Origin of the sequence: Bacteroides bouchesdurhonensis, from assembly GCF_900155865.1 — a bacterium.
Lineage (GTDB): Bacteria > Bacteroidota > Bacteroidia > Bacteroidales > Bacteroidaceae > Bacteroides > Bacteroides bouchesdurhonensis.
On record NZ_LT707006.1, the window covers coordinates 2,088,728 to 2,204,070 of the forward strand.

At 39.0% G+C, this 115,343-nt stretch carries 97 protein-coding genes, 2 tRNA genes, 1 other RNA gene and 1 pseudogene (2 of these 101 running past the window's edge); 68 read left to right on the top strand and 33 right to left on the bottom strand.

Going from position 1 to position 115,343, the window contains the following annotated elements; all coding sequences use genetic code 11:
- The 6 genes from CZ225_RS08410 to CZ225_RS08435 form a co-directional block, all read left to right on the top strand.
- Window position 1: a 1-nt sliver of a HipA N-terminal domain-containing protein gene (locus CZ225_RS08410; protein ID WP_077153758.1), read on the top strand. 320 nt of this gene lie to the left of the window's left edge; only 1 of the gene's 321 nt is visible here; its start codon lies off the left edge, out of view; only part of the stop codon is in view: it crosses the left edge, with 1 base visible at window position 1.
- 5 nt (window positions 2-6) lie between these two features.
- Entirely contained in the window at window positions 7-942 is a 936-nt protein-coding gene (locus CZ225_RS08415; RefSeq protein ID WP_077155752.1) for a HipA domain-containing protein, read from the top strand.
- A gap of 167 nt (window positions 943-1,109) precedes the next feature.
- Window positions 1,110-1,316: a hypothetical protein gene (locus tag CZ225_RS08420; protein ID WP_077153759.1), complete on the top strand. Its 207-nt coding sequence runs from the start codon at window positions 1,110-1,112 to the stop codon at window positions 1,314-1,316.
- 385 nt (window positions 1,317-1,701) lie between these two features.
- Window positions 1,702-2,730, top strand: coding sequence for a toll/interleukin-1 receptor domain-containing protein (locus CZ225_RS08425; RefSeq protein ID WP_077153760.1), 1,029 nt, complete (start codon window positions 1,702-1,704; stop codon window positions 2,728-2,730).
- Complete coding sequence (locus CZ225_RS08430; protein WP_077153761.1) at window positions 2,723-3,466, top strand: class I SAM-dependent methyltransferase; 744 nt, start codon at window positions 2,723-2,725, stop codon at window positions 3,464-3,466. Before CZ225_RS08425 ends, CZ225_RS08430 begins: the two co-directional genes overlap by 8 nt.
- 20 nt (window positions 3,467-3,486) lie before the next feature.
- Window positions 3,487-6,204, top strand: coding sequence for an SUMF1/EgtB/PvdO family nonheme iron enzyme (locus CZ225_RS08435; protein ID WP_159441764.1), 2,718 nt, complete (start codon window positions 3,487-3,489; stop codon window positions 6,202-6,204).
- Window positions 6,205-6,340: 136 nt separating this feature from the next.
- Here the strand turns inward: CZ225_RS08435 and bioD are convergent, their stop codons facing one another.
- The 6 genes from bioD to CZ225_RS08465 form a co-directional block, all read right to left on the bottom strand.
- Window positions 6,341-6,991, bottom strand: coding sequence for a dethiobiotin synthase (gene bioD, locus CZ225_RS08440; RefSeq protein ID WP_077153763.1), 651 nt, complete (start codon window positions 6,989-6,991; stop codon window positions 6,341-6,343).
- Window positions 6,988-7,785 carry a malonyl-ACP O-methyltransferase BioC gene (gene bioC, locus CZ225_RS08445; RefSeq protein WP_077153764.1) on the bottom strand — a complete coding sequence of 266 codons (798 nt, stop codon included), beginning with the start codon at window positions 7,783-7,785 and terminating at the stop codon, window positions 6,988-6,990. The genes bioD and bioC overlap by 4 nt, the downstream gene beginning before the upstream one ends.
- A complete protein-coding gene (locus CZ225_RS08450; RefSeq protein ID WP_077153765.1) occupies window positions 7,782-8,468 on the bottom strand; it encodes a DUF452 family protein in 687 nt (228 codons plus the stop codon). Before CZ225_RS08450 ends, bioC begins: the two co-directional genes overlap by 4 nt.
- Window positions 8,465-9,658 (bottom strand): 8-amino-7-oxononanoate synthase, encoded by a 1,194-nt coding sequence (locus CZ225_RS08455; protein WP_234983024.1) that lies wholly within the window; start codon window positions 9,656-9,658, stop codon window positions 8,465-8,467. The genes CZ225_RS08450 and CZ225_RS08455 overlap by 4 nt, the downstream gene beginning before the upstream one ends.
- 38 nt (window positions 9,659-9,696) lie before the next feature.
- Window positions 9,697-12,108 (bottom strand): adenosylmethionine--8-amino-7-oxononanoate transaminase, encoded by a 2,412-nt coding sequence (gene bioA, locus CZ225_RS08460; RefSeq protein WP_077153766.1) that lies wholly within the window; start codon window positions 12,106-12,108, stop codon window positions 9,697-9,699.
- Between the two features lie 66 nt (window positions 12,109-12,174).
- On the bottom strand, window positions 12,175-13,281 hold the full coding sequence (locus tag CZ225_RS08465; RefSeq protein WP_077153767.1) for a DUF4421 domain-containing protein: 1,107 nt from the start codon (window positions 13,279-13,281) through the stop codon (window positions 12,175-12,177).
- Window positions 13,282-13,439: 158 nt separating this feature from the next.
- Here CZ225_RS08465 and CZ225_RS08470 point away from each other — a divergent pair, with 158 nt between their 5' ends.
- Together CZ225_RS08470 and CZ225_RS08475 are read left to right on the top strand one after the other, a co-directional pair.
- Window positions 13,440-16,565, top strand: a complete 3,126-nt coding sequence (locus CZ225_RS08470; protein WP_077153768.1) for a SusC/RagA family TonB-linked outer membrane protein — start codon at window positions 13,440-13,442, stop codon at window positions 16,563-16,565.
- A gap of 14 nt (window positions 16,566-16,579) precedes the next feature.
- Window positions 16,580-18,061 carry a RagB/SusD family nutrient uptake outer membrane protein gene (locus tag CZ225_RS08475; protein WP_077155754.1) on the top strand — a complete coding sequence of 494 codons (1,482 nt, stop codon included), beginning with the start codon at window positions 16,580-16,582 and terminating at the stop codon, window positions 18,059-18,061.
- A gap of 29 nt (window positions 18,062-18,090) precedes the next feature.
- On the opposite strand, the gene CZ225_RS08480 is transcribed toward CZ225_RS08475, so the two are convergent.
- Window positions 18,091-19,329, bottom strand: coding sequence for an MFS transporter (locus CZ225_RS08480; protein WP_077155755.1), 1,239 nt, complete (start codon window positions 19,327-19,329; stop codon window positions 18,091-18,093).
- 99 nt (window positions 19,330-19,428) lie between these two features.
- Here CZ225_RS08480 and CZ225_RS08485 point away from each other — a divergent pair, with 99 nt between their 5' ends.
- The 3 genes from CZ225_RS08485 to CZ225_RS08495 all read left to right on the top strand — a co-directional run bounded on the left by CZ225_RS08485 (window position 19,429) and on the right by CZ225_RS08495 (window position 21,259).
- Complete coding sequence (locus CZ225_RS08485) at window positions 19,429-20,589, top strand: glycerate kinase family protein (RefSeq protein ID WP_077153769.1); 1,161 nt, start codon at window positions 19,429-19,431, stop codon at window positions 20,587-20,589.
- Between the two features lie 98 nt (window positions 20,590-20,687).
- A complete protein-coding gene (locus CZ225_RS08490; protein ID WP_077155756.1) occupies window positions 20,688-20,924 on the top strand; it encodes a GlsB/YeaQ/YmgE family stress response membrane protein in 237 nt (78 codons plus the stop codon).
- Window positions 20,925-20,971: 47 nt separating this feature from the next.
- Entirely contained in the window at window positions 20,972-21,259 is a 288-nt protein-coding gene (locus tag CZ225_RS08495; protein ID WP_077153770.1) for a YtxH domain-containing protein, read from the top strand.
- Window positions 21,260-21,383: 124 nt separating this feature from the next.
- Here CZ225_RS08495 and CZ225_RS08500 read toward each other — a convergent pair whose 3' ends face one another.
- Window positions 21,384-22,235, bottom strand: a complete 852-nt coding sequence (locus CZ225_RS08500) for a sugar phosphate isomerase/epimerase family protein (RefSeq protein ID WP_077153771.1) — start codon at window positions 22,233-22,235, stop codon at window positions 21,384-21,386.
- Between the two features lie 528 nt (window positions 22,236-22,763).
- On the opposite strand from CZ225_RS08500, the gene CZ225_RS08505 reads away from it, so the two are divergent.
- The 4 genes from CZ225_RS08505 (at window position 22,764) to CZ225_RS08520 (ending at window position 26,243) form a co-directional block, all read left to right on the top strand.
- Window positions 22,764-23,576, top strand: coding sequence for an SDR family oxidoreductase (locus CZ225_RS08505; protein ID WP_025074444.1), 813 nt, complete (start codon window positions 22,764-22,766; stop codon window positions 23,574-23,576).
- 33 nt (window positions 23,577-23,609) lie between these two features.
- Window positions 23,610-24,779, top strand: a complete 1,170-nt coding sequence (gene uxuA / locus CZ225_RS08510) for a mannonate dehydratase (RefSeq protein WP_077153772.1) — start codon at window positions 23,610-23,612, stop codon at window positions 24,777-24,779.
- Between the two features lie 157 nt (window positions 24,780-24,936).
- Complete coding sequence (locus CZ225_RS08515; RefSeq protein ID WP_077153773.1) at window positions 24,937-25,755, top strand: AraC family transcriptional regulator; 819 nt, start codon at window positions 24,937-24,939, stop codon at window positions 25,753-25,755.
- 74 nt (window positions 25,756-25,829) lie between these two features.
- Window positions 25,830-26,243: a pyridoxamine 5'-phosphate oxidase family protein gene (locus CZ225_RS08520; RefSeq protein ID WP_077153774.1), complete on the top strand. Its 414-nt coding sequence runs from the start codon at window positions 25,830-25,832 to the stop codon at window positions 26,241-26,243.
- 48 nt (window positions 26,244-26,291) lie between these two features.
- Here CZ225_RS08520 and CZ225_RS08525 read toward each other — a convergent pair whose 3' ends face one another.
- Window positions 26,292-26,819 (bottom strand): 3'-5' exonuclease, encoded by a 528-nt coding sequence (locus tag CZ225_RS08525; RefSeq protein ID WP_077153775.1) that lies wholly within the window; start codon window positions 26,817-26,819, stop codon window positions 26,292-26,294.
- Window positions 26,820-27,063: 244 nt separating this feature from the next.
- Here CZ225_RS08525 and nrfH point away from each other — a divergent pair, with 244 nt between their 5' ends.
- The 5 genes from nrfH to CZ225_RS08550 are packed head-to-tail and all read left to right on the top strand — an operon-like array spanning window position 27,064 to window position 32,496.
- A complete protein-coding gene (nrfH, locus tag CZ225_RS08530; RefSeq protein ID WP_077153776.1) occupies window positions 27,064-27,654 on the top strand; it encodes a cytochrome c nitrite reductase small subunit in 591 nt (196 codons plus the stop codon).
- 40 nt (window positions 27,655-27,694) lie between these two features.
- Window positions 27,695-29,176, top strand: coding sequence for an ammonia-forming cytochrome c nitrite reductase (nrfA, locus tag CZ225_RS08535; protein ID WP_077155757.1), 1,482 nt, complete (start codon window positions 27,695-27,697; stop codon window positions 29,174-29,176).
- 10 nt (window positions 29,177-29,186) lie between these two features.
- Window positions 29,187-30,422, top strand: a complete 1,236-nt coding sequence (locus CZ225_RS08540; protein ID WP_077153777.1) for a cytochrome c biogenesis ResB family protein — start codon at window positions 29,187-29,189, stop codon at window positions 30,420-30,422.
- Window positions 30,419-31,210: a cytochrome c biogenesis protein gene (locus CZ225_RS08545; RefSeq protein WP_077153778.1), complete on the top strand. Its 792-nt coding sequence runs from the start codon at window positions 30,419-30,421 to the stop codon at window positions 31,208-31,210. Before CZ225_RS08540 ends, CZ225_RS08545 begins: the two co-directional genes overlap by 4 nt.
- A gap of 8 nt (window positions 31,211-31,218) precedes the next feature.
- A complete protein-coding gene (locus tag CZ225_RS08550; protein ID WP_077153779.1) occupies window positions 31,219-32,496 on the top strand; it encodes an alginate export family protein in 1,278 nt (425 codons plus the stop codon).
- A gap of 228 nt (window positions 32,497-32,724) precedes the next feature.
- Here the strand turns inward: CZ225_RS08550 and CZ225_RS08555 are convergent, their stop codons facing one another.
- Entirely contained in the window at window positions 32,725-33,414 is a 690-nt protein-coding gene (locus tag CZ225_RS08555; RefSeq protein WP_025074451.1) for a Crp/Fnr family transcriptional regulator, read from the bottom strand.
- 222 nt (window positions 33,415-33,636) lie between these two features.
- Between CZ225_RS08555 and CZ225_RS08560 the strand changes: the two genes are divergently transcribed.
- Both CZ225_RS08560 and CZ225_RS08565 read left to right on the top strand, forming a co-directional pair.
- A complete protein-coding gene (locus CZ225_RS08560; RefSeq protein ID WP_025074452.1) occupies window positions 33,637-34,464 on the top strand; it encodes an MBL fold metallo-hydrolase in 828 nt (275 codons plus the stop codon).
- Between the two features lie 9 nt (window positions 34,465-34,473).
- Entirely contained in the window at window positions 34,474-37,761 is a 3,288-nt protein-coding gene (locus CZ225_RS08565; protein ID WP_077155758.1) for a S41 family peptidase, read from the top strand.
- 189 nt (window positions 37,762-37,950) lie between these two features.
- Here the strand turns inward: CZ225_RS08565 and CZ225_RS08570 are convergent, their stop codons facing one another.
- Entirely contained in the window at window positions 37,951-40,314 is a 2,364-nt protein-coding gene (locus CZ225_RS08570; RefSeq protein WP_077153780.1) for a sensor histidine kinase, read from the bottom strand.
- 201 nt (window positions 40,315-40,515) lie between these two features.
- Window positions 40,516-41,142, bottom strand: a complete 627-nt coding sequence (locus CZ225_RS08575; RefSeq protein WP_077153781.1) for an HAD family hydrolase — start codon at window positions 41,140-41,142, stop codon at window positions 40,516-40,518.
- Between the two features lie 353 nt (window positions 41,143-41,495).
- Between CZ225_RS08575 and CZ225_RS08580 the strand changes: the two genes are divergently transcribed.
- Window positions 41,496-43,133, top strand: a complete 1,638-nt coding sequence (locus CZ225_RS08580; protein WP_077153782.1) for a glycoside hydrolase — start codon at window positions 41,496-41,498, stop codon at window positions 43,131-43,133.
- Window positions 43,134-43,296: 163 nt separating this feature from the next.
- Window positions 43,297-43,929 (top strand): hypothetical protein, encoded by a 633-nt coding sequence (locus CZ225_RS08585; RefSeq protein WP_077153783.1) that lies wholly within the window; start codon window positions 43,297-43,299, stop codon window positions 43,927-43,929.
- A gap of 142 nt (window positions 43,930-44,071) precedes the next feature.
- Here the strand turns inward: CZ225_RS08585 and CZ225_RS08590 are convergent, their stop codons facing one another.
- Window positions 44,072-45,832 carry a 1-deoxy-D-xylulose-5-phosphate synthase gene (locus CZ225_RS08590; RefSeq protein WP_077153784.1) on the bottom strand — a complete coding sequence of 587 codons (1,761 nt, stop codon included), beginning with the start codon at window positions 45,830-45,832 and terminating at the stop codon, window positions 44,072-44,074.
- A 359-nt stretch (window positions 45,833-46,191) separates the two neighbouring features.
- Here CZ225_RS08590 and CZ225_RS08595 point away from each other — a divergent pair, with 359 nt between their 5' ends.
- The 7 genes from CZ225_RS08595 (at window position 46,192) to CZ225_RS08625 (ending at window position 54,443) form a co-directional block, all read left to right on the top strand.
- Entirely contained in the window at window positions 46,192-47,580 is a 1,389-nt protein-coding gene (locus CZ225_RS08595; protein WP_077153785.1) for a hypothetical protein, read from the top strand.
- 53 nt (window positions 47,581-47,633) lie between these two features.
- Window positions 47,634-49,241, top strand: coding sequence for a hypothetical protein (locus tag CZ225_RS08600; RefSeq protein WP_077153786.1), 1,608 nt, complete (start codon window positions 47,634-47,636; stop codon window positions 49,239-49,241).
- Window positions 49,242-49,656: 415 nt separating this feature from the next.
- Window positions 49,657-50,688: an alpha/beta hydrolase gene (locus CZ225_RS08605; RefSeq protein ID WP_077153787.1), complete on the top strand. Its 1,032-nt coding sequence runs from the start codon at window positions 49,657-49,659 to the stop codon at window positions 50,686-50,688.
- Window positions 50,689-50,808: 120 nt separating this feature from the next.
- Window positions 50,809-51,675 (top strand): DUF3737 family protein, encoded by an 867-nt coding sequence (locus CZ225_RS08610; RefSeq protein WP_077153788.1) that lies wholly within the window; start codon window positions 50,809-50,811, stop codon window positions 51,673-51,675.
- Window positions 51,672-52,841 carry a MalY/PatB family protein gene (locus CZ225_RS08615; RefSeq protein ID WP_077153789.1) on the top strand — a complete coding sequence of 390 codons (1,170 nt, stop codon included), beginning with the start codon at window positions 51,672-51,674 and terminating at the stop codon, window positions 52,839-52,841. Before CZ225_RS08610 ends, CZ225_RS08615 begins: the two co-directional genes overlap by 4 nt.
- A 215-nt stretch (window positions 52,842-53,056) precedes the next feature.
- Window positions 53,057-53,932 carry a helix-turn-helix domain-containing protein gene (locus CZ225_RS08620; protein WP_077153790.1) on the top strand — a complete coding sequence of 292 codons (876 nt, stop codon included), beginning with the start codon at window positions 53,057-53,059 and terminating at the stop codon, window positions 53,930-53,932.
- Between the two features lie 88 nt (window positions 53,933-54,020).
- Window positions 54,021-54,443 (top strand): pyridoxamine 5'-phosphate oxidase family protein, encoded by a 423-nt coding sequence (locus CZ225_RS08625; RefSeq protein ID WP_187367628.1) that lies wholly within the window; start codon window positions 54,021-54,023, stop codon window positions 54,441-54,443.
- A gap of 103 nt (window positions 54,444-54,546) precedes the next feature.
- Here the strand turns inward: CZ225_RS08625 and CZ225_RS08630 are convergent, their stop codons facing one another.
- Window positions 54,547-55,707 carry a purple acid phosphatase family protein gene (locus CZ225_RS08630; protein WP_077153791.1) on the bottom strand — a complete coding sequence of 387 codons (1,161 nt, stop codon included), beginning with the start codon at window positions 55,705-55,707 and terminating at the stop codon, window positions 54,547-54,549.
- 440 nt (window positions 55,708-56,147) lie between these two features.
- Between CZ225_RS08630 and CZ225_RS08635 the strand changes: the two are divergent.
- Both CZ225_RS08635 and CZ225_RS08640 read left to right on the top strand, forming a co-directional pair.
- Window positions 56,148-56,363: pseudogene (locus CZ225_RS08635) on the top strand (MarC family protein); the annotation flags it as partial.
- Window positions 56,364-56,417: 54 nt separating this feature from the next.
- Entirely contained in the window at window positions 56,418-57,962 is a 1,545-nt protein-coding gene (locus tag CZ225_RS08640) for a M20/M25/M40 family metallo-hydrolase (protein ID WP_077153792.1), read from the top strand.
- Window positions 57,963-58,111: 149 nt separating this feature from the next.
- Here CZ225_RS08640 and CZ225_RS08645 read toward each other — a convergent pair.
- Window positions 58,112-58,185: transfer RNA gene (locus CZ225_RS08645), tRNA-Asp, on the bottom strand.
- A 51-nt stretch (window positions 58,186-58,236) separates the two neighbouring features.
- Window positions 58,237-58,310: transfer RNA gene (locus tag CZ225_RS08650), tRNA-Asp, on the bottom strand.
- Between the two features lie 466 nt (window positions 58,311-58,776).
- Here CZ225_RS08650 and purU point away from each other — a divergent pair.
- The 9 genes from purU (at window position 58,777) to CZ225_RS08700 (ending at window position 66,446) form a co-directional block, all read left to right on the top strand.
- A complete protein-coding gene (gene purU / locus CZ225_RS08660) occupies window positions 58,777-59,634 on the top strand; it encodes a formyltetrahydrofolate deformylase (RefSeq protein ID WP_077153793.1) in 858 nt (285 codons plus the stop codon).
- Window positions 59,634-60,224 (top strand): imidazole glycerol phosphate synthase subunit HisH, encoded by a 591-nt coding sequence (gene hisH / locus CZ225_RS08665; protein ID WP_077153794.1) that lies wholly within the window; start codon window positions 59,634-59,636, stop codon window positions 60,222-60,224. The genes purU and hisH overlap by 1 nt, the downstream gene beginning before the upstream one ends.
- Before the next feature lie 141 nt (window positions 60,225-60,365).
- A complete protein-coding gene (gene hisA / locus CZ225_RS08670) occupies window positions 60,366-61,088 on the top strand; it encodes a 1-(5-phosphoribosyl)-5-[(5-phosphoribosylamino)methylideneamino]imidazole-4-carboxamide isomerase (RefSeq protein ID WP_077153795.1) in 723 nt (240 codons plus the stop codon).
- A gap of 61 nt (window positions 61,089-61,149) precedes the next feature.
- Window positions 61,150-61,908: an imidazole glycerol phosphate synthase subunit HisF gene (hisF, locus tag CZ225_RS08675; RefSeq protein ID WP_077153796.1), complete on the top strand. Its 759-nt coding sequence runs from the start codon at window positions 61,150-61,152 to the stop codon at window positions 61,906-61,908.
- 37 nt (window positions 61,909-61,945) lie between these two features.
- A complete protein-coding gene (gene hisIE / locus CZ225_RS08680) occupies window positions 61,946-62,557 on the top strand; it encodes a bifunctional phosphoribosyl-AMP cyclohydrolase/phosphoribosyl-ATP diphosphatase HisIE (protein WP_077153797.1) in 612 nt (203 codons plus the stop codon).
- A complete protein-coding gene (locus CZ225_RS08685; RefSeq protein ID WP_077153798.1) occupies window positions 62,542-63,267 on the top strand; it encodes a cell division ATP-binding protein FtsE in 726 nt (241 codons plus the stop codon). The genes hisIE and CZ225_RS08685 overlap by 16 nt, the downstream gene beginning before the upstream one ends.
- 13 nt (window positions 63,268-63,280) lie before the next feature.
- Window positions 63,281-64,600, top strand: coding sequence for an aspartate kinase (locus tag CZ225_RS08690; protein ID WP_077153799.1), 1,320 nt, complete (start codon window positions 63,281-63,283; stop codon window positions 64,598-64,600).
- An 80-nt stretch (window positions 64,601-64,680) separates the two neighbouring features.
- Window positions 64,681-65,841 carry a diaminopimelate decarboxylase gene (lysA, locus tag CZ225_RS08695; protein ID WP_077153800.1) on the top strand — a complete coding sequence of 387 codons (1,161 nt, stop codon included), beginning with the start codon at window positions 64,681-64,683 and terminating at the stop codon, window positions 65,839-65,841.
- Window positions 65,842-65,963: 122 nt separating this feature from the next.
- Window positions 65,964-66,446, top strand: a complete 483-nt coding sequence (locus CZ225_RS08700) for a ferritin (protein ID WP_077153801.1) — start codon at window positions 65,964-65,966, stop codon at window positions 66,444-66,446.
- A 109-nt stretch (window positions 66,447-66,555) separates the two neighbouring features.
- Here CZ225_RS08700 and CZ225_RS08705 read toward each other — a convergent pair whose 3' ends face one another.
- Together CZ225_RS08705 and kbl are read right to left on the bottom strand one after the other, a co-directional pair.
- On the bottom strand, window positions 66,556-66,978 hold the full coding sequence (locus CZ225_RS08705) for a DUF2721 domain-containing protein (RefSeq protein ID WP_077153802.1): 423 nt from the start codon (window positions 66,976-66,978) through the stop codon (window positions 66,556-66,558).
- Between the two features lie 83 nt (window positions 66,979-67,061).
- The gene (kbl, locus tag CZ225_RS08710) at window positions 67,062-68,249 is read right to left on the bottom strand and encodes a glycine C-acetyltransferase (RefSeq protein ID WP_077153803.1); all 1,188 of its coding nucleotides are present in this window, start codon (window positions 68,247-68,249) and stop codon (window positions 67,062-67,064) included.
- A gap of 135 nt (window positions 68,250-68,384) precedes the next feature.
- Here kbl and CZ225_RS08715 point away from each other — a divergent pair, with 135 nt between their 5' ends.
- The 5 genes from CZ225_RS08715 (at window position 68,385) to CZ225_RS08735 (ending at window position 73,762) form a co-directional block, all read left to right on the top strand.
- On the top strand, window positions 68,385-69,338 hold the full coding sequence (locus CZ225_RS08715) for an NAD-dependent epimerase/dehydratase family protein (RefSeq protein ID WP_077153804.1): 954 nt from the start codon (window positions 68,385-68,387) through the stop codon (window positions 69,336-69,338).
- A complete protein-coding gene (locus CZ225_RS08720; protein WP_077153805.1) occupies window positions 69,338-70,186 on the top strand; it encodes a DUF4348 domain-containing protein in 849 nt (282 codons plus the stop codon). The genes CZ225_RS08715 and CZ225_RS08720 overlap by 1 nt, the downstream gene beginning before the upstream one ends.
- Window positions 70,187-70,281: 95 nt before the next feature.
- A complete protein-coding gene (murB, locus tag CZ225_RS08725) occupies window positions 70,282-71,277 on the top strand; it encodes a UDP-N-acetylmuramate dehydrogenase (RefSeq protein WP_077153806.1) in 996 nt (331 codons plus the stop codon).
- Window positions 71,278-71,342: 65 nt separating this feature from the next.
- Window positions 71,343-72,101, top strand: coding sequence for an MBL fold metallo-hydrolase (locus CZ225_RS08730; RefSeq protein ID WP_077153807.1), 759 nt, complete (start codon window positions 71,343-71,345; stop codon window positions 72,099-72,101).
- Between the two features lie 83 nt (window positions 72,102-72,184).
- A complete protein-coding gene (locus tag CZ225_RS08735; protein WP_077153808.1) occupies window positions 72,185-73,762 on the top strand; it encodes a DUF3352 domain-containing protein in 1,578 nt (525 codons plus the stop codon).
- Between the two features lie 123 nt (window positions 73,763-73,885).
- On the opposite strand, the gene CZ225_RS08740 is transcribed toward CZ225_RS08735, so the two are convergent.
- A complete protein-coding gene (locus tag CZ225_RS08740) occupies window positions 73,886-74,260 on the bottom strand; it encodes a DUF3127 domain-containing protein (protein WP_077155760.1) in 375 nt (124 codons plus the stop codon).
- 152 nt (window positions 74,261-74,412) lie between these two features.
- Here CZ225_RS08740 and dnaN point away from each other — a divergent pair, with 152 nt between their 5' ends.
- The 7 genes from dnaN (at window position 74,413) to CZ225_RS08780 (ending at window position 83,484) form a co-directional block, all read left to right on the top strand.
- The gene (dnaN, locus tag CZ225_RS08745; protein ID WP_077153809.1) at window positions 74,413-75,537 is read left to right on the top strand and encodes a DNA polymerase III subunit beta; all 1,125 of its coding nucleotides are present in this window, start codon (window positions 74,413-74,415) and stop codon (window positions 75,535-75,537) included.
- 5 nt (window positions 75,538-75,542) lie between these two features.
- Window positions 75,543-76,322, top strand: coding sequence for a 3'-5' exonuclease (locus tag CZ225_RS08750; RefSeq protein ID WP_077153810.1), 780 nt, complete (start codon window positions 75,543-75,545; stop codon window positions 76,320-76,322).
- A complete protein-coding gene (gene coaBC / locus CZ225_RS08755; protein WP_077153811.1) occupies window positions 76,322-77,530 on the top strand; it encodes a bifunctional phosphopantothenoylcysteine decarboxylase/phosphopantothenate--cysteine ligase CoaBC in 1,209 nt (402 codons plus the stop codon). Before CZ225_RS08750 ends, coaBC begins: the two co-directional genes overlap by 1 nt.
- A 24-nt stretch (window positions 77,531-77,554) precedes the next feature.
- The gene (gene recN, locus CZ225_RS08760) at window positions 77,555-79,216 is read left to right on the top strand and encodes a DNA repair protein RecN (RefSeq protein ID WP_077153812.1); all 1,662 of its coding nucleotides are present in this window, start codon (window positions 77,555-77,557) and stop codon (window positions 79,214-79,216) included.
- Between the two features lie 41 nt (window positions 79,217-79,257).
- Window positions 79,258-80,001, top strand: a complete 744-nt coding sequence (rlmB, locus tag CZ225_RS08765; RefSeq protein ID WP_077153813.1) for a 23S rRNA (guanosine(2251)-2'-O)-methyltransferase RlmB — start codon at window positions 79,258-79,260, stop codon at window positions 79,999-80,001.
- A 1-nt stretch (window position 80,002) separates the two neighbouring features.
- Window positions 80,003-81,712 (top strand): serine protease, encoded by a 1,710-nt coding sequence (locus CZ225_RS08770; RefSeq protein ID WP_077153814.1) that lies wholly within the window; start codon window positions 80,003-80,005, stop codon window positions 81,710-81,712.
- A gap of 1,397 nt (window positions 81,713-83,109) precedes the next feature.
- Complete coding sequence (locus CZ225_RS08780; protein ID WP_077153815.1) at window positions 83,110-83,484, top strand: RidA family protein; 375 nt, start codon at window positions 83,110-83,112, stop codon at window positions 83,482-83,484.
- On the opposite strand, the gene CZ225_RS08785 is transcribed toward CZ225_RS08780, so the two are convergent.
- Window positions 83,452-84,903: a bifunctional folylpolyglutamate synthase/dihydrofolate synthase gene (locus tag CZ225_RS08785; protein ID WP_077153816.1), complete on the bottom strand. Its 1,452-nt coding sequence runs from the start codon at window positions 84,901-84,903 to the stop codon at window positions 83,452-83,454. The genes CZ225_RS08780 and CZ225_RS08785 overlap by 33 nt on opposite strands.
- Window positions 84,904-85,034: 131 nt before the next feature.
- On the opposite strand from CZ225_RS08785, the gene CZ225_RS08790 reads away from it, so the two are divergent.
- Window positions 85,035-86,360, top strand: coding sequence for a PhoH family protein (locus CZ225_RS08790; RefSeq protein WP_077153817.1), 1,326 nt, complete (start codon window positions 85,035-85,037; stop codon window positions 86,358-86,360).
- Between the two features lie 101 nt (window positions 86,361-86,461).
- Here CZ225_RS08790 and CZ225_RS08795 read toward each other — a convergent pair whose 3' ends face one another.
- From CZ225_RS08795 to CZ225_RS08805, 3 genes are read right to left on the bottom strand one after another with little or no spacing between them, the layout of a single operon-like run.
- Entirely contained in the window at window positions 86,462-87,439 is a 978-nt protein-coding gene (locus CZ225_RS08795; protein ID WP_077153818.1) for a dihydroorotate dehydrogenase-like protein, read from the bottom strand.
- Window positions 87,440-87,454: 15 nt separating this feature from the next.
- On the bottom strand, window positions 87,455-88,129 hold the full coding sequence (locus tag CZ225_RS08800) for a YggS family pyridoxal phosphate-dependent enzyme (protein WP_077153819.1): 675 nt from the start codon (window positions 88,127-88,129) through the stop codon (window positions 87,455-87,457).
- 6 nt (window positions 88,130-88,135) lie between these two features.
- The gene (locus CZ225_RS08805; protein WP_025075786.1) at window positions 88,136-88,615 is read right to left on the bottom strand and encodes a DUF4494 domain-containing protein; all 480 of its coding nucleotides are present in this window, start codon (window positions 88,613-88,615) and stop codon (window positions 88,136-88,138) included.
- A gap of 330 nt (window positions 88,616-88,945) precedes the next feature.
- On the opposite strand from CZ225_RS08805, the gene CZ225_RS08810 reads away from it, so the two are divergent.
- Window positions 88,946-91,267: an MFS transporter gene (locus tag CZ225_RS08810; protein ID WP_077153820.1), complete on the top strand. Its 2,322-nt coding sequence runs from the start codon at window positions 88,946-88,948 to the stop codon at window positions 91,265-91,267.
- A 125-nt stretch (window positions 91,268-91,392) separates the two neighbouring features.
- Here the strand turns inward: CZ225_RS08810 and CZ225_RS08815 are convergent, their stop codons facing one another.
- Window positions 91,393-91,962: an HdeD family acid-resistance protein gene (locus CZ225_RS08815; RefSeq protein ID WP_077153821.1), complete on the bottom strand. Its 570-nt coding sequence runs from the start codon at window positions 91,960-91,962 to the stop codon at window positions 91,393-91,395.
- Between the two features lie 135 nt (window positions 91,963-92,097).
- Here CZ225_RS08815 and tpx point away from each other — a divergent pair, with 135 nt between their 5' ends.
- Window positions 92,098-92,598 carry a thiol peroxidase gene (tpx, locus tag CZ225_RS08820; RefSeq protein WP_077153822.1) on the top strand — a complete coding sequence of 167 codons (501 nt, stop codon included), beginning with the start codon at window positions 92,098-92,100 and terminating at the stop codon, window positions 92,596-92,598.
- Between the two features lie 155 nt (window positions 92,599-92,753).
- Window positions 92,754-93,638 carry a DUF3078 domain-containing protein gene (locus CZ225_RS08825; RefSeq protein ID WP_077153823.1) on the top strand — a complete coding sequence of 295 codons (885 nt, stop codon included), beginning with the start codon at window positions 92,754-92,756 and terminating at the stop codon, window positions 93,636-93,638.
- Window positions 93,639-93,708: 70 nt separating this feature from the next.
- Here CZ225_RS08825 and CZ225_RS08830 read toward each other — a convergent pair whose 3' ends face one another.
- The 4 genes from CZ225_RS08830 to CZ225_RS08845 all read right to left on the bottom strand — a co-directional run bounded on the left by CZ225_RS08830 (window position 93,709) and on the right by CZ225_RS08845 (window position 98,578).
- Window positions 93,709-94,347, bottom strand: a complete 639-nt coding sequence (locus tag CZ225_RS08830) for a DedA family protein (RefSeq protein WP_077153824.1) — start codon at window positions 94,345-94,347, stop codon at window positions 93,709-93,711.
- 31 nt (window positions 94,348-94,378) lie between these two features.
- A complete protein-coding gene (locus CZ225_RS08835) occupies window positions 94,379-95,818 on the bottom strand; it encodes a tetratricopeptide repeat protein (protein WP_077153825.1) in 1,440 nt (479 codons plus the stop codon).
- A gap of 158 nt (window positions 95,819-95,976) precedes the next feature.
- A complete protein-coding gene (locus tag CZ225_RS08840; protein ID WP_077153826.1) occupies window positions 95,977-97,716 on the bottom strand; it encodes a glutamine--tRNA ligase/YqeY domain fusion protein in 1,740 nt (579 codons plus the stop codon).
- A 49-nt stretch (window positions 97,717-97,765) separates the two neighbouring features.
- Window positions 97,766-98,578: a PstS family phosphate ABC transporter substrate-binding protein gene (locus tag CZ225_RS08845; protein ID WP_077153827.1), complete on the bottom strand. Its 813-nt coding sequence runs from the start codon at window positions 98,576-98,578 to the stop codon at window positions 97,766-97,768.
- Between the two features lie 175 nt (window positions 98,579-98,753).
- Between CZ225_RS08845 and pstC the strand changes: the two genes are divergently transcribed.
- The 6 genes from pstC (at window position 98,754) to CZ225_RS08875 (ending at window position 104,290) form a co-directional block, all read left to right on the top strand.
- Window positions 98,754-99,950 (top strand): phosphate ABC transporter permease subunit PstC, encoded by a 1,197-nt coding sequence (pstC, locus tag CZ225_RS08850; RefSeq protein WP_077153828.1) that lies wholly within the window; start codon window positions 98,754-98,756, stop codon window positions 99,948-99,950.
- 1 nt (window position 99,951) lies between these two features.
- The gene (gene pstA / locus CZ225_RS08855) at window positions 99,952-100,827 is read left to right on the top strand and encodes a phosphate ABC transporter permease PstA (protein WP_077153829.1); all 876 of its coding nucleotides are present in this window, start codon (window positions 99,952-99,954) and stop codon (window positions 100,825-100,827) included.
- Window positions 100,828-100,836: 9 nt separating this feature from the next.
- Entirely contained in the window at window positions 100,837-101,595 is a 759-nt protein-coding gene (pstB, locus tag CZ225_RS08860; protein ID WP_077153830.1) for a phosphate ABC transporter ATP-binding protein PstB, read from the top strand.
- Between the two features lie 48 nt (window positions 101,596-101,643).
- Window positions 101,644-102,333 carry a phosphate signaling complex protein PhoU gene (gene phoU, locus CZ225_RS08865; protein WP_077153831.1) on the top strand — a complete coding sequence of 230 codons (690 nt, stop codon included), beginning with the start codon at window positions 101,644-101,646 and terminating at the stop codon, window positions 102,331-102,333.
- A gap of 773 nt (window positions 102,334-103,106) precedes the next feature.
- The gene (locus tag CZ225_RS08870) at window positions 103,107-103,709 is read left to right on the top strand and encodes a riboflavin synthase (RefSeq protein WP_077153832.1); all 603 of its coding nucleotides are present in this window, start codon (window positions 103,107-103,109) and stop codon (window positions 103,707-103,709) included.
- Between the two features lie 35 nt (window positions 103,710-103,744).
- Complete coding sequence (locus CZ225_RS08875) at window positions 103,745-104,290, top strand: nitroreductase family protein (protein ID WP_077155761.1); 546 nt, start codon at window positions 103,745-103,747, stop codon at window positions 104,288-104,290.
- A 562-nt stretch (window positions 104,291-104,852) separates the two neighbouring features.
- On the opposite strand, the gene CZ225_RS24865 is transcribed toward CZ225_RS08875, so the two are convergent.
- Complete coding sequence (locus CZ225_RS24865; protein WP_394334026.1) at window positions 104,853-104,957, bottom strand: hypothetical protein; 105 nt, start codon at window positions 104,955-104,957, stop codon at window positions 104,853-104,855.
- Between the two features lie 31 nt (window positions 104,958-104,988).
- Between CZ225_RS24865 and CZ225_RS24870 the strand changes: the two genes are divergently transcribed.
- Window positions 104,989-105,249, top strand: coding sequence for a Fic family protein (locus CZ225_RS24870; protein ID WP_077153833.1), 261 nt, complete (start codon window positions 104,989-104,991; stop codon window positions 105,247-105,249).
- Window positions 105,250-105,384: 135 nt separating this feature from the next.
- Here the strand turns inward: CZ225_RS24870 and CZ225_RS08890 are convergent, their stop codons facing one another.
- The 3 genes from CZ225_RS08890 to CZ225_RS08900 all read right to left on the bottom strand — a co-directional run bounded on the left by CZ225_RS08890 (window position 105,385) and on the right by CZ225_RS08900 (window position 111,238).
- The gene (locus tag CZ225_RS08890; RefSeq protein ID WP_077153834.1) at window positions 105,385-106,284 is read right to left on the bottom strand and encodes a HEPN domain-containing protein; all 900 of its coding nucleotides are present in this window, start codon (window positions 106,282-106,284) and stop codon (window positions 105,385-105,387) included.
- 246 nt (window positions 106,285-106,530) lie between these two features.
- Window positions 106,531-109,860: a S41 family peptidase gene (locus CZ225_RS08895; RefSeq protein ID WP_077153835.1), complete on the bottom strand. Its 3,330-nt coding sequence runs from the start codon at window positions 109,858-109,860 to the stop codon at window positions 106,531-106,533.
- Window positions 109,861-109,918: 58 nt separating this feature from the next.
- Window positions 109,919-111,238 carry a YihY/virulence factor BrkB family protein gene (locus CZ225_RS08900; RefSeq protein ID WP_077153836.1) on the bottom strand — a complete coding sequence of 440 codons (1,320 nt, stop codon included), beginning with the start codon at window positions 111,236-111,238 and terminating at the stop codon, window positions 109,919-109,921.
- A gap of 274 nt (window positions 111,239-111,512) precedes the next feature.
- Here CZ225_RS08900 and CZ225_RS08905 point away from each other — a divergent pair, with 274 nt between their 5' ends.
- Window positions 111,513-113,456: a glycoside hydrolase family 127 protein gene (locus CZ225_RS08905; RefSeq protein WP_077155762.1), complete on the top strand. Its 1,944-nt coding sequence runs from the start codon at window positions 111,513-111,515 to the stop codon at window positions 113,454-113,456.
- A 40-nt stretch (window positions 113,457-113,496) separates the two neighbouring features.
- Here the strand turns inward: CZ225_RS08905 and rnpB are convergent.
- Window positions 113,497-113,860: RNase P RNA component class A (gene rnpB, locus CZ225_RS08910), an RNA gene on the bottom strand.
- Between the two features lie 99 nt (window positions 113,861-113,959).
- Here rnpB and CZ225_RS08915 point away from each other — a divergent pair.
- Window positions 113,960-114,940: a C40 family peptidase gene (locus tag CZ225_RS08915; RefSeq protein ID WP_077155763.1), complete on the top strand. Its 981-nt coding sequence runs from the start codon at window positions 113,960-113,962 to the stop codon at window positions 114,938-114,940.
- Between the two features lie 91 nt (window positions 114,941-115,031).
- Window positions 115,032-115,343 carry the 5' end (the start) of a dipeptide epimerase gene (locus CZ225_RS08920; protein ID WP_077153837.1) on the top strand. It continues 840 nt past the right edge of the window, so 312 of the gene's 1,152 nt are visible here — the first part of the coding sequence; the start codon lies at window positions 115,032-115,034; its stop codon lies off the right edge, out of view.

The window sequence follows — 115,343 nt, forward strand, 5'->3', positions numbered from 1 at the left end:
AGAATCATGGAAAGATGTTTATATTGCTATCAACCCTTGGAACAAGGGCAAGTTGATTTTCATCCGCAATGTTCCAAGAAGATATTTGGAGCTGCCGTCCCGCCTGTGCTTCCCTATACGAAAGCCGATATTGAATCATTGGCTTTGGAAGTAGTGCGTTCACAGGTTACGATTACAGGCGTTCAGCCGAAATTGTCTGTTGATTTAGAAAAAGATAAAGGGGGTGAAAAACGTTTCACAATAGTGGGTTTATGGGGAGGATATATCCTCAAACCACAAACAGAACAATATCCGTTGCTTCCTGAAAATGAAGACTTAACCATGCATTTGGCAGAACTCGCCCGGATAAAAACAGTTCCTCACTCCTTGATACGGTTTCAGGATGGTTCATTGGCATACATCACCAAACGAATAGACCGCGACAAGAAAGGCGGTAAAATTCCAATGGAGGATATGTGCCAACTAACTGAGAAACTGACCGAACAAAAATACAAAGGTTCTCATGAGCAAATTGCTAAAAAGATAGTGGAGTTCTCAGCTTATCCAGTGTTGGATTTAATCAACTATTTCGAAGTATTGTTATTCTGTTACCTGACTGGAAATGCAGACATGCACCTGAAGAACTTTTCTCTTTACAAAAAGGTAGGTGAATGTGTCTTGGCTCCTGCTTATGACCTCTTATCTACTAAATTGGTTATTCCACAAGACAACGAAGAACTGGCATTGACGTTGAACGGCAAAAAGCGCAAGTTGAAAAAAGCCGATTTTGACAGCCTCTTAAAAACGATGAAAGTCGATGATAAAGTAATCGAAAACGTGTATGACAAATTCTGGAAGGTACTGCCGGAATGGTTTGTATTTATAGATTCTTCGTTCCTGCCAGATGAGATGAAGGAAAAGTATAAAGCATTGATACAGGAAAGGTGGGCTATTTTGAGATAGTTGAATCTGTCTCATAATTCTACACCATGAGTATAGAAACGAGAAATAAACTTAACACTTGCACAAAAAGGAAGTATGAGGATATACCACTATACAAATTTAGAGTCATTAGCTATGATTCTTAAGAATAAGACCATCAGGTTCATCGTCTAGACAAAGTTGATGATATGGAAGAGGGAAATGCTGAATCACTCGGCGTTCGCTTTTGCAAGTATGTATTTGTGTCATGCTGGACAGAAAATCCAGAAGAAAGTATTTCACTGTGGAAAATGTATGGGGGAGATTTCGGTGGTCAAAAATCGCAAGGCTTTATAATCACAAAAATCCCAAAGAAAAACGATAGTTCTTTAGGGAAAGTAGTTCGCCTAAAGTGATTGTTGGCAATATTATCCTCACATATAAACAGTACTTTTTATGCAAAATAACTATCTTTGTCCCTACGACCATTTGTAACCTAAATGCGGTAACAGTCAAACAATCAGCCCACTAAAGTTGATTTCCGACCCTTGCAAATGGGCTGAAAAAATGCGGTACAACACGTATATCGAAAAGACTGAAAACCAACACATCGAATTTCCCGATACTTTCAATGTAATTGCAAAATAAGGTTGGTCCGTTTAAAAGAGCAAAATGCTAACGCTCAATAGTGTAAATATGCTGCATCGACAAATGTCTACTGAAAATATTTACATTGACTCTTCAAAATTAGGTTTTCTATATAAATGTGCATATATTTGTTGGCGATGTTATAATTGATATATGGAGAATGAACAGATACAATATGACTTTTTCATTAGCTATCGCAGAGAAGGTAGTGCAGATTTTGCATTATTACTGTTTAATGAGCTAAAACGACAAGTACCTCATGTTTTTTTTGATTCACTTGAATTGAAAAGAGGTAATTTTGAAACTAAAATTCTTCATGCTATAGAAAATTCAAAAGTTTTTTTGCCTATTATCTCCCTTAATTGCTTTGAACGTTGCATCGATCCCGATGATTGGTTTAGGCGTGAAATCGCTCATGCTCTAAAATGCCAATGTACCATCATCCCTATCTTAATGCCTGAAGCATTCATGCCTAAAAAACAGGATTTGCCTGAAGAGATAAGAGAGATTGTTGTCGAGAATGCTGTTTACTACCATAGAACTAGAATCAATTCACTCATTGATGATATTTTTGATTTTCTGCATAACAGTTCAAGCAATGATGAAATAAGAAATTTCTTTGTTACCCAACTAAAATATGGTAAAATGACAGGAAATCAATACGATGAAGCTTTGAAGATTTTGGGGAAAAATTATATTGAACTGTCTAATAGAGAAAAAGATACTTATATTTACTATTCTGATTGGTTTAAGGTTGGGATTGAACCAAATATTAAAAGTCAAAAACTCACAGATGTACCAATGACTGGAAAAAATAATACTAAATACGGTTTTGATGGGATTATTGAGATGCCTGTGGATACTGTATGTAGAATTATATTTCCAAAATCGGATACTCTCCAGGATGATAAAGTTCAAAATACGAAAAACACAAATAACCCTTACATTTATGGTGAAGTTACTGGTAAACAAAATAATAATAATAAAGGTAGTTTCTATACTATTACAACAGAAAATAAGGAGCAGTTTTTATGTACTTATGCAGACCTTCTTACTGAAGGATTTAGAACATTGCGTATTAGTGATAGAGTACGGTTTATACCTGTTTACAATAAAACAGGTAACAAAGCCATTTATATTATCAAGTTGGAAAACGATTTAAAATATATCGATCATGAATAACGAGTTTAAAGAACATTACGATAATCTTTCATTTTTGTATGATTCATTGTGGACTTACTCTGAAGAATTTATTTCTTATATATCAGAACAAATAATCTCAATTTTGGAATTAAAAGAGAATGACGTATTAGTAGATTGCGGATGTGGTACAGGCATATATACTAAAGCTATTTTGGAAAAAATGAATCTAAAACATAAAGTTATCTGTACCGATTTGTCAGAGGGCATGTTATCTGGTTTGATGAAGGAACAGCGAGTTGTTACGATTCCCGCCGATGCAATAGCATTTTCGGCAATGGACATGACTTACGACAAAGTTTTCATTAAGGAAATGATTCATCACATTGAGATAGGAAAAGAAATTTTGTATAAAAACATATACAATCATTTAACTGATAACGGAATTTTTACAATTCTTTTACTTCCTCCTACTATCGAATATCCTCTTTTTCAAAAAGCTATTCAATATTATGAAGAGCATCAACCTCATTATAGTGAAATAGCAGTAGGTATGGAAAAATGTGGTTTTAAAACAAATATTTCGCAAATACATTATCCGTTAAACATCAAAAAAGAGAAATACTTTAATATGGTAAGGCAGCGTTATATGTCACTTTTATCAGTTTTCAGTGATGAGGAAATAGAATCTGGGATTTCTGAATTGGAAGAAAAATATAAAAATATAGAAAGCCTTAAATTCAATGATAATTTTATAGTTGTTACCGGCAGGAAATAAAAATGGATACAAAGCCTATTTTGAATGAAATTAGATCTAAGCTTGAGAAAAGCAGATCCATTAAGATTCTGTTAGGGAATAGTTACGAACGTCCCCTAAAGAGCATTGATGATGGTTACCCAGAAATAGCCATCTCATGGATATATGATGCTTTGTTGAAGATCTTTTCCGATTGGGCTACTAATCATCATATTAATAAAGACTCTCTGGCAAGTTATAAAGATGGTTTTTCGACATTAGGAGACATTCCTGAAGATTCCAAAGCAGTGTATAAATTGATACAGCATCTATTTGTCAGAATAGACAATCAGAAAGAAGACATATATAATGTTAATATAAAATCGACTTTAGAGATTTTCCGTGATTTTGTAGAAATTCTTAATATACTTGAAAAAGAGGATACTGAAAAAGATACCACATTTAGCATTAAACCCGAAATTAAAAGTAAGTTGAAATTCTTAATAGAGCTTTTAGGCATCTTGAAGTTTAAGCTGTTCAAATATTATCAATTAAAAGATGAGTCTGTTTATTTGCTCTTTCAAAGAAAGAAAGGGATCAAATATGAATATAGTGAAATCTTTGTTTCGGACAATATACAGCTTCTTGATGAGTTAAGTAAAGAAATGCAAAGCATTCTGACTACATCTTATCCTTTAACTACAAGTTTGGTGATTACGGACAACTATTCTATTATAAAAAGTAAAAGCAGAAATGTTTATACTTTGGATACATTGATAGGTAAGTATTTAAATTTTAAGAATTACATTGAGCATATCTATCAGAGTAATTTTTTCAAAATAAGCCAATCAATTATTCCTCTAAAAGGAGAACTTCTGTCTTATAGTGGTGACAAGCAAGATTATATTATTGATGAGGTTGGAGATGTTGATGAGATTATTGATGAGTTTATCAACTCTCCGCAGGGAAATTTATTTGCTGTATCTAAGGCAGGGGGAGGAAAGACTGCTTTGTGCAAAAGAATTTTTGACAGGATAAATACGAAGGAAATAAGAAAACAATATGCCTTGTATTATGATCTTTCAAAAATGGAGAAAAATGATACAATAGAAAATTTCATAACAGCCTATACAACAAATTATTTCAATATCAATTCTGATGATATTTTTGATTTTATTTATTTTCTGAGTTGTAACGGGAAGCTTATTCTTATTTTGGACGGCTTGGATGAGATATTTGACAAAATAAACATGAATGATATTCTTTATGTGTTCAGTGAAATATCAAAACTATTCACGGAGAACTCGAAAATCATTATAACATCCAGGCAGTCATTTTTAATGTCATCTAAACAGATAGGCGAGTTACTTGACCGTAATGCTGTGGTTACCGAAAAAATCAATTATGGCTTGAATAATGTAGGAGTGGACCCATTACAACTTCCCAATTTCAAAATATTAAAGTTGCAAGACATTAATTTGAGTAGTGAAGAGTGCTCATTAAAGCACAACAGGATATACAATAGCTTGAAATGTAATTCGGATATTTATATATCACCTATTCAATATCAACTAATAAACAATATATCCGTTGATAAATCTATTCAGGCATTTAATCCGGAAGAATGTAGTTTTATACAGGCTAAGCTGATTTATTCATATATTACCAGCCTTTCCAAGTCTATAGAAAAAACGACTTTCAGTAAATTCATACGCTATTTTTATAGAGCTTATCAAATGAAAGTATTTAATTTCAGTCTAATAGATATTTTCTCAACATTTGGAAATGATTTGTTTGAAGATGGAATACTTGCACTTGACTATATGAAATTGCAAGCTTTATTTATAGAAACAGACAACCAAAAAATTAGGTTCAGACATAAAAATTACTATGAGTTTCTCTTCGCATTGGGATATATGATGAATACCTCTATTGAGTTTTCAAACAAAGAGCTATTTATAACCGATGAAATCAGAGCTTTTATTTATGAAATCAGTTCCGATCCATCATATTTTGACCTTTTTATTGAACCTAACCGGAATGACAGAATATTGCGTAAAGGTTTATATATAATTGGAGATTATGATAAGGCACAAATCATTGAATTGAATAAGGTAGTAATATTTGATGAATTTCCTGTAACTGTAAAAGAATATAATGACTTTTTAGACTATGCTAACAAGAATGACGTTTCTTGTTTTCAACATCCACAACAGCCAGCAGATATTTCTCACTTGCCTAAATATAATAAATTGAAAATAGCTGACTACTATAGTAATCCAGAATATGAAAGTTTTCCAGCAGTCTGTATTTCATGGTGGAGTGCTTATGCTTTTGCTAAGTATGCCGGAAAGAGACTTCCGACTGCAGTGGAATGGGAATGTGCGGGAAGGGGAAAATATGGGAATTTATTTCCTTGGGGGAATAAAATAGATATTAAATATGCTAATAGTGCGGATTATTGGGCTAATAAATTGTTAATTTCCTATGATAACTGGAAGAACCATTATGACCATGATAAAATGTTGAGAGGAGGTAGTATTTTGGGGGTAGACTTATTCCCAAAGAATATATCTCCAATTGGAATAAGAAATATGGCAGGAAATGTTTGGGAATTTACAGCTACAACGAATGAAACGATGGATAAGGCTGTAATTTGCGGAGGGTCGTATGACAATCCGTTCAGAGCTATGAAATGTGCTACAAGAGGATTGGCTGATATCATAGTAACCAGTAATGTGGTAGGTTTTCGATGTTGTAAAACATTGGATATTAGCTAAAAAATACACTGAGTTTATCAGTGTATTTTTTTGTGTCATTTATAATTGTCAGATAGTATCATGAGCCGAAAAAGTATATTTTTGATTCATTATATAGAAGCTTATGGATGACTATTTTTGATGTACTATTTACTACTTAGATAGTAGCGATTTCAGGTATTAAAAGAAATTTTGTACTTGGAAAGTTCTTCTCCAAATACGTACGGATGAATTCCATCGTATCATTCTGAATCGTTTTGTCTTCTACAGTCGGGTATAAATTATAGAGCATCGTATCTAGTGTGATGCCACGTCTTTGTATAGCTTCCAAACTTAGAAGCGTATGATTAATACTACCCAATTTACCGGAAGTGACAAAGATCAGTGGATACTGCTCTTGAGCGATGTAGTCGATAGTCAGGAGTTCTGTGGTAAGAGGTACCATAAGACCACCCGCTCCTTCGAGTAGTACATAATCATATCGTTCACTCAACTCTTGTGTGGAACGTTTAATTTTGTCGAAGTCGATGGGACGGTTGTCCAGACGGGCGGCGAGATGGGGAGAGGCCGGGTAAGAAAAGATTTCCGGCATGGTTAGTCCTTCCTTGTCTTCTTGTGTAAAAGGGATTCCCATAATGCGTCGATGTAGGTCGATGTCTTCGGAATGCCCTACATTACCGGTTTGAATGAACTTTTGTGTGATGGTTCTTTTTCCGTTATTATTCCATTCACGTGCCAGAAAACCAGTGGCAAAACTTTTACCGGCATCGGTATCGATACCACTTACGAAATATACATTCTGTTTCATACTCTTTTTTTCTTTGCTATAATATAAATTGGATGATATGTTAGAGATACTGTACTACCTTGACTGAACGCTTGGGTGTAGCGTTCACAAAAGCGATATAGATCACGACGGGTCCAAGGATGTACTTTTGCTTTATGATCATGTTCTGTAGGTAAAGGTGCAGGTGTTGATAGTCCGGTTACACCGGTTTGTTTCAGATGATAGAGCACTTTCATCGGATTCTCGAAGCGGAGAGGGATAATTTCTTCTTCCGAATGCAAGATATCAAAGTGAGGAGATAAGGCTGCTTCTAACTCTTTTCGTGAACGATAAGGGAGGCCGTTTCCAGTGAGTTCCCTAACTTCTTTCATATTGTCTTTTCCAAATGTGCTGAAAGCAAAATAGCCGTGTTCGTTGAGCAGGCCGTTGCATCTCAGGAAGAACTTTTCGGGAGATTCGAACCATTGTAAGGCAGAGCAGGAAGTGATTAATGAACTACTATTAGGGAAAAAGATGTTTTCTGCATCTCCCGGAAGAAAGAAAACCTGCTGTTCCTTTAATAAATCTTCGCAGCAATATTTCATCTCTTCGCAAAGGTCATTCAACAACAGAGATTTTGGGCGAAGACTTTGGAGCAACATACGGGAATAAATTCCTGTTCCACAGCCGAATTCGATGACATTTGGGCATGGAGCGGATAGATGTTCTTGAAGAAGGCGAATCATCTTGTCGGCAATTTGCCTTTGTACATTTGCTTCCTCGGAATAGGTGGTGATGGCTTTAGAGAAGCGTTCAGCAATCAATGATTTATTCATGAGCAATAATTAAAGTTTTCTGTTGAAAATAAATGTTTTAATGGTAAGCAGAAAAGCTCTTTCTGATAGTGTGCCCCATCTGTTTCTTCTATCATGTCTACTTTGTCTTTCCAGGCTTGCCATTGATTTTCCGGAAGGAAAATACGATCATTCTTCCCAATAATGACTTTCTGCCAAATGAATGAAGAAGGAGGTAAAGCCAGATACGAACTTTGAATAGCAGTTAGTTCATTTTTTAATTCTTCAACAGGGCGTTGGGGGGCTACTGACAGAAACTCTTTGTATTCAACCGCTGAACTGCACATTCTCCTTTGGAATTTAAGTAGTGTCTGTTCATTTAAGCCTTGAAGTGTTCCGTCAAAAATTGAGTGTGCAATGCCTCGTGTGTCGTCTATCGGATAAAGTGTGCCGTTGAGAGCAATACTATGGACAATCGGTAAATAGGAAAATTGTTGCATGATCTGCGAGGCTACCCATACTCCCATTGACCAGGCAATCAGTGTGATATGGGAGTATTTCTGAATAAGTGTATCGTCAAAATCCAATGAACGGTAGTCATAACAAATCATCCAGTCACAATCACTGGAATGAATTTGTTGAAATGGCGTTTCGTCCATTCCCCAACCTGCAAAGAAGAGTATCAGGTGTGGATGATTATTCTTGATTAAAAATTTCTGTATCATTTGTACCGAATAGAATTTATTAATTCATCAATTTCTTGCTTGGTGATATCTGCTGTTAATGAGAAACGGATACGGGAAGTTCCTTCGGGAACTGTTGGCGGACGAACAGGCAAAGCATAAAATCCTTTTCGTTGAAGTTCTTCTGCTTTGAGTATAGTGTCTTTGCTGTCGCCTACCACCATAGGAACAATGTGGCTGACAGAAGGGCAAACATATCCTTTGCAAGTGAGAGCTTCTTTAAGTTTTCGGCTAATTTGCAGTAAATGTTGCCTCTTTTCCTGAAAACTTGATAAGCGTTTTAAAATAAAAGAAGTCCATTGCACATTGACAGGTGGAAGAGCTGTCGTAAATATAAATGTCCTCATCTTATTGATGAGATAATCACGTATCACATTACGACAAACGACATAGGCACCTGCAGAAGCGATTGCTTTCCCGAAAGTTCCCACCAGAAAATCGATATCGTTTATACAGTTTTGTTCTTCGGCACAACCTAATCCTTTTTCTCCGCGTACACCAAAAGCGTGAGCTTCATCCACATATAATAGGACATTCGAATAGTGCTGTTTGAACTTGACAATAGTTGAAAGATCAGCTTCGTCACCGTCCATACTAAAGATGCTTTCGGTAACGATGATGATTTTATTAAAATGATTGTAATTTTCTTCTATTAATCTTTGCAATTGTGATAAGTCGTTGTGCCGATACCGGATACACTTTGCGGCTGATAGACGGATACCATCTATCAGGCTGGCGTGAACCAACTTGTCTGCCAAAATCAGTGTATGGATATCACTGACAGCCGGAAGAATTCCGGTATTTGCATGATAACCGCTATTGAATACTAATGCACTTTCCGTACCGAACATGTAGGCTAATTGTTGTTCCAATTCTTGATAGGCTGTGAAATTGCCTGTCAATAGACGTGAAGAAGAGGAAGTTGGCAGAAAGGTTTGAGGAGTCAAAGTTTCTAAAAAGTCATTTCTTAGAGACAAGTCGTTCGACAGACCCAAATAGTCATTGGAAGAGAGGTTCAGCATTCGCTGTCCGTTCACTACTACTTCACCCTTGTCATGAATAAGTTGAGGAAGGGAACGGAAATTCCTTTTTTCTTTTAAAGTTTGTAATTCTTCTTGTATTGAATTGATAAAATCATTCATATGGTAGTTGCTTGCATAATTATTAAACATTCATTAGTCTGATTTATTCTTTTCTGTACGGTTGCCTTCTACATCTCTTTTACTATCTTGAGCAATCCGGAAGTCAGTTTACTTAATTGAGAGTCAGTGATAATAAATGGAGGCATCAGATAAACGAGCTTTCCAAATGGCCGTACCCAGATTCCTTCTTCTACAAATCTACGTTGCATATACGCCATATTTACAGGTTGTTTGGTTTCGATGACTCCGATAGCTCCCAATACCCGTACATCAGCTACTTGCGGAAGTTTACGAGCGGGTGCCAGTTCTTCATTCAATTGTGTTTCGATTCGCTTTACATTCTCCTGCCATCCCGAATCTAACAATAATCGTATGGAAGCACAAGCCACAGCACAAGCAAGCGGATTGCCCATAAAAGTAGGTCCATGCATAAAGGCTCCCGGTGCATGATTGGAAATTGTATCAGCGATCCGGTTACTAGCCAATACGGCAGATAGGGTCATATAACCTCCAGTCAGTGCCTTACCGATACACATAATATCCGGTTCTACCTGGGCATGTTCCCAGGCAAAGAGTTTTCCGGTACGTCCGAATCCAGTAGCGATCTCATCGAAAATAAGCAAGATATTATGTTTGTGACAAAGCCGAGAGGCCTCTTTTAGATATTGCGGATGATAGAACCGCATACCACCGGCACCCTGAACAATCGGTTCCAGAATCAGTGCTGCCAAATCATTGGAATGCTCTTCAATCACTTTTTGTAGCGGTCCAATATCTGCCGGTTGCCATGCTTCCCCAAATTTAGAAACAGGGGAAGGAACAAAATAACGAACCGGAAGAGAAGTCCCGAACAGATTGTGCATTCCTGTGACCGGATCGCAAACGGACATGGCATTCCATGTGTCTCCATGATAGCCGGACCGAATCGTTACGAAATTGTTTTTGCTGGATTTTCCCATGGCATACCAATACTGAACAGCCATTTTCATAGCGACTTCAACCGCTACTGATCCTGAATCTGCATAGAAAATCTTCTGCATAGAAGGGGGAACTAAAGGAAGGATTAACTTGCCTAATTCTATTGCAGGATCGTGTGTCAATCCTCCAAACATGACATGAGACATTTTCTCTAACTGTTCTTTCGCCGCCTGATTGAGTACCGGATGATTATATCCATGTACCGCACACCACCAAGAAGACATTCCTTCAATCAATTCCTGTCCGCTTTCTAATGTGATGGTTACACCTTCCGCTTTTTTCACCTTATATACCGGAAGCGGGTCTGTCGTGGAAGTATAAGGATGCCACAAATGCTCCCGGTCGAATGGTGAATCAGCAAAATGATATCCTTCTTTCAGAATCATCTGTTTATCATCGGATACCTTAGAGCCTAGAGTGGTAAGAAGATCACCAACTATTGCCGAATTGATTCCGATATACAATGCCTTTTGTATCGCTTCCGTACTGAGCTGCGAACGTCCTCCGGCAAAACGTAGAAATGCTGTGGGATTAATAAATCGGAATAATGCAATGGTCCTCAGTATCTCTTCTACACTTAACGGTTCTTCCTTTTCGAGAGGAGTACCTGGTATGGGACTTAACAGATTGATAGGAATAGACTGGACATTCAGTTTTGCAAGGGTAAATGCAAATTCAATGCGTTGTTCCATAGTTTCTCCCATACCAATAATTCCTCCACAACAAATATCCATACCTACTCGGCGTGCTGCATCAAGCGTAGCCAATTTTTGCTCTTGCGTATGAGTGGAACAAAGTTGTGGAAAGTAGGAGGGAGCCGTTTCCAGATTACAGTGATAACGGGTAATTCCTGCATCATGAAGTGCTTTTAATTCTCCTTCATTGAGTAATCCCAATGAAGCACAAAGTTGAATCGATGAATGTTTTCGAATGTGACTTACCGTATCACAAAGTTGGGTAATCTGTTTGGGAGAAGGTTTTCGTCCGCTGGTGACGAGGGAGAAACGATTGACGTCTTGATTTTCGTTGTATTTTGCCTGCCGGAGGCATTCTTCTGCGGGGAGGAGGTCGTAAATATCCGCTTTGGTCTGATAGTGGGAAGATTGTGCACACCATTTGCAGTTCTCCGGACACCTGCCGGACTTGGCATTAATGATGGAACACATGTCGAATTCGTGTGAGGCACGTGCGACAGTAATTTCGTGTGCGGCAGCGTAGAGCGCATCACTGTCTGCCATGTTGGCTAGCCAGGCTGCTTGTTCGGGCGATAGTTCGACCCCTGCCAGCACCTGGTCTTTGATTTCTTTAAGTGTCATAAATGTTTGGGATGAGATAGTTATTTTGACATCCTGCTTCTGAAGCGCAATATCTATCACATTGGTATGTAGATGACCAATCTGAAATTCACGTCCCAAACTAGCAAAAGCGGCATAGTTTTTTCTGCCCCAATATTGGAAACGGGGAAGGGTGCGTGTAGTCTGTATGTGATATTGTTTCTTCATCAGGTTTGTGTCCTTATTTGAATAGAACGGGACAAATGTACGAAGAATCTATGGATAAGCAAATCTTTATTTATTTTTCCGATACTGCTTACGTACATTGAAATTGAAGCCGGCATATATCTGAAGTGTACCGAAACCATTGTCGAGAGAGAAATTGCCTCGATGATAATTATAGTTCTTTCCGACAAATGAAGTACCCACGAAGTATTTTCCATTGTTGTAGACAATCCCTGCACGAATAAGGAAATCCAGATTGAACTTGCCGTACCATTTTCTTCCTTCGCGGACTTCTGCATCTACGTCGGATGCTTTATAAGCAATGGCGGGAGTAAGAGAAAGGCAGGCTAGGCAGTTGCGTGCAAAGACCCAGTTGTAGGCATAGCCGAAGCTGATATTAGCATTCGTATATTTTATATTTTGTACTTTCATTCCGGAATTCATGTGTTCTTGGATTATCTCCGGAAGTTGTGTGTATTCAAAATCCAGATTATGTTTGGAGATTGAAAAACCGGCAATGAATGAGCCTGCATTCAGACGTTGATTGGTCGATTGGCTAAAAGCTGCCGGATAGGAGAATCTACGGTTATTAAATATGTAGTATAGATTCAATCCTTTTATATCCACTTTCATTCCATTGAAATTGGCGGTGTAATCCGATGGTATTTCTTCCGGGAATCCTTTTATTTTATGAATCTTATAATTATTTCCCGTACGGCGATAGAAGATATCCACACCCAATTTGGAACTATAAAGGCTTAAGTCGAATTCGGTCCCTTTGTTTTTCCGGTTTGTTTTCCGGTAGATATCATCCACATCGAAAGACCATCCTAGAAAAATCCATTGCCAACCGAAATAAAGACCAATTTTATTATGAGGATTGGGTGAAAAACTCAACTTCTGCGGATGAGGTTGCGCGCTGGTGACGGAATAATATTCGAAATTACTGAAATGAGTGATCATGAGTGCATAATTGTAACGGTTAGGACTAATATAGGTTGTATCGAAATCACTGAAATTCAGGAACTTCTTGATTGCTTTTTTTAATGTACCGGATTTGGAGGGGATGGTGTCTGTTTGTCCACCGTTGCAGACAAGTGTATCCTTCCTCTCAGTCTGAGCCTGTAGGGAGAACGACATAAATAGAAAAAGATAAAGAACATATCGTTTTATCATGTGATTCCTTTTGCCAGTTGGGTCTAATTCGTTTTACGAAAGTACGACCTTTCTTGGATTTATACTAATAATCGTCTAAAAAATGTTTTGTTTCCTAAACAATAAACTTCACTGTACTGTTAGTTACAGCAAGCAAATAAATCCTAAACCACAAAATTATGAGAATCTATTTACGTCTGATCATGGCGTTTCTTTTGCTCTCGGAGGGAAATATAGTATATGCGGGAGTACGGCAAGATAAGCTCGTAACGGGTACAGTGAGTTCTGAAGGCGAACCTTTACCCGGCGTTTCTGTGCAAGTAAAAGGTGCTTCTACCGGTACAATCACTAATATAGATGGAAATTATTCCATTGAAGTTCCGGTGAATGGAACATTAATATTTCGTTTTGTCGGCTTGAAAACCGTTGAACAAGCAGTGGATGGCCGGAACACGATTAATGTTATTATGGAAACGGAAAGCAAAGAATTGGAGGAAGTAATGGTAGTAGCTTATACTACGGCCAAAAAGTATAGTTTTACCGGAGCGGCCTCGACGATGAAAGCCGGGGAAATTGAAAAGCTGCAAACTTCCAGTATCTCACGTGTACTGGAGGGAACAGTGTCGGGTGTACAGGCTAGTGCAGCCAGCGGACAGCCCGGTACAGATGCAGAGATTCGTATTCGTGGCATCGGTTCTATCAATGCTTCCAGTGCTCCGTTGTATGTGGTGGATGGGGTTCCGTTTGATGGTAGTGTCAATTCTATTAATCCCGATGATATAGCCTCTATGACAGTATTGAAGGATGCCGCCTCTGCTGCTTTGTACGGTTCGCGTGGTGCTAACGGTGTAATTATTATCACAACAAAACAAGGTCAGCAGGAGTCTAAACCGACAGTGAAGATAAAAGCTACTTTGGGAGGTTCTAATCGAGCTGTTCGTGATTACGATCGTGTCAGTACAGATCAATATTTTGAGTTATATTGGGAGGCACTTAGAAATCAATATGCCCGTAGTTCTGATTATACTCCTGCTACTGCGGCTATGCAGGCTTCCAAAGAGTTGGTTACCAAGTTGATGGGAGACGGCCCGAATCCTTATGGTCTGCAATATTCTCAGCCTGTTGGTACTGATGGTAAACTGGTGAATGGTGCACGTCCGTTGTGGAATTCCAATTGGAGTGATGCTATGGAACAGCAGGCACTTCGGACGGAGTTGAATCTGAGTGTTTCCGGTGGCGGTAAATCCAATCAGTACTTTTTCTCGGCAGGATATCTGAATGATAAAGGTATTGCGCTTGAATCCGGTTATAAACGTTTTAATCTGCGTTCAAATGTGACAAGTGAAATGACTTCCTGGCTGAAAGGAAGCATAAACCTGAGTTTTGCTCATTCAATGCAGAACTATCCGGTATCTTCGGATTCAAAGACTAGTAATGTGATTACTGCCGGACGTACCATGCCCGGTTTCTATCCTATTTATGAAAGGAATGCGGATGGAAGTTTTCGGTTGGACGAAAATGGAAAACGTATTTATGATTTCGGTTCGTACCGTCCTTCAGGATCAATGGCAAACTGGAACTTACCGGCTACATTACCGACGGATAAGTCCGAAAGGATGAAAGATGAATTCTCCGGACGTACGTTTCTGGAAGCGACTATTATCGAAGGACTGAAGTTCAAGACGAGTTTCAACTTCGATTTGGTCAACTATAATACATTAGATTATACGAATATAAAATTGGGTCCCGCAACAGTAAACGGTGGTGGGGCAAGTCGTCTCAATTCCCGGACTTTCTCTTGGACTTGGAATAATATCGCTACTTACGATAAAACGTTTGGTGATCATCATTTCAATATTTTGGCAGGAATGGAAGCTTATTCTTATCGTTACGATGAACTGACAGCTTCCCGTTCGAAAATGTCACAACCTGATATGCCGGAATTGGTAGTCGGTTCACAACTGACAGGGGGGTCGGGGTATCGTATAGATTACGCATTGGTGGGTTATCTGTCACAGTTACTATATGATTATCAGAATAAATATTTCTTTTCGGCTTCTTACCGCCGCGACGGTTCTTCCCGGTTTGCACCCGGTACACGCTGGGGAAACTTTTGGTCATTGGGTGCATCCTGGCGTATAGATCGTGAGAATTTTATGGCTGCTACTACTGACTGGTTATCTGCATTAACCTTAAAAATGAGTTATGGCGCGCAGGGAAATGATAATCTGGGCACGTATTATGCAAGTAAAGGGCTTTATACAATTGTTTCGAATCTGGGTGAGAATGCGCTGGTATCCAGCCGTATGGCAACTCCCAATTTGAAATGGGAGACTAACCTGAATTTTAATTTAGGTCTTGACTTTTCACTATTAAACAACCGTTTCTCCGGTTCGTTCGACTTTTTCCAACGACGCTCGAAAGATTTGTTATATGCACGCCCGATAGCACCTTCTTTGGGATATAATACGATTGATGAGAATGTGGGAGCATTGAAGAATACCGGTATTGAGTTGGTACTGAACGGAACGATTATCAATCAGAACGGTTGGGTTTGGAAACTTGGTATAAACCTGACTCATTATAAAAATAAGGTAACTGAGCTTCCATTGAAGGATATGCCACAAAGCGGAGTGAATAAATTGCAGGTAGGCCGTTCGGTTTATGACTTTTATATGAAAGAGTGGGCGGGAGTGAATCCTGAAAACGGAGACCCGTTGTGGTATAAAGATCTGAAAGATGACAATGAAAATGTGATTGGACGTACGACTACCAACGATTATTCTTTGGCTAGTAATTATTATATTAATAAATCTTCACTACCCAAAGTGTATGGTGGGTTCAATACTTCGCTTTCTTGGAAAGGCATTGACCTTTCGGCTGTATTTGCATATAGCATTGGTGGATATATTTACAACCGTGACATCACAATGATTCTGCATAATGGTAGTTTGGAAGGGCGTGATTGGTCTACGGAGATTTTAAAAAGATGGACCCCTGAAAACCGATATACGGATGTACCGGCTTTGAGTACTACTTCCAATAATTGGAATTCGACTTCTACTCGTTTCTTGCAGAATAACTCCTATATGCGTCTGAAGAACCTGACACTTTCTTATACATTGCCCAAACAATGGATTAACAGAATTGCTTTAGGAGAAGTACAGGTATATGTGCAGGGAGACAATCTATTTACGATCCATCGGAATCAGGGATTAGACCCGGAACAGGGGATTACAGGTATCACTTATTACCGTTATCCGGCTATGAGAACGATTTCCGGTGGCATTAATATTTCTTTTTAAATGCAGTATAAATGATGAAGAAGATAAAAATAAAATCCATTCTAACAGTAGTTGCCGGATTCTTCCTGGTGACAAGCTGTAGCAGTAGTTTCTTAAATACGGATCCTACGGACGCGGTAGATTCTGATAAAGTTCCTGTCCCGGAAAATGCGGAAGCACTCTTTAATGGTGCATGGTATAATCTGTTTGAATATACCAGTACGTATGCCAATGTCGGTTATCGTGCACTTCAATGTCAAGACGATATGATGGCGAGCGATGTTGTTTCCCGTCCGAAGTATGGTTTCAATTCTTCATATCAGTTTGGTGATGTGGCCATTCCTTCCAATAACAGAACTGCATTTGCATGGTATCTGATGTATAAGACGATTGATAACTGTAATACAGCTATTTCTATAAAAGGCGACTCGGAAAAGCTTCGGCAGTCACAAGGACAAGCATTAGTCTTACGGGCTTTTTGTTATTTGCATTTGGTACAACACTATCAGTTCACTTATCTGAAGGATAAAGATGCTCCTTGCGTGCCAATTTATACAGAGCCCAATACATATACCTCAGTGCCAAAAGGAAAGTCGTCTGTGGCACAAGTGTATCAGCGTATCTTTGATGATTTGAATCTGGCACAAGATTATCTCAAGAATTATACTCGTGGTGGCGATAATCAGAAGTTTAAACCCAATACGGCAGTCGTCAATGGGCTTTTAGCTCGTGCTTATTTATTGACCGGGCAATGGGGAGAAGCTGCAAAAGCGGCAGAAGCTGCCCGCGAAGGATATTCGTTAATGACAACTACAGCTGAATACGGAGGTTTTAATAACGTATCCAATAAGGAATGGATATGGGGTTTCCCGCAGATTCCTTCTCAATCGGATGCGAGTTATAACTTTTTGTATTTAGATCCGATGTATGTTGGCGGTTATAGCAGTTTTATGGCAGATCCTCATCTGAAAGATACCTTTACGGAGGGAGATATTCGTCTACCTCTGTTTCAATGGATGCGTGAAGGTTACTTGGGATATAAAAAATTTCAAATGCGCGCGGATGATACTGCTGATATCGTACTGATGCGTGCTGCAGAAATGTATTTGATAGAAGCGGAAGCAAAAGTCCGTGACGGAGTAGCATTGCAGCAGGCTGTCATACCGTTGAATACATTGCGCCGAGCGCGTGGAGTAGGTGAGTATGACCTGACCGGTAAATCCGAAGACGATGTGATCAAAGAAATTTTGATGGAACGTCGACGTGAACTTTGGGGAGAAGGATTTGGCATTACTGATGTACTTCGTACACAGCAAGCAGTAGAACGTACTGCCCTATCGGAAGAAGTACAAAAGACCCAAGTTGATTGTTTACAGGAAGACGGTACTTTTGCCAAACGTAATCCGTTGGGACATTGGTTCCTTAAATTCCCTAATGACAAACCGTTTACTCCCCATAGTACTTACTATTTATATGCTATTCCGGAAAAAGAGATAAATGCTAACCCGAATCTTTAAATAGCTCTCTTGATTTTTTGACTTTGACCTTAACATGTGGGCCGGTGTACGTCGGGATGACGCATACCGGCTGTTTTTTTCTTCAGATTAGGTAGGAACCACGTGACTAATCCTAATAATGGCATATAAGCTACTACATTATAAACAGCTTCTATTCCATAATGATCCGCCATGTTTCCCAATACGGCTGATGCAACTCCGGCTACTCCGAAAGCAAACCCAAAGAAGAGCCCTGAAATCAGTCCGAGTTTGGTGGGAAGTAACTCTTGTGCATATAACAGAATGGCAGGAAAAGCAGAAGAAAGGGTTAATCCCACACAGAAACTGAGAATAATGGTCCATTCCAGACTAGCATGGGGCATTAATAAGCTGAAGGGGGCTGCTCCTAAAATAGAAGCCCAAATCACATATTTCCGACCGATACGGTCACCTAATGGACCTCCTATTAATGTTCCGATAGCTGTGGCGACTAAAAATATAAATAAATATAGCTGTGATTCTTGTACGGTTACATTAAACTTGTGAATGAGGTAGAAAGTATAAAAACTCGTCAAGCTTGCCATATAAATATACTTCGAAAAGATCAGTATCAGCAATATTCCAATGGAAATAGCTGTCTTGTCCATCGGCAAGGGGAGCTTCATCTTATTTCTGACGCTGATAGTTTGTGATTTCATGCGGGTCAGGTAAGATTTGTACCATTTGCAAATGGGATACATCACTCCGATAGCTGCCAATGCAACAAAGGCAAAGACTACAATATGTTGTCTTCCGTAAGGTGCTACCCATAAGGCTACTAATAAAGGACCTAACGAACCGCCGAAATTACCGCCAACCTGAAACAAAGATTGTGCAAGTCCACGTTTTCCACCTGAAGCCAAAAAGGTAATACGGGATGCTTCAGGATGTAGAACTGAAGAGCCAATTCCAATTAAGAACACCGAAAATAGTATCCAATGAAGATTAGTTGTAAAAGCCAGGCTGACTAATCCAACCATAGTGAAACTCATTCCGATGGGCAATGACCAAGCTATGGGATGTTTATCGAAAATGATTCCGGTGATTGGCTGGAATACGGATGCAGATAACTGATAAACCAATGTAATCAGACCGATCTGGGCAAAACTAAGCGACAAATCATCTTTGAATAATGGATACGACGCTGAGAGGACGGATTGCAACAAGTCATTGAGACAATGTGAAAGACTCAACGCTATTAATATGGAAAATGTAATTTTTCCGACAGGTTGTTCTTGATTTCGTACCATAATACCTATTTCTTTTTGAGATGTTCCTGAAAAATTGGCTGCAAAGGTAGGCAAACTTCCTGTTTCTCGATATATTTGTCACAGTTAATTTGAAAAGATATGAAGAAAGTAGTAGTTGCAATGGATTCTTTTAAGGGTTGTCTGTCATCTGCCGAAGTAGAGCAGGCTGCTGAAGAAGGAATTAAGGAAGTTTGTCCGGATTGTGAGGTGATCCGTTTTCCGATAGCTGATGGAGGTGAAGGTATCTTGGAAATCTTAGTTGAAGCTACTCATGGCACTTATCACGAGGTTTTAGCAAATGATCCTCTGATGCGTCAGATGAAAACTTGTTATGGAATTTCGGGAGATGGAGAAACAGCTTTGATTGAAATGGCTGCTGTAAACGGACTGCCTTTATTAACGGAATCGGAAAGGAATCCTATGTTGACCACTACTTTCGGAACAGGAGAATTGATTTTAGATGCTTTGGATCAGGGATGTAGGAAATTTATCATAGGTATTGGTGGAAGTGCTACTAACGATGCCGGGCTTGGCATGTTGCAAGCTTTGGGAGTTCGTTTGGTGGATGATGATGGAAAAGTTTTAGGAACCGGTGGAAAGATCATGAACCAAGTAGCTTCTATCGATTGTTCTTCTTTTCACCCGGCTTTAAGAAATGCACATTTTACTATAGCCTGTGATGTTCGCAATCCTTTTTATGGTCCACAAGGAGCTGCACATATCTTTGCCCGTCAGAAGGGGGCGGATAATGCAATGATTGAAGAGTTAGATAAGGGGATGTGCTCTTTGTCAGAAGTCATTGAATCGGTAACCGGAAGAGAAATAGGTCATGTGCCGGGTGCAGGAGCTGCCGGAGGTTTGGGAGGAGCTTTTCTTGCATTTATGAATGCTGAATTGAAACCCGGAATTGAATTATTACTTCAGACATTAAATTTCGGTGAAAGAATTAAAGGAGCCGATTTAATTATCACCGGAGAGGGAAGGGTAGATCAACAATCTTTGATGGGAAAAGTACTCTCGGGTGTTCTCGAAGAAGCGCGGAAACAATCAATTCCTGTAATTGTAGTGGCAGGCAGTGTAGTAGATATCGAAATATTGAATCAAGGAGGTTTCCAAGGGATTTATTCCATTGTTCCTACTCCTATGTCTTTGGAAGAGGCTATTAAACCGGAAACGGCAAAAGCAAATATTAGTAGAACCGTTGCTCAACTTATCTCTCTGGCAGATTATTTTCAAAACCGGAAGAATGGATCATTGTAAACTTTAAAACTAAGTATTCTAAATTGTCGTTAATTCATTTTTGAATGATTGAACTTTCCTTTGCACCTACTGTTATAAAAATAAAAAAGGAGGATAGTATGAGCTTTATTTGGTTTATTATTATAGGTATTGTAGCCGGATTTCTGGCGGGCAAAATCATGCGTGGAGGAGGCTTCGGTCTTGTTATAAACTTGTTGCTTGGTATTCTCGGAGGAATATTAGGCGGTTGGGTATTCGGTCTTTTCGGTCTTGCTGCCTCCGGATTGATCGGTAGTTTGATAACTGCCACTGTGGGAGCTATCCTTGTGTTATGGATTGCTTCTTTATTTAGGTAATATTTGAATCATTATATTTTTAATCAATTAAAACTTGAAACTTAATTATGGGATGTAAACATGGAAATTTCTGGATTGGACTTGGAATTGGGTCTCTCCTTGGTGCTATAGCTTATCGTTTGTCACGTACTGCCAAAGCGAAGAAACTTGAAAGTGATATTTATGATGCTATCCATCGTATCGGGCAGGATGCGGAATCGGCTGCTGATGAAGCGGAAAAAAAAGCCAGACATTTAGGTGTAAGAGCAGTGGAAACGGGAGCAAAAGCTGCTGATAAGGTGGCTGAAGAAGCTGATAAGGTGGCTGGTAAAGTAAAGGAGAAGCTAGAGAAATAAAGAATATGGTTAGGGGTATTTAGGTACTGTAGCTATATAAAAACGCAGATTGATAAGATAACATTCAGTTTTTTATAAACTAGGTGTGATCTCTTCAATCTGTGTTTTCAATGAACAACTCATTCTATTTAAGTTGCTGGATTGCTTTATTAAAATAGTTGATACATTCCTTGATATCCGGCACCGAATTGCTCCAGTTATATTCATATTCGATAGAGAATAAACCTTTGAAATTCTGCCGTTTCAATTCTTTCAACATACTTTTCACATCCAGAATGCCTGTTCCCCAGATAACATCGTGTTGCTCTTTTTCGCCTTCAATTTTAGGTGCTATATCCTTGAAATGCAAAGAAACAATACGGCCTTTTAGTTTTATTAAGCAGTCGATCTGATCCAAACCTTCCCTACGCCAATGACCGACATCCGCACAAGAACCTAATAGCTTACTGCGGTGGGAAATTGCATTGAGCAAATTATCGGGATTCCAATAATCTGACGGTTTCGGATGATTATGGACAGAAACTTTAATTTTATATTGTTTGGCAAGTTTCTCCACCAAATCCCAGTCTTTCAAAGCAGGTTCACAAGTGATGAATTCCAACTTCATGTTGTGTGCGAACTTGAACATCTTTTCCCAATCAGCAGAGTTGTCAGTTACGAAAACCCCGGTACCGACGATCTTTATTCCTTTAGAAGCAGCAAATTCACGCAACTCTTTTTGAGTCTGGAGGTCCAGGTTGAAGTCGAAAACTTTGTCTCCCCATTTACCACCTAATTTATGACCGGGATAAACCTCAATATATTTCACCCCTAACTCTTCTGTTTTATCAAGTGCTTCCGTCAAAGAAAAAAGATGGAAAGTATAAGATTGGATTCCTAAACGCCAGCCATTTTTCTCAGACTTAGTTTGAGCCTGTACTGGAAACGCCAGCAGGCAGCAAACCATAATAATGATTATTTCTTTTATGTTTTTCATATTGGCAAAGATATAGATTTCTTTTTAGATTTTCATCGTTTTGACTTTACCGATTGATGAATTATTTATCTGTTTTTAGATATTTACTTAATGAAGAGATGCGTTTTAGGGCATGTCTAACAGAAAGAACCGGTTCGTGCAAAAAGTGAGGTAATTCTTATTTTTATTATGTTTAACAGCATGTATATCTATCTGTTTATTTTATAATATTTTGATTTATAGTAATTTAAGCTATTTGAGGCGATGTATGTGTGCGTACACACTATTGCTGATTTCAATAATTCATTTTAAATTTGCAGCGGAAAATAATCAATTTATTTGGTAATGGATAAAGAATTCTCAAATATTCATATTGTAGATATCGCTAAAATGGCGGGAGTTTCGTTATCTTTAATTCAACTTGTTATATTGGGGGAAATTACTTAAAGGCGAGAGAAATGAAGTCTGTAAAACAGGTTGGTTAGGATCTTATCAAATCGTTATGTAATCATTATAATATGTTATAAACAATATAAAAATCAAGAAGTTATGAATGAATTATTTAATGTAAAAGACAAAGTTGTTGTTATCACCGGTGGAGCTGGAATCTTGGGTAAAGGAATTGCTGCTTATCTTGCAAAAGAAGGTGCAAAAGTCGTGATTCTCGACAGAAGTGAAGAGGCTGGAAAAGCGTTGGTTGAAAGCATAAAGGCTGAAGGTAATGAAGCTATGTTCCTATATACAGATGTAATGGACAAAGAAATCTTGCAAGGGAATAAAGCAGAGATCATGAAGGTTTACGGACGTATTGATGTATTGCTCAATGCTGCCGGTGGAAACATGGCGGGAGCTACTATCGCGCCTGATAAAACTTTCTTTGACCTGCAAATAGACGCTTTCAAGAAAGTTGTAGATTTGAATCTGTTTGGTACAGTATTGCCTACGATGGTATTTGCTGAGGTGATGGTTGAACAAAAGAAAGGTTCTATTGTAAACTTCTGTTCTGAATCAGCTCTTCGTCCATTGACACGTGTTGTCGGTTATGGTGCAGCTAAAGCGGCTATTGCGAATTTTACTAAATACATGGCTGGTGAGTTAGCTTTGAAATTCGGTAATGGTCTACGTGTAAATGCGATTGCTCCGGGCTTCTTCCTGACCGATCAGAATCGTACTTTGTTGACTAATCCTGATGGTTCGTTGACCGATCGTTCGAAAACTATTTTAGCTCATACTCCTTTCAACCGTTTTGGTGAACCGGAAGACCTTTACGGAACAATTCATTACTTGATTAGTGATGCTTCTAACTTCGTAACAGGTACAGTAGCAGTTATTGACGGTGGTTTTGACGCATTCTCTATCTAAAAAATAATTCTATATACTTAATAACTGAACAATATGTTTTTATGTGAACAAACTTGGCGTTGGTATGGTCCGAATGACCCTGTGAGCTTGTGGGATATCAAACAAGCCGGCGCTACCGGTATAGTAAATGCTCTTCACCATATTCCGAATGGTGAAGTGTGGACAGTAGAAGAAATCATGAAGCGTAAGCAAATGATTGAAGAAGTGGGTTTGACGTGGTCGGTTGTTGAAAGTGTACCTGTACACGAACATATCAAGACACAAACCGGAGAATTCATGAAATATATCGAAAACTATAAAGAAAGTATCCGTAATCTGGCTAAGTGTGGTGTAATGGTAGTTACTTACAACTTTATGCCTGTATTGGACTGGACCCGTACAGACTTGGCTTACACCATGCCTGATGGTTCCAAAGCATTACGCTTTGAAAAAGCAGCTTTTGTAGCTTTTGATCTTTTCATTCTAAAACGTCCGGGAGCAGAAAAAGACTATACTTCGGAAGAAATAGCTAAAGCAAAAGCACGTTTCGAACAAATGAGTGAAGATGACAAGAAATTGTTGGTTCGGAACATGATTGCCGGTTTGCCGGGTTCGGAGGAAAGCTTTACTGTAGAGCAATTCCAGGAAGCTCTGGACAGATATAACGATATAGATGCTGATAAACTTCGTGCTAATTTGATATTCTTCCTGAAAGAGATTGCACCGGTTGCCGACGAGGTAGGGGTGAAGCTGGTGATCCATCCGGACGATCCCCCTTATACCATTTTAGGTTTGCCGCGTATTATGAGTACAGAAGAAGACTTTAAGAAATTGGTCGAGGCTGTACCTAACGAATCGAATGGTCTTTGTTTGTGTACAGGTTCTCTTGGAGTACGTGCCGATAATGATTTGGCTGGTATGATGGAACGTTGGGGGGATCGGGTAAACTTTGTTCACTTACGTAGTACGCAACGTGATGCTGAAGGCAATTTCCATGAAGCAAACCACCTGGAAGGTGATGTAGATATGTACAATGTTATGAAAAATTTGATTCTGTTGCAACAACGTCGCGGATGTTCTATCGCTATGCGTCCCGACCATGGTCATCAGATGATTGACGATTTGAAGAAAAAAACAAATCCGGGCTACTCTTGCTTAGGCCGTCTTCGCGGATTGGCAGAACTTCGCGGATTGGAAATGGGGATCGCTAAGTCCATTCTCTAAACGATTTTCATAGTTAGTTGTTTTGTTAGGGCACTGCTAATTATTGTTACTGTTAGCAATAATGGGTGGTGCCCTACTTAATTATTATATCTGTTTTTCTGCGTGTAAATTCTCAATTAGAATTTATTCTCTCTATATTTGTGCACAAAAATGGCGAATGTACACTGAATATCAACCTTCTCCTATATTGGCTCCATACATTGATAATTATTGGGAGTTTAAAGGAAATCCAGAATATGGGATGCGTATCCATATATTGCCGGATGGGTGTGCTGACTTTATATTTACGCTTGGAGAGATTGCCAACGCTGTTGAGAAAGAGGTACAAGTTATGCAACCCTATCGTTCTTTCTTTGTGGGACCGATGACCAGATATTCGGAGTTGGTAATATATACCGAATCAGTACATATGTTCGGAGTTCGTTTTCTACCTTGCGGATTATCTTGTTTTACTAAGCTTCCTTTGAATGAATTTGCCAATCAGAGAATCAGTACAAGTGATATGTCGTCTGTTTTTGAGGAGACTTTTGTAGAAAGACTTAGTGAACAGAAAAATATTGATGGGCGCATCCGGTTGGTAGAAGAATATCTTTTATTATATCTCCAACATTATTATCAATCCGCAGATGTCCGTATTGCTTTCGCAGTGAATACCATCAACCAATTCAAAGGAAAGTTATCCATGATTAATTTGATGGATGAAGTCTGTATGTGCCAACGGCATTTTGAACGAAAATTCAAACATTGTACCGGATTCACTCCTAAAGAATATAGCCGGATTGTCAAGTTCAAAAATGCGATAGATTTACTTCGAAACAGTACCACAGCTAATTTATTATCTACCGCTATCGATGCCGGATATTATGATCTGCCACATTTCTCTAAAGAGATCAAAGCCTTATCTGGTAATACACCCGGTTCGTTTCTTTCGCTTACAGTCCCGGATGATATCACATTGACTTATGTAGAATCATAAAAGTCGATTTTTTACAATAAAGCGGTTTTCCTATTCCTTATCTTTGTGTCATCAAATTTAAAAACAATTGATTTATGACAAGGAAAACGTTACAAGAACAGGCAGCAGAGTTGTTGCAGCAATGTGAGGTCGTCGTATTGACTTCGATTAATAAAGAAGGGTATCCACGTCCCGTTCCAATTAGTAAAATAGCAACTGAAGGTATTTCTGTTATATGGATGGCTACCGGAGCTGAGTCATTGAAGACTAAGGATTTTCTTTCTAATCCGAAAGCGGGGTTATGCTTTTATGAAAAAGGTGATAGTGTAGCTTTAACGGGAGAAGTAGAAGTCGTGACAGATGAGAAACAGAAAGCAGCACTTTGGCAAGACTGGTTTATTGCTCATTTTCCCGGTGGTCCTACCGATCCAAATTATGTGTTGCTGAAATTCAAGTCTAATCATGCAACTTACTGGATTGATGGAACATTTATTCACCGACAACTTTAATTTATCAATCTATGAGGGTGTCGGACACCCTCTTAACACTGATCTTTTCTACCATTGTAGTGTCAGATTATCATCTGGTTCAGGAATAATCAGCATGGCAATTTGGGCACAGGCTTCTGCATCTGCCAGTGCATGGTGATGATTGGTTAAGTCATATCCACATTTTGCTGCAACTGTATGTAATTGGTGATTGGGGAGTTCGTTTTTGAATATTTTCCGGGAAGCCCGGCAAGTACAATAAAACTTATAATCCGGATAAGTCATCTTATAGATTTCATAAACAGCTTTTAAACATCCTTCATCAAAAGGGCTATTATGTGCCACGAGTGGCAGACCTTGGATACGTGGTGCTATTTCCAACCAGACGGTAGGAAAGTCATTGGCTTCTGCCGTATCAATGGCTGTCAAACCGTGAACAGCAGTAGTCCATTGTGTATAATAGTTGGGAAAGGGACGAATGAGACTGTATATTCTGTCTACAATCTTTCCGTTCCGTACAATAACTATTCCGACACTACATACGCTGGTACGTTGTCCATTTGCGGTTTCAAAATCAATGGCTGCAAAGTTTCTCATTAATCTCCTGCTGCATTTAAAAAACTAAATCACAAAGATATTCTTTTTCTTTCCAATAACTTACCTTTGCAATACAATAATTAATTTATATCTTTATTGCCTAATGATTATTCATGGGGCTATATGGTGTAGAATCGCAGGCTGTTTTCTCAATTTAGAACCAAATCTTTTCTTTAAAAAGTGTAATAGATATTACGTTTCTTTTATTTCTAATCCTTTATCTTTGTGAAAAATTATTTTTTATATGATGAAGTTTCCAATTCTAAATCGAATATTCCCTTCGTACAGGTGGAAAGTGACGGCAGTCATTATTACCGGTATTATTGTAGGTGGAGGGGGCTTATTCATGTATCAGCTTCGGGCTCATACTTATCTGGGTGATGATCCGGCAGCTTGTGTGAACTGTCACATCATGGCACCTTATTACGCAACCTGGTTTCATAGTTCCCATGCCCGGAATGCGACTTGCAATGATTGTCACGTTCCTCATGAAAATACAGTGAAGAAATGGGTATTCAAAGGAATGGATGGAATGAAACATGTAGCTGCATTCCTTACGAAAAGCGAACCGCAGGTAATTCAAGCTCATGAAGCCAGTTCTCAAGTAATTATGAATAACTGTATCCGTTGCCATACACAATTGAATATGGAAATTGTGAAGACGGGAAAGATAGACTATATGATGTCACAAGTTGGAGAAGGAAAAGCCTGTTGGGATTGCCATCGTGATGTGCCTCATGGTGGAAAGAACTCACTTTCCGGTACTCCGGCGGCTATCGTACCTTATCCGAAATCTCCTGTACCGGAGTGGCTTCGGAAAATGATGAATGATTAATAATGCAACATAAATAAAATAATAAAACCAATATATAATGATGGAAAAGAAATTAAAATCATGGCAAGGATGGCTATTGTTCGGAGGTTCAATGGTTATTGTTTTTGTTTTGGGATTGTGTGTTTCTGCACTGATGGAACGGAGAGCGGAAGTAGCAAGTATATTCAATAATCGTAAAAACGTTATCAAAGGAGTTGAGGCTCGTAACGAACGCTATAATGATGATTTTCCTCGTGAATATCAGACGTGGATGGAAACAGCTAAGACAGATTTTGAAAGTGAGTTTAATGGGAATGTAGCAGTTGATGTATTGGAGAAACGTCCTGAGATGGTTGTTCTCTGGGCCGGATATGCATTCTCTAAAGATTATTCTACTCCACGCGGACACATGCATGCTATTGAAGATATAACTGCATCCCTGCGTACCGGAGCACCTATGAATCCGACTGAAGGTCCTCAACCTTCTACTTGTTGGACATGTAAAAGCCCGGATGTTCCTCGTATGATGGAAGCGCTTGGCGTAGATTCATTTTATCATAATAAATGGGCTGCATTTGGTGATGAAATCGTAAATCCGATCGGGTGTTCCGATTGTCACGATTCGGAAACGATGAATCTTCATATCAGTCGTCCGGCTTTGATTGAGGCTTTCCAACGTCAAGGTAAGGATATCACGAAAGCTACTCCGCAAGAGATGCGTTCGCTGGTATGTGCACAGTGTCACGTAGAATATTATTTCAAAGGTGATGGCAAATATCTGACATTCCCTTGGGATAAAGGTTTCACAGTAGAAGATATGGAAGCATATTATGATGAGGCAGGTTTTTATGATTATATTCACAAGTTGAGCCGTACTCCGATTTTGAAAGCTCAACATCCTGATTATGAAATCGCACAGATGGGGATTCATGGACAGAGAGGTGTTTCTTGTGCCGATTGTCACATGCCGTATAAGAGTGAAGGTGGTGTGAAATTCAGTGATCACCATATACAAAGTCCGTTGGCAATGATAGACCGTACTTGTCAAGCCTGTCATCGCGAGAGTGAAGAAACATTGCGAAACAATGTTTACGAACGCCAACGTAAAGCGAATGAAATCCGTAACCGTTTGGAACAGGAACTTGCAAAAGCACATATCGAAGCAAAATATGCTTGGGATGCCGGAGCTACAGAAGACCAGATGAAAGACGTACTTGCTTTGATTCGTCAGGCACAATGGCGTTGGGATTTTGGAGTTGCTTCACATGGTGGTTCGTTCCATGCTCCTCAGGAAATTCAAAGAATACTTTCTCATGGACTCGATCGTGCTATGCAAGCTCGTTTGGCAGTATCCAAAGTATTAGTGAAGAACGGTTTTACAGGAGAAGTTCCAATGCCTGATATTTCTACTAAGGCTAAAGCACAGCAATATATCGGTTTGGATATGGATGCAGAAAAAGCAGCTAAAGAGAAATTCCTGAATACAACAGTTCCTGCTTGGTTACAGAAAGCAAAGGCAACAGGTCGTCTGGCACAGAAATAAAAACAGATATATGTGGAGTAAACCGTGGAGTTATAAAGAAGGTCTGTTGATTGGTATGGGCTTGCTGGTGACAGGCTTTCTGTTGCAAGTAACTGTAGGAGCGATCAATTGGAACTTATTCGCCTATCCGGTTAATGTGATTGTATTAATAGTTTATATTATCGGACTGGCCTGTATGCACCTTCTTCGTAAACGAGTTTACTTGTTTGGATGGCTGAGTCATTATTCTGCGGCAGTTTCATCCTTAGCATGGGTGACGTTGCTGACGGTAGTGATGGGACTTATCCGACAAGTTTCTTCCAGTAATTCTCCTGGCGATATTTTGGGCTTTTCCCGAATGATTTCGTCCTGGCCTTTTGTGCTACTCTATTTCTGGATGGTTACGGTTTTAGGATTAACCATCCTTCGTGCCGGCTTTCCTTTGAAAGTAAGTAAATTATCTTTCTTGCTAAATCATATAGGATTATTCATAGCTTTGATCACTGCTACTTTGGGAAATGCCGATCTGCAACGACTAAAGATGACGACACAGATGGGAAATACAGAATGGCGTGCTTCTGACGAACAGGGACAATTGGTTGAACTGCCGTTGGCTATCGAATTGAAGGATTTTACGATTGATGAGTATCCTCCCAAACTGATGCTGATTGACAATGAAACGGGAAGTGCGCTTCCCGAAAAATCCCCTGTTCATCTCTTGCTTGAAGAAAACGTGACTGATGGAGCATTGCAAGATTGGCAACTAACTATCTTACAATCTATTCCGATGGCTGCCTCTGTAACTACTGAAGATACATTGAAATTTACGGATTTTCACTCTATGGGAGCAACGTATGCTGTTTATTTGAAAGCTGTGAATCAGAAGACACAGCTAACTAGAGAAGGCTGGGTTAGTTGTGGCAGCTTCCTTTTTCCATATAAAGCATTACGTCTTGATTCATTGACCAGTCTTGTAATGCCGGAACGTGAACCTCAGCGTTTTGCGTCGGATGTAAAAGTCTATACGCAGGCAGGAACGATTACGGAAGCGACCATAGAAGTAAACCGTCCGTTAGAGTTGGAAGGATGGAAGATTTATCAATTAAGTTATGATGAATCGAAAGGGCGGTGGAGTGATATCAGTGTCTTTGAGTTAGTCCGAGATCCTTGGCTACCTGCAGTTTATACAGGAATTGTAATGATGATGGTTGGAGCTATTTGTTTGTTTGTGAATGCTCAGAAGAAGAAAGAGGAGGAAACAGTATGAGTTGGGAACATTTCATCTTATTTGCAATAGCAGCACTTATCTGCTGGGGACTAGGAGCATTTATTGCCTGGCGTGGAAAGAAAACGGGATGGGCGTATGGATTTACTATACTTGGATTGGCTATTTTCTTTAGTTTTATCGTTGGTTTTTGGTTGTCTCTGGAACGTCCACCAATGCGTACAATGGGAGAGACTCGACTGTGGTACTCTTTTTTCCTGCCACTAGCCGGATTGATAACCTATAGCCGTTGGAAGTATAAATGGATTCTCAGTTTCAGTTTTATCCTTTCATTGGTATTTATCTGTATTAATATCTTCAAACCGGAGATTCATAATAAGACCTTGATGCCAGCTCTTCAAAGTCCATGGTTTCCTCCTCATGTGATTGTGTATATGTTTGCTTATGCCATGTTAGGGGCAGCAACGGTGATGGCAGTCTATTTACTTTGGTTCAAAAAGAAAACTATCGAACGGAAAGAAATGGATTTGTGTGATAACCTCACTTATGTCGGTCTGGCCTTTATGACATTGGGTATGCTTACAGGAGCAGTCTGGGCAAAAGAAGCCTGGGGACATTACTGGGCATGGGACCCGAAGGAGACATGGGCGGCAGCTACTTGGTTTGCTTATCTGATATATATTCATTTCCGATTGGGGAAACCGTTGCAGGTTCGCCCGGCATTAATTATTCTTTTAGTCTCATTCGTATTGTTGCAAATGTGCTGGTATGGCATTAATTATCTACCATCTGCACAGGGAGTCAGTGTACATACTTATAACTTAAATTGAAATAATAGATGAAAGCACTTTATTGGTCATTTATTCTTATGCTATTGCCAAGCATGGCATATACACAAAACACCGAGAAAGAGAATGAATTTACGATGTCTATGCAAATCAGACCTCGTGCCGAGTATAGGAATGGAGCTTTGTTTCCTCGAAATGAAGGACAAGAGGCTGCATCCTTTATCAATAATCGTGCTCGCTTGTCTATGGATTACAAGCGTTCAGATCTGGAAATCAAAATGTCTGCTCAGCATGTCGGTGTTTGGGGACAAGATCCGCAGATTGACAAGAACGGACGTTTTATCTTGAATGAGGCTTGGGCGAAACTGAATTTCGGACAGGGATTTTTTGCACAACTAGGTCGTCAATCATTGGTTTATGATGACGAGCGTATCTTAGGTGGGTTGGATTGGAATGTGGCCGGTCGATATCATGATGCGTTGAAGTTAGGGTATACCAATAAAAATAATGAACTTCACCTTATCCTCGCTTTCAATCAGAATGATGAAAAAAAGATAGGTGGTACTTATTATAATGATGCTACCGGACAACCTTACAAGAATATGCAAACGGTTTGGTATCACTATAAAGCAAATAAAGTTCCGTTTGGTGCTTCTCTGCTATTTATGAATCTGGGATTAGAAACGGGAGATGCAGCTACACAGGACTCTCATACCCGTTACTTGCAAACAATGGGAACTTATCTCACGTATAAGAATAATAGTTGGAACTTAGATGGTGCTTTCTACTATCAGATGGGTAAGAATAAGAATACGGAGAAAGTTTCTGCTTTGATGGGAAGTGTACAGGCTTCTTATACTTTTAATCAGACATGGGGAGCGGTAGTCAGCCTTGATTATTTAAGTGGTGATAAAGGTAATGGAGATAAATATAAAGCCTTTGATCCTCTTTACGGGACGCATCATAAGTTTTACGGAGGAATGGATTACTTCTATGCTTCTTTGTTTAAAGACGGGTTTGCGCCGGGGCTAATGGATAGTCGTGTTGGAGTCCGTTTCCGTGCATCTGCCAAAGTAGATATGGAACTGAATTATCACTATTTTACCACTGCGGTTAAACTAGCGGATTTGAGCAAATCATTAGGTTCAGAGGTTGATTATCAGATTAACTGGACTGTTATGAAAGATGTGAAACTGTCTGCTGGATATTCTTTCATGCGTGGTACAAAAACAATGGATGTAGTGAAAGGAGGAGATCATAAAAGTTGGCAGGACTGGGGATGGGTCTCGCTGAATATAAATCCGAAAGTTTTATTCGTAAAATGGTAACAAGCATATCTTATATAAATTCAAACTGTGCCACTTCGGTGGCACAGTTGTGCCAATAAGGTGGCACGACTGTGTCACTAGGGTGGCATAAGTGTGCCAGTAAGGTGGCACAACATTGTTTATTAAATAGGAAATAAGGTTGTAATACTACTCTATAGAATAGGGCACTTATTGAACTAAAATAAAATGAATAGAGAATGAGTGAGTGCCCCGTAAACAGGGGATAATTTAGATGTATTTTTCTAATGCCGTTTGGTTCAAAATCTCTATTCGTTTTCCTTCCATTGTGATTAGTTGTTCCTTGATCATTTTATTGATTTCTTTGGATAAAGCAGGACGTGTTACGTTTAGATATTCGGCCAATTGAGACTGAGTGTGCATAATATTCACTATCAAAGAGTCCTTCTTCTTATGCTCAAACAGGTAAACAATGAATCTTTCCCGCACAGTCTTGCGTGAAAGAGGTTTTAATCGAGATACTGTGCAAATGTTGCAATTACCAGCAATACATAGAAAATTATGCAGTACTTGAGGGTCTTGGCTGATGACCTTGAAAGTCGATTCTTTAGTAGCCATCAACACTACACTATTTTCAATAGCTGTGAAAGTGGCAGGTAGTGTATTGTTTGAGTTAAACAGATGGGGAGTGGCAAAAGTGCGTGGAGCAATGATGTATTCAATCATCACTTCATTTCCTAGTCCGTCGATAATATCAGTACGCAATTTCCCCTCTAACAATACAAAGAGCTTATTACAAGGTGTACCTTGCATAACGACAATTTCCTTTTTATCCGCTTCATAAACCACAAACTCCAACTTATCAAGCAAAGAATGCTTGATATTTAATGGTAATTCCTGAAAGAGAGGAATTTTAAATAACTTTTCTTTATGCGAATCGGATAGCGGTATCTTTCTCATTGTTTTGTGATATTGTGTACTAGGGCAAAGATATAAATTATAAATGGGTAGGAAAAATTTTTCTTCTTTTTGTTGCTTGTTTGGAGCTTGTTAGTGAGTCTGGAAGTTAAGAATTCCCTTCTTCATTTAGAACTAATTTCTGGCTAAGTATTTGATCTGCCATAGAATTATCCTAATTTTGTGGCAGAACTTTTTGTTGGATATAATTCTAAAATCAAAATCATGGGATATACAATAACCACCCTTGTAGAGAATTGTGTCTATGGACGCAAATTGCAAGCTGAACATGGGCTATCTCTTTATATTGAGGCCTCCGGTTATCGATTGCTCTTTGATACAGGTGCATCCGATCTGTTCATACGTAATGCGCGTTTGTTACATATTGATCTGCAAACAGTAGATTATTTGATTCTTTCTCATGGTCATAGTGACCATACAGGCGGGTTACGTTATTTTCTGGAATTGAATAGCCGAGCAACAGTCGTTTGTAAACGAGAAGTTTTTTCTCCGAAATTTAAGGATGATCGTGAGAATGGAATTAAACATACACAGACATTCGAAATTTCCCGCTTTCGTTTCATTGATGACCAAACAGAACTTGTTCCCGGAGTTTTTCTTTTCCCGTCTTTTGAGATTGTAGATCAAGAAGACACTCATTTTGAACGTTTTTGGGTACAGCAGGAGGAGGGCCGTAAAATACCTGATACCTTTCAGGATGAATTGGCGGTGGCTTTGGTTGATTCTAAGGGGCTGAATGTGCTAAGTGCATGTTCTCACCGCGGAATTACGAATATATTGCGGACTATACAGGAGGCATTTCCCGGACTCTCTTGTAATCTGGTATTAGGTGGCTTTCATATTCATAATGCGGAAGAGCAGAAATATCGGGTGATTGCGAGTTACTTAAGAAACTTTTTACCTCTTCAAATAGGTGTTTGCCATTGTACAGGGGTAGATAAGTATGCATTCTTTTATCGGGATTTTGGGGAGAGAATATTCTATAACTATACAGGAAGAATTATCCAAACTGATTTGAAAAATAATATATAATTGATTGATATGAAGAAATTTATTACATGTTTAACACTTGCGCTGACGGCATTATCCGGTTATGCTGTCACCCCTTTATGGATGCGTGATGCACGTATCTCACCGGATGGAACGGAAATTGTGTTTTGTTATAAAGGAGATATTTATAAAGTACCTTCCCAAGGAGGTACTGCTACTCAATTGACAACGCAAGCATCCTATGAAGCCAATCCGGTATGGTCGCCCGACGGAAAGAAAATAGCATTTGCCAGTGACCGTAACGGTAATTTTGACCTTTTTATTATGTCTGCCAATGGAGGAGTAGCTCAACGACTTACGAGTCATTCAGCTTCAGAAATACCTTCGGCTTTTACTCCTGACGGGCAGTATGTACTTTTTTCAGCTTCTATTCAAGACCCTGCAAGCAGTGCATTGTTTCCTTCCGGAGCAATGACAGAATTATATAAAGTTCCTGTAAACGGAGGGCAGACAGAACAAGTACTGGCAACACCTGCCGAACGAGTTTGTTTTGACAAAGTGGGGAAGAACTTTCTTTATCAGGATCAAAAAGGTTTTGAAAATGAATGGAGAAAACATCATACATCGTCGATTACAAGAGATCTTTGGTTATATGATATCCAGAACGGAAAGCATACGAACCTGACCAATCGGGGAGGAGAAGATAGGGACCCGGTTTTTGCGCCGGATGGAAATTCTGTTTATTTTTTGAGTGAACGTAACGGAGGATCATTTAATGTCTATTCTTTCCCATTGAATGCTCCTCAGCAGGTGAAGGCTATAACTGAGTTCCGTACTCATCCGGTACGATTCCTGTCGGTGAGTGATAAAGGTACGTTGTGTTATACTTATGACGGTGAACTTTATACACAGGAGACAAATGCTCGTCCTAAGAAAGTGAAAGTGGAATTAGTTCGTGATGATGAGCCTCAACTGACTACATTAAGATTCTCTCAAGGAGCAACTTCTGCCAGCGTATCGCCTGACGGAAAGCAAGTCGCTTTTATCGTACGTGGTGATGTTTTTGTGACTGCGACAGAATATGGAACAACAAAACAAATAACAAATACTCCGGCTGGCGAGTCTGCTGTTTCTTTTGCTCCAGACAACCGTACATTGGTTTATGCTAGTGAACGGAATGGCAATTGGCAACTTTATACCGCTAAAATAGCTCGTAAAGAAGAAGCGAATTTTCCAAATGCAACTCTTATCGATGAGGAAGTGTTGCTTCCTTCAAAAACAGTAGAACGTACTTATCCGCAATATTCTCCGGATGGCAAAGAATTGGCTTTTATTGAAGATCGTGTTCGGTTGATGGTGTATAACTTGGAGACGAAAAAGGTACGTCAGGTTACGGATGGTTCTACCTGGTTTAATACAGGAGGTGGTTTTGATTATGAATGGTCGCCCGACGGTAAATGGTTTACCCTTGAATTTATAGGAAACCGTCATGATCCTTATTCGGATATAGGTATTGTCAGTGCTGAAGGAGGAGAAATCACTAATTTGACAAATAGCGGATATATCAGTGGTTCTCCGCGTTGGGTGCTCGATGGAAATGCAATTCTTTTCCAAACAGAGCGTTATGGTATGCGTGCACACGCTTCGTGGGGATCACAACAGGACGTTATGCTAGTATTTTTGAATCAGGATGCTTATGATCGTTATCGCTTGAGTAAAGAGGATTTCGAACTGCTCAAAGACTTTGAGAAGGAACAGAAAAAGGCAAAAGAGAAAGAGAAGGAAACAGACAAGAAGAAAGACGGAGATAAGGTTAAAAAAGAGACGGAAGATAAAGACAAGAATAAAACCGAAGATAAAAAAGAGGATAAGAAAGATATTGTCGTGGAACTAAAAGGGATTGAAGACCGAATTGTACGCCTCACTCCTAATTCATCTAATTTAGGTAGTGCTATCTTGTCGAAAGATGGAGAGAATCTTTATTATTTCTCAGCTTTTGAAGGAGGATATGATCTTTGGAAAATGAATCTTCGTGAGAAGAATACGAAACGTCTGCATAAATTGAACTCGGGATGGGCATCGTTGATGCTTGATAAAGATGGGAGTATATTCTTATTGGGCAGTAAAAATATGCAAAAGATGGATGCGAAATCGGATGCCTTGAAATCCATTAATTATCTGGCTGAGATGAGGATGGACTTGGCAGCCGAACGGGAGGCTATGTTTGACCATGTATATAAGCAACAGCAAAAACGTTTTTACAATCTCAATATGCATGGAATAGATTGGGATACTATGACTGCCGCTTATCGCAAATTTCTGCCTCATATCGACAATAATTATGACTTTGCCGAATTGTTGAGCGAGTGGTTAGGTGAACTAAATGTATCACATACCGGAGGACGCTATTATCCGAGAGGTAATGGAGATGTGACTTCTAATTTAGGTTTATTGTTTGACTGGACTTATCAGGGAAAGGGTATGCAGATAGCTGAGATTGTGGAGAAAGGGCCGTTCGATCATTCTCGTACCAAGGTCAAGACGGGATGTATCATTGAAAAGATTAATGGAGAAGAGATTACTTCTGATAATAATATAACGAACTTGTTGAACAATCAAGCAAGAAAGAAAACGCTGGTTTCTATCTATGATCCACAGAGTAAAGAGCGTTGGGATGAAGTGGTGATGCCAATCACAAGCGGACAGTTGAATGGATTATTATATGATCGGTGGGTGAAACAACGTGCGGCAGATGTTGAGAAGTGGTCAAATGGACGGTTAGGATATGTTCATATTCAGTCTATGGGAGATGATAGTTTCCGTACTGTTTACTCGGATATATTGGGGAAATATAATGATTGTGAGGGGATTGTAATTGATACGCGGTTTAATGGAGGGGGGCGTTTGCACGAAGATATTGAAATCCTATTCAGTGGACAGAAATATTTCACTCAAGTGGTGCGTGGGCGTGAAGCTTGTGATATGCCCAGCCGCCGTTGGAATAAGCCTTCCATTATGTTGCAGTGCGAAGCTAACTATTCGAATGCACATGGCACTCCTTGGGTATATAGCCATCGTAACATAGGCAAACTTGTCGGAATGCCTGTGCCGGGTACGATGACTAGCGTGTCTTGGGAAACTTTACAAGATCCTTCATTAGTTTTTGGTATTCCTATTATTGGTTATCGTTTGCCTGATGGTAGTTATTTGGAAAATACTCAATTGGAACCGGACATTAAAGTAGCCAATAGTCCTGAAAAGGTGGTTAAAGGTGAAGATACACAATTGAAAGCTGCGGTTGATGAGCTTCTAAAAGAGGTGGACGGATTAAAGAAATAGAAGAATCTTATTTTAAGAATCATCCTATTTCTGATGCGTGGATTTTACTGATTCGATAAAGAGTTCGGTAAAATCCACGCTTAATTGTTTATGACGGCACTGTCCAAAATATTGTGTAAGTGGAAACTGGATTCATTTATAGGTTCTCTTTATAGGTACTATAGAATATTTTGTGTGATATACTATCCATTAATTCTCGTCATTTCCCTTGTTTGCAATAGAAAAAATCACAGCAAAACAACTACCTTTTCCTACTTCTGAATATACTTCTATGCGTCCTGATAGTTTTTCAATAATAACCTTACAAATAGGAAGTCCGAGACCGCTTCCTTGTCCAAACTCATCGCTCTTGTAAAAACGGTTAAAGATCACCATAAGTTCCTTATCATCAATTCCCTTACCGCTGTCTTTCACATATATGCAAACTTCATTGCGAGTCTGGTTGATTTTACATCCTAATGTGATATACCCACTTTGGGTAAACTTGTTGGCATTGTTCAATAAGTTAGAAATAACTTGGATGAAGCGTGAACGGTCTATATTTACAGGTAGAATCATTGTTTCATCCAATTCAAGATGAAACTGCAAGGAAGGTTGGATTAATGACTGATATTTGCAATAAATCTCTTTGATAATTTTTGTTACATCCCATACTTTTATATCAAAATCCATGTTACCGGAGTCTAAATGGGATATTTCCAGCACATCATTTATAAGCTTTAAAAGCAGTTCATTATTATGATTGATGATTTCCAGCATACTTTTCTTTTCATCTTGGTCGATTTCGTCGGCACTTTCTACCAATAAGTTAGTGAATCCTACAATGGCATTGAGTGGAGTGCGAATTTCGTGACTCATGTTATTGAGGAAGGATTGTTTCAATTCAGCCTTTTCAGCCATTTCTTTGGCTAAAATAAGTTGATGTTCGCGTTCTACGACTTCTTGGATATTCTGCATAATGCCTGCCAGCATTGTCTCACCTTGTGCATCAGTCAGGCTACGGCATCGGAGTTCGTGCCATTGAAAGTTATTCTTATCGTTGAAACAGAATCGTATACGCAATATTTGTATGCTTGAAGACTTGTATAGTGTTTCCTTATATGAATCTAATAGTTGCAGATCATCAGGATGTACATACTTTAAAAGATCAGTTTGAGTAAAACGACGTTGTTTTAGCCCTGTCAAACGAATGAAATGGTCGTCAAATTCTATTTCGCCTCTATGCATGTTCCAGAGCGAAATCTGGCCTCCATCTGTAGAAAGAGTCAAACGTTTATGGGCTTCCTGAAGAATATTCAGATTTTTATGTTCGATCAGAGAACGTCGATAAATACGTAACAGTATAATGGATATAAGGATGAATGCAAGAATGAATAATCCAATTAAAAAATAGAGTTCCTTACGGTAACGATCATGAAAAGAATAATTGATAATGCGCACGTTTGAGGATACATCCTTAATATCATAATCGCTATAAGTTGAGAAACAACTCCAATCCAACACATATTCTTTTTCCAAATCTCTTATTTTAGCCATGCCGATCTTTTCTTTATTAAATAATTGGATAGCCAGATCGACAGCAGCCCGGGCAGAAATCTCTTCGGTAGCCATATAACCTCCCACAATGTTGGTTCCTTCTCCGAATCCTCTGTGTAAACAACTGAAAGAAGGAATATTTAGAGTTTTGACTATTGGAAGTGCTGCTAGATCGAATTTATCAAGTAAAAATACTCTTTTCCCCTGATCGGATTTTGATCGATCCAATATAGAAAGTAAAGAACTGTTTTTAAGGTATTGGAAAGGATAAAGGCTAATCATCAAATCTTCCTTTTTATTGTGGACGACTGCCGGCATGAGGCTATAATATTCAACCATTTGCCTGACCTCTTCATATTCAAGTTCATTGGTAAATGCTGACTGTGGGCTTATAAAACGCACATCTTTTCTATCAACGATATGGGTTAGTAAGTCAAAAGATTGACGTCCGAGTGGAGTTAAATCAACATTATAAATAACTTCTATGCTTTTATGGGGTTGCAATGACCGGATAAATTCAATGTTACGTTTAAAGTCCGGAGTATCACGTAAAAAATATACTTTTCTGGTCTCATATTCTTTAATAAGTTTCTCGTTAGGGAAATGTACATTGCAAGCTACTACGGGAATGGAGGAAAGGAGACGGTGTTTGGTTGATAATAAAGAATTGACGGATTGATCTCCAACTGTCAGGATAAGATCTATAGGTTTATTTTTGATAGTTTCCAGATAATTACTCATATTTTCTATTCCAACTTTCTGGCAGGAATTATTGCAATCAAGATAGAACTTATTAAAAATAGGCTCTATTCCTTGGTCTCTGAACTCCTGCTTTAAAAGTTCTTCAAAATTTCCGTTGCCAATGCTGTTTTCTGAGAAAGAATAGATGAGGGAGATATATTTAGGTGTTCTATTATTTGTGATATACCACCGTTTGAAGTTATAGCCACATAAAAAGGTGGCAAACAAACAGACAACAATGAATATGTATTTATACTTGAAATTAACAAATGTCATAACTTATTTTATTCCAACAAGAATAATATCGTTTTCAAGGTGGTAAAGTTCTCGGTTAAATATATATTAGTGAGTATTTACCTTTTGAACTATTTTGCTGAATTTTATATTTTTCTAGTTGTATTTCTCATTTGATTGTTTGCTTTGTTCCCTATTATCTGGAAAATAGTATGGAACTTATTGTGAATTCACCTGTCTTTCTTATGATGGTGATTTTAATAACTGTGTTAATTCTTCTCTCCAGTCAGTACCATTTTGAGGTTGGAACGTATAGAATCCCAGTTTTTTCCCGATACCTATATTTACACTTCCGTCATCTACAAACATAGTTTCAGAAGGAATTATCTTACTATCCCTTAACATGAAATTGAAAATCTCAGGTTCCGGTTTGGTGTAACCTATCTGATAGGATAGATAAAGTTTCTCACAATAATCAGCCAAGGATTTTCCTTGTGATGAGAATTGAGGGCTACATGCCCATGACATCACATAAGGATTGGTATTGCTTAAAATGTATATACGATATGATTTTTTAAGTTCTAATATATAATCTAATTTGCGTATATCTATTCCCGTGATGAATCCCATCCATGCTTGTTGGACTTCTTCTTTAGTAAGTACTCTACTGCATAGTTTACTTAATTCTTCCCGAAATTCATCAGCACTTAATTTACCTTCTTCTAATTCCTGAAAAATGCCAGTCTGGTGATATTTATCCAAACGTATTTCCGCATCTTCTAGTCCTATTTTGAAGAATGCCTGAACTGCTTTGTCACGACTAATATCGGCAATAACGCCACCGAAATCGAATACTATATTTTTTATCATATTTTTAAAGTTCTACGTTATGAAGATAGGGCTAAAAAGTTCTTGAATGTACAATTCAGACATATATTAGTGAAATTATGATTTTTTCAAATAGGTATTATAGATGGATTTAAATGTATTCTCATTTCCATGTTTTATTTTACAATTGTTCTCTTTCATGCTTCTAATAATGTCCATAAATAAAATTTAATTGATCAAAGGTACAAATATATTCTGGGAATTCAATTTTTCTAGAGAGAAATATAGCTTTGATGTTATGAATTTGAGTATTACAAATATGATGTAAAGTTATGGTAACTTACGAAGTATTTTGTAACTTTGAACTTATTATGTGTAACCAAACTAAGTTAAATATGAGAAATACACAGTTTAGAATAGAGGTGATTTTATTAAAGTTATTTACATTTGTGCTATGTAGTGCCATGGTGCCTGCACAAATGCAGGAGAAAGATCAAATTCCGATTAAAATAACATTCGATCAGCCGGGAGCACTTTACCACATTAAAGAAAAGGGTACAGCTTTTATACAAGTCCCGGATTCTTATCAGGAAGTGATAGTAGAATTATTAGATGCAGATGGAAAAGTGTTGACCCGGAAACCGTTTTTGATAAAAAAGAATGAGCATTCTTCCATTCACTATCCACTTAAACAAAAGAATTTGGGATATTATACCCTAAAAGTGGTTGCTGTGTCCGGAATAAGAACTGACACTATCGAAGGAGGTTTTGGAGTAATACCGAATGTAACTCTTACAAAAAAAGATTGGGATTCTCCTTTTGGTATTTGCGGGCATTTTACCCGATATGATTATAAGAAATGGAAGATTGCAGCAGTGCAACAGAAGTTGGGCATAGCTTGGGTACGTGATGAAAGTAATTGGAAGAAAGTTATTGAAGAGGGATTAAAGAGCGATCCTGACTTGGATTATCTGGATAGCCATCATATCTGCTGGCTCAATTTGTTTGGATATGTAGATTCATTTAATGGCGTACAAAATAAGAAAGGCATTTGGACTTGGGATAACGATATATCTATTCTGAAAAAATATGTAGAACTGACTAAAGGACATTTCCCTATATTCGAGTCGCAGAATGAACCTAATAATTTTGGCGGATGGTCGAAACGTTGGCCGCATCCTGAAGGACAACAGTGGCGACCACAAGGCTGGGGAAAACCATTTGCGGATCTTATTAAACAGATGGGAGATTCTATTCGTGCGGTAGATCCATCCATTCAATTAATGTGGCAGGGGGAAGGGGAATGGATTGAATATTTTGTAAATGAAAGAGGAGCAGCTCCTTATATTGATGTTGTTGCAATTCATCCCTATGTGAATGATAAAATCTATCCTGAAACGGAGAAATTTGCCTCCGGTTTTTATAATGAAAATAAGAATAGGCTGAAGGAGTTGAAAGTATCAACAGAAATGTGGGTTACGGAAGTGGGGTGGACTACTTATACAAGTGATGGGAAACCTAACCATTATGTACCTGTTACGGAATATGAACAGGCTGCTTATCTGGTTAGAACTTATTTATCACATCTATATTATGGGGCTAAAAAAGTGTTCTGGTATGAGATTGCTGATGAACCGTTCGGAGCTTATAATCCCGAAGCCTTTTTCGGTATTCTCAGATTTAATGAATCCCTTAGTGTGAAACCGTCTGCCGTCGCATATTCTAATATGATACACAATTATAGATATGCAACTCCTATTGGCAAATATACAGGTTCGACGTATGGGTTTGCGTATGATAATCAAGGGAAAACACAGATGTGTTTGTGGATAGAAAAGGGGCATAGCGAAGAGACCTTGCATTTACAGCATACTAAAAAGATAATTGTCACAGATATTTTTGGAAGAATGCAACAGTTTAAAGTTGAGGACGGGAAAGTAACTATTTCTGTCGGATATTTACCGGTGACAATAACAGGTATTGATAAAAAGGATTTTAAGAAGTTGTATATTCCTCGAATGATTGCAGAATAATAATGGATCGTTATTGACTATCTGTCAAACTCTTTTTTATGTTTTTTCGTTATACTCTATGAAGTTGTATTGCATGCTCATTGGGTAGTAGTGGCGACGAAAATAATTGTTTTATTGAACCTGGTTCATATTTTAGCAAATCATTTTTTAATTTATAGTAATTATGAAATATCTAAATGTAATGGCGGGAGTGTGCTTGTTGGCAATGACAGCTTGTACCCCCCAACAAGTAAGTGTGAAGGGCGTGATCTCTGACGCTACAATGAACACCTTAACCATCGTTTCTCAATCGGGTGACACCTTAGAGTTTAGTACACTAAATGCTGAAAGAGACTCTCCCGACGGGATATTATTGGAAGACACTGCTACAGTGTATTACAATGGAAAGTATTCTGAAGGAATGTCGGCTGCTAAAATAGTAGTGACTCCTCGTGAAAAGACGCTTTTAGGTGGTGATCGTGATGACCATGGATGTATCGGTTCTGCCGGATATGTATGGTGTGAAGTTCAGCAAGATTGCATACGCCTTTTTGAGAAAGGAATACGTACGGAAGCTATAGACGGGAGTGGCACTTCTGCTTTTATCGTTTTTAGTCCGGATTCTGTGCGGGCAGAACTTTTCTTTTCTAATAATCAGCCTAATGAAATATTGGATAAACGTAGTTTGCCATCCGGTGGATCTGCCTGGAATGTAGAAGACGATGATACAATGAATGTAAGACTTATAGACGGATTGTGGACAATCAGCCAGAGAAGTAATTTGATCTTTAGTCAGAAAAAGGACGAAGGAAAATAGTTCTTATCCTTTATCTTTAAAGATGATTAAAGGAGCTGTTTCTCACTAGTGGGAAAACGGAGGCTCCATTGAAAACAGAGCGTCTATGTGATGTAAATAGGCACTCTGTTTGAGTAATCTGAGAAACAGTATGAACTATTATTTATCCGATAAGATTCATAATATCTTCCACAATCTGTTCGTCAGTCAAATGATTGGCACGAAGCAGCTCTTGCAAATCAAAACGATCTACAAACTCTTTCTTTGCTCCGAAGTTAAGAACCTTCATATCCGAAGTTCCATAGTAACGGGCGATCTTTTCACCAAATCCTCCGTCCAATACACCATCTTCTAAAGTAACCACCAGTTGATGATCAGCTTTCAGTTCATTCATGAGTTCACTATCCACTCCTGTGATATAACGCGGATTGATTAATGTAGCGTCAATGCCTGTTTGCTTTTTCAATAAAGAGATCACTGACTGTCCCAATCCAAAGAAAGAACCTAAAGCCAGGATTGCTACTTTTGAACCACGATGAGTAATTTTGTAACGGTTGAGTTCGCTATAATCAGTATCGACAGGTTCACCACAATTAATAACTTCGGTTGCCGGAACACGAATCGCTACCGGATGTTCGTTTTGACGGATACTCCATTCGAGCATAGCCAGATATTCTTCTTTGCAAGTCGGTGCCAGATAAACCATATTAGGGATATTGCTAATGAGCGGAATATCGAAGAAACAGAGATGCGTAACATCATTCATACCAGATAATGTTCCCCAGAAAACTAGCAACACTGCCGGATTATTATTGATGCAAAGATCTTGCGAAAGCTGATCATAAGAACGTTGGATAAATGTACTATATACTCCATAAACAGGTTTCCCACCATTGGCTGCGATACCCGAAGCCAATGCTACAGCGTGTTCTTCGGCAATACCGACATCCACGAATTGTTTGCCTGCTTCCTGCCGGCGATTCGGAGTAAATCCCATAACGGTAGGAGTACCCGAAGTAATTGTTACCACACGTGAATCTTCTTTCATTTTCTTTAGCAGATACTGTGCGGTTACTTCGGAATAATCTTCCGTCTGACCGTAATTCGCCTTCGCTTCTCCAGTCTCTATGTTGAATGGAGTACGCCAATGATAGATTTCTTTGTTCTGTTCTGCACGTTCATAACCTTTACCTTTCACTGTGTTAATGTGCACTACTATGGGATGTTGGATATCTTTTACCTTCGAGAAAGCCTCAATCAAAGCTTCTACATTATTGCCCTCTTTTACATACATATAATCAAGTCCCATAGCTTTGAAGTAATTACATTCACATTGGCCGTTACTGTCACGCAGAGCTTTTAGATTTTGGTATAAACCTCCATGGTTCTCGGCAATGGACATCTGATTATCATTAACGATAATAATCAGATTACTACCTAACTCCGCAGCATAATCCAAACCTTCGAAAGCTTCACCGCCACTTAACGAACCATCGCCTATCACTGCTATTATATTTTCATTTCCTCCATTCAGATCGCGCCCTTTAGCCAATCCGCTTGCTAAACTAACGGAAGTCGATGTATGGCCTATAATAAAGAAATCATGATTACTTTCTTTGGGTTCGGTGTAACCTGACACTTCATCATATTTGTCCGGATTAAGAAAGGCATCTTTACGTCCGGTCAGCATCTTGTGCACATAACTTTGGTGTGACACGTCGAATACTATTTTATCTTTTGGAGAATTGAACACATAATGCAAGGCAATAGTTGCTTCCACCATTCCGAAATTAGGTCCAAAGTGTCCTCCATGTTCACTTAACTTTTGCAACAGTGCCACACGAATTTCACCACTTAAATCATTCAGTTCTTTCACTGATAACTTCTTTACATCTTCCGGAGAATAAATATTTTCTAAGTACATACATAAATAATGTTTTAAAATTTTCCTTATAATTATCGATGCAAAGGTATAGTGGAATGGTGAACCTGATTGTATATAAATTACGGGTTATGTAACCATGATTACTGTTTCTATCAAGAACTATGCTTTTTGTGTAAGAAGAATCTCTCACTCTCAAAAAAGCTAAAAAGTGCCATATAACAACATTTAATGCTAATTTATTGTTAGTTAGTATGCTGCTAATCAGCATTTTTTTATATTTGTGATAAAATTATAGGGAAATCCCTATAATCGTTTGGGGAAAATCTCCCTTTAAAGGAGAATCTCTTCTTTATCTTTGTAATTGAAAAAGTATAAGTAATTATATAAACCGCGATGATATGAAAAAGATTGTTTATTTCCTGCTGATTGCTTTATGCCTCCCGCTAGGCCTGAGGGCACAAAGCACTGATGATGACCTTTACTTCATCCCTTCAAAAGACAAACAGGAGAAAAAAGAAACTCCGGTTAAGAAGGAAACGAAGAAACAGGTTACGACCAACATCTATACCTCTCCGGGTACTACGGTCGTTATTCAAGACCGTAAGGGAAAAACACGAGACGTGGATGAATATAATCGTCGTTACGATGCTCGCGACAACGAGTTCGAAATGGAGAATGACACTTTATATATTAAAGGTAAAAAGACTTCAGATTTAGATGGAGAATGGATAAATGGTGAGTTCAACGGAACAGATGAAGATTATGAATATGCAGAACGTATTATTCGTTTCCGTAATCCGCGTTTCGCTATCAGTGTCAATAGTCCGCTCTATTGGGATTTAGTTTACGGAGTTAATTCGTGGGACTGGAACATTTATACTGATGGATTTTATGCTTATGCATTCCCTACATTCGGTAATCCGGCTTGGTGGGATTGGCGTTACAACTCTTATGGTTGGGGCTGGAACTATGGCTGGGGATGGAATTACGGTTGGGGCTGGAATCGTCCTTACTGTGGTTGGGGATACTATCCTTATTATGGCAGTTACTGGGGTGGCTGGTATGGTGGCGTTTCATGGGGACATCATCATCATTGGGGTGGTGGTCCGAGTTGGGGAGGCGTAAGCCGACCTTATTATGGCGGACGTAGTGTATTGAATGCCAATAATCGTGCCCGTTATAGCAGTGGTTCATCATCTTACTCCAGACGGGGTGAGGGAAGCCGTTCCAACTATCAGGGAAGTTCTGTTCGTGGATCATCCAATGGAAGAGTCGTAGGTACTCGGATTCCTACCAATTCCCGTATAGAGGGAACATCCGGTACTCGAGGCGAATCCTCTCGCCGTGGTTCATCTACCTATACGCGTCCTAGTAGTACACGTGATAATACGTCAACTACTACAAGAGAACCATCCACATATCGTCGGAGTTCATCTACGGAAACTCGTAGAAGTTCTTCTTATTCCCGTGGTAATTCTTCTTCATCTTCTCGTGGAAGTTCAACCTATTCACGTGGTAGCTCGTCCTCTACTCGTAGCAGTTCGACTTATTCTCGTGGCAGTTCATCTTCTTCACGTAGCGGTTCAACGTATTCACCGGGTTCTAGTCGTAGTTCATCACCGTCTTATACTCCTTCCAGAAGCAGTAGTCCATCCTATACTCCTTCTCGCAGTAGTAGCCCATCTTATAGCCCCTCTTCTAGTGGAAGTTCTCGTAGCAGCGGTGGTTCTTCACGTAGTTCTGGTGGTGGCTCTTCACGTTCATCAGGCGGTGGTAGTAGAAGATAGTATAGAGAAGAAAATAGCAAGCAGGTAAAATGATTGACTAAAGATATAAAGTTATGAAAAATATAGGTAAAATAACCCTAATCGGTGTACTTCTCTTTTGTATGGGTAGCGTGTATGCACAGCCTACTATCTATGACGCCAATCGTTGGATGGGAAGTGACTTAAATGGAACTGCACGTTTTATTGGTATGGGTGGTGCTATGGGAGCATTAGGAGGTGATATCTCAACTATGGGAACCAACCCTGCCGGAATCGGTATATATCGTAGTAATGATGTGATGTTATCTTTTGGTTTTACCAATATAGGTTCCAAACAATCAGGAGGTGGACCGAGCGTAGATAAATTTCACGGTTCCTTTGATAATGCGGGATTTGTACTTTCAACGAAAATAGGAAATTATTCCTCTTTACGTTTTGTGAATTTCGGTTTCAATTATCACCGTACGAAATCTTTTGATAAGAATATGGTAATGAACGGAATCTTCGGAGCATCTCAAACTGAGACTATGGCAGGAATGTTGAACTATAATGATGCGGGTCAGTATGCACCATTCCCTGTTGAAACTCTGAACCGGAAAGATGCCTATACGAATCCGGATATCCCTTGGCTTGGATTATTGGGATATGACGCACATTTAGCGGTTCCTGAATATATTGAAAATACAGAAAAACCGGAGGAGGGAGAGAAATTTAATGGTTATCTTTCATATTTTAATAATGGTGATAAGGTAAGACAAGCTTATACAGCTCGTGAAAGAGGAGGTCTACATTCTTATGATTTCAATGTCTCTTTCAATTTCTATGATCGCTTTTATCTGGGTGCAACTATTGGTGCATATAGTATAGACTATAAACGTACAAGCCTTTATAAAGAGGATTTTACTGATAAGCAAGGTAATGAACATGGTGGTTATGACCTAGGTAATGACTTCTGGTCAGATGGTAGTGGAGTTGATTTAAAGTTAGGATTTATTTGGCGTCCGATTGAAAGTTCTTCTTTCCGTATCGGAGGTGCAATCCATACTCCAACTTTCTATTCCATAACTGAGCGTAGTCGTGCATTTATTGATTATGATTTGAATGTAGAAGGTGTAGCACCGGGGTTTGTCGAACCTGTTGATCGTAATAATAATCCGATGGATGGTGAATTTAAGTATCGTTTGGTAACCCCTTGGAAGTTTAATTTAAGTACAGGATATACATTTGGTTCGGTTGCTGCTGTAGGATTGGAATATGAATATATGGATTACTCATCCGCTAAAATGAAAGATCCTGATGGAGAGGAGCTACATGAAACTAATGGCATAAAAGCAATGATGGATGGAGTTCATACGCTTCGTGCAGGAGTTGAATTCAAGTTAGCTCCCGAATTTGCTTTCCGTTTAGGATATAATCATGTTACAGCTTCAATGAAATCAAGTGCTTTAAAATATTTGCCGGACAATTCAATCCGTACAGATACAGAGTATTCGAATGCCGGAGCAACTAACAATTACACTTTAGGTTGTGGTTATCGTGGAGAGATGTTCTATGTAGATATGGCTTATCAATATAGTCAATACAAAGAAGATTTCTATGCTTTCTATAATAAGTATTTGGAAGGAACGCAATTAAAGAATAACAATCATAAAGTAGTCCTCACCGTAGGTTTGCGCTTTTAACAGAACAGTTTTCAATTTTCTATAATAACTTTTGTGTGTAAGGAAAATCCCTGGAATGCCAAGTGTCTAAGGCATTGCCGGGGATTTTATGTTATTTTCCTAATAGTCATAGAATTTACGTCCATATATAATTTCGCAACTTTTGGACTGTTTCAGGAAGAACGCATAAAGCCCATAAGCCATTTGGATATAGTTGACCGTTTTTATTTTATGGGTTTGGATAAAAACGCAATTAAGGTTATACTATCCGTAATTGGGGTATAACTTTCTTACTTCCCTTCCGGGTAAAATATCAAATTCTGTAATCAAGGTAATGATACCCGTAATTTGTCTACAAAGAGTCTCTTTTTTACATCGTAATTTTGCAGTGTAGAAAGTAGATAATCAATATATTAATCATTAAAACAGGTAAGATATGAAACGAATACTATTATTGGTAGTAACATTCCTAACATCGTTAGGTATAAGTTTTTCCTTTGCACAGACGGATGCGGATAATTTTTATAAGAGTGATCTGTTGAATACAGAGAAAGTGACTTTTCCCAACCAGTACAAGATGAAAGTGATTGGAAACCTTTTCCTGCCTAAAAGTATGAAAGAAGGGGACAAATACCCTGCCATCATTGTTGGTCACCCAATGGGAGCCGTCAAAGAACAGAGTGCGAATCTTTATGCGACCAAGATGGCAGAACGTGGTTATGTCACCTTATCTATTGACCTTTCATTTTGGGGTGAGAGTGAAGGGGAACCTCGTAATGCCGTCTTACCGGAAGTTTATGCGGAAACTTTCAGTGCAGCAACGGACTTTTTAGGTACACGCCCATTTATTGACAGGAATCGTATCGGAGCAATCGGAATTTGTGGTAGTGGAAGTTTTGCTATCAGTGCCGCAAAAATTGATCCTCGACTCAAGGCTATCGCAACGGTAAGTATGTATGATATGGGGACAGCGAATCGTAATGGATTGAAACATGCACTTACTTTGGAGCAGAGAAAACAAATTCTTGTTGAGGCAGCCGATCAAAGGTATGTGGAATTTTTAGGGGGCGATACTAAATATACTGGTGGTACAGTGCATGAACTGACAGAAAAGTCTACTCCGATAGAACGTGAATTTTATGAATTCTATCGTACACAACGAGGTGAATTTACCCCTGAAGGAGCAACGCCTCTTACTACGACACATCCGACACTCGCTAGTAATGTGAAATTTATGAATTTCTATCCTTTTGTTGATATCGAAACGATTTCTCCACGTCCATTACTTTTTATAACCGGCGAAAATGCCCATTCACGTGAATTCAGTGAAGATGCTTATCGACGGGCTGCCGAACCAAAGGAGTTATATATCGTTCCCGGTGCAGGGCATGTGGATTTGTATGATCGTGTCGGTCTTATTCCGTTCGATAAACTGGAGTCTTTCTTCGATGAATCATTAAAACAATAATACTTCGCTGTTATGAGGAAATTGTATAGAAACACTTTGATTCCCGTATTTATTCATTATGATGTACTACCTAACTAAAAAAATGATAGTTGCAATCAACTAATAACAAATAATAGAACAATGGAATTTATTAAAAACAAAGAATATGAAGGCGAACGTCCTTTATTTGCAACACACGATTTACAACTTGATAATATAACCATTCATAAGGGAGAATCTGCGTTGAAAGAATGTAGTAATATCATTGCAGTGAACTGCCGTTTTGAAGGCAAATATCCGTTCTGGCATAACAATAGCTTTATCGTGAAAAACTGTCTCTTTACGGAGGGTGCGCGAGCTGCTTTATGGTATTCTCTGAATTTGCAAATGATGGATACGATAGTAGAAGCTCCAAAGATGTTTCGTGAAATGGATGGAGTAAAATTAGAGAATGTGCAGCTTCCCAATGCACAGGAAACTCTTTGGCATTGCCGTAATGTGGAATTAAGAAATGTGCAGGTTGAAAATGCTGATTATCTCTTTGCGCACGGTGAAAATATCCGCATTGAGAATTACAGTCAAAATGGTAACTATTCATTTCAGTATTGTAAGAATGTGGAGATTCGTAATGCTATTATCAACTCCAAAGATGCTTTTTGGAATACCGAGCATGTAACGGTGTATGATTCCGAATTGAATGGTGAATATTTAGGTTGGCATTCACATAACCTACGTTTGGTAAATTGTCAGATTTCCGGTACGCAACCACTCTGTTATGCTCATGATCTCGTAATGGAAAATTGTGTAATGGCTGATGATGCTGACCTCTGCTTTGAATATAGTAGTATAAATGCTACTATAAAGAGTCCTGTGCATAGTGTGAAGAATCCTCGTAGCGGAAGTATCACAGCCGAAAGTTATGGTAAAATCATCTTGGATGAAAACATCAAAGCTCCGGGAAATTGCGAATTGAGATTGTGGGATAATACAACCTGTTTCAATCAATGAAATGCAATTTTGATGAGATAGTTCCTCGTCGTGGGACCAATTCTTATAAATGGGATACGGCAAAAGAGGAGAATGTCTTACCTATGTGGGTAGCCGATATGGATTTTCGTGCGGCTCCTATTATAGTAGAAGCATTGCGCAGACGGGTGGAACATGGTATTTTCGGTTATGCTCGTGTACCTAATACGTATTATGAAGCTGTCATTAATTGGTTTGATAGACGCCACACTTGGCAAATAGAAAAAGAATGGATTATTTATACCACCGGAGTCGTACCTGCTTTGTCTGCCATAATAAAGGCTCTGACATCCCCACAGGACAAGGTCTTGGTACAGACTCCGGTATATAATTGCTTCTTTTCATCCATCCGTAACAATGGTTGTGAAGTGGTTACCAATCCATTAATTTATCGGGATGGTACTTATCAAATTGATTTTGATGATTTAGAAAAGAAAGCTGTTGATCCGAGTGTGAAACTTCTGTTGTTGTGTAATCCACACAATCCAGTCGGTAGGGTATGGACGAAACAGGAATTGAATCGTATTGGAGAGATCTGTCTCCGGAACGATGTATGGGTAATAGCGGATGAAATTCATTGTGAACTGGTCTATCCCGGATATACATATATACCTTTTGCATCCATTTCTCCGGAATTTCTGATGCGTTCTGTTACTTGTGTCTCACCAAGTAAGGCTTTTAATCTGGCTGGACTACAGATTGCAAACATCGTTTGTGCCGATGCAGATTTGCGTATAAAGATAGATAAAGCTATTAATATAAATGAAGTGTGTGACGTAAATCCATTTGGTATTGAAGCATTGATTGCTGCCTATAATGAAGGAAAAGAATGGTTGGAAGAACTGAAGCATTATCTTTGGGAAAATTATAACTATCTGAAAGCTTATTTCAGCGAGAATCTCCCGCAATTCCCTGTGACAATGCTTGAAGGTACTTATCTGGTATGGGTGGATTGTTCTGTCCTGAAACGATCTTCTATAGAGATAGTACATACTTTATTGTATAAAGAGAAGTTGCAGGTAAATAATGGGAGTCTCTATGGTAAAGATGGTGAAGGCTTTATTCGTATCAATATAGCTTGTCCCCGACAGGTGCTGATTGACGGTTTAAATCGTTTGAAACGGGTGTTGATTAGTCAGCTTGGTTAGTCAGAAAAGAATTTGATGGCTAATAGATTCCTTTCTATACAATGAGAATTGTTTTATAGAAGGAATCTATTTCTGTTTTTTATTTGACATTCTCAGTTAATATCTTTATTGGGTTGAGCTTTAATTAGAAAATTCGGTTTCTTTTTTATTGTTTAGATGTTGTAATCAAAGGAATTTATGTAGATTTGCTATGTGTTTATGCAAATACAGATAGCATGAAAAAGCCAATCCCTCAGTATACTTTCTTTAAAACCAAGTACGGTAGTGAATTACTGATTGATGTTGTAGACCTGAAATATGTGAAGCGATTCTTGAATGAAAATCCAATTCACACCCTGACTTACTATGATATTACTTTTATAACAGAAGGAGAAGGTGGCTTTTCAATAGATAATCAGAGTTATGAAGCGACTCCGGGTGATGTGTTTTTCTCCCGTCCCGGAGAAGTGCGTCATTGGGATACGACTCATATAGTCAATGGTTTTGCTCTGATTTTTGAAGATTCTTTTTTATCTTCAGTTTTCAAAGATCCTTTGTTCGTGCAACATCTTTCTTTTTTCAGTGTAAGCAAGTCATCGTCAAATTTACATTTGTCAGAAGAACTCTATGTCCATATACTTCAACTATTGAAAAATATCAAGATAGAAATAGATGCATATTTGCAAAATGATGTACATGTACTTCGGGCATTGCTTTATGAAATCCTGATGTTACTCGACCGGGCTTTTCAAAAAATGGTATCAATGGATAATATGAATAAAGGAAATGGGAATATGTATATTGCCAGATTTATGGAATTGGTCAATATACATTTGAAGGAACAGCATACTGTTAGTTTTTATGCGGATAAACTTTGTATTACTCCTAATTATCTAAATGAGATTACAAATATGGTATTGAATACCAATGCTAAACAATATATTCAGGATAAAATAATGGATGAAGCTAAAAGGTTATTATTGTACTCTAATTCTTCCATAGCAGAAATTGCATTTGAGTTAAACTTCTCTACAGTAGCTTATTTTGTTCGTCTTTTCCGAAAATGTGCAGGAAGTACACCTCTTGTTTATCGTAAAGAGCATAAACCATAAAAAGTGCTATTTCTGTCTTTATTCTTAATACATTACTATTTCCTAATACCCTTACTTTTGCATGATTCAATAACAAATAAATAATGTAATGATGAAAGATCTGGAAAAGACAGTCGGCAATATTATCGCCAAACAAAGAATTGCTTTTATGGGTTCAATTGACTCGGAAGGTTTTCCCAATATAAAAGCGATGTTACAACCTCGAAAACGGGAAGGAATTCATACTTTCTACTTTACTACAAACACTTCATCTATGCGGGTAGCACAATTTTTGAAGAACGACCATTCTTGTATTTATTTCTGCGATTCCCGTTTTTTTAGAGGAGTGATGTTGAAAGGCAACATCGCAGTATTGACTGATCAGGCTAGTAAAGAAATGATATGGGAAGAAGGAGATACTATGTATTATAAAGAGGGAGTTACGGATCCTGATTATTGTGTTCTGAAATTCATAGCAGTCTCCGGAAGATATTACAGTAATTTTAAATCAGAGACTTTTGCGATTGAATAGGTTGTCTTGACATAGTAAACCTGTAGTTTATTGACAATTAAACAATAGATCCTTTCTCCTATGGATATAGAAATCTTTATGAAAGGATCTATTGACTTTTCTTTTATTTGATGTCATAAGATAATCTCTTAACTTCCTTTCCGGCTTCATCTTTTATTACGACATTCAGTTTTTTTGCATCTGCATTAATCTGCAATACATTGGTGTTTGAGTTTATCAGGATGGGAAAATTAACTCCGTCTGTATTGGGTTGGTTATATATATGCCGATGCAAGTGCGCACACAACATTAAGTCGATACCTGCTTCATTCAAAATAGGTAAGAAAGTTTTTTTTGTATGTAACGGACCATGCCATGTGCTTCGAACGGGAGGTACGTGAATCACTACTACTTTGAACGGGGAAGATTTGAATTCTTCGCTTTGCACAACTTTACGTAACCATTCAGCTTGTTCTTCACGATAATTATCGAATGCAGCAGTTCCTAGATATTCAATGTCATTATCCGGTTTATCTTCACCTCCGTCCATGATAATAAAATATACAGGCCCTTCTTTAAAGGAATAATATGGCATGTTAGTAGGGGTAGGGAAGTACGACATATAGTGTTGGGCGAATTTACCTCTACTTTCATGATTGCCACGAACCATATAGAATGGAGTCTCGGAAGCAAATAGTTTGATGGCAGGATTGACGAAACCTTCAAACATTTGTTGCTCGTTATCCATGTGGCTGACCATATCCCCGTTAAATAAAACAAAGTCTGTTTCCCCTTTCTTGAAGTCTTTCAGCAGATTATTAAAAAGAGCATTGTCTCCATGTATGTCATTGACTACCATAAAGTTGATGTTGTCTTTATTCCCGTCTAAAGTGCGGAAAGTAAGAGGTGCTTTCGAATATACGTTGCTTGCCGTTACCGGACCGTATGTTATTTGATAATCTTGTTCATCAAGTACTTCTTGTGAGAAAATGCGATAACGATAAGTAGTCCCTTTAGTTAATTTGTTTATTCTTACTCTATGCACTGTACCGAGTACTTTACGTCCTAAATATGTCTCAAAGTATTGTGGACGTTGTTCTGCGTAGAAATTAAGTTTATCGTTAGGGGCTATTTCTACCCATGACAATGATTTATTGTCAGTTACCCATACAATTGTAGCCTCTGTTTCCGTTACCATTTGTAAATAAGGACCATAAATGATTTTTATGGCTTGGGATGATTCCATTATACTCAAAAGTATTAATAGAAATAAGAACTTTTTCATTTTGTATATGATTATAAGATTAAATGACTAATTTTCTTTCGTTTTCTTAGCAAAGATACGCAGAAATATTGAAAAATGAAAGAAAGGTAGTGATCCTTGTAGGTGATTTATCGGATTACATCTATTTTTGTTGGATAAATCTGTTTCAATTTAAAAAATATAAACTGTTATTTGCATTATTAATTCCTGTAAAATTAAATTCTTTTTAATTTAAATCTTCTTGTAAGACCTTCGTTTGAGGAAACTTTTTCCGGTTATTCTGAATTCATCAGATTCGTTGTATCCTTTATTAAAAAGCTTGTGATAGTGCTATAGGATACTTAGGCTTAGTTAAAATATCACAATATGGAAAATATTTGTTCCAATTAAAACATCAATAAGATTAAATCAGTGTTTTATGTAAAGGTTCTATTAATGAAATATTAAAAAACAACAATATGTCCTTGAGTAATCTTTTGATAATATTTTCATCAGTCATCGTGTGTATGGCTGCAATACTTTATATCTTTCTGTCGCAAGGGCAGAAGATTATTCAGAAATTAGGACCAGTTGGGAATCAAATAATTAATAAACTCGTTGCATTTTTTACGTTTTGTATTGGTATTCAGATCTCTGTGACAGGTATATCTCAAATATTTCATCTGAATATATTATAATATAGTTCTCTCATTTAATAGATTTTGAAGTATATAACTCCAAATAACGGAAATATGAAAATGAAAAAGATTTTTGCTACATTTTTAATTTTACTGTTTGTACTAGTGTTGGTTTTGGTAGTACGAACGGTTACCTACAAGTTTGGAAAGGTAGAGAAAAATGTTAGTGACAAAGAATTAGTGAATACGGCTCCTTCTGAACAGGCTATACGGCGTTTTGTGGGTGGAATACGCATTCCAACAATTAGTAATGAGTTCTATAATGAAACCAATTTCAAACCTTTCGATGAATTTATGAAATATCTTGCTGATTCATATCCGGAGGTTTATAGGGTGATGGATGTGGATACCATTAATAAATATGGACTGGTCTTCCACTGGAAAGGGAAAAACAGTAAATTAAATCCTATCTTATTTTTATCTCATTATGATGTTGTTCCTGTGGCAGGTTATGATCCATCTGCAATGACTGCTTCCGATACTATTTTTCAGTTGAACGATAAACCGTTACCATCCATTCAGACGTATGCGGAAAAATGGGATTATCCTCCATTTTCCGGAGCGGTTGCAAACGGACGAATATACGGACGTGGAACATTGGACATGAAGTGTATGCTGTTCTCGCTGATGGAAGGTGCACGTAACTTGATAAATGAAGGCTTTCAGCCGGAAAGGGATATTTGGTTTGCTTTCGGACACGACGAAGAGGTGAGCGGGCGTCAGGGAGCCCTTAAAATAGCGAATTACTTTAAAGAAAAAGGTTTGCACTTTGATGCAGTTTATGATGAAGGTGGAATTATTGCGGCTTCCGGTTCGGCTATGGAGGCAATACAAGAACCGTTGGCATTAGTTGGAGTCGGAGAAAAAGGGTTCCTTACGTTGCGTTTGGCAGTAAGAGGAATCGGAGGTCATTCTTCGATGCCTCCGGCAAAAAGCTCTTTGATATATGCTGCAGAAATAATTGAAAAATTGAATAGTAATCAGTTTCCGGCACAAATCATTTCTCCTATTACTAAGTTTTTTGATAATGTCGGAGGATATATGGGATTTTTATCGCGGATGGCGATAGCTAACCAATGGTTGCTTGAGCCATTATTGTTGAATACAATGGAGAAATCTCCTGCATCCAATGCTTTGGTCCGTACCACAACTGCTGTAACTATGGCTAAAGGAAGTGATGCTCCCAATGTTCTAGCGTCGGAAGCTGAGGTTACAGTAAACTTTCGGATCTTGCCCGGTGACTCGGTTGCCGGTGTCATGGAACATGTGCAGAAGGTATGTGAGGGGTATGATGTTTCTATAGATATAATCTCTCAACGAGAACCTTCAGGTATCTCTCCCGAAAATGTGAGAGGATTCCAGATTATAAAAGAGGAGTTAGCCGAAATATATCCCGCTGCAATAGTCACCTCCTATATAACAATAGGAGGTACGGATTCTTATAAATACCAGATTGTGAGTGATGATATTTACCGTTTCTTACCGATCTGCCTCAATCAGTATGAACAACGTACTATCCATAATGAAAATGAGTATATATCATTAGAGAATTTCGGGAAAATACAATGGTATTTTAAAGAGGTAATGCGTAACTATTAATCGCAACTTTTACTGTTCTTTTGGTATAATGTTTTCTGCTATCGTAGTGGTCAGAGGTCTCCATCTATAAAATCTACTATTACTAGAAAAGAAAAAGCTCTGAAATTCTTGAATTTCAGAGCTTTGCTTTAATTTGCTATTTGCTTTCGCGGTGCGTACGGGACTCGAACCCGTGACCCCATGCGTGACAGGCATGTATTCTAACCAACTGAACTAACGCACCAAATTTTATTTAAACTAACTTTTATTTCTTTCCGCCTCTATTGTAAAGAAGCGGTGCGTACGGGACTCGAACCCGTGACCCCATGCGTGACAGGCATGTATTCTAACCAACTGAACTAACGCACCAAAATTTCATTTTGTTAATCTGCATCTCTCTCGATTGCGGGTGCAAAGGTAGTTGTTTTTTGTAAATCTGCAAGTGTTTGAAGAAACTTTTTTTCAAGAAAAAACAGCTAAAAAGCTTAGTGTCTCATTTTGAGTACTTTCAAAATAAAAAAAATATTGTTTTTTTTCTTCGTACTAATTAGGATTACATAAGTCTGTTACTATGATTGCATTATTTTATCGATAAGATTACATTATTTTGATAGTTTCATTATATCATCAGCGTCGAACGATGTTATCTTTTTTAATATTCATCTGTCTTACATAAGAAATCGCTTCCAATATCTTTCTATCTGTAAGAAATCATCGTTTTTAAGTAAACTTTCTGCTTGAATAATTCGTAATTTTGCAGTAAATCGTTATTTTTGCACTCTAAAAATAGAGAGGTGGAAGAATTTCCCCCCGGAATCGTAAATTTGTAAAAAGAATGATGACTACAGCCAAACTGTTATTGCACTGTCCTGATAAACCGGGAATTCTAGCGGAAGTGACAGACTTTATTACGGTAAACAAAGGAAATATTATCTATCTGGACCAATACGTAGACCATGTAGAAAACATATTTTTCATGCGTATAGAATGGGAATTAAAGGACTTTCTGGTTCCGCAGGAAAAGATTGAAGATTACTTTAGAACACTTTATGCACAAAAATACGAAATGGATTTCCGTCTTTATTTCTCGGATGTGAAACCACGTATGGCTATTTTCGTTTCGAAAATGTCTCATTGTCTTTTTGATATGCTCGCTCGATATACCGCAGGAGAATGGAATGTGGAAATACCTCTTATAATAAGTAACCATCCCGACTTGCAACATGTAGCCGAACGCTTCGGTATTCCCTTCCATCTGTTCCCTATCACAAAAGAGACAAAAGAAGAACAGGAACGCAAAGAGCTCGAACTTTTGGCCAAACATAATATTACTTTCATCGTTTTGGCACGATATATGCAGGTTATCTCTGAACAGATGATTAATGCTTATCCCAATAAGATTATTAATATCCATCACTCTTTCCTTCCGGCCTTTGTTGGTGCTAAACCCTATCATGCTGCTTTTGAAAGAGGAGTGAAGATTATCGGGGCAACCAGTCATTATGTAACAACAGAATTGGATGCAGGTCCAATCATCGAACAGGATGTGGTGCGTATTACTCACAAAGATTCTGTAGAAGACTTGGTAAATAAAGGAAAAGACTTGGAAAAAATTGTTCTTTCACGTGCGGTACAAAAGCACATTGAACGAAAAGTCTTAGCTTATAAAAATAAAACAGTAATATTTAGCTAATGAAGATAGCAGTCGTAAAATACAATGCCGGAAATATTCGTTCGGTGGATTATGCATTGAAGCGTTTGGGCGTTGAGGCGGTGATTACGGCCGATAAAGAAGAACTTCAATCTGCCGATAAAGTTATTTTCCCCGGAGTAGGAGAGGCGGAGACTACAATGAACCACTTGAAGGCGACCGGATTAGATGAATTGATTCGAAATCTTCGTCAGCCGGTATTTGGCATTTGTCTGGGGATGCAGTTGATGTGCCGTTATTCTGAAGAGGGAGGAGTCGATTGTCTGAATATCTTTGATGTAGACGTGAAACGTTTTATACCGAAGAAACATGAAGATAAAGTTCCACACATGGGATGGAATACGATTGGTAAGGTAAATAGTAAACTGTTTGAAGGATTCACTGAAGAAGAGTTTGTTTATTTCGTGCATAGTTTCTATGTTCCGGTTTGTGACTTTACTGCTGCTGAAACTGATTATATTGATCCGTTTAGTGCTGCTCTGCATAAAGACAATTTTTATGCAACTCAGTTCCATCCGGAGAAAAGTGGAAAGACCGGAGAGAAGATTTTGCAGAACTTTTTGGATCTATAATAAACTATGTTACCGTTTATAATAAACTCCATCATAGTTTATAATAAACTCTCTCATCGTTTATAATAAACTTTTTAGGGATTGTAGAATGAGGAAGAGAGACTGTTTAAAGAATGAATAACTAAAAATCTAAATAGCCTGATGATAGAGATAATTCCAGCCATTGATATAATTGACGGAAAGTGTGTGCGCCTTTCCCAGGGAGACTATGACAGTAAGAAAGTCTATAATGAAAGTCCTGTGGAGGTAGCTAAAGAATTTGAAGCGAATGGAGTTCGCAGATTGCATGTAGTCGATCTGGACGGAGCTGCTTCTCATCATGTAGTCAATCATCGAGTATTGGAACAGATAGCTACACGTACTTCTTTAGTGATAGACTTTGGTGGAGGAGTAAAGAGCGACGAAGATTTGAAGATCGCATTTGAAAGCGGTGCACAAATGGTGACAGGAGGCAGCATTGCTGTGAAAGATCCTGCGCTTTTCTGTCATTGGTTAGCTATCTATGGAAGTGAGAAAATTATCTTGGGAGCGGATGTAAAAGATCATAAGATAGCCGTTAATGGCTGGAAAGACGAAAGTGCCTGCGAACTTTTCCCATTTTTGGAAGATTATATAAATAAGGGCATTCAGAAAGTGATTTGTACGGATATTAGTTGTGACGGGATGCTGAAAGGTCCTTCTATTGATCTATATAAAGAAATGTTGGAGAAATTCCCCAATCTTTATTTGATGGCAAGTGGAGGAGTAAGTAACATCGATGATATTATAGCTTTGAATGAGGCCGGAGTTCCCGGAGTGATTTTTGGTAAAGCACTTTACGAAGGACATCTGACTTTGAAAGATTTACGTTCTTTTCTGGAATAAGAAGAATAAGAGGCTCCCGAATATCGATAATAAATTGTCAAATAGTAAATAAATTAGAATTGTGTTAGCGAAAAGAATTATACCTTGCTTGGATATAAAAGACGGGCAAACCGTAAAAGGAACAAATTTTGTCAATCTGCGTCAGGCGGGTGATCCGGTGGGACTGGGACGTGCCTACAGCGAACAAGGAGCTGATGAACTTGTTTTTCTGGATATTACAGCCAGTCACGAAGGACGTAAAACTTTTGCGGAATTGGTGAAACGAATTGCAGCTAATATCAATATACCTTTTACAGTAGGTGGTGGAATCAATGAATTGAGTGATGTAGACCGTTTACTGAATGCCGGAGCGGATAAGATTTCTATTAATTCTTCCGCTATCCGTAATCCACAGTTGATTGATGAGATTGCTAAACATTTTGGTTCGCAGGTTTGTGTATTGGCAGTAGATGCCAAACAGACTGAAAATGGTTGGAAGTGTTACTTGAACGGCGGACGTATCGAGACAGATAAGGAGTTGATGACATGGACGAAAGAGGCACAGGATCGTGGTGCAGGAGAAATCCTGTTTACTAGTATGAATCATGACGGTGTGAAGACCGGTTATGCCAATGAAGCACTCGCTGCTTTGGCCGAACAACTTTCGATTCCTGTGATTGCTTCCGGTGGCGCAGGTCAAAAAGAACACTTTCGTGATGCTTTCTTACTTGGAAAAGCAGATGCGGCATTGGCTGCCAGCGTTTTTCATTTCGGAGAAATTAAAATTCCCGAATTAAAATCGTATCTTTGCGCACAGAATATACCGATGCGGACTGTTTAGTTTGTAAATTGTAAATAGTAAACTAAAAAATAGAATGATGGAATTGGATTTTGATAAAATGAACGGACTTGTTCCGGCTATCATACAAGATAATGAGACACGTAAAGTGCTGATGTTAGGCTTTATGAATAAAGAAGCGTATGATAAAACAGTAGAAACCGGAAAAGTAACTTTTTTTAGCCGCACTAAGAATCGGTTGTGGACAAAAGGAGAAGAAAGCGGTAACTTTCTGAATGTCGTTTCTATCAAAGCCGATTGTGATAACGATACATTGTTGATTCAGGTGAATCCCGTAGGACCGGTTTGCCACACTGGCACAGATACTTGCTGGGGTGAAAAGAATGAAGAACCGGTTATGTTTTTGAAACTTCTGCAAGATTTCATAGACAAGCGTCACGAAGAAATGCCGGAAGGTTCATACACTACCAGTCTGTTTGAATCCGGTATTAATAAGATTGCTCAGAAAGTCGGTGAAGAAGCTGTAGAAACAGTAATTGAAGCAACAAATGGCACAGATGATCGTTTGATTTACGAAGGTTCCGACCTGATTTATCATCTGATTGTATTATTAACATCAAAAGGCTATCGTATTGAGGATCTTGCTCGTGAATTGCAAGAAAGACATAGCAGTACATGGAAGAAACATTAATTCAATATAGGGATGTAGAAATTCATCAGCAGGAACTCTGTGTGTTGAGTGATGTTAATCTGGAACTGCACAAGGGAGAGTTCGTCTACCTGATAGGAAAAGTAGGCTCTGGAAAAACGAGTTTGCTCAAAACCTTATATGGCGAATTGGACGTAATTAATGGCGAAGCGGAAGTATTGGGTTATAATATGCGAACCATCAAACGGAAACATATTCCACAGTTACGTCGCAAACTGGGAATTGTGTTCCAAGATTTCCAACTACTGACGGACCGTACGGTTTATAATAATCTGGAATTTGTACTTCAGGCCACTGGCTGGAAGAACAAGCAGGAAATAAAAGAGCGTATTGAGGAAGTGCTCCAATTGGTAGGAATGTCTAATAAAGGATATAAATATCCGAATGAACTTTCCGGTGGTGAGCAACAACGCATTGTTATAGCTCGTGCCGTACTTAATTCTCCGGAAATCATCTTGGCAGACGAACCGACCGGAAATCTGGATGTGGATACAGGTAAGGCAATTGTGGAGTTATTGCACAATATCTGTGAGTCCGGTTCATCAGTTGTGATGACCACACACAACCTTCAGTTGCTGAAAGAATATCCCGGTAGAGTATATCGTTGTGTCGATCATCATATCACTGATATTACCGATGAATATAAATCCCGGCAGAGAGCAATAGAAATAGATTTAAATATAGATAATTAAAATAGTAACGAAAATGAAAGTTTTAAAGTTTGGAGGAACTTCCGTAGGTTCTGCTCAGCGGATGAAGGAAGTAGCCAAATTGATTACCGATGGTGAACAGAAGATTGTTGTTCTTTCCGCTATGTCAGGAACAACGAACACATTGGTGGAAATTTCGGACTATCTGTATAAGAAGAATCCGGAGGGTGCCAACGAGATTATCAATAAGCTGGAAGCCAAATATAAACAGCATATTGATGAACTTTACGCTACTCAGGAGTATAAACAGAAAGGTCTGGAAGTCATCAAGTCCCATTTCGACTACATCCGCTCCTATACCAAAGACCTTTTCACTTTGTTCGAAGAGAAAGTGGTATTGGCACAAGGAGAGTTGATTTCTACGGCAATGGTAAACTTATATCTGCAGGAATGCGGCGTGAAGTCTATATTGCTTCCGGCTTTGGAATTTATGCGTACTGATAAGAATGCAGAACCGGATCCGGGTTATATCAAGGATAAATTGCAAGCACAGCTTGAACTTTATCCGGATGCTGAAATCTACATTACTCAAGGGTTCATTTGTCGGAACGCTTACGGTGAGATTGATAATTTGCAGCGTGGAGGTAGTGACTATACGGCATCTTTGATCGGTGCTGCAGTGAATGCTACTGAAATCCAGATCTGGACGGATATCGACGGTATGCACAATAACGATCCTCGTATCGTTGATAAGACAGCTCCGGTTCGTCAGTTGCATTTTGAAGAAGCTGCCGAACTAGCTTATTTTGGTGCTAAAATTCTGCATCCTACTTGTATCCAGCCTGCTAAATATGCAAATATTCCTGTGCGTCTGTTGAATACCATGGATCCGAAAGCTCCGGGTACATTGATCTCCAATGATACAGAGAAAGGTAAGATCAAAGCGGTTGCTGCCAAAGATAATATTACAGCTATCAAAATCAAGTCCAGTCGTATGTTGCTTGCTCATGGTTTTTTGCGCAAAGTATTCGAAATCTTTGAAAGCTATCAGACTTCTATAGATATGATTTGTACTTCAGAGGTAGGAGTATCTGTAACGATTGATAATACGAAGCACCTGAACGAGATTCTGGATGATCTGAAAAAATACGGTACAGTTACTGTAGATAAGGATATGTGTATCATCTGCGTAGTAGGTGATTTGGAATGGGAAAACATTGGTTTTGAAGCAAAGGCACTCGATGCGATGCGGGATATTCCGGTACGAATGATTTCATTCGGAGGAAGTAACTACAATATATCCTTCCTCATCCGGGAATGTGATAAAAATGTAGCATTACAATCGCTAAGCGATATGCTTTTCAACAACAAATAATTCCACAAAGAAAATATTGAGCGCTTTTACCGATTTAGATAAAAGCGCTCTTTTTTAACTAACTAAACAAGTATTTAATTATGAAAGGAATATTTCCGATTGATAAATTCCGTACCTTGCAAACACCTTTTTATTATTATGATACCAAGGTACTGCGTGATACACTTTCTACTATTAATCAGGAGATTGCCAAATATCCTAATTACTCTGTTCATTATGCGGTGAAAGCTAATGCAAATCCGAAAGTACTTACTATTATTCGTGAAAGCGGATTAGGAGCCGACTGTGTGAGTGGAGGAGAGGTGCGTGCTGCTATTCGTGCCGGATTTCCAGCTAATAAGATTGTTTTTGCCGGAGTAGGTAAGGCGGATTGGGAAATCAACCTCGGATTGGAGTATGATATTTTCTGTTTCAATGTAGAATCTATTCCTGAGTTGGAGATAATTAATGAATTAGCGGTTGCTCAAAATAAAGTAGCTAATGTTGCTTTCCGTATCAATCCTGATGTGGGTGCACATACTCATGCTAATATTGCTACCGGGCTTGCGGAAAACAAATTCGGTATCAGTATGCAGGATATGGATAAAGTGATTGATGTAGCACAAAATTTGAAGAATGTGAAGTTTATCGGTCTTCACTTTCATATTGGCTCTCAGATATTAGATATGGGTGACTTTGTTGCTCTCTGTAATCGGGTGAATGAATTACAGGATAAACTCGAATCTCGTCGTATATTGGTTGAACATATCAATGTCGGTGGTGGATTGGGAATCGATTATGCCCATCCTAACCGTCAGGCAATTCCTAATTTCAAAGCATATTTTGCCACCTATGCCGGACAGTTGAAATTACGTCCGTATCAAACTTTGCATTTTGAGTTGGGACGTTCTGTGGTAGGGCAATGTGGTTCATTGATATCCAAAGTGTTATATGTGAAGCAAGGAACCAAAAAACAATTTGCCATTCTTGATGCAGGTATGACAGATTTGATTCGTCCGGCTCTGTATCAGGCTTATCACAAAATGGAAAACATTACTTCAGAAGGGCTGATAGAAGCCTATGATGTAGTAGGACCTATTTGTGAATCGTCGGATGTTTTCGGTAAAGCAATAGACCTGAATAAAGTGAATCGTGGAGATCTGATCGCTCTCCGTTCTGCAGGTGCTTACGGTGAAATCATGGCATCCGGTTATAATTGTCGTGAACTTCCGAAAGGGTATACATCAGACGAACTTGTGTAAATAAAATGTGAATGTAGTTTAAAAATTCAAGGACGTTAAAACATTTTAGTTTGAAATCTTGTTATATTTGTAATAAAATAAAAAGATGAAGTTACATTAACAACTTTATAAAAAATACGATTATGATTTCGGAAAAATTACAAAATGCAATTAACGAGCAGATTACTGCTGAGATGTGGTCTGCAAACCTGTATTTGGCGATGTCTTTTTACTTTGAAAAAGAAGGTTTCAGTGGTTTTGCTAGTTGGATGAAAAAACAGTATTTCGAAGAAATGCAACATGCTTGTACAATGGCTGACTATATTGTCAAGAGAGGCGGAACTGCTAAAGTAGATAAGATTGATGTAGTACCTAACGGTTGGGGCAATCCTCTGGAAGTATTTGAACATGTTTACAAACATGAATGCCATGTTTCTAAATTGATAGATAGCTTGGTAGATGTTGCTGCGGCTGAAAAAGATAAAGCGACACAAGATTTCTTATGGGGATTTGTCCGTGAACAGGTAGAAGAAGAAGCCACTGCATTGGAAATTGTTGAGAAATTGAAGAAAGCTGGTGAAACGGGTATTTTCATTATTGATTCACAACTTGGACAACGTAAATAAGATTCAGCAATAAGTTGATATAAAATAAAAAGCTATTTGGACTATCCGGGTAGCTTTTTTACTTTGTTTGCGCTTGTTTCTTTGCCTCATGGCATCAGTTATTTTATGGTTATTCTGCCTTGTCGGGTGATTTATGACGACCTTTCTCCATCGCCCCCAGATATATCTCCAGCGACCGGGTAGAGATTTGTATTTCACGAAAGGAAACGCCTAACGAACCGATAAGCAAAATCAAAGCTATCCCAAATACATAAGCGGATAATAATTGCAACCCGATATAGATTAGGAACATACTGACCACACAGAGAAATAAACTTGCTATTCCTAGTCCCTGCATGGTTCGGGTCAGGTTTAACCTTTTCCGTAGATTCTCTATTTGTGCAACAGTGATATCAGAAGGGTTTTCAACGTAACGATCCCGTAACTGACGCACCAGTTGTGCATAGGATAAAAAACGATTGGTATAAGCCAATAAAATCAGCGAAACAGCTGAGAACAGTAGCGCAGGGGTAGTTAGTGTTAATTCTTCCATGATGATATAAAAAATCTTCCATTGTTATTGTCGCAATCTCAGTAAGATATGTAATAATAACAATGGAAGATATAATAATGTTCTTACTTCAATACTCCGAGCTCTTTACCTACTTTAATAAAGGCGGCTATACACTTATCAAGATGTTCTTTTTCGTGTCCGGCAGAAATCTGTACGCGGATACGTGCTTGATCTTTCGGGACAACCGGATAGTAGAAACCTGTTACATAAATACCTTCTTCCTGCATACGTGCTGCATAAATCTGTGATAATTTAGCATCATATAACATGACAGCACAGATTGCACTTTGAGTTGGCTTAATGTCGAATCCGGCAGCAGTCATCTTGTCGCGGAAATAATTCACATTGTCTACCAGTTTATCGTGGAGTGCATTACTTTCTTTCAACATTTTGAATACTTCAAGACTTGCACCGATAATACCCGGAGCCAATGAATTGGAGAACAGGTAAGGACGGCTACGTTGGCGCAATAAATCAATGATTTCTTTACGTCCGGTAGTAAATCCTCCCAATGCACCGCCGAAAGCCTTACCCAGCGTACCGGTATAAATATCTATGCGTCCGTGAGTTTTATATAACTCGCTTACACCATGACCGGTAGCACCTACCACACCTGCTGAGTGAGACTCATCAACCATTACTAGGGCGTTGTACTTTTCCGCCAAATCACAAATCTTGTCCATTGGTGCCACATTTCCATCCATAGAGAATACACCATCTGTTACCACGATACGGAAACGCTGAGCTTGTGCCTCTTGCAGGCATTTTTCCAGTTCATCCATATTGGCGTTGGCGTAACGATAACGTTTTGCTTTACAAAGACGTACCCCGTCAATAATAGAAGCATGATTTAAAGAGTCTGAAATAATGGCGTCCTCTTCAGTGAAAAGCGGTTCGAACACACCACCATTAGCGTCGAAGCAAGCAGCATACAGAATGGTATCTTCGGTCTGGAAATATTCTGAGATCGCAGCCTCCAATTCTTTGTGTATATCCTGAGTTCCGCAAATGAAGCGAACAGAAGACATACCATATCCGCGACGATCCATCATTTCCTGAGCTGCTTTAATCAAGCGAGGATGATTAGATAACCCCAAATAGTTATTGGCACAGAAATTCAGAACCTCTTTACCTTTTACAGTAATGGCAGCCTGTTGTGCACTTTCGATCAGTCGTTCTTCTTTATAAAGACCGGCTTCTTTGATTTCAGCCAATGTCTGGCTGAGATATTCTTGCATTTTACCGTACATAGTGTTTGAGTGATTAAGTTATGATACAAAGGACACTATTTTTCTTGGAATAACAATGTCTTTTTGACGAAAATATGAAAAAAAAGTGCTTACTTTGCGCACCATTTAGCTTAATATCTTTAGTAAGAAGAAAAAATGAAACACATTTTGATAATTGGAGCTACCGGACAGATCGGATCCGAACTAACGATGGAACTACGTAAACGTTACGGAAACCAAAACGTGGTAGCTGGTTATATCCCTGGTGCTGAACCTAAGGGGGAATTAAAAGAGTCAGGACCGTCGGCTATTGTAGACGTGACAGACGGAGCGATGATCGAATCGGTGGTAAGAGAATACCATATTGATACTATTTACAATTTAGCGGCACTACTTTCGGTGGTAGCCGAATCCAAACCTAAATTAGCTTGGAAGATAGGTATCGATGGATTATGGAATGTTCTGGAAGTAGCCCGTGAACAAGGGTGTGCAGTTTTTACACCTAGTTCTATCGGTTCGTTCGGTTCAAGTACGCCTCATACAAAGACTCCACAGGATACTATACAACGTCCGCGTACAATGTATGGTGTAACCAAAGTGACTACTGAATTGTTAAGTGATTATTATTTTAATAAATATGGTGTCGATACGCGTGCTGTCCGTTTTCCGGGCATCATTTCGAACGTGACTCCTCCGGGAGGAGGTACGACCGATTACGCTGTTGATATCTATTACTCAGCCGTAAAAGGTGAAAAATTTGTGTGCCCTGTGAAGGAAGGCACATTAATGGATATGATGTATATGCCGGATGCATTGAATGCAGCTATCATGTTGATGGAAGCGGATCCGGCAAAACTGATACACCGTAATGCTTTCAATATCGCTGCCATGAGCTTCGGTCCGGAAACTATTTTCCAGGCTATTAAAAAGCATGTGTCGGAATTCGAGATGGTTTATAATATCGACCCCTTGAAACAACGCATAGCCGATAGTTGGCCGGACAGTTTGGATGATACCTGTGCACGGAATGAGTGGGGGTGGAAGCCAGCTTATGATTTGGAAAGTATGACGGTGGATATGCTTGAGAAATTAAGAGCTAAACTAAAATAATGAAAAAACTAATTGCGGGGGTTGCGGTGCTCGCAGTTTTGGTTTCTTGTGGAAACAAAAAAACGAACATCGACCCTTTTGCATCTATTACTAATGAGGTAGATTCTGTCCTGCATAAGGAAGATTCTATTCCTCAGGTGAAATTGCCGGAAGAACCCAAACCGACTGAAGCGGATGAATCTTTCGACGATTTTATCTATAATTTTGCCTCTGATGAGGCTTTACAGCTTCAGCGTGTGAGATTTCCGCTGCCATATTATAAAAAGGATGAGAAAGTTTCTATTGAGAAACGTTTTTGGAAGCATGATGATTTATTTACCAAACAGCATTATTATACGCTCCTGTTTGATAAAGAAGAAGACATGGATCTTGTAGGTGATACCTCTCTTACTTCGGTACAAGTAGAGTGGATATTTGTGAAAAAACGAATGATGAAGAGGTATTATTTTGAGCGTATTAAAGGAGCATGGATTTTAGAGGCTATCAACCTGCGTCCTATTGAAAAGAATGATAATGAAGATTTTGTAGAATTTTTCAATCGTTTTGCATCCGATAGTCTTTTTCAGAGCCAACGTGTGCAGAATCCGCTTGCTTTTGTAACATCAGATCCGGATGATGACTTTTCTATTTTGGAAACAACGATTGACCGGAATCAATGGTTTGCCTTTAAACCGGTGTTACCAACCGACCGCCTATCAAATATTAATTATGGTCAGCGGAATGATGATAATTCATCAACGAAAATTCTTGCATTGAAAGGTATCGGAAACGGTTTTTCCAATCTCCTGTATTTTCGTCGGAAAGGAGGAGAGTGGGAATTGTATAAGTTTGAAGATACAAGTATATAATAATGTTTCAATATGCTGATGAACTAATGGGCTATTGAATGGCGTATTACCTGCAAAAATAGGATACAGGCATATTGATTAAAAAAGAATTAGTTATGTTTTCTCTTTTGTCTCACAATACATTTGGCATAGATGTGAATGCCACCCGTTTTTTAGAATATGCTTCGGTCGAAGAACTGAAGCAACAAATAGCGCAAGGTGCCATTACGACACCTTTTTTGCATATTGGAGGTGGCAGTAACTTGTTATTTGCTAAAGACTATGATGGGCTGGTTCTGCATTCCTGCATTAACGGTATAGAAGTGACCGAAGAGACGGAACAATCCGTATTTGTGAGAGTCGGGGCTGGTGTCGTCTGGGATGATTTCGTGGATTATTGTGTAAGAAACGGATGGTATGGAGTCGAAAATCTTTCGCTCATTCCCGGTGAAGTAGGAGCAAGTGCTGTGCAGAATATAGGAGCCTATGGCGTGGAAGTCAAGGATTTGATTACGATGGTGGAAACAGTGAACTTTCATGGTGAAGAGCGTGTTTATACAGTAGATGAATGTGAATATTCCTATCGTAACAGTATCTTTAAACGTCCGGAAAACAGAACTGTTTTTGTGACGTATGTTTGTTTCCGTCTTGGTAAAAAAGAGAATTTTACATTAGACTATGGTACTATTCGTCAGGAATTGGAGAAATATCCTAAACTGACACTGGATATAGTTCGTAAAGTAATTATAGATATTCGGGAAAGCAAGCTTCCTGATCCAAAAGTGATGGGGAATGCAGGAAGTTTTTTTATGAATCCTATCGTCTCGAGAGAGAAACTAGAAACTTTGCAACAAGAATATCCTCAAATACCCTATTATGAATTGAGTGACGGACAGGTGAAGATTCCGGCTGGATGGATGATTGATCAGTGTGGCTGGAAAGGAAAAGCATTAGGACCGGCAGCGGTTCATGATAAACAGGCATTGGTATTGGTAAATCGTGGAGGAGCAAAAGGAAGTGATATTATTGCACTTTCGGATGCAGTACGTACCTCTGTCCGCGAGAAATTTGGAATCGATATTCATCCTGAGGTATATATAATTGATAATTAAGAATGGAAAATAATGTATACGCTAATGTTACTTGAAAATTGTCCATTATCAATTCTTCATTAGAAATGAAAATAAGAATACTTGGAAGTGGAACATCGACCGGAGTCCCTCAAATTGGTTGTAAATGTCCGGTTTGTACTTCCGTTGACCCGAAAGATAACCGCTTGCGTGCGTCTGCTATCATAGAAACAACTGATGCACGTATACTCATTGATTGTGGTCCCGATTTTAGAGCCCAATTATTGCATCAGCCTTTTGAGAAGATTGATGGAGTGCTTATTACTCACGAGCATTATGATCATGTCGGTGGATTAGATGATTTGCGTCCATTCTGCCGATTCGGTGCTGTGCCTATCTATGCGGAGAAGTATGTGGCGGATGGATTACGTTCCCGTATGCCTTATTGTTTTGTAGACCATAGTTATCCTGGAGTTCCTAATATTCCTTTACAAGAAGTTGTTGCTGGGCAAGCTTTTATGTTAAATGAAACAGAGATACTTCCGTTGCGTGTCATGCATGGACGTTTGCCGATTTTGGGCTATCGTATCGGACAGGTAGGATATATCACTGATATGTTAACTATGCCCGAAGAATCTTATGAACAATTAGCGGGAGTAGATGTTTTGGTTATGAACGCGCTTCGTATAGCTTCACATCCTACTCACCAAAATTTAGAGCAGGCGTTGATTGCCTCAAAGCGTATTCGGGCAAAGGAAACTTACTTCATACATATGAGTCATGACATGGGGTTGCATGCGAAAGTAGAGAAGGAACTTCCTGAAAATATTCACCTAGCGTTTGACGGACAGGAAATCTATCTTTGATTGCGAGTGGATTTTTTAGCAAAAGTTTTGTTTTCTTTGTAGAAATTATTATTTTTGCCCCTAGCCGATAAACAACGAATATTATGAAACTTAGTACAATTGTGAAAATCGCAATCACTTCTTCTGTGCTACTTTTGTGCACAGGATTTGCTTTGTACTCCTATTTCAAGTTGTCAGCTGCTGATGTACGGAAAGACTTTAATCTGTATACTTTAGTGCCATCCAATGCTACTGCTGTTTTTGTAACAGGCGATGCTGCCGAATTGGTAGCAGAAATCGAAGAATTGACTTGCAGTAAGAATCAACAATATTTGCATGTATCCAAACTCTTTTCCTCTTTGAAGGATTATCTTTATTCTCTTCAAGAGGATGCTCCACATGGATTAAGCCGACAGATGAATCGATTGCTGATTAGTTTCCATCAACCGGATAACGACCATAATCAGGTCCTTTATTGTCGTTTGGGAGATGGTGACCGGAAGCTGGTAGATAAGTTTGTTCAGAAACATCTTTCTGCTGCCTATCCATTTAAAATATTTAAATATAAAGGCGAAGATATTTATATATATCCAATGTCTGATGGCGACTTTCTGGCTTGTTATCTGACGCCGGATTTTCTAGCTCTCAGTTATCAGAAAAAACTTATTGAAGAAGTTATTGATACCCGTAAAACTGGTAACTCCATAGCTTCTGATTCTACTTTTATCGAAGTAAACGGTCCGAGAAAAACTACCTCTACAGCTACTATTTATGCCCGTATGGACGGAATGATCGGATGGACGGAGTTTGATATGAAGTTAAAAGACGATTTTATTTATTTTTCCGGTATTAGCCATGATGTAGATTCATGTTTTACATTTATTAATGCACTTCGTCAGCAGGAAGCTGTTAAGGGATTTGCAGGAGATGCATTGCCATCTACTACATTTTATCTCAGTAGACAAGGTGTTACAGATTGGGCATCCTTATTGGCTTATGGTGAGAGGCAGGAATATGCTGTTGCTACCCGAACCAGAGAGATACTTGATCGTGATAAAGAACTATCCCGATATCTAATAGAGAACACCGGTCAAGATTTGGTAGCTTTTCTTTTTCAACGTGAAGACTCTTTATTGGGACCTGCTGCTGTCATGGCACTTTCCATAACCGATGTGCTAGAAGCAGAAAGAATGCTGCGTTCCTTTGTAGAAGCAGCTCCATTGGAAGAGGGGGAACGAAGAAACTCCCGCATCTCTTTTTATTATTCTCCAGATAAAGCTTATCCGGTCTATAAATTGCCTCTTACAACATTGTTTTCTCAATTGACGGGTTTTTCAGAGTCTCCAATACATATTTATGCTACATTTTATAGCGGACGTTTGTTACTTGCTCCTGATGAAGATAGCCTATTCCGTTACATCAGACAACTGGATAAAGGAGAAGTTTTGGATGGCGCATTAGTTTATCGTGCAGGAACAGGAAGTTTGTCCGATTCGTATCATTTTATGTTAATGGCAGATTTTGGGCAGTTGCTTGATCAATCAGGAAACCATTATCGTTTTATTCCGGATTTTTTCTCCCGTAACTCTGATTTCTTTCGTAATTTTGTGATTTTTGTTCAGTTTACCTGTGCGGACGGAGTCATTTATCCTAATATTGTATTAAAGTATAAAACTGAATAATTAAATAACCGAAGTTTAATATATAATGAAGATTCAACAAAAGCAATATAGTGAATAAAAAAAACTTCCAACAAAATAATGCTGAAAGTTTTTATATATAAATCTCTAAAATGAGTCTGATATTTAGAATGGCAGATCATCTTTCGCATCTCCTGTTGTGAAATCCGGAGTTGCAGATGGTGCCGGAGGAGGAACAGGAACTCCCGGTTGCATAGCTGCACCTGCGCTGACGCGTTCAACTTTCCATGCACGGATACTGTTGAACCATCTATCTTGCCATTGACGGGCATCAATATCGAATGATACGGTCAATTCTTCGCCCATCTGAATATTGAATTGCTCGATTTTGTCTGCGCCAAATACGTCAAAGCACATTTTACGCGGATATTGGTCATGGTTTTCAATTACATACTCTTGTGATTTCCACTCGTTTCCGCTAGTCTTTGAGACCCCACCTCTTGGAGAGAGGATAGCGATAATTTTTCCTGTAAATTCCATTGCGATAAATTTAAATTCTGGGGCGAAGTTACGATTTTTTAGTAATATCCGGTACATAAAACTTGTTTTTTCTTTTGTTTTATTGGGCGACATGAATCTTTTTTTCTAACTTTGTGCGTTAGAACAATAAAAACTTAAATACACGAAAATATATGAAATTTATCGTTTCAAGTACTGCTCTTTCCAGCCATTTACAGGCTATCAGCCGCGTAATTAACTCTAAGAATGCGCTGCCTATTCTCGATTGTTTCCTTTTCCAATTGGAAGATGGAACATTGTCTGTGACTGTTTCTGACAGTGAGACAACTATGGTAACTACAGTAGAAGTGAATGATAGCGATGCAAACGGATGTTTTGCCGTAGTGGCAAAAACTTTGCTCGACGCTCTGAAAGAAATTCCTGAACAGCCGCTGACATTTGAAGTTAATCCGGCTACTTTTGAAATCACAGTGCAGTATCAAAACGGAAAATATAGCCTGATGGGGCAGAACGCGGATGAATTCCCGCAATCGGCTACATTGGGAGGTAACGCAGTCCGGGTAGAAATGGAAGCAGATATATTATTGGGGGGTATCAACCGTTCTGTTTTTGCTACAGCCGACGACGAACTTCGTCCGGTAATGAATGGTATTTATTTCGATATTACAACAGAAGATATTACAATGGTTGCTTCGGATGGTCATAAACTCGTACGTTGCAAGACATTGGCTGCTAAAGGTAATGAACGTGCTGCTTTCATATTACCGAAGAAACCGGCTACATTGCTCAAAAACCTACTTCCGAAAGAACAGGGTACAGTCACTATCGAGTTTGATGAACGTAACGCTGTATTTATGCTTGAAGGATACCGTATGGTTTGTCGGTTGATTGAAGGTCGTTATCCGAATTACAATTCGGTTATTCCTCAAAACAATCCGCATAAAGTAACGGTGGACCGCCAGCAATTGATCGGAGCTTTGCGTCGTGTATCTATTTTCTCTTCGCAGGCAAGTAGCTTGATCAAGCTGCGTATGCAAGAAAACCAGATTGTGATTTCTGCACAGGATATCGACTTTTCCACTTCTGCAGAAGAGACACAAGTTTGCCAGTATGCAGGAGCTTCGATGAGTATAGGATTCAAATCTACTTTCCTGATTGATATTTTGAATAATATATCAGCAGAAGAAGTGATTATAGAACTTGCAGATCCGTCACGTGCCGGAGTTATTATTCCGGTAGAACAAGAAGAGAATGAAGACTTGCTGATGTTGTTGATGCCGATGATGCTAAATGATTAATTAAAATGAAATTAAACCTGAAAAATCCTATTGTTTTCTTTGATTTAGAGACAACCGGAACTAATATAAATACAGATAGAATTGTTGAAATCTGTTATTTAAAAGTTTATCCTAACGGGAATGAAGAATCAAAAACTATGCGTATCAATCCCGAAATGCACATTCCGGAAGCTTCATCTGCCATACATGGTATATTTGATGCCGATGTAGTAGATTGTCCGACTTTCAAGGAAGTTGCAAAAAATATAGCCAGGGACATTGAAGGGTGTGACTTGGCTGGATTCAATTCCAATCGTTTTGATATTCCGGTACTGGCTGAAGAATTCCTTCGTGCAGGAGTAGATATCGATATGACTAAGCGCAAATTTGTTGATGTGCAAGTTATATTTCATAAGATGGAGCAACGCACTCTTTCTGCTGCTTATAAATTTTATTGCGAGCAGAATCTGGAAGATGCACATACTGCCGAAGCCGATACACGTGCCACTTACGAAGTATTAAAAGCGCAACTCGATCGTTATTCGGAACTCAAAAATGACATTGCCTTTTTAGCTGACTATTCAAGTTATACTAAGAATGTAGACTTTGCCGGACGAATGGTATATGACGATAACGGAGTTGAAGTATTTAACTTTGGGAAATATAAAGGTATGTCCGTTGCTGAAGTATTGAGGAAAGATCCTGGATATTACAGTTGGATTTTGAATAGTGATTTCACGTTGAATACGAAAGCAGTACTAACTAAAATTCGTTTGCGTGAAATGAGTAACCTGATTACAAAATAATGTTGAAAGGAAAAAAAATAGTTCTTGGAATTACCGGTAGCATCGCGGCTTACAAAGCCTGTTATATTATTCGTGGATTGATAAAGTGTGGAGCAGAAGTACAAGTTGTTATCACTCCGGCGGGAAAAGAATTTATTACGCCTATTACTCTTTCGGCACTGACCGGCAAACCTGTTATTAGTGAGTTTTTTGCTCAACGGGATGGTACTTGGAATAGCCATGTTGATCTGGGATTATGGGCGGATGCTATGTTGATTGCTCCTGCCACAGCTTCCACTATTGGGAAAATGGCTAATGGGATAGCAGATAACATGCTGATCACCACTTATCTTTCAGCAAAAGCTCCGGTATTTGTAGCTCCGGCTATGGATCTTGATATGTATGCCCATCCTTCTACTCAAAAGAATTTGGATATATTGCGTTCCTATGGTAATCATATCATCGAACCGGCGACAGGTGAACTTGCCAGTCATTTGGTAGGTAAAGGACGTATGGAGGAGCCGGAAAATATCGTTCGTATATTGGATGAATTCTTCTCTACAAATTCGGATTTACAGGGAAAGAAAATCATGATAACAGCTGGGCCTACTTATGAAAAGATTGATCCGGTTCGTTTTATTGGCAATTATTCTTCGGGAAAAATGGGATTTGCTCTGGCAGAAGAATGTGCCCGGCGTGGAGCAAAAGTAACATTGATTGCCGGACCTGTTCAGTTGAAAACGCAGCATTCAAATATTCATCGTATTGATGTAGAATCAGCTCAGGAAATGTTTGTGGCTGCACAAATGTATTATCCGGATTCTGATGCAGGAATTCTTTGTGCGGCAGTAGCTGATTTCCGTCCGGAGACAGTAGCCGATAAGAAGATCAAGCGGGAAAAAGATGAAGGACTGACTTTACAGCTTCGGGCTACACAAGACATTGCAGCTAATTTAGGATCACTCAAGCAAAAGGGGCAGTTATTAATAGGGTTTGCTCTCGAAACCAACAACGAGCAACAGAATGCCGAAGGTAAGCTCGAACGTAAGAATTTTGACTTTATAGTCTTGAATTCTCTTAACGATGCGGGAGCGGGTTTTCGTCATGATACAAATAAAATTAGTATCATTGATCGGAAAGGTCGTACCGATTATCCGTTGAAACCTAAAACAGAGGTTGCACAGGATATCGTCGATCGTTTAGTGTTATCACTGTCTCCAAATTCATAAATTACAATTCATAATTCGAAGAAAGTGTTACGTTCATTATACATTCAGAATTACGCGTTAATAGAAAAACTGGATATCAGTTTTGAAACAGGGTTCTCCGTTATTACGGGTGAGACGGGAGCTGGCAAATCAATTATCTTGGGAGCTATCGGTCTGCTGCTTGGTCAGCGTGCCGATGTGAAAGCCATTCGCCAAGGAGCTTCAAAATGCATAATAGAAGCACGTTTTGACATTTCTGCTTATAATATGCGTCCGTTTTTTGAAGAAAATGAACTTGAATATGATACAGAGTGCATACTTCGGCGTGAAGTGCAGTCGTCCGGAAAGAGCCGTGCTTTTATCAACGATACGCCTGCTTCCTTGGTTCAAGTGAAGGAGTTAGGTGAACAGCTGATTGATGTTCATTCACAACATCAGAATCTGTTACTTAACAAAGAAGGTTTCCAATTAAATGTACTTGATATTCTTGCGCATAATGATGTAGCATTGGAGGAGTACTGCTCATTATACAATGAATGGCGTCAGACAGAACGTGGATTGTCAGAATTAGTGGCATTGGCAGAGCAGAGCAGGGCGGATGAAGATTATATTCGTTTCCAATTGGAGCAATTGGAAGAAGCCAATTTATCCGAAGGTGAACAGGAAGAGTTAGAGCAAGAAGCGGAGACATTGAGTCATGCTGAAGAAATTAAAGCTGGATTATACCGAGTCGAGCAAGCTTTTGCATCTGATGAGGGTGGGTTGCTTTCTTATCTGAAAGATAGTCTGAACACGCTGAATACTCTTCAAAAAGTGTATCAGCCAGCCGGAGAACTAGCTCAACGAGTAGAAAGCACATACATTGAATTAAAGGATATATCGCAGGAAGTTTCTTCACAAGGAGAATCTGTGGAATTTAATCCTGCCAGATTGGACGAAGTAAACGATCGCTTGAATCTGATCTATTCATTGCAACAGAAGCACCGGGTACAGACTGTAGGAGAATTAATCACTTTGACAAATGAATATCGGGATAAACTCTCCGCAATCACTTCCTATGACGAACGAATTGCCGAATTGACCATACGTAAGGAAGCACAGTTTAAAAAGGTGAAAAAGCAGGCCGAAGTACTGACTAAGGCACGTGCTACTGCTGCTCGTGAAGTGGAAAAGCAACTTGCTGCCCGCCTGATTCCATTGGGAATGCCCAATGTCCGCTTTCAAGTGGAAATGGGATTGAAGAAAGAACCCGGAATGCAAGGAGAGGACACGGTCAATTTCTTGTTTTCCGCTAATAAGAATGGAATGTTGCAAAGTATTTCGTCGGTAGCTTCAGGAGGTGAAATAGCTCGTGTCATGCTTTCGATAAAAGCAATGATTGCCGGGGCGGTGAAACTTCCTACTATTGTATTTGATGAGATAGATACCGGGGTTTCCGGTGAGATTGCCGATCGTATGGCAGACATGATGCAGGAAATGGGAGATTCTAACCGGCAGGTTATCAGCATAACTCACTTGCCGCAAATTGCTGCTCGGGGTCGTGCTCATTATAAAGTATATAAGAAAGACAGCGATACGGAGACAAACAGTCATATCCGTCGTTTGACTAATGAAGAAAGGGTAGAAGAGATTGCTCATATGCTGAGTGGTGCTACGTTGACAGAAGCAGCACTAAGTAATGCTAAATCCCTTCTGACACGCAATTAAAAATAGAAATAACCAAGATAAATAATAAGTAAATAGATAGCATGCTCGATAAAAGTGAAATGATTTTCGGTGTTCGTGCCGTGATAGAAGCTATTCAGGCGGGGAAAGAGATCGATAAGATTCTGGTAAAGAAAGATATTCAAAGCGATCTTTCCAAGGAACTTTTTGCAGCCTTGAAAGGGACGTTGATACCTGTACAACGTGTACCGGTGGAACGTATCAATCGTATTACCCGTAAGAACCATCAGGGAGTAATCGCTTTCATTTCTTCCGTAACCTATCAGAAAACCGAAGATTTGGTTCCGTTCTTGTTCGAACAAGGAAAAAATCCTTTTTTCGTGATGCTGGACGGTGTGACTGATGTTCGTAATTTTGGTGCGATTGCCCGTACTTGTGAATGCGCTGCCGTTGATGCAGTAATTATTCCGGCACGGGGCAGTGTATCAGTGAATGCCGATGCGATGAAGACATCGGCAGGGGCGTTGCATACTTTACCTGTTTGTCGCGAACAGAGTCTCCGGAACACTTTACAATATCTGAAAGATAGTGGATTTCGTATTATAGCAGCCACTGAAAAAGGTGATTATGATTATTCGAAAGCTAGCTACACAGGTCCTCTTTGCATCATCATGGGTGCGGAAGATACAGGAGTCTCATATGATAACCTGGCACTTTGCGACGAATGGGTAAAAATTCCAATGTTAGGAACGATCGAATCACTGAATGTTTCCGTAGCTGCCGGAATACTTATATATGAAGCTGTAAAACAAAGAAATAACGACTGATATGAAGAAGATTTTAATCCTACCTTTAGTGTTCGTTTGCCTGATTCAGGGAAGCATGGCGCAAGTAACTCCGAAATGGGTAGAGAAGGCGAAACGTGCAGTCTTTTCTATAGTGACATACGACAAGAATGATAAGATGCTAAATACCGGAAATGGATTTTTTGTATCCGAAGATGGATTGGCTCTTTCAGATTATACCCTTTTTAAAGGGGCTCAACGTGCAGTGATCATTACTCCGGATGGAAAAGAAATGCCGGTAAATGTTATTTTGGGGGCTAATGATATGTACGATGTTATTAAATTCCGTGTTGCAATCACTGAGAAAAAAGTTCCCGCATTGACAGTGGCTACTACTGTTCCGGCAGTCGAATCTGCTGCATGGATGTTGCCTTATTCTACGCAGAAGAGCATAGCTTGTGAATCCGGTAAAGTAAAAGATGTATCTAAAATAGCGGGTGAATACCATTATTATAAATTGGGTATGCCGATGAAGGATAAAATGGTAAGTTGTCCGGTGATGAATTCGGAAGGGCAGGTCTTCGGAATATCGCAGAAGTCTTCCAGTGCTGATTCTGTGAATACTTGTTATGCTGTGGGAGTAGGATTTGCTATGTCTCAGAAGATGAGTGCTCTTTCATTGGGAGATGCGACTTTGAAGAGTATTGGTATTCGAAAAGGGCTTCCTGAGGAGGAAGAACAAGCATTAGTTTATCTCTATATGACTGCGACTCAATTGCCTGGAGAAGAATACTTAAAAGTATTGGATGAATTCATCACACAGTTCCCTAACAATACTGAAGGTTATTATCGTCGGGCCGGTTATAATATAGCCAATGCCAAAGGTGATGAAACGATGCTTGATAAAGCGGCAGCTGACTTAGAGCAAGCGTTGAAGATTGCTCAGAAAAAGGAAGATGCCTATTATAGCATTGCCAAAATTATGTATGCCTATCAGCTAGAAAAGCCTGAAAAGACTTATAAGGATTGGACTTACGATACTGCATTGGCTAATGTCCGTAAAGCAATAGAATTAGATCCTCAACCTGTGTATACGCAGTTGGAAGGTGATATTCTTTTTGCTAAACAAGACTATGCCGGTGCGTTGGCTAGCTATGAAAAAGTAAATGCCAGCAATCTTGCTTCACCTGCTACATATTATAATGCTGCTAAAACAAAAGAGTTAATGAAAGCTGACCCGAAAGAAGTCTTGGCGTTAATGGATAGTTGTGTTACCCGTTGCCCTAAACCACTTACCGCTGACTATGCTCCTTATGTTTTGGAACGTGCTCAAATGAATATGAATGCGGAGGAACCCAGAAAGGCACTTTTGGATTATGATGAGTATTTTAAGGCAGTGAATGGTAATGTTAATGATGTTTTCTATTATTATCGTGAACAGGCAGCTTTGAAGTCCCGCCAATACCAACGTGCATTGGACGATATTGCCAAAGCAATTGAACTGAGTCCGAAAGACTTAAATTATCAAACTGAACATGCTGTGGTTAATCTGCGTGTGGGGCGTTATGATGAAGCAATACAGATATTAGATAAGGTCATAAATGAAGATCCCAAATATGGAGAAGCATATCGTTTGCGTGGACTTTGTAAGGCACAATTGAAAAAGACTGATGATGCTTGTATCGATTTTAAGAAAGCAAAAGAGCTAGGCGATCAGAATGTCGATACACTTATCGAAAAATATTGTAAATAGCCGGAATATATTTGCATAATAGATTGAGCCCCTACTAGCTGGAAAAGTTAGTAGGGGCTCTCATTTAGGGGGAACTCATAACTCTTTCTCTCTCTCCTCATTCTCCCCATTCATAAAGTTCAGGTTTTAGGTCTTAATATGATAAATAGGTCTGATTTCTTATTCCTTTTATAGATTAAATGCAGAAAAACTTCAGATACTGCATCGCATACAACTTTTTTTTTCAGGTTTGCTGTTTCATACACATACGATTTTACGCTTTAAATGACTAGCTTATTTTTATATAATGAATACCGGATTATTTATAGGAGGTACAATGACATACATAGACGTAGCGAAGGAAAATAAAAACATTGGGAAGTTTGTCTTCAATCTTCCCAATGTTTGAATTCAATCATTGAAAAGTTTTTTTTTAACTTCCCAATGTTTTTCTAGTGTGTTCAAAACGACAAAACGACAAAAACGACATATGACGCTATTTGCCATTCGCTTTCTATATAAAATATGATATATGTATTTGATTATCATAGTATTAAGTGGCTTATGTAACCTGTTTATTTTGCGAGAAACTAATCCGTAATTTACGTCGGCTTTGATAGCGTTATTGGTAGTAGATGTATCATAAATTTGATTGATAAATATTCTTCTTATATCAGGATATTTAGGTAAGTGCCTTTCTGCCCAAGCGGTGATGACAGTATGGAAATGAATAGTGTATTGTTTTCAAGGATATATCACTTTGGAAAATTAGGAGGATTTTTTTACATGCTTTGTGGAAAATTAGGGGGCTTTTTCGATATTCTTTGCCTTGCTAATATTTTTTGTCTGCTTCCTTCTCTCTCGGAATAACGTCATATGTCGTTTTTGTCGTTTTGTCGTTTTGAGTGGAAGGAGAAATAGTGAAATATAAAGTGGCATGCTTGCTGATAATATATTGATAACCAGCGTGTAATATTGATATTGCTCCTTTGAATGTAAAAACGTTTCCTTAAAAGAAGTCTATAATCCTACGTAATACGGATTTTGGGATATATTGCCTTTTCGGGCTCCTCAAACCGGTTTGAACAGGTCGTTGTATCGCCTTCCGAGAACTGGCAGTTTTAAAAAATGTAGGACAAAAGGAGGCATTCAAACTCTTTCTTTCCGTTGGGGGAATAAGTAAAATAGCACAAGCGACCTTCGTCTTTGCAGGCAGGATCGCTTTCCGGTTTCTCATAGGAGTGGACAACCGGAAGAATGAGTTATTGTTATGCAATGGGACGGAATCTGGGTATAAAAGAAAAAGGATTTAAAAACTTTCTCCTAAAAACTTTATATATTCCTTGAACTATATTACTTTTGCTCGACACTATTTTTTATAGTAAATGGAAAACTGATAAACAGAAAAAAGAGTAGTTATGAAAAAAGTAATTTGCAGTGAGAAAGCTCCCGGAGCTATCGGTCCCTATAGCCAAGCTATTGAGGCTAATGGAATGGTATTTGTTTCCGGACAGTTGCCGATTGATGCCGTATCAGGACAGATGGCAGAAGATATAGAAGGACAGGCACGCCAGTCATTAGAAAATATAAAACATATCTTGGAAGAAGCTGGATTGACGATGGCTGACATCGTTAAGACAACCGTGTTCCTCCAAGATATGTCTTTGTTTGCCGGAATGAATGGCGTATATGCTACTTATTTCGATGGAGCGTTTCCGGCACGTTCGGCTGTTGCCGTAAAGGCATTGCCGAAGGATGCATTAGTGGAGATTGAGTGTATCGCGGTTCGCTAACAGATCTGCTACAATAAAACTGCTGCCTCCCACAAAGATAAAGTCTTCCGGGGGGCAGTTTTCTTTTGCTGCCCGTACTGCCTCCACAACAGTAGGATAAGAGCTACCTTTTAGACCGGCTTCGGTAGCCATCTTCATCAATTCGTTTTCCGGTAGGGCACGTTTCACACTCGCTTTGGTAAAATAGTATGTAGCATCTTTGGGCAATAATTTCAGCACACTACTGATATCCTTGTCATTGACCATACCGAAAACGATGTGAATATTCTTATGTTGTTCTTGATGAATTGTTTCAAGCTGTTCGCAGATGTATCGAATGCCATCCTCATTATGTCCTGTATCGCAGATAAGATCCGGATACGATTGCAGTTTTTGCCAGCGTCCCATCAAACCTGTCATTTCGCACACATTGGCCAATCCTTGGTAATAATCCTTGGGCTTCAAATTGTATCCCAGCTTTTTGAGTACATCCAGCGCACATAAGATGGTCTGCATGTTTTCTGTTTGGCAATTACCGGTTAATTCATAGAAAATCCCGACTACGTAATCTATACTTTGATAAGCAAATACTGTTTTCCTATGGTCGATTAATCTGTTGAGGGTATGGAAACATTCATCAGGATAAAGCATAGCGAAATATCCATATTCTGATGCATTATCACTTTGTGTGATAATTTCCAGTAACCGTCTGACTTTTCGCAGATCATCGACACCCATTAGCGTATAATGGCTATTTTTCTTTCTCAGTTCTTTCGCATAAAAAATAGGAGCTTCCATTTCTTTTGCCTTTAGTGTGAAGACACGTTTCACCGATCCTTCTGCATTACCGATGATTATCGGAGTCTTGTGCTTGATAATACCTGCTTTTTCCTTGGCTATTTTAAGCAATGTATTTCCAAGATATTGCGTATGATCGAAGCTGATGTTGGTGATAATACATAAATCAGGCTGAATGATATTAGTGCAATCCAATCTTCCTCCCATGCCAACCTCAATAACGGCTACGTCTACTTTCTGATCGGCAAAATAGCGGAAGGCCATGGCAGTAGTCAGCTCAAAGAATGAAGGATGCAAAGGTTCGAAGAAAGACCGGTGTTCTTCTACAAAACGAACTACGTATTCCTCCGGTATCATTTCTCCGTTAATACGGATACGCTCGCGGAAATCAATCAGATGAGGTGAGGTGAACAAACCAACCCGGTAACCGGCAGATTGTAGAACTGCCGCAATGGTGTGCGAACAGGAACCTTTGCCGTTAGTTCCGGCAATATGAATAGTTTTAAATTGTTGGTGTGGGTGTCCGAAATACTCATCTAACTTGTGGGTAGTCTCTAATCCCGGCTTATATGCTTTTTCTCCTATCTGTTGAAACATAGGTACACTCTCATATAAGTACTTTAAAGTGTTCTGATAATCCATGTTTTATAATATTTAACTCAGGACAATCTTTTTTGCCCGTTTATTTGTTTATCTTTAGAACCATCAATCAGCCATTACACAAGTGATTGATGAATGAGATTGCAAATATCAACATTAAAATCTAAGAAATCATGGGAACCAAGAAAAATTTTGTATTAGACACGAATGTTATTCTTCACGACTATAATTGTTTGAAGAACTTTCAAGAAAATGATATTTATCTCCCTATTGTTGTATTGGAAGAACTGGATAAGTTCAAAAAAGGAAATGAGCAAATAAATTATAATGCTCGTGAGTTTGTTCGTGAACTGGATACATTGACCGATGATGATCTTTTCTCTAAAGGAGTGAAATTGGGGGAAGGCTTGGGGCGGTTATTTGTTGTGACCGGACTTGTGGAGGCTCCTAAAGTACAAGAATCGTTTCCTGTAAAGAAGCCGGACCATTTGATTCTGGCGGTAGCCGAAAGCCTGGCAGCAAAGAATCCGAAAGTAAAGACGATCTTGGTGACAAAAGATGTAAATCTGCGTATGAAAGCGCGTTCTATTGGCATTCTTTGCGAAGATTATATTACGGATAAGGTACTCAATGTGGATGTCTTTGAAAAGTCGAATGAGATATTTGATAATATAGATCCTGCATTGATCGACCGTATTTATTCTTCGAAAGAGGGAATTGATCTGGGAGAGTTTGATTTTAAAGACTTAATTCATCCTAATGAATGTTTTGTTCTAAAGAGTGACAGAAATAGCGTATTAGCGCGATATAATCCTTTTACACATACCATTACTCGAGTAACGAAAGCACGTAACTATGGGATTGAACCACGTAATGCCGAACAAAGTTTTGCTTTTGAGATTTTGAATGATCCGAACGTAAAGTTGGTAGCACTGACGGGAAAAGCAGGAACTGGTAAGACTTTATTGGCCCTTGCCGCAGCTTTAGGAAAATTGACGGAATACAAACAGATTTTGTTAGCTCGTCCCGTAGTGGCTCTTTCTAATAAGGATATAGGCTTCCTTCCGGGTGATGCCCAGGAAAAGGTGGCTCCTTATATGCAACCTTTATTTGATAATTTAAATGTGATTAAACGTCAGTTTGCTTCTAATTCAAGTGAAGTGAAGCGGATTGAGGATATGCAGAAGAGTGAGCAGCTGGTTATTGAGGCATTAGCCTTTATCCGGGGACGAAGCTTAAGTGAAATGTATTGTATTATCGATGAAGCTCAGAACTTGACTCCGAACGAAATAAAAACTATTATCACACGTGCCGGAGAAGGTACGAAAATGGTGTTCACCGGTGATATACAGCAAATTGACCAGCCCTATCTGGATAGTCAATCCAATGGTCTGGTTTACATGATTGACCGTATGAAGGATCAAAACATCTTTGCGCACGTCAATCTTGTGAAAGGTGAGCGAAGCGAGCTTAGTGAATTAGCAAGCAACCTGCTGTAATTTAAAAATAAAAACTTAAAAACGAAGAATGAAGAATTGGCTAGCACTATAATGCTGCATAGCAATTCTTCATTCTTCATTTATAGTTCTTCTTTCAAAATTTATTCTTTCTTTCCGAAGTATTTTAAGAATTGAGTGCGTTCGAATGTATTGATGCCTTGTACATCTTTGGCGTTCAGTTTTCCTTTGAATTGGGCAATTGTCTCAAATCCTTTCCGGTCCATCCATGTATTGAGGAAGCGTGTAGCTTCTCCGATAAACGTATTGGTATTCTGGTAGATGGCACTGCAAACTTCCACAGCTGACGCACCGGCGAGGATTGCTTTAACAACGGATTCCGGCTCTGCTACCCCTCCGGAGGCTGCATAATCGATCTTGTCTACTACAGAAGAGGCAATTCCAATCCAACGAAGTGGGGTGGAAAGAGCTGAGGCTGTACTGAATATTTCACCAGATGTATGCTCCATTTTCTCGATATTGATATCCGGTTGATAAAAACGGTTGAAGAGAACAACTGCAGCTGCACCGTTTGCATATAATTGATTGATTAATGCCACAGGATTACTTAAGTTGTCACCCAACTTCATGATTACCGGAATCTTGATTGTCTTTTTGATGTGAGATAAAATATCGATATGGCGTTGTTCAAATGAGCCGTATGTGTATTGTACATCCGATTGTAAAGCCAGTATATTGATTTCCAAAGCGTCGGCACCTGCCGCCTCAATGTGTTTGGCAAAGTCGATCCATTCGGAATCTGTATAGCAATTAATGCTGGCAATGATTGGAACGGAGCAGACTTCTTTGCTTTCTTTGATCAAAGCCAGATATTCAGATAACTTATGTTCGCGGATGTATTCTTCTAAATAATCACTGCCTTCCGGATAGTAAGCGGGATCTTTCAACTGATCTGCTTCCATCAGAATTTGTTCTTCGAAAAGTGATTTCAGTACGATAGCACCTGCGCCGGCATCGGCTAGTCTTTTATTTTTGCCGGCACTGTTGGTTAGCCCCGAGCTACCAATAACAATAGGGTTTCTAAGGGAAAGCCCTGCAAAAGTAGTTTTTAAATCGGCCATGGTATTTATGATTGATTAATTATTGTAATTTCTTTCTCCAAATATTTTGCTTCCTACACGTACCATCGTACTTCCTGCGGCAATCGCTTGGTGATAATCATGTGACATACCCATCGAGAGCTCACGAAAATAGGTTGAATCGGCAAAACAAGTTGTCTTTATTTCCTGAAAGAGTCTATCAAGTAAACGGAATTCACTGTCAATTTGTTCAGTATTATCCGTATTGCTAGCCATTCCCATAAGCCCGCAGAGACGTATATGGGAGAGTTCCTTCCATGCTCCTGCAGCTAACATCTCTTTGCATTCTTCTGGACTAAATCCGAACTTGTTTTCTTCTTGGGCAACGTGGATTTGTAAAAGGCAGTTCACTATGCGGCCCGCTTTGGCGGCCTGTTTGTTTACTTCCTCCAATAGTTTATAAGTATCAATCCCATGTATCATCGCTACGTATGGTATCATGTATTTGATTTTGTTCGTTTGCAAATGTCCAATGAAATGCCACTCGATGTCTTTGGGCAAACTTTCGTATTTCGCTGTCATTTCCTGCACTTTGCTTTCTCCAAAAATACGCTGTCCCGCCTGATATGCTTCTTCTATCGCTTCATTGGGATGGAATTTTGAGACAGCAACTAACCGGACTCCTTGAGGAAGTTCGGTTAGTACTTGCTTTAAATTGTCAGCAATACTCATGATTACTTATGCTTTATTAGGATCAAATTCCGGTTTATCATTAGGTTCGGAGCTATAAGGATATACATCCATAATAGCAGTTTCGGCTACTGAACCGATTTGATAATCTGCCATTGTGCCTTTCATGCCTTCATCCAGCTTCTTAACTGCATCACGTAAGTCGGCAGCCTGTACCAGTACTTGTGTAGAAGTCTTTTTCTCTGCACCGCTTTTCTCGTCAAGAGTGATAAAGATGAGTTTGCACTTGAACCAACGGTCAGCACTTTCTTCATCACTGGAAAACAATTCGCTATAGTTGGCACGTTTGATATCCGAAACTGTGAACTCTCCTGATATAAACGGTGTCATCTCTTCAATAATACGTGCTTCTGCTTCCGTAAAACTAAGAGCATCAACAAGATAAGGTTCGGTTACTTTCTTTTGCATTCCATTCTCCATTACTTTTTCATAACGAATTTTACATTCGAACCATGTATGCATTGCCATAATCTTTCTTCTTTTTTTAATTAATTGATTGATGTAAATTGGCTACAAATATATGAAATAAAACCGAAAATTAGAGAGGAATAAAAAATAAACGAGCGATTTTGACGATGACTAAATTGTGTGGGCAGTGTGGATTCAAGTGATCAATATCGTAATAAAGGAAATGGCATTTAAGTAAAGTTCTATGTTTCTCAACATTTTCATGCAAATAAATGAATAAAAATATCTGTATGTGCTAAGCTATCACTAATTTTGCTGAAATGGAATCTCTCAATTAAGAGACACAGAAGTTTCGCGATAAAAATAAATAATCACTAATAGTTTGTTGTTATGTTGGAAAATGTAATTAGTGGATGTGTGGCAGAAGTTTCGAAAACAGTAGAGGCTGACGTAGAGAACAATGGTTTATTAACGGATTTATTACATGATGGTTATTATTCACTTGCAATGTTTATAGCATTGCTGGCTATATTGGCGGTCATATTTAGCTTTAAAACTTCCCGGCGTTTTGTAATCAATCATTTAAAATACATCGCTCTGGCTATATTTCTTTTGGGGGTAATCCTCTACGGAATAGGATATAATGAAGAAAATTCCGGTTCCGAATGGAATTTTATTGCTTTGGGATTCCGTTCTGTCTTGTCTTCATTAGAGATGTTCATTTCACACTCTGATCTGATTGAGGTCGATGAAGTATGGCATCATTGCCCAATCTATATGTCTGCTTTCTCTTTAGTTCATTTCTTGGCGGTGTTAGTGAGTGCTATATTTGTCGTTCAACTATTAGGTTTCCGTTTAATCTCATGGATTCGAATGATTATACTCTGGGTCCGGACAATCTTCGGTAAAAAACTGAATCTTTATATATTCTGGGGATTTAATGACATTTCATTTACTTTGGCCAGGGATATCATTGAGGTAGAAGGAGCCAAAAGAGAAAAATTGAAGAAAGAAAAACATAATAAGATAGAGAACTATAAAATTATATTTGTCGCTCTGCCTTCGGAAGAAAGTGGCAGTCATCAAAGATTTACATTCAGCCATTTCTTTAGCGGAAGTTCTCATGGAAAAAGCAAGTTGGATAAATGTGAAGATCTGAATGCGTTGGCGATCTATAGTAATAAAAATCTTTCGGCAGACGATGTAGCTACGGAAGAAACGTCTAAGGAATGGACTCTCTTTAAGCAAGTTGGATTAAAAGTCCTTGGCAGACTGCTGAAGAAAGTTAATTCCGCAAAAATATTTTTCTTGTCTGATAATGAAGATGATAATATTAAATCAACTTTAATAATGCGATTGGCGGCCTCTAAAGGTGATGCCAGTTTACAAAACAAACCTATAAACATTTATTGTCATGCCAGACGTGATAACCAAAACATTATTCTTGAGAATATGGCATTGGACGGAAATGAAACATCCAACATCACTGTACGTATAATAGACTCTTCTTATCTATCGGTACTATCATTGAAAATGAATCCGGCTTATCATCCGGTAAATTTTGTGAAGAAGGATACCAGTCGTGCTGTTGTTCAGTCACCTTTCACTGCTTTAATCGTTGGCTTTGGGGAAACAGGGCAAGATACACTGAAATTCCTTTATGAGTTTGGGGCTTTGGTGGGAGAAGATGGACAAAAAAGTGCATTTAAATGTTATGCCATAGACCAGAATATGGATGCTTTGCGAGGTGACTTTTATATGAAAGCTCCCGCACTGGTTGGTAATAATGAAGTAGAACTTATTCAGTGTTCGAACCAGACACCACAGTTCTGGGATAAACTACGTGAAGTTATAAATCAACTTAATTATGTAGTAATTGCTATTGGAGACGACCAGAAGAGTATATCATTGGCCATAAACTTGTATGAATTTGCTTGTCGATACAGGGAGAATCACTTAGAATATTTTAAAATTTTTGTCAGAAGCTCTTATAACTCCGAGAAAAACATTCAATTGAAGGATATTGCGAACTATTATAATCAAAGTAACCGGGAGAGTCTTGGGGAAATTATAATTTTTGGAACTACAAAAGAAGTGTTCACTTATGATATGGTAGTGAACGACAGAGTTAAAAAGGATGCAATGGGATTTTTGAATGTTTATGAAGATAAAATGGTGGCCGACATGGAAAGTCCTGAATATTCGAAACTCTGGAATGACAGGCATAATGTAAATACAACCATAGAAAAATATAGAAGTAAGAATAATCCTAAAGCCAAACCGACTATCAGGCATTTTGTTATTCAAGATATAAAGCGACAGGAATCTCAGGATATGGCGAATGTCTATCATGTGGCTACTAAACTCCGGCTAGCAGGAATGTATGATGCTGGTTTAGATGAGTTAAACCATATTTGTGAATGTTTCTCTGGTAAAGTAGTGACAGATACAGGTATTAATTATCCTGATGCCGACCCACATCTGAATGAAATGATGAAGAACCTTGCAAAATGTGAACATCTCCGTTGGAATGCTTCTCACGAGATGATGGGATACACCAGAAATGAAGATACAACTTCTGCCTATATCATAGCTCAGAAACATCATTGCCTGGTGGCATGGGATGAAATGGATGGTTTGAATCTTGGTAATTATAAAGAATATGATTACAAGGTAGTTGAAACAACCTTTAGGCTCAAAAAAGATAAATGATTCTTCTTTTCATGGTTATTAGATGGATGGAGTATTGCAGATATACAACGGATTTCTGAAAATAAACTAAGTAGCCGGAAATATTCACTGAATACTTCCGGCTACAAATGAGAGATAGGATTAGGTTAGAGTTGTTTTCTTTTATGTATCCTTCTCAGTTCGAACGAAAGCATGACGCGGAAAAGTCCGATGATGAGGAAGGTGAAAGAAATCATATAAACTGCATACAAAGCTCCGATAGCGGGTTGCCATAAAATTAATAAAGAACAGATGATGGCAAGAATACCGAATGCCATATACCATCCCCAATCCCGGGTGCCATAACGTTTTAGATCAATGGAGTATCCGGTTGAAGAGAACCCCCGGAACATAAGCCAGAAAGCAATGATAATTGGGATAACTTCCATGCTTACCATTGGATAGGCAATCAGGTAAACACCTAAGATGAAGTCTATGATACCTCCGACAATATACCATCCCCAGCTCGGAACTCTCTGCCGATTGCTAAGAGCAAAAATGACTTCCAGAATACCGCTGATTAGCATGGAGATGCTAAAAATAATACTAAGAGCCATGTAGCTGCTAAGAGGTGAGAACATAAGGCTTATGGCCACGATGATATACACGATCCCTAATAGGAGAGAGGTCCACCAATTTTTCACTGAATCTTTAATCTCATTGAATACTGTTTCCATACATTTTTTATTTTAGATAAATACTTGATGATTTGTGGATGAATAACAAATTGATTTTAGAAAAGGTTTACTATTGAACATATTTAGACTTTCGATTGTTGTAATAATAAAGTAATTCAAAAATATAGATGCATTATGGCAACAACAAAATTCAAAGGACAACCGGTGAAACTGATCGGTGAATTTATACAGGTTGGTAAAGTAGCTCCTGATTTTGAGCTGGTGAAAACAGATTTATCTTCTTTCTCGCTGAAAGACCTAAATGGTAAAAATGTGATTCTAAATATTTTCCCGAGTCTGGATACAGGTGTTTGTGCTACGTCAGTTCGCAAATTCAACAAATTGGCTGCGGGTTTGAAAGATACAGTCGTGCTGGCTATTTCTAAGGATCTTCCTTTTGCACATGGACGTTTCTGTACAACAGAAGGGATTGAAAACGTGATTCCATTGTCGGATTTCCGTTTTTCTGATTTTGATGAGAGTTATGGTGTACGTATGGCAGATGGTCCATTAGCTGGATTGCTGGCACGTGCAGTAGTCGTGATAGGAAAAGATGGAAAGGTAGCTTATACGGAGTTGGTTCCGGAAATTACCCAGGAACCCGATTATGATAAAGCGTTAGCTGCTGTGAAATAAATAACTTCATTTCTTATTTGTTCTTCAACAAGAACAATCAATAGATCTTAAAATTTTTGACCTAATAAGAACTTGTATATCGATTTTGCCTTTGGCAAATTCAACGGCTCTTATTAGGTCGTGTGTTTTCATACTAAACCTCAACTATATATTATATGAATAAAATGCAATCTTTTTTCATCGCTCTTGTATGCTTGGGTGCTGGATCCTTATCGGCTCAAACGGCTGATACAACAAATATCTCTCCTTGGACAAAAGAAGGATTTGCCGGATTGAAGATGACACAGGTGAGCCTTACAAACTGGGCGGCCGGAGGCGACAATTCCATTGCTTTCGACCTACAAGGTGCTTATCAGGCTAATTATAAGAAAGGAAAACATTTGTGGAATAACCGTATCGAACTGTCTTACGGATTGAATAAAACCGGAGAGGACGGTATGAGAAAGGCAAATGATAAAATCTACTTGAATACGAATTATGGATATTCGATAGCTAAAAACTGGTATGCCAGTGCATTTGCTACTTTTCAAACTCAATTTTCACCCGGATATGATTATAAAGTAAATAAAGACGTAGCTATCTCTGAATTTATGTCTCCTGCTTATCTGACTACCGGTCTTGGTTTCACTTATGATCCGGGTAAGATATTCACTGTTGTATTGTCTCCTGCCGCATGGCGTGGAACATTTGTGCTGAATGATCGTTTGTCCGATGAAGGAGCATATGGAGTCGATCCCGGTAAACATCTGCTTTCGAGTTTTGGTGCTAACCTGAAAGGGGAGGTAAACTATGAGTTTCTGAAAAACATGACAGTATATTCACGTCTGGAACTATATTCGGATTATTTGCATAAGCCTTTGAATATAGATGTGAATTGGGAAGTACAGGTGAATATGATTATTAATAAATGGTTCTCAACCACATTGACCACTAATCTGATGTATGATGATGACGTGAAAATTGTACAGAAAGACGGTAGTAAAGGATCAAGAGTCCAGTTTAAGGAAATATTAGGCGTGGGAGTTCAGTTTAATTTCTAACTTGATTTGTTTATGAAAAGAGGTGTCAGAAGTGTATAAATGTTGTTATACAGCTTTTGACACCTTTCTTTTATTTTTTCTTCAATGCTTTGTAAGCCAGGAATCCTACGACAAATACTCCGATCGCGATAAAGCAATAACCGATTTCGTGGCTGTATACCGTAACTTTAGCAATCAGTTGTTCTTCGCTTTCAATGCCCGGTACCGTAGAAAGATAGTATCCGATAATTGCCAGAATCGTATTCCATAATCCGGCTCCTAATGTTGTATAAATCAGGAAGGTGGATAATTTCATCTTTGCCAGGCCAGCCGGGATGGAGATCAATTGGCGTACTGCCGGAATTAAACGTCCGATGAAAGTAGATAAAGCACCATGTTGGTCAAAATATACTTCAGCGTGATGAACCTTAGCTTCATCGATCAGGCACATATGTCCGATGCGGCTGTTTGCGAATTTGTAAATGATAGGACGTCCCAACCATTTAGCCAGAAAGTAATTGATTAATGCTCCGATATTGGCTCCGATAGTAGCAAATAAAACTACCAGATAAATATTGAGTTCTTCATTGACAGCTGCTTTGTATGCAGCGGGGGGAATGACCACTTCAGAGGGAAAAGGGATAAAAGAGCTTTCGATGGTCATTAATAAAGTGATGGTCCAATAATTGAGGTGATCCAGGCACCATTGGATAAAAGCTACTGATTCCATGCGTTTTACTAATTGTTTGGGGTGATTTGAATTATTTATTTCCTTTTTCTTTCTTCATGCGTTCCCGTACTTCTTTAAGTATCTGTTCTCCTTTTTTAGTGCGATCAAAAGGTTGGGACAACAACTCTGAAATCATATCCTCATTGATCGGATGGGTCGTTTCATTATTGTAACGGAAAAAATCATCGACTCTACCTTCTATCAAGGCTAGAGCAGCTAGTCTTCCTGCAACATTTTCATACTTAGGATCTATCTTATACGCTTCTTCATAGCAAATCTTTGCTTGAGACAACATCTCTTCATCTGAATAGGCAGTAGCAATCAGAAACCACATTTCTGCGTTGGAATCGTTGTTCAATGCCACTTTGAAGGCATTAAAGGCTTCTTCATCCTTTCCTTCTTTCAGATAGATTTTTCCCTCAGTGAAATCGACTATTGGTTCGTTGGGATTGATCTTTCTTGCTCTTGCACACATCTCATGTGCCTCTTCATGGTTACCCAATTCAAAGGTAGCTAGAGCAGCGTTAGTATAAGTATCTACCAACAATGGAGAATTGTCGTCTCCTTTTTCTTTAAAAAGCCGGATCACTTCAAGATAGCATTGATCAGCCTTTGACCAATCTTCTTTGTTGGTATACGCCATTCCAATGAACATGTTTCCTACTTCAGGAGCAATAGCCTTATATTCGATCGCCTTTTGATAGTCGGCAATTGCTGCATCGCAGTTGTTCAGGCAGAAGTAGCTATGAGCACGATACGCATAGGCTTCTCCGAATTTCTCATTAGCAGCCAGTGCGAAGTCACAGGCTTCAATTACTTTTTCACTATTTTCTAAGACAAAATAGCATTTAGCCAGTCCCACCCAATAAGAGGCATTGTAGGGATCAGCGTCAATCAATTGATTGTATTGGAGGATGGCAGCCTCGGTCTGGTTGGTTATTGCAAGGTAATCGGCAGTTACTGCGATAAAGTCTTCATCAGTTCCATACGTCTTTTTCCCATTATCCAACCATTCTTTGGCGCATTCGGGATAGCCCATATCCAGATAAAGATAGACGATATTGATTATTGTTTCCAATTCATCGGCTTCCTCTATCGTATTTATTATATATTGAGCGGCTTCCAACTGATCTTCACTAAGCAATAATTCCGCTTTCAGCATTTTCACTTCTGTGCTGTATTCTTCGGTGATACTGTTGGCAACTTCTTTCGCTTTATGTATCCTTTGCGTATCCAGATATAGATAAGCTTGCTTTATCAAGATATCTGTATTTTCAGGATGCAGGTAAAGACCGTAATTGATGACTTCCTGTGCTTCTTTGAATCTTCGTTCAGATGCATACCGGTCGGCAATATCGGCGAATTGGTCTCCGTCCAAATAAATTTGGTGGTTTTCGGCTTTTGCCATTTCATATTGTTCGATCAGTTTGTTTAACTCCTGACCATCGGACGGTGAATTTTTTCTCCCCATTCTAATTTTTTTAATTTAATTTCCCAGAAGCGGATAACACGGAAGACTCGGATATTTTTATTAAATTATCCATGTAATCCGTGTAATCGGCATCTGATAATGGTATAATATCACTTAGTGACATATTCCATATCTGAGATGAGCCTATAAAGGCTTAATTATTTATTAATCTTACCCCAAGTATCTTTCAAGCCAACTGTACGGTTGAATATCAGTTTCTCTGGAGTTGAATCTTTATCCACATTGAAATAACCGATACGTTGGAACTGCAAATATGAAAGAGCTGGTAAGGTAGCTGCAAATTTCTCGATATAGCAGTTAGGCAACACTTTCAGTGAATCTGGATTGATAATTTCCTTCATTGCTTCCAGTGCGTCACAGTTTTTGGCTTCGCGGATAGCAGCCAGTTCATCACGAGGATTCTCTACTTTCCAAAGACGATCGTACAGACGTACCTCGGCTGTCAGGCAGTGATTGCAACTGACCCAATGAAGTGTACCTTTCACTTTACGGTTTGCATCGGGCATACCGCTACGAGTGTTCGGATCATATTCACAATATACTTCAGTAACGACCCCATTCTCGTCTTTCTTACATCCGGTACATTTTACAATATAAGCATTTTTAAGGCGCACTTCCTGCCCCGGAGTCATACGGAAATACTTTTTGGGAGCATCTTCCATGAAATCTTCACGTTCCATCCACAGTTCACGGCTGAACTCAATCGTGTGGCTTCCTGATTCCGGATCTTCCGGATTATTGATAGCTTCCAGATGTTCTACTTGTCCTTCCGGATAATTGGTGATAACGAGTTTCACCGGATTCAAAACAGCGGACACCCGAATGGCACGACTGTTTAAATCTTCACGTACTGAACTTTCGAGCAATGCAATATCATTTAATGCATCGTATGTGGTATAACCGATTTTATCAATAAATTTGTGGATAGATTCCGGAGAATAACCACGACGGCGGAAACCGCAGATAGTCGGCATACGAGGATCATCCCAAGCACTAACCAAACCTTCTTTGACCAAAGTCAGCAAATTGCGTTTACTCATCAACGTGTAGCTGAGGTTCAGTTTGTTGAACTCAGTCTGACGGGGACGGTTATCGTTCAGGTCTTTTCCCTCTTTCAACCAGTCGATGAAGAGATCGTAAAGCGGGCGGTGCACGACGAATTCGAGTGTACATAATGAGTGAGTAACTCCCTCGAAGAAGTCACTTTGTCCATGTGCGAAGTCATACATCGGGTATGCTTTCCAGGTAGTACCGGTACGGTGATGCGGATGTTTTACGACACGATAGATAATCGGGTCGCGGAAGTGCATATTCGGATTCGCCATGTCTATTTTAGCGCGGAGTACCATGGCACCTTCTTCTATTTCACCGGTATTCATCTTTTTGAAGAGCTCGAGGCTTTCTTCTATCGGACGGTTACGGTAAGGGCTTTCTACACCAGCTTGTGTAGGAGTACCTTTTTGTTGGGCAATCTGTTCAGCAGATTGTTCGTCAATATATGCTTTTCCCTCCTGGATGAGGCGGATGGCAAAGTCCCATAATTGTTGGAAATAGTCGGAAGCATAATATTCGTTTCCCCATTGGTAGCCTAGCCATTGAATATCTTCTTTGATGGCTTCTACATATTCTACATCCTCTTTGGTAGGGTTTGTGTCGTCGAAACGAAGATTACATACACCGCCATGTTTTTCAGCGATGCCGAAATCAAGGCAAATAGCTTTTGCATGACCGATATGAAGGTATCCGTTTGGTTCCGGCGGGAAGCGAGTCTGTACTTTCCCACCATTTTTACCTTCTCTCAAATCCTTTTCTACTCCCTGTTCAATGAAGTTCAGGCTTTTCTTTTCACCTGCTTCTTCGTTTTTAATATCTGTCATAACGGTAAATATAAACTGTCTATTAGGCTACAAAAGTAGGATATTTTTTTCATTTAACAGGGATATAACCGTTCTTTTTTATAATGTCTTGTCCTTGGGGTGACAAAATGAACTGAAGTAGAGGGTCAACTTGATTTTTATTTTTCACATTGTAGTAATAATAGAGAGGACGAACAATGGGGTAAGATTTGTTTGTAGCATTTTCTACTGACGGAGTGGCATAGTGAGTATCATTGTAAGAGACGGATAGAGTTTTGATACGTGGAGATACGTATGCCAACCCCACATAGCCGATAGCTCCTTTAGTCTGGCTAACAGATTGGATGATGGCTCCGGTTGCCGGCATTGAGAGGCTTCCCGCCATGTAATTCTTATTTTTGAGAACACTTTCTTTGAAAAATTCATAAGTTCCGGAGGATGTTTCTCGGGAATAAACTACGATTTTCTGATCTTCTCCACCTACTTGTTTCCAATTAGTGATTTTTCCGCGGAAGATGTCTTCCAGTTGTTTCCGTGTCAGTTGTTTGACAGGATTCGAAGGATGGACCACCACTGCAAGAGCATCGTAGGCAACGATCACTTCTTCTACTTCTTCACCAGCTTCCTTGATTTTCATTTTCTCACTGAATTTAATGGGACGCGAAGCCATCGCAATATCGGTAGTGTTATCCATCAAAGCAGAAATTCCGACTCCTGTACCTCCTCCGGTAACAGTTACGCGGCCGTCAGGGTGTTGTTTCATAAACTGCTCAGCTGTTTGCTGGGCAATGGGGAGAACTGTATCACTTCCTTTGATGCGTTGTGCATTGGCAGTGAGCGATAAAAAAGCAAGAACAATTACTAAGATTCCTTTTGATTTCATATTATTCGTTTTTTTGCTGATGCAAATAAAACAATCGGATGTTACATTTGTATTGCAATATATTTGTTAATGAAAGTTGTAACGGAAATGTAACACGTTTGAAACACTTCCTTCAAACGTTAGTCACACTTCCTTAACAAAGAGTCTTTTACTTTGCATCAGAAATCATTAAGGTATGAAGAAGATTCTGGATAAAATTATTGAGGGTGTTTTGACTTGTAGTGGCTTTGTAACAAGTATTACAATCCTTCTGATTATACTCTTTCTGTTTACCGAGGCCTTTGGGCTCTTCAAAAGCAAGGTGATCGAAGAAGGGTATGTGCTGGCTCTCAACAAGAGTAATAAGGTAAGTGTGCTGAGTCCTGCTCAAATAAAAGATGTTTTCGATGAAGAGATAACAAATTGGAAAGAACTCGGTGGGGAAAATCTTCCTATCCGCGTTTTTCGTTTAGAGGATATTACTCAGTATTATCCGGAAGAAGAACTTGGACCGGCGTATGAATATGCCGGTTCGAAGATAACCGAACTAGTAGAAAAGACACCGGGAATTGTAGCATTTGTTCCGCAACGTTTTATTACTCAGCCCGGCAAAGTGAACTTTATCGAGGATAATACAATCTCGTTGAAGGATGTGTTTGCCGGAGCTGAATGGTTTCCTACTGCTACTCCGGCAGCACAATTCGGATTTCTTCCTCTGATAACCGGTACGCTTTGGGTAAGTTTGTTTGCCATTCTGTTTGCTTTGCCTTTCGGGCTTTCAGTTTCTATCTATATGTCGGAGGTCGCTAATCCGAGAGTGCGTAACTGGCTAAAACCGATAATAGAACTTCTGAGTGGAATTCCTTCCGTTGTTTATGGCTTTTTCGGATTGATCGTGATTGTGCCGTTAATTCAGAAACTATTCGATTTACCGGTAGGAGAGAGTGGATTGGCAGGAAGTATTGTTTTGGCAATTATGGCGTTACCAACCATTATTACGGTCACAGAAGATGCAATGCGAAACTGTCCCCGTTCGATGAGGGAAGCAAGCTTGGCATTGGGAGCTTCGCAATGGCAGACTATCTATAAGGTTGTAATTCCTTATTCCATATCCGGAATCACTTCAGGAGTCGTGCTAGGCATTGGGCGTGCAATAGGTGAGACAATGGCTGTGTTGATGGTAACGGGAAATGCTGCGGTGATCCCTACAACAATTCTTGAACCTCTTCGTACTATCCCCGCCACTATTGCAGCCGAGTTGGGGGAGGCTCCAGCCGGAGGACCACACTATCAGGCTTTATTCCTGTTGGGCGTGGTATTGTTCTTTATCACTTTAATCATTAACTTTAGTGTAGAATGTATTTCTTCTAAAGGAGTAAAACGTAGCAAGTAGTATGGAAATAAAAAGTAATAAAAGAGCCAAACGCCGCTCTCAGATGTTCGCATTCGGGATTTTCCGTTTGTTAAGCCTGTGTATCGTTCTTATTTTGTTTGCCATTCTCGGTTTCATTATATATAAAGGTATAGGGGTTATCAGTTGGGAGTTTATCACTTCGGCTCCTACCGACGGAATGACGGGAGGAGGTATTTGGCCAGCCATTGTCGGTACGTTCTATCTGATGGTGGGAAGTGCGTTATTTGCTTTCCCCGTAGGTGTGATGAGCGGGATTTATATGAATGAATATGCCCCGAAAGGAAAGTTGGTACGTTTTATACGTGTAATGACAAATAACTTAAGCGGCATTCCTTCTATTGTATTTGGTTTATTCGGTATGGCATTGTTTGTCAATTATATGGGTTTTGGAGATAGTATCCTTGCAGGCTCATTGACATTGGGACTGCTTTGTGTTCCTTTGGTGATCCGAACCACCGAAGAGGCATTAAAAGCAATACCTGACAGTATGCGGGAAGGAAGTCGTGCATTAGGAGCCACCCAATTACAGACTATATGGCATGTGATTTTACCGATGGGTTTGCCTAATATTATAACAGGATTAATTCTAGCCTTGGGACGTGTTTCTGGAGAAACGGCACCGATTCTTTTCACTTGCGCTGCCTATTTCTTACCACACTTACCAACGAGCATTTTTGATCAATGTATGGCATTGCCTTATCATTTGTATGTGATATCAACAAGTGGAACAAATATAGAAGCACAGTTACCTTTGGCTTATGGCACTGCCTTAGTGTTGATTGTTATCATCTTATTGGTCAATCTGCTGGCAAATGCATTGAGAAAATATTTTGAGAAAAGAGTAAAAATGAACTAACGAAACGATATGAGTACAATAAAAATAGATACGCGGGATGTGAATTTCTGGTATGGTGACTTTCAGGCATTGAAAGGCATTAGTCTAGAAATAGAAGAAAAATCGGTAGTGGCTTTTATTGGTCCTTCCGGTTGTGGAAAGTCTACTTTTCTGCGGCTTTTCAACCGGATGAATGATTTAATTCCCGGTAGCCGACTGGAGGGGGAAATCTTGATAGATGGACAGAATATATATTCTAAAGGAGTGGAAGTAGATGAACTACGCAGAAATGTAGGAATGGTATTTCAGCGTCCTAACCCTTTTCCGAAAAGTATTTTTGAGAATGTAGCATACGGGCTTCGTGTCAATGGGGTTAAAGATAATGCTTTTATCCGTCAGCGAGTGGAAGAAACCTTGAAAGGAGCAGCACTTTGGGATGAAGTGAAAGATAAGTTGAAAGAATCGGCTTTTGCTTTGTCCGGCGGTCAGCAACAACGCCTTTGCATAGCTCGTGCCATGGCGGTATCACCTTCGGTATTGTTGATGGATGAACCGGCTTCAGCCCTCGATCCTATTTCTACTGCCAAGGTAGAAGAGCTGATTCATGAGCTGAAAAAAGAGTATACCATCGTAATCGTGACTCACAATATGCAACAGGCAGCACGTATCAGTGATAAGACCGCTTTCTTTTATATGGGACAAATGGTGGAATATGGGGATACAAAACGTATCTTTACGAACCCGGAGAAGGAAGCTACACAGAACTATATCACAGGGCGTTTCGGATGAGAGAAGAATAAATATAAATAAGTGATACACCTAAAGAAAAACAGAATTATGGTAAAGTTTATAGAATCGGAATTGGTCCTGCTCAAGAAAGAAATCGATGAAATGTGGACGTTGGTTTATAACCAGCTCGATCGTGCCGGAGAGTCTGTACTTACACTCGATAAGGAACTGGCACAACAGGTGATTGTCCGCGAACGCCGGGTAAATGCTTTTGAGTTGAAAATAGATAGTGATGTGGAGGATATTATTGCGTTGTACAATCCGGTAGCGATCGATCTGCGTTTTGTGTTGGCAATGCTGAAGATTAATACGAATCTGGAACGCTTGGGGGATTTTGCTGAAGGGATTGCCCGCTTTGTGTTGAGATGCAAAGAGCCTGCTTTGGATCCGGATTTGCTGAAACAACTGAGATTGGAAGAGATGTTAGCGGAAGTACGATTTATGCTCGAACTTGCCAAACGTGCTCTGAATGAAGAGAGTTTGGAACTGGCAACTGCTGTCTTTGCCAAAGACAACTTATTGGACGATATTAACGCGAACGTAACTGAAATATTGGCTGGCTATATCAGCAAACACCCCGAAAACATACATTCTTGTCTTGATCTCGTTGGTGTATTCCGTAAATTGGAACGTTCCGGTGACCATATTACCAATATTGCCGAAGAAATTGTGTTCTTTATTGATGCGAAAGTGTTAAAACATAGTGGAAAATCAGACGAAAACTATCCAATTAAATAAGTTTCTGTGACTTTTTAAATAAAAATTAGTGCTACTTGGAAAAAAGTTATATATTTGTCCCCTGTAACAAGCAAGTTACAGGGTTTTGGCTATAAATGATAATAAATCCAAAGAAATTTCAAAAAGATGTTATAAGACATGTTTTATAATTTGGAGAGTAATGGTAAAAGCCCCTATATTTGCAACGTTATCCTGAAAACAATCTTTTTACCTTAAAAAAAAACTAATACCTATTGAAAACTGAAAAATAGGGCTTTGTGAAAAGCCCTATTTTTTTTATGCCTATTTGAAACTACCCAATGATGTATAACGATTATCCGAGAGGCTTTCTTCATTGGATTATAACAGCTTTATTTCCTTGAAAGAACGGATTTGAAGAACGAGTTTGGAACTCAAATTGGAGTTATCCTTCGTATAGAGGAAGGAGGAGAGTGAAGCCTAAGTTTGTTTTATACGACTGGAAACCTGGATTATTGCAATCGTTGGTAAAAGTCTTTCAAATAGCTTTTTCCTGCAGATATACGTCCATTGCCGTTTTTTTTGATTCTCATATTTTTCTTTTTTAAAGTAAAGCCTACCAAGACTCTATTAATTTCTTCTTTTTAAAAAATTAAATGAACGAATGACTGGAATTTCTTCATTAGTAAACGGTTGCAATATATGAAAAAAAACAGAATATTTTTCAACTTCCTTCCTTATTCGTATCTTTGACGGCAGATTGAAGATATGTCTCTTCAGTAATTGCATATAGTTTAAAATTCAAAATTCATATTATGTTTTCTGGAATCGTTGAAGAATATGCTACTTTGGTAGCACTGGTGAAAGACCAGGAGAATATACACTTTACTTTTAAGTGTTCATTTGTAAATGAGTTAAAGATCGATCAGAGTATTTCTCATAACGGAGTATGTCTGACGGTGGTAAGTATGACAGACGATACCTATACAGTGACTGCTATGAAGGAAACTTTGGAGCGTTCGAATCTTGGTTTGCTGAAAGTGGGAGATAAGGTGAATGTGGAACGCAGTATGATGATGAACGGCCGGTTAGACGGACATATCGTGCAGGGTCATGTAGATCAGACTGCTACTTGTGTGGATATTAAGGATGCAGAAGGTAGCTGGTATTTTACCTTCCAATATGCTTTCGATAAAGATATGGCAAAACGGGGTTATATGACCGTGGATAAAGGTTCGGTAACAGTGAATGGCGTCAGCCTGACTGTTTGTAATCCTACGGATGACACTTTCCAGGTGGCTATCATTCCTTATACATATGAACATACCAATTTCCATACATTCACAGTTGGCAGTGTGGTAAATATTGAGTTTGATATTATTGGCAAATATATCAGCCGGATGATACAATATAAATAAACGGTTCAATATAAATAGATGATTTAATATAAATGATGGAATCGAAAGATTTTCTGCAATTGGTACTTTCCCGCCAAAGTGACCGGGCCTATGATAAAGAGCGTCCGGTAGAGCGGGAGAAGTTGGAACGGATATTGGAAGCCGCCCGCATGGCTCCTTCTGCTTGTAATGCCCAGCCATGGAAGTTTGTTGTAGTGACGGATCATGAGTTGGCACAAAAGGTTGGTAAAGCAGCAGCCGGACTTGGGATGAATAAGTTTGCCAAAGACGCTCCTGTACATATTTTGGTTGTGGAAGAATCTGCCAATATTACTTCTTTGCTTGGTGGAAAGGTAAAAGGAAAGCATTTTCCCTTAATTGATATTGGGATTGCTGCTGCTCATATATCTTTGGCTGCCGAAAGTGAAAGGTTAGGCTCATGTATCCTTGGATGGTTTGATGAAAAGGAGATCAAGCAATTGACTGGCATTCCGGAGTCTAAGCGTCTATTGCTGGATATAACGATTGGTTATCCGGTGAAGGAGAAGCGTAAGAAAATGAGGAAAACTAAAGAGAAGGTGATTTCATATAACCGATATTAAACCTACCTGTGGTTTCGTATTCTCTATTCAGCCCCTCCTAACAAAAAACATCAATTTCTCTATCAACCTATCACCAATCTTCCGTATCGCTTTATCCATCGAGGTTTGATGGGGTGATAGGTTAAAAGAATAACCTATCACCCCATCTATCACCTATCACCCGTTCAATTGGTTCCATTGTATGTTGTATTAGACTATATTACTTAGCTTCAAGAGTATTAATAGATAAATTCCTATGTATTAATACTAAACTTGTTTTCCTTTAATAACAAACTTTTTAAATTAGAGAGAAATCTATAACCGGAAGCTTCGTTTATATAAATGAAGCTTCCAGTTATATAAACGCAAGTTCTGATTATATAACCAGAACTTGCGTTTATAGTTTGTTTCAAATAGAGAATAACTTTTCTATTAAAGGAGAATAACTTTTCTATTAAAGGAAAAGAAGTTTTCTATTAATGGATAAGAACTTAACTATTAATAGTCTACCGGAGAAGAAGTAATTAATGATGTTGAAAGATTAGTGGATATTGCCAAAGTTTTGGATGTTGATGTAGTAACTTTATTGAATAAGGAAAAGGACTACCGATAATTCCCATCCGAACTCTTTTGGAAGTATTCGCCACTGACAGCCAGTCATTGTTAGGTGCATTATTACATTTATCATCTCTCGTAAAGGATGTTTTTGTTTCCTTTCTTTGGTTTCCACTTCCGGCAAGTACCCGACAAGTTCAATCGCAGTACAATCCTTAATTCATATATTGGCTGAACAGCAACTATCAATTAAGGAAATGCTTGCAGTCATGAAGTTAAAAGATCGTGAGAACTTTATGGCAAACTATCTGAATCCTGCTATGAAAGAGGGATTTGTTGTAATGCTCTATCCTAGCAATCCTAAGCATCCAAGACAAAAATATCTGCTAACAGCGAAAGGATTGGCAGTTTACAATTCAAAATAAATTGTAATAGGTATTACGCAGTTGAGTGAGTCTTTTTATACAGCACTAAAATAGCTATTTTTTTGAATGCTAAAACATATCACACACATTTTCTGCATCGGGGAAAATATTATTTTTGAGAGTTATAGCAGTATGTCATTTTGATTCTTCCTCGTTTTTACGTGTGTATTCATTGAATCGTTCATTGCAGATACGTTTGGTCAATTCGAAAAGTAAATTCACTTTTTGAGTCAGGCTATCAATGTCTTTTTTAGTCACTTTAAAATTAGGATTGTAGCGGGCTTCTACGTAAGCGGCTTTCAATAACTTGAACAGACGTTTTTCTTCTTTTGTTGCATCAAGGAATACGAATATATTGGTAAATTCGGGAGAGTATTTCCGAACTGAACTGAGAAGCTTGGTCAGATTGTGTTGCTTGCTGTTTCTTAAAGTAAAAGTTAGACGGACCGCATAAAATAAGTTTTCGCATGTCTGATGAAGATTAAAAGAGGATAGATTATACCACTTTTTTTTATAATGGAACTTTGATGTCTCAAAGAAACGTTCCGCATTTTGAAGTTTTTCACCATAATATTCTTCTGCCTGCTGTCTGATCTCATCATAATGAAGTTTACGACGTCTAGCCAACTTATGTTTCCCTGAGTCATATAGCAAGATCCCCTCTCTTTTTATGTCAGTATAAAAATACCTACCTTCCGATAAATCGCTGTTTAATTTGCTAATATCGTCGTGGATAAATTCTACCGGTGTCTGAAAATCTGGGTCTTTGTAATATTGTTTGTCTACGATATCCAACTTCATTTCTGCTTTTTTGTCTGATATTCCATCCGTTACTACTAGAATATCATAATCACTCATAAATGATGTGGGGATACCGAATTCTATTCTTTCATCATATATCACATAATTTCCTCTGGCATAACTGCCATATAGAATAATCATTGTTGTTTCAGGTAGTTTTTCTAATACTTTCTGTACTAGATAATACAAATCACTCTGTTTCTGCTTAGGTAAATGAGCTATGGACTTCTTCATATCTTTTCCACATTTAACTGATTCATTGCAAAGGTAGTAAAAAAGTCGGGATAAATATACATCTAATTCTGATACATTTGTGAGTTGAGCATTAAAGAAGGTAATGTATCGTTTATCTGGATTGAGTAATACTTCTCTATACGTATGATCCTGATTATTAAATACAACAAAGAGCCAAGTTTCCCGATCGGAAAGCTCAGCTCTTTAATGTTAGTAATTGAAATATTTTTCTTATTTCTCGGTTTATTACTTTTTAGGCAATTCCTTCAAAAGATGCTCTACGGCTGCCTTAAGTTGGGCATCTTCACCTTTCAAACTGGCCTCCGGTTCATTGTAGACAAGGATATCGGGTTGAAGAGTCTGATTTTCGAGGTATTTACCTTGCATATCCATACATCCTACTTGAGGAATACCGAATACAATAGATGGATCTATTTGCTGTTCCCACCATACAGCAGTCATCGTTCCTGCTATTGGAGCACCGATTAACTTGCCGATTCCTAATGTTTTGTATACGTATGGAGTGCCATGAGCATTACTATAGTTGTCCTCACAAGTCAGCATACACGAAATTTTCGTCCATTTGTTGAAAGGATCACTGCCTATGTATTGTCCTCTTGGAACAAAGCGTTGGTACTCTTTGCCACTAAGCAAGGTGACAACATCGTCATGAAGCCATCCTCCACCATTATGACGGGTATCTACTATGACTGCTTCCTTGTTACGGTAACGTCCCAATAACTCGGAGTACATATTACGGAAGCTTTGACTATCCATTCCTTTTAAATGTACGTATGCAATGCGGCCGCCGGAAAGTTCTTCAACCTTCTTTGCACAACGTTTTACCCAACGTTTATAGAGCAATTCATTTTGTTCATTGTAGCTGATCGCTTTAATGGTTTCTTCAAAACGTTTTTTAGTAGTGGGGTCATATACGGTAAGTATTACTTTACGACCAACTTTGCCTTCGAATAGTGGGAAGTAATCCTTATTGGCTTCGATGGCCACTCCGTCTATCTTTTCGATGATACACCCTTCTTTTACATTTGTTTTTTTCTTAGTGAAAGGACTTTGTGTTATTATTTCCTTTATTTTTAGTCCCGCACCATCATACGATTCATCATAGAATACTCCTAAAGCAGCGGTGGAAAGTGCATAGTTTGGAGCTCCATAACGTGCTCCGGTATGAGACGCGTTCATTTCACCGAGAAATTCACTTAGCATTTCGGCAAAGTCATAATTGTTGTTGATATGCGGCAGGAAACGCTGGTATGCCTTTTTAAATCCTTTCCAGTCTACTCCTTGAAGATCTGCTACATAGAGCTTATCATTCATTTGCTGATAAACATGGTCGAAAATATAGGAACGTTCTTCGTATGGGCGATAATTGAAGAAAGCTTCGAAGTTGATTGAAGTAACTCTGTTTCCGCCAAGTTCTATTTTTTTAAGTCCTCCATTGCTGCACATGAAAAGATTGTTACCTTCTTTGTCAGGTATTAGTTTGCCTCCGCCAACACCTTTGATGAGAATTCTGGTAAAGTTTTCTTTTAAGTTATGTTCCCAGAGGTCATAGCCACCTTCGAAAGCTGCCAGATAGTAGAGCTTATCGCCTTTGGGAGACAGGACGGCATCGCCAAGGCGTGAAGAATTGACTGTTAAACGAACAATACGGTCGAAACGGTTGTCCAGATCAAAAGTTAATGATTTTTCCTCCTCTTTCTTGTCTGAATCTTCTTTTTTGTCACTTCCTTTTTTATCGTTCTCTTTCTTATCTTCTTTTTTATTCTTAGCGTCTTTCTTTTTCTCTTTTTCCGCTTTTTCTTTCTCGGCTTTCTCTTTTTCAGCCTTTTCTTTTTCTTGCTTCTGTTTTTCAATCTTATCCGCTTCTTCAAGTAGTGCCAAGTCTTCTTTGTTCAGCGTGAATCGGTTGTAGGTATCTGCGTCAAAGAACATGATGTAAGTATCATCTTCACTTCCCCAACTGCCATGGCTGCGATAGCCGGAGCGATCGCTGTTCCATATCATTGCTTTGCCGCCTAATACCCATTTGGCATTCCCGTCGCTATAACCGCTTTCGGTTAGGTTGACCATTTCACTTTTTCCGTCTGCGTTCAGTAAGACGACGTCTTTATTATTCCAACCGCCTGTACCGATAAAGCCGGAGAGAAGCCATTTGCTATCGGGGCTCCATTGAAACCATTGGTCGCCATCGGCATAAGAATATTGGTATTTGGCATCCATTACAGTACGTACGGCTTTATTTTTCAGGTTGATAATGCGGATAGCGGTACGATTTTCAAGGAAAGCAATCTCTTTGCCGTCAGGACTATATTTAGGTTGGAAAGAGGCAACATCGGAATTAGTCAGTCGCTCTTCCTTCAATTCAGTAGCATAAGTGAATTGTTTTTCATCTTCACGTACGATAGTTGAAGTGTATAGTTGCCAGAGACCATTGCGCTCCGAAGAATAAACGAGGGTACGTCCGTCAGGAGCAAAGTCTATGTTACGTTCTTGTTCCGGAGTATTGGTAATTTGTTTCGTTGTTTTATATTCGATGGAGGTAACATATACATCGCCCCGCAGAATAAATGCAACTTCCTTTCCTTGGGGAGAGATAGCAATATCCGTAGCACCGTATGAGCTGATTTGGCGGATAACGTCTTTGTCATTCTTATCTGCCAGAATGGATACTTTGACTTTTTGTGGTTGTTTACCAGGGAGAAGTGTGTAAATTTCACCATCGTAACCATAACATAATTTGTTGTTATCGGCTACACTAAGAAAGCGTACAGGGTGTTTGCTATGAGAGGTGATTTGTTTGGAAGTCGTAGCTCCGGGCGTACGTTGGAAAACGTTGAAAGAACCTTTTTCTTCACTTAAATAATAGAAAGACTTTCCGTCGGGAGCCCAAACCGGTTCACGATCTTCGCCGCCGAAAGTGGTTTGTTTCTGATAGGCGGGAGTTGCATTGGGGGTATACATCCAAACATCCCGGGCAATGGGAGATACATGATGTTTACGCCAGTAGTCTTCGTATCCTTTTTTATCATGATAAAGCATAGCTCCGTCTTTGTTGATGGAAATGCTTTCCATAGGCATAGAAGAGAACATGACGGGACGTCCTCCTGTGGTGGCAACTTCATAGATCTGTTGAAACTGTCCCGAGGGAAATCCGGCATCTTCGGCAGCAGGCATGAGGTATGTAGTGAATAAAAGATGTGTATCGTCTTTAAATGCGACAGGCTTTTCACTACCTGAATAGGTGGTCAGCCGTTGGGGAGTTCCTCCTTCGCTTGATACGATGAACACATCCATACTTCCCATACGGTCGGAAGCAAAAGCAATCTGTTTTCCGTCAGGACTCCATATCGGAGTAGTGTCATAGGCAGGATTGGTTGTGATTTGTGTAGCTTGTCCTCCGGTCGATGGTACTGTATAGATATCTCCTTTATAAGTGAATGCAATGGTAGTTCCATCCGGGGAGATCGTACAATAACGCATCCACAAAGGAGATTCTTGTGCGGCAATTGTGCCCGCAATGCACAGGGTAAGTGCACTTAGAAGTAATTTTTTCATTTCTTAGATTGTTATAATTGTGTTTTGATATTTTTTTCTTGTTCTGTACTGTTGGATGCTACAAATCTTTCAATAGTACTTTGCTGGCTTTTTTATAATATTCTTCTCTGGATTCGGTCAATACTTTCCACTCGTCATTAAACTCTTCATCTTTATCTATTTTGAAGTTTTCGGAGCCATACGTGTCGAGACGATCAAGCAGTATCGCTACATTCAGTTGGTTAATATCCATGGAGGGTTGGTAAGCAATGTCTTGGCTTTTTTCGTCGGTTGCTACTTCGTGGATCAGTTCAATCTCTTGCAACTGATAGAGTACTTGATTGGTTAGCCGGATCGGGATTTGATGTTCTTCCGATATTTGTGCAGCTGTGTAAGGAGGTTCGTTGCGCTCAAAACGTTTGGCAATAAGAGACATGATCAATATAGAGATGAAGTCTCTGTAACGCCGGCTGATGTTTCGGGTGTCTTGATCAAAACTGAAATTTCGGATGTTTTGTCCGGCGTATGTAAGTTCCGCACCGAATAAACAGATCGTCCAGGAAATTTGTAGCCATAACAGGAACATAGGCAGGGCAGCAAAGCTACCGTAAATAGCATTGTATTTTGATACCCATAACTGGCTGTTGATGTATAGAAATTGGAATGCTTGATAAGCAGTACCTGCCAAAATACCGGAAATAAGTGCATGTTTGAACTTTACTTTTGTGTTGGGCATAAAAATATATAGTCCTGTGAACATGAGCCAGGTTAAAGCAAAAGGGATGAGCCGTATCAAAAACTTCAGAACAGGAGCGAGAAGTACGAAGTCTGCCATTTGCTTTAATATAGTACTCATAAATATAGAAAGACCGCCCGATACCACAATCAGGACAGGCATGAGTAGGAACATGGAAAAGTAGTCCGTTATCTTGCGATACATGGAACGTGCTTTCTTAATTTCCCAAATTCGGTTGAATGTGATTTCTATATTGCTGACCAGATTGATGACGGTCCATAATAACATGACCAAACCTACGCCAATGAAAACACCTCCTTTGGTTTGTGATAAGTAGGAATTAACGAATGAAAGAATGGCTTCTGTCGTTTCTATGTTACCACCGAATCCACTGCGGAATTGGTATTCCATGAGGTTATCGAAACCAAAACCGCGTGCTACAGCAAACAGGATTGCCAAAATAGGGACAATTGCTAAAAGGGTGCTGTATGTCAGTGCCGATGCTTTATTTACCAATCGGTCTTTAGTAAAACGGTTGATGCAAAGATAGATGGTTTTTATAATGTTATAGAGCGAAAATTTTGTTCTGGTCACTTCATCTTCCGTAATGCGCCAAATGTCATACGTGAGGAATTTCCATATATCAGTGATTCTTTTTTTCATTATTTGCGATGAGATATTTTAGGAATGAAACTTGGACAAAGATAGTAAATTAAATGTGGATACTAATGTTGCACGTCAGAAAAATCTTATCGGATAGTTTGGACATTTCATATAAGTTTATTAATTTTGTTTCCATTATAATAATTTAATTTGGTTGTAAATCAGACTTTTAGGTATTGTTGAATAATAAACAGTTTCTGCGAATTTATTGTTTCCAATCATTCTTGTGGAAGGAGAAAATTTAGCAGAATCAACTCAAATATCATTGAATATTATGAAGGCACACCTCTTTATTTTGTTTTTTTTATTGGGAATAAATCCTGTCCCATATTTGTTTTTACCGGACTTGTTGGCACAGTCAAACATTGTTAAGGCGGTTGCTGGCGATTTACTGATTGATGGAAATCCTTCTTCAGTCAAGATAGGGGATTATATGGGAGAGAAGATTAATGCTTGTATTAATAAGCGGGTAATGGGGCAGGATGTACATCATCTTATAACTCCTTTTTATCATAAGACGGAAACGTATCGTTGGCAAAGTGAGTTCTTAGGTAAATGGTTGTTAGGAGCTGTCCTGTCATACAGATATACTCAAAATCCGGTATTATTGGATTCTATTCAAAAAGGGGTGACAGGTTTGATTGAATCACAATCTTCGGATGGTTATATTGGCAATTATTCTCCGGATGCACAGCTCCAACAATGGGATATTTGGGGACGAAAATACTCCATGCTGGGACTGCTGGCTTATTATGATTTAACCGGAGATAAAAAAGTACTTTCTGCATGTAAGAAAGCTGCGGATCACTTGATGACTCAAGTGGGACCGGATAAGGTTGATATTGTATCTACAGGTAATTATTATGGAATGGCTAGCTGTAGTGTATTGGAGCCTATCGTTTTCTTATATCGCAGAACGGGGGATGTACGATATCTTGAATTTGCAAAGTATATTGTAGGGCAGTGGGAGACAGCTACCGGTCCTAAGTTAATTAGCAAAGCGATGGAAGGGATTCCGGTTGGAGACAGATTTCCGCATCCTTCTTCTATGAATGAGACTTGGTTCGGTACAAAAAACGGTCAGAAAGCTTATGAGATGATGTCTTGTTATGAGGGATTGCTCGAAATTTATAAACTGACAAATGATTCTTTGTATTTGAATGCTGTAGAGAAAACAGTCAGAAGTATTGCGGATACGGAAATAAATATAGCGGGATCGGGAAGTGCGTTTGAATGTTGGTATCATGGGAAAAATCTTCAAACAATTCCGACCTATCATACAATGGAAACTTGTGTGACAATGACGTGGATGAAACTATGCCAGACGTTGTTGAGATTGACTGGAAATCCGTATTATGCCGACCAAATGGAAATTACGGCTTATAATTCGTTGCTTGCTTCGATGAAAAGTGATGCTTCGCAAATAGCAAAGTATAGCCCTCTTGAAGGTCAGCGGCACCCCGGAGAAGAGCAATGTGGGATGCATATAAACTGTTGTAATGCGAATGGTCCACGGGCTTTTGCGCTTTTGCCTCAATTTGCTTTCATGCAATCTTCTGATAGAAAAGCGATTTTTGTAAATCTATACACAGATTCAAATGCGGAAATTCTTTTGGCTTCCAATAAAAAGGTAAGGGTCGTTCAGGAAACAAATTATCCTCAGGAAGGAGAAACTTGCATAAAAATCGATTCAGATAAACCCGAAACATTTTCTGTGGCTTTGCGTATACCTTCTTGGAGCAAGAAGAATGCTATAAAAGTAAACGAGCAGGAAATGAGTGATATAGTTCCGGGAACTTACTATAAAATTACCCGCAGGTGGGAAAAAGGAGATGTGATCACTCTAAACCTTGATGTGAGAGGAAGGCTGATTCGTCAGGATAATCATGTTGCTATTGTTAAAGGGCCTGTTGTATTGGCACGTGACAGTCGCTTCGGTGATGGTTTTGTAGATCAAACGGCACAGGTCGTAGTTCATGAGGGAAATTATGTAGACTTAATTCCTGTGGAGGTAAAGAAGGATTGGAACTGGATGTCATATACAGTACCACTTGTTCTGGGAACAGATCTTGAGGGAGAAGGTAAACAACCTAAGCAAGTTCATTTTTGTGATTTTGCTTCAGCTGGAAATACTTGGTCAGGGGATATTCGTTATCGAGTATGGATACCGGAAACCTTGAATGTGATGAATAGAGCCTATGTTCCGTATAATAAGTAGTAGGATGTTACTTCCGGAAAGAATACTTGTAATTTGAAGAAAAAGCAGTTAGCCTATAAGCCGAGTTCTGTACCTTATATAAATTAAGGTGTCTGTCATTTATCTGAGTGACGTGTCACCACGCCACTTTAGCGGTCTACCCTCCGACATGGAGCGAGCAGCTCTCATAACGCCGGTTTACATGACCTTACAACTCCTAAGACGTACAGCCCGACATGTTGCCATGCGGCTGGTGGGCTCTTACTCCACCTTCTCACCCTTACCTCTTCCCGAAAGAAGCGGCGGTTATTTTCTTCTACGTTACTCTACCCTCACGGACAGCTTTCTGTTAGGAAGTAGGATGCTCTTTGTTGCCCGGACTTTCCTCCTGTACGAAACGTACACGCGACAAACCGGCTAACTGCTTTAGGTTGCAAAAATACGTCATTTATTTTGTTTTAGCCAAAGAATGTGAGATAAATAGAAATAATTTCTACCTTTGCTTTCATTAAATGATTGATTCAATGAGGAAAATAATATTTTTATTTGGTTGTTTATTGGCATTTATGACAACGGAATTGGAAGCTCAGGAGATACGGTCTATATCAGCGGATTCAGCTTATGGAGTAGTGCGTATTTCTGTTTGCAATTTACGTGAGGAAGGTGAATTTACGTCGGGAATGAGTACACAGGCCTTGTTGGGAATGCCGGTAAAAGTACGGCAATATACAGGATGGTATGAGATTCAAACGCCGGATGATTATACCGGATGGGTGCATCGTATGGTGATTACTCCTATGTCTAAAGAGAAATATGATAGGTGGAATCGTGCGGAAAAGGTGGTGGTGACTTCTCATTATGGTTTTGCATATGAGAAGCCGAATGAACATTCGCAGGTTGTTTCGGATGTAGTGGCAGGAAATCGTTTGAAGTGGGAGGGAAACAAAGGACATTTTTATAAAGTTTCTTATCCGGACGGGCGGCAGGCTTATTTGCCTAAATCTATTTCAAAGCGTGAATCAGAATGGAGGGCTTCTTTAAAACAGGATGTGGAAAGTATTATTCAAACTGCTTATTCGATGATGGGGATTCCATATCTGTGGGCAGGAACTTCTTCGAAGGGAGTGGATTGCAGTGGAATGGTACGTACTGTTCTTTTTATGCATGATATTATTATTCCCCGGGATGCGTCGCAACAAGCGTATGTGGGAGAACGTATCGAGATTGATTCTGATTTTACGAATGTGCAAAGAGGAGATTTAGTCTTTTTCGGTCGGAAGGCTACGGCAGATCGTAAGGAAGGTGTCTCTCACGTGGGTATTTATCTTGGAAATAGGAAGTTTATTCATGCTTTAGGAGATGTGCATATTAATAGTTTTGATCCTAAAGATAGTGACTATGACGAGTTCAATACAGGAAGATTGCTTTTTGCAGTTCGTTTCTTACCTTATATAAATAAGGAAAAAGGAATGAATACGACAGATCACAATCCTTATTATAACTGAATAATGGAAAATTGGATGATGGATCGATGAGGTGATTGTACATATTCGTAGTCCATTTTCTGATATTCGTTCTTAATGCTCTATTGATGGTATGAAAAATAGAAGAGATTTTTTGAAAACTGCAGCTTTGGTTACTTTAGGTTCCGGACTATTTGTGCGTCAGGCATTGGCTGGAAAGTCGGTTCCTTCTACCTTTAATATTAATAGGAAAGGAATAGGGGGAAAAATGAAAATGACCTTTTTTCCATATGAGTTGAAATTGAGGCATGTATTCACAGTAGCTACTTATTCGCGAACTACTACGCCGGACGTGCAGGTCGAAATAGAATATGAAGGGGTAATAGGATACGGAGAAGCTTCTATGCCTCCTTATCTGGGACAGACGGTAGAGTCGGTTATGAGC

Coding starts and splice junctions, on each gene's coding strand:
- CZ225_RS08420 (WP_077153759.1), top strand. CDS start 1,110: ATGGAAGAGGGAAATGCTGAATCACTCGGCGTTCGCTTTTGCAAGTAT.
- kbl (WP_077153803.1), bottom strand. CDS start 68,249: ATGTACGGTAAAATGCAAGAATATCTCAGCCAGACATTGGCTGAAATC.
- CZ225_RS08690 (WP_077153799.1), top strand. CDS start 63,281: ATGAAAGTTTTAAAGTTTGGAGGAACTTCCGTAGGTTCTGCTCAGCGG.
- CZ225_RS08455 (WP_234983024.1), bottom strand. CDS start 9,658: ATGTTTAATAATTATGCAAGCAACTACCATATGAATGATTTTATCAAT.
- CZ225_RS08905 (WP_077155762.1), top strand. CDS start 111,513: ATGAAGGCACACCTCTTTATTTTGTTTTTTTTATTGGGAATAAATCCT.
- CZ225_RS08845 (WP_077153827.1), bottom strand. CDS start 98,578: ATGAAATCAAAAGGAATCTTAGTAATTGTTCTTGCTTTTTTATCGCTC.
- CZ225_RS08610 (WP_077153788.1), top strand. CDS start 50,809: ATGGAATTTATTAAAAACAAAGAATATGAAGGCGAACGTCCTTTATTT.
- bioC (WP_077153764.1), bottom strand. CDS start 7,785: ATGAATAAATCATTGATTGCTGAACGCTTCTCTAAAGCCATCACCACC.
- CZ225_RS08805 (WP_025075786.1), bottom strand. CDS start 88,615: ATGGCAATGCATACATGGTTCGAATGTAAAATTCGTTATGAAAAAGTA.
- rlmB (WP_077153813.1), top strand. CDS start 79,258: ATGCTCGATAAAAGTGAAATGATTTTCGGTGTTCGTGCCGTGATAGAA.
- CZ225_RS08505 (WP_025074444.1), top strand. CDS start 22,764: ATGAATGAATTATTTAATGTAAAAGACAAAGTTGTTGTTATCACCGGT.
- CZ225_RS08490 (WP_077155756.1), top strand. CDS start 20,688: ATGAGCTTTATTTGGTTTATTATTATAGGTATTGTAGCCGGATTTCTG.
- CZ225_RS08495 (WP_077153770.1), top strand. CDS start 20,972: ATGGGATGTAAACATGGAAATTTCTGGATTGGACTTGGAATTGGGTCT.
- CZ225_RS08780 (WP_077153815.1), top strand. CDS start 83,110: ATGAAAAAAGTAATTTGCAGTGAGAAAGCTCCCGGAGCTATCGGTCCC.
- CZ225_RS08785 (WP_077153816.1), bottom strand. CDS start 84,903: ATGGATTATCAGAACACTTTAAAGTACTTATATGAGAGTGTACCTATG.
- CZ225_RS08475 (WP_077155754.1), top strand. CDS start 16,580: ATGAAGAAGATAAAAATAAAATCCATTCTAACAGTAGTTGCCGGATTC.
- nrfH (WP_077153776.1), top strand. CDS start 27,064: ATGATGAAGTTTCCAATTCTAAATCGAATATTCCCTTCGTACAGGTGG.
- dnaN (WP_077153809.1), top strand. CDS start 74,413: ATGAAATTTATCGTTTCAAGTACTGCTCTTTCCAGCCATTTACAGGCT.
- CZ225_RS08750 (WP_077153810.1), top strand. CDS start 75,543: ATGAAATTAAACCTGAAAAATCCTATTGTTTTCTTTGATTTAGAGACA.
- pstC (WP_077153828.1), top strand. CDS start 98,754: ATGAAGAAGATTCTGGATAAAATTATTGAGGGTGTTTTGACTTGTAGT.
- CZ225_RS08615 (WP_077153789.1), top strand. CDS start 51,672: ATGAAATGCAATTTTGATGAGATAGTTCCTCGTCGTGGGACCAATTCT.
- CZ225_RS08800 (WP_077153819.1), bottom strand. CDS start 88,129: ATGAGTATTGCTGACAATTTAAAGCAAGTACTAACCGAACTTCCTCAA.
- coaBC (WP_077153811.1), top strand. CDS start 76,322: ATGTTGAAAGGAAAAAAAATAGTTCTTGGAATTACCGGTAGCATCGCG.
- CZ225_RS08810 (WP_077153820.1), top strand. CDS start 88,946: ATGTTGGAAAATGTAATTAGTGGATGTGTGGCAGAAGTTTCGAAAACA.
- CZ225_RS08600 (WP_077153786.1), top strand. CDS start 47,634: ATGAAAAATATAGGTAAAATAACCCTAATCGGTGTACTTCTCTTTTGT.
- CZ225_RS08835 (WP_077153825.1), bottom strand. CDS start 95,818: ATGGGGAGAAAAAATTCACCGTCCGATGGTCAGGAGTTAAACAAACTG.
- CZ225_RS08605 (WP_077153787.1), top strand. CDS start 49,657: ATGAAACGAATACTATTATTGGTAGTAACATTCCTAACATCGTTAGGT.
- CZ225_RS08900 (WP_077153836.1), bottom strand. CDS start 111,238: ATGAAAAAAAGAATCACTGATATATGGAAATTCCTCACGTATGACATT.
- CZ225_RS08520 (WP_077153774.1), top strand. CDS start 25,830: ATGACAAGGAAAACGTTACAAGAACAGGCAGCAGAGTTGTTGCAGCAA.
- CZ225_RS08715 (WP_077153804.1), top strand. CDS start 68,385: ATGAAACACATTTTGATAATTGGAGCTACCGGACAGATCGGATCCGAA.
- CZ225_RS08830 (WP_077153824.1), bottom strand. CDS start 94,347: ATGGAATCAGTAGCTTTTATCCAATGGTGCCTGGATCACCTCAATTAT.
- uxuA (WP_077153772.1), top strand. CDS start 23,610: ATGTTTTTATGTGAACAAACTTGGCGTTGGTATGGTCCGAATGACCCT.
- CZ225_RS08720 (WP_077153805.1), top strand. CDS start 69,338: ATGAAAAAACTAATTGCGGGGGTTGCGGTGCTCGCAGTTTTGGTTTCT.
- murB (WP_077153806.1), top strand. CDS start 70,282: ATGTTTTCTCTTTTGTCTCACAATACATTTGGCATAGATGTGAATGCC.
- bioA (WP_077153766.1), bottom strand. CDS start 12,108: ATGAAGAAACAATATCACATACAGACTACACGCACCCTTCCCCGTTTC.
- CZ225_RS08470 (WP_077153768.1), top strand. CDS start 13,440: ATGAGAATCTATTTACGTCTGATCATGGCGTTTCTTTTGCTCTCGGAG.
- CZ225_RS08840 (WP_077153826.1), bottom strand. CDS start 97,716: ATGACAGATATTAAAAACGAAGAAGCAGGTGAAAAGAAAAGCCTGAAC.
- CZ225_RS08450 (WP_077153765.1), bottom strand. CDS start 8,468: ATGATACAGAAATTTTTAATCAAGAATAATCATCCACACCTGATACTC.
- CZ225_RS08705 (WP_077153802.1), bottom strand. CDS start 66,978: ATGGAAGAATTAACACTAACTACCCCTGCGCTACTGTTCTCAGCTGTT.
- CZ225_RS08545 (WP_077153778.1), top strand. CDS start 30,419: ATGAGTTGGGAACATTTCATCTTATTTGCAATAGCAGCACTTATCTGC.
- CZ225_RS08500 (WP_077153771.1), bottom strand. CDS start 22,235: ATGAAAAACATAAAAGAAATAATCATTATTATGGTTTGCTGCCTGCTG.
- CZ225_RS08815 (WP_077153821.1), bottom strand. CDS start 91,962: ATGGAAACAGTATTCAATGAGATTAAAGATTCAGTGAAAAATTGGTGG.
- nrfA (WP_077155757.1), top strand. CDS start 27,695: ATGGAAAAGAAATTAAAATCATGGCAAGGATGGCTATTGTTCGGAGGT.
- lysA (WP_077153800.1), top strand. CDS start 64,681: ATGAAAGGAATATTTCCGATTGATAAATTCCGTACCTTGCAAACACCT.
- CZ225_RS08620 (WP_077153790.1), top strand. CDS start 53,057: ATGAAAAAGCCAATCCCTCAGTATACTTTCTTTAAAACCAAGTACGGT.
- CZ225_RS08575 (WP_077153781.1), bottom strand. CDS start 41,142: ATGATAAAAAATATAGTATTCGATTTCGGTGGCGTTATTGCCGATATT.
- purU (WP_077153793.1), top strand. CDS start 58,777: ATGATGACTACAGCCAAACTGTTATTGCACTGTCCTGATAAACCGGGA.
- CZ225_RS08585 (WP_077153783.1), top strand. CDS start 43,297: ATGAAATATCTAAATGTAATGGCGGGAGTGTGCTTGTTGGCAATGACA.
- CZ225_RS08795 (WP_077153818.1), bottom strand. CDS start 87,439: ATGGCCGATTTAAAAACTACTTTTGCAGGGCTTTCCCTTAGAAACCCT.
- CZ225_RS08430 (WP_077153761.1), top strand. CDS start 2,723: ATGAATAACGAGTTTAAAGAACATTACGATAATCTTTCATTTTTGTAT.
- CZ225_RS08740 (WP_077155760.1), bottom strand. CDS start 74,260: ATGGAATTTACAGGAAAAATTATCGCTATCCTCTCTCCAAGAGGTGGG.
- CZ225_RS08700 (WP_077153801.1), top strand. CDS start 65,964: ATGATTTCGGAAAAATTACAAAATGCAATTAACGAGCAGATTACTGCT.
- CZ225_RS08465 (WP_077153767.1), bottom strand. CDS start 13,281: ATGATAAAACGATATGTTCTTTATCTTTTTCTATTTATGTCGTTCTCC.
- CZ225_RS08640 (WP_077153792.1), top strand. CDS start 56,418: ATGAAAATGAAAAAGATTTTTGCTACATTTTTAATTTTACTGTTTGTA.
- CZ225_RS08525 (WP_077153775.1), bottom strand. CDS start 26,819: ATGAGAAACTTTGCAGCCATTGATTTTGAAACCGCAAATGGACAACGT.
- CZ225_RS08485 (WP_077153769.1), top strand. CDS start 19,429: ATGAAGAAAGTAGTAGTTGCAATGGATTCTTTTAAGGGTTGTCTGTCA.
- CZ225_RS08425 (WP_077153760.1), top strand. CDS start 1,702: ATGGAGAATGAACAGATACAATATGACTTTTTCATTAGCTATCGCAGA.
- hisA (WP_077153795.1), top strand. CDS start 60,366: ATGATAGAGATAATTCCAGCCATTGATATAATTGACGGAAAGTGTGTG.
- CZ225_RS08550 (WP_077153779.1), top strand. CDS start 31,219: ATGAAAGCACTTTATTGGTCATTTATTCTTATGCTATTGCCAAGCATG.
- CZ225_RS08915 (WP_077155763.1), top strand. CDS start 113,960: ATGAGGAAAATAATATTTTTATTTGGTTGTTTATTGGCATTTATGACA.
- CZ225_RS08415 (WP_077155752.1), top strand. CDS start 7: ATGGAAAGATGTTTATATTGCTATCAACCCTTGGAACAAGGGCAAGTT.
- CZ225_RS08735 (WP_077153808.1), top strand. CDS start 72,185: ATGAAACTTAGTACAATTGTGAAAATCGCAATCACTTCTTCTGTGCTA.
- CZ225_RS08515 (WP_077153773.1), top strand. CDS start 24,937: ATGTACACTGAATATCAACCTTCTCCTATATTGGCTCCATACATTGAT.
- CZ225_RS08895 (WP_077153835.1), bottom strand. CDS start 109,860: ATGAAAAAATTACTTCTAAGTGCACTTACCCTGTGCATTGCGGGCACA.
- CZ225_RS08560 (WP_025074452.1), top strand. CDS start 33,637: ATGGGATATACAATAACCACCCTTGTAGAGAATTGTGTCTATGGACGC.
- hisH (WP_077153794.1), top strand. CDS start 59,634: ATGAAGATAGCAGTCGTAAAATACAATGCCGGAAATATTCGTTCGGTG.
- CZ225_RS08565 (WP_077155758.1), top strand. CDS start 34,474: ATGAAGAAATTTATTACATGTTTAACACTTGCGCTGACGGCATTATCC.
- CZ225_RS08730 (WP_077153807.1), top strand. CDS start 71,343: ATGAAAATAAGAATACTTGGAAGTGGAACATCGACCGGAGTCCCTCAA.
- hisIE (WP_077153797.1), top strand. CDS start 61,946: ATGGAATTGGATTTTGATAAAATGAACGGACTTGTTCCGGCTATCATA.
- CZ225_RS08540 (WP_077153777.1), top strand. CDS start 29,187: ATGTGGAGTAAACCGTGGAGTTATAAAGAAGGTCTGTTGATTGGTATG.
- tpx (WP_077153822.1), top strand. CDS start 92,098: ATGGCAACAACAAAATTCAAAGGACAACCGGTGAAACTGATCGGTGAA.
- pstA (WP_077153829.1), top strand. CDS start 99,952: ATGGAAATAAAAAGTAATAAAAGAGCCAAACGCCGCTCTCAGATGTTC.
- CZ225_RS08580 (WP_077153782.1), top strand. CDS start 41,496: ATGAGAAATACACAGTTTAGAATAGAGGTGATTTTATTAAAGTTATTT.
- CZ225_RS24865 (WP_394334026.1), bottom strand. CDS start 104,957: ATGATAAATGTAATAATGCACCTAACAATGACTGGCTGTCAGTGGCGA.
- CZ225_RS08480 (WP_077155755.1), bottom strand. CDS start 19,329: ATGGTACGAAATCAAGAACAACCTGTCGGAAAAATTACATTTTCCATA.
- CZ225_RS08685 (WP_077153798.1), top strand. CDS start 62,542: ATGGAAGAAACATTAATTCAATATAGGGATGTAGAAATTCATCAGCAG.
- CZ225_RS08890 (WP_077153834.1), bottom strand. CDS start 106,284: ATGAAGAAGTCCATAGCTCATTTACCTAAGCAGAAACAGAGTGATTTG.
- CZ225_RS08825 (WP_077153823.1), top strand. CDS start 92,754: ATGAATAAAATGCAATCTTTTTTCATCGCTCTTGTATGCTTGGGTGCT.
- phoU (WP_077153831.1), top strand. CDS start 101,644: ATGGTAAAGTTTATAGAATCGGAATTGGTCCTGCTCAAGAAAGAAATC.
- CZ225_RS08630 (WP_077153791.1), bottom strand. CDS start 55,707: ATGAAAAAGTTCTTATTTCTATTAATACTTTTGAGTATAATGGAATCA.
- CZ225_RS08875 (WP_077155761.1), top strand. CDS start 103,745: ATGGAATCGAAAGATTTTCTGCAATTGGTACTTTCCCGCCAAAGTGAC.
- CZ225_RS08555 (WP_025074451.1), bottom strand. CDS start 33,414: ATGAGAAAGATACCGCTATCCGATTCGCATAAAGAAAAGTTATTTAAA.
- bioD (WP_077153763.1), bottom strand. CDS start 6,991: ATGAAACAGAATGTATATTTCGTAAGTGGTATCGATACCGATGCCGGT.
- CZ225_RS08625 (WP_187367628.1), top strand. CDS start 54,021: ATGATGAAAGATCTGGAAAAGACAGTCGGCAATATTATCGCCAAACAA.
- CZ225_RS08770 (WP_077153814.1), top strand. CDS start 80,003: ATGAAGAAGATTTTAATCCTACCTTTAGTGTTCGTTTGCCTGATTCAG.
- pstB (WP_077153830.1), top strand. CDS start 100,837: ATGAGTACAATAAAAATAGATACGCGGGATGTGAATTTCTGGTATGGT.
- CZ225_RS08790 (WP_077153817.1), top strand. CDS start 85,035: ATGGGAACCAAGAAAAATTTTGTATTAGACACGAATGTTATTCTTCAC.
- CZ225_RS08590 (WP_077153784.1), bottom strand. CDS start 45,832: ATGTACTTAGAAAATATTTATTCTCCGGAAGATGTAAAGAAGTTATCA.
- CZ225_RS08595 (WP_077153785.1), top strand. CDS start 46,192: ATGAAAAAGATTGTTTATTTCCTGCTGATTGCTTTATGCCTCCCGCTA.
- CZ225_RS08870 (WP_077153832.1), top strand. CDS start 103,107: ATGTTTTCTGGAATCGTTGAAGAATATGCTACTTTGGTAGCACTGGTG.
- CZ225_RS08570 (WP_077153780.1), bottom strand. CDS start 40,314: ATGACATTTGTTAATTTCAAGTATAAATACATATTCATTGTTGTCTGT.